The 115,343-nt window shown below is 44.2% G+C and carries 87 protein-coding genes, 2 tRNA genes and 1 pseudogene (2 of these 90 cut by a window edge); 49 read left to right on the top strand and 41 right to left on the bottom strand.

Annotation, left to right across the window (positions count from 1 at the left end):
• Together AACT52_RS00935 and AACT52_RS00930 are read right to left on the bottom strand one after the other, a co-directional pair.
• On the bottom strand, nucleotides 1-84 hold the beginning of the coding sequence (locus AACT52_RS00935) for a hypothetical protein (protein ID WP_073626342.1). 291 nt of this gene lie to the left of the window's left edge; only the first 84 of its 375 coding nucleotides appear in the window; the start codon lies at nucleotides 82-84; the stop codon falls past the left edge of the window.
• Nucleotides 85-258: 174 nt separating this feature from the next.
• Entirely contained in the window at nucleotides 259-639 is a 381-nt protein-coding gene (locus AACT52_RS00930; protein WP_073626340.1) for a hypothetical protein, read from the bottom strand.
• Nucleotides 640-907: 268 nt separating this feature from the next.
• Between AACT52_RS00930 and AACT52_RS00925 the strand changes: the two genes are divergently transcribed.
• Both AACT52_RS00925 and AACT52_RS00920 read left to right on the top strand, forming a co-directional pair.
• A complete protein-coding gene (locus tag AACT52_RS00925; protein WP_073626338.1) occupies nucleotides 908-1,324 on the top strand; it encodes a hypothetical protein in 417 nt (138 codons plus the stop codon).
• Between the two features lie 70 nt (nucleotides 1,325-1,394).
• Entirely contained in the window at nucleotides 1,395-1,769 is a 375-nt protein-coding gene (locus AACT52_RS00920; RefSeq protein WP_073626336.1) for a response regulator, read from the top strand.
• 311 nt (nucleotides 1,770-2,080) lie between these two features.
• On the opposite strand, the gene AACT52_RS00915 is transcribed toward AACT52_RS00920, so the two are convergent.
• The 3 genes from AACT52_RS00915 to AACT52_RS00905 form a co-directional block, all read right to left on the bottom strand.
• The gene (locus AACT52_RS00915) at nucleotides 2,081-3,967 is read right to left on the bottom strand and encodes an ABC transporter ATP-binding protein (protein WP_073626334.1); all 1,887 of its coding nucleotides are present in this window, start codon (nucleotides 3,965-3,967) and stop codon (nucleotides 2,081-2,083) included.
• Nucleotides 3,968-4,247: 280 nt separating this feature from the next.
• Nucleotides 4,248-4,832, bottom strand: a complete 585-nt coding sequence (locus AACT52_RS00910; protein ID WP_073626332.1) for a single-stranded DNA-binding protein — start codon at nucleotides 4,830-4,832, stop codon at nucleotides 4,248-4,250.
• Between the two features lie 432 nt (nucleotides 4,833-5,264).
• Entirely contained in the window at nucleotides 5,265-6,524 is a 1,260-nt protein-coding gene (locus AACT52_RS00905) for an FAD-dependent oxidoreductase (RefSeq protein WP_073626331.1), read from the bottom strand.
• 198 nt (nucleotides 6,525-6,722) lie between these two features.
• Between AACT52_RS00905 and AACT52_RS00900 the strand changes: the two genes are divergently transcribed.
• Nucleotides 6,723-8,060 (top strand): ABC transporter ATP-binding protein, encoded by a 1,338-nt coding sequence (locus AACT52_RS00900; protein ID WP_073626329.1) that lies wholly within the window; start codon nucleotides 6,723-6,725, stop codon nucleotides 8,058-8,060.
• A 155-nt stretch (nucleotides 8,061-8,215) separates the two neighbouring features.
• Here AACT52_RS00900 and AACT52_RS00895 read toward each other — a convergent pair whose 3' ends face one another.
• From AACT52_RS00895 to AACT52_RS00885, 3 genes are all read right to left on the bottom strand, one after another.
• Nucleotides 8,216-8,422, bottom strand: a complete 207-nt coding sequence (locus AACT52_RS00895; protein ID WP_143172686.1) for a hypothetical protein — start codon at nucleotides 8,420-8,422, stop codon at nucleotides 8,216-8,218.
• Nucleotides 8,376-8,957, bottom strand: coding sequence for a filamentous hemagglutinin N-terminal domain-containing protein (locus AACT52_RS00890; protein ID WP_073626326.1), 582 nt, complete (start codon nucleotides 8,955-8,957; stop codon nucleotides 8,376-8,378). The genes AACT52_RS00895 and AACT52_RS00890 overlap by 47 nt, the downstream gene beginning before the upstream one ends.
• 95 nt (nucleotides 8,958-9,052) lie before the next feature.
• On the bottom strand, nucleotides 9,053-11,581 hold the full coding sequence (locus AACT52_RS00885; RefSeq protein ID WP_073626324.1) for a mannose-1-phosphate guanyltransferase: 2,529 nt from the start codon (nucleotides 11,579-11,581) through the stop codon (nucleotides 9,053-9,055).
• A 515-nt stretch (nucleotides 11,582-12,096) separates the two neighbouring features.
• Between AACT52_RS00885 and AACT52_RS00880 the strand changes: the two genes are divergently transcribed.
• From AACT52_RS00880 to AACT52_RS00870, 3 genes are all read left to right on the top strand, one after another.
• Nucleotides 12,097-12,285 (top strand): hypothetical protein, encoded by a 189-nt coding sequence (locus tag AACT52_RS00880; RefSeq protein WP_041041371.1) that lies wholly within the window; start codon nucleotides 12,097-12,099, stop codon nucleotides 12,283-12,285.
• Nucleotides 12,286-12,614: 329 nt separating this feature from the next.
• Nucleotides 12,615-12,851: a hypothetical protein gene (locus AACT52_RS00875; RefSeq protein ID WP_073626322.1), complete on the top strand. Its 237-nt coding sequence runs from the start codon at nucleotides 12,615-12,617 to the stop codon at nucleotides 12,849-12,851.
• 67 nt (nucleotides 12,852-12,918) lie between these two features.
• Nucleotides 12,919-13,188 carry a hypothetical protein gene (locus AACT52_RS00870; RefSeq protein WP_198940791.1) on the top strand — a complete coding sequence of 90 codons (270 nt, stop codon included), beginning with the start codon at nucleotides 12,919-12,921 and terminating at the stop codon, nucleotides 13,186-13,188.
• Between the two features lie 201 nt (nucleotides 13,189-13,389).
• Here AACT52_RS00870 and AACT52_RS00865 read toward each other — a convergent pair whose 3' ends face one another.
• Nucleotides 13,390-14,811, bottom strand: coding sequence for an NADP-dependent isocitrate dehydrogenase (locus AACT52_RS00865; RefSeq protein WP_073626320.1), 1,422 nt, complete (start codon nucleotides 14,809-14,811; stop codon nucleotides 13,390-13,392).
• Between the two features lie 751 nt (nucleotides 14,812-15,562).
• On the opposite strand from AACT52_RS00865, the gene AACT52_RS00860 reads away from it, so the two are divergent.
• Entirely contained in the window at nucleotides 15,563-16,276 is a 714-nt protein-coding gene (locus AACT52_RS00860) for a GUN4 domain-containing protein (protein ID WP_073626318.1), read from the top strand.
• A 28-nt stretch (nucleotides 16,277-16,304) separates the two neighbouring features.
• Nucleotides 16,305-17,414 carry an ABC transporter ATP-binding protein gene (locus AACT52_RS00855; protein WP_073626316.1) on the top strand — a complete coding sequence of 370 codons (1,110 nt, stop codon included), beginning with the start codon at nucleotides 16,305-16,307 and terminating at the stop codon, nucleotides 17,412-17,414.
• A gap of 100 nt (nucleotides 17,415-17,514) precedes the next feature.
• Here AACT52_RS00855 and mtnA read toward each other — a convergent pair whose 3' ends face one another.
• From mtnA to AACT52_RS00825, 6 genes are all read right to left on the bottom strand, one after another.
• Nucleotides 17,515-18,576 (bottom strand): S-methyl-5-thioribose-1-phosphate isomerase, encoded by a 1,062-nt coding sequence (gene mtnA, locus AACT52_RS00850; RefSeq protein ID WP_073626313.1) that lies wholly within the window; start codon nucleotides 18,574-18,576, stop codon nucleotides 17,515-17,517.
• Between the two features lie 488 nt (nucleotides 18,577-19,064).
• On the bottom strand, nucleotides 19,065-19,760 hold the full coding sequence (locus tag AACT52_RS00845; protein ID WP_073626405.1) for an acyltransferase: 696 nt from the start codon (nucleotides 19,758-19,760) through the stop codon (nucleotides 19,065-19,067).
• A gap of 223 nt (nucleotides 19,761-19,983) precedes the next feature.
• Nucleotides 19,984-20,679, bottom strand: coding sequence for an acyltransferase (locus AACT52_RS00840; protein ID WP_073626403.1), 696 nt, complete (start codon nucleotides 20,677-20,679; stop codon nucleotides 19,984-19,986).
• 610 nt (nucleotides 20,680-21,289) lie between these two features.
• Nucleotides 21,290-21,418, bottom strand: a complete 129-nt coding sequence (locus AACT52_RS00835) for a hypothetical protein (protein WP_272937047.1) — start codon at nucleotides 21,416-21,418, stop codon at nucleotides 21,290-21,292.
• 1,225 nt (nucleotides 21,419-22,643) lie between these two features.
• Nucleotides 22,644-23,474: a response regulator transcription factor gene (locus AACT52_RS00830; RefSeq protein ID WP_073626311.1), complete on the bottom strand. Its 831-nt coding sequence runs from the start codon at nucleotides 23,472-23,474 to the stop codon at nucleotides 22,644-22,646.
• A 64-nt stretch (nucleotides 23,475-23,538) separates the two neighbouring features.
• Nucleotides 23,539-25,512: a scytonemin biosynthesis sensor histidine kinase gene (locus tag AACT52_RS00825; protein ID WP_073626309.1), complete on the bottom strand. Its 1,974-nt coding sequence runs from the start codon at nucleotides 25,510-25,512 to the stop codon at nucleotides 23,539-23,541.
• A 1,238-nt stretch (nucleotides 25,513-26,750) separates the two neighbouring features.
• Here AACT52_RS00825 and scyA point away from each other — a divergent pair.
• From scyA to AACT52_RS00700, 25 genes are all read left to right on the top strand, one after another.
• The gene (scyA, locus tag AACT52_RS00820) at nucleotides 26,751-28,655 is read left to right on the top strand and encodes a scytonemin biosynthesis protein ScyA (RefSeq protein WP_073626307.1); all 1,905 of its coding nucleotides are present in this window, start codon (nucleotides 26,751-26,753) and stop codon (nucleotides 28,653-28,655) included.
• A gap of 72 nt (nucleotides 28,656-28,727) precedes the next feature.
• The gene (gene scyB / locus AACT52_RS00815; protein ID WP_073626305.1) at nucleotides 28,728-29,786 is read left to right on the top strand and encodes a tryptophan dehydrogenase ScyB; all 1,059 of its coding nucleotides are present in this window, start codon (nucleotides 28,728-28,730) and stop codon (nucleotides 29,784-29,786) included.
• An 11-nt stretch (nucleotides 29,787-29,797) separates the two neighbouring features.
• Complete coding sequence (gene scyC, locus AACT52_RS00810) at nucleotides 29,798-30,754, top strand: scytonemin biosynthesis cyclase/decarboxylase ScyC (protein WP_073626303.1); 957 nt, start codon at nucleotides 29,798-29,800, stop codon at nucleotides 30,752-30,754.
• Between the two features lie 298 nt (nucleotides 30,755-31,052).
• Nucleotides 31,053-32,177, top strand: a complete 1,125-nt coding sequence (locus AACT52_RS00805; protein ID WP_073626301.1) for a ScyD/ScyE family protein — start codon at nucleotides 31,053-31,055, stop codon at nucleotides 32,175-32,177.
• 234 nt (nucleotides 32,178-32,411) lie between these two features.
• Nucleotides 32,412-33,740: a ScyD/ScyE family protein gene (locus tag AACT52_RS00800; protein ID WP_073626299.1), complete on the top strand. Its 1,329-nt coding sequence runs from the start codon at nucleotides 32,412-32,414 to the stop codon at nucleotides 33,738-33,740.
• A 173-nt stretch (nucleotides 33,741-33,913) separates the two neighbouring features.
• Nucleotides 33,914-35,113, top strand: coding sequence for a scytonemin biosynthesis PEP-CTERM protein ScyF (gene scyF, locus AACT52_RS00795; RefSeq protein WP_073626296.1), 1,200 nt, complete (start codon nucleotides 33,914-33,916; stop codon nucleotides 35,111-35,113).
• Nucleotides 35,114-35,233: 120 nt separating this feature from the next.
• Nucleotides 35,234-36,130 carry an EboA family metabolite traffic protein gene (locus tag AACT52_RS00790; RefSeq protein ID WP_073626294.1) on the top strand — a complete coding sequence of 299 codons (897 nt, stop codon included), beginning with the start codon at nucleotides 35,234-35,236 and terminating at the stop codon, nucleotides 36,128-36,130.
• A gap of 50 nt (nucleotides 36,131-36,180) precedes the next feature.
• Nucleotides 36,181-37,092: a TatD family hydrolase gene (locus AACT52_RS00785; protein ID WP_158054469.1), complete on the top strand. Its 912-nt coding sequence runs from the start codon at nucleotides 36,181-36,183 to the stop codon at nucleotides 37,090-37,092.
• Nucleotides 37,093-37,149: 57 nt separating this feature from the next.
• Nucleotides 37,150-38,085: a UbiA-like protein EboC gene (gene eboC / locus AACT52_RS00780; RefSeq protein ID WP_073626291.1), complete on the top strand. Its 936-nt coding sequence runs from the start codon at nucleotides 37,150-37,152 to the stop codon at nucleotides 38,083-38,085.
• A 147-nt stretch (nucleotides 38,086-38,232) separates the two neighbouring features.
• Nucleotides 38,233-39,528 carry a glycosyltransferase family 4 protein gene (locus AACT52_RS00775; protein WP_073626289.1) on the top strand — a complete coding sequence of 432 codons (1,296 nt, stop codon included), beginning with the start codon at nucleotides 38,233-38,235 and terminating at the stop codon, nucleotides 39,526-39,528.
• 107 nt (nucleotides 39,529-39,635) lie between these two features.
• Nucleotides 39,636-40,724: a bifunctional chorismate mutase/prephenate dehydrogenase gene (gene tyrA / locus AACT52_RS00770; RefSeq protein ID WP_073626288.1), complete on the top strand. Its 1,089-nt coding sequence runs from the start codon at nucleotides 39,636-39,638 to the stop codon at nucleotides 40,722-40,724.
• Nucleotides 40,669-41,313 (top strand): DsbA family oxidoreductase, encoded by a 645-nt coding sequence (locus AACT52_RS00765; RefSeq protein WP_073626286.1) that lies wholly within the window; start codon nucleotides 40,669-40,671, stop codon nucleotides 41,311-41,313. The genes tyrA and AACT52_RS00765 overlap by 56 nt, the downstream gene beginning before the upstream one ends.
• Complete coding sequence (locus tag AACT52_RS00760) at nucleotides 41,307-42,548, top strand: 3-dehydroquinate synthase (protein ID WP_073626284.1); 1,242 nt, start codon at nucleotides 41,307-41,309, stop codon at nucleotides 42,546-42,548. Before AACT52_RS00765 ends, AACT52_RS00760 begins: the two co-directional genes overlap by 7 nt.
• Nucleotides 42,549-42,707: 159 nt before the next feature.
• On the top strand, nucleotides 42,708-43,967 hold the full coding sequence (gene eboE / locus AACT52_RS00755) for a metabolite traffic protein EboE (RefSeq protein WP_198940789.1): 1,260 nt from the start codon (nucleotides 42,708-42,710) through the stop codon (nucleotides 43,965-43,967).
• Between the two features lie 293 nt (nucleotides 43,968-44,260).
• Nucleotides 44,261-45,628: an alkaline phosphatase family protein gene (locus tag AACT52_RS00750; protein ID WP_073626282.1), complete on the top strand. Its 1,368-nt coding sequence runs from the start codon at nucleotides 44,261-44,263 to the stop codon at nucleotides 45,626-45,628.
• Between the two features lie 905 nt (nucleotides 45,629-46,533).
• Nucleotides 46,534-48,735 (top strand): anthranilate synthase, encoded by a 2,202-nt coding sequence (locus AACT52_RS00745; protein WP_073626281.1) that lies wholly within the window; start codon nucleotides 46,534-46,536, stop codon nucleotides 48,733-48,735.
• Nucleotides 48,736-48,765: 30 nt separating this feature from the next.
• On the top strand, nucleotides 48,766-49,686 hold the full coding sequence (gene trpC / locus AACT52_RS00740; protein ID WP_073626279.1) for an indole-3-glycerol phosphate synthase TrpC: 921 nt from the start codon (nucleotides 48,766-48,768) through the stop codon (nucleotides 49,684-49,686).
• 2 nt (nucleotides 49,687-49,688) lie between these two features.
• Entirely contained in the window at nucleotides 49,689-50,648 is a 960-nt protein-coding gene (locus tag AACT52_RS00735) for a zinc-dependent alcohol dehydrogenase family protein (protein WP_073626277.1), read from the top strand.
• Between the two features lie 57 nt (nucleotides 50,649-50,705).
• Nucleotides 50,706-51,524 carry a tryptophan synthase subunit alpha gene (gene trpA / locus AACT52_RS00730; protein ID WP_073626275.1) on the top strand — a complete coding sequence of 273 codons (819 nt, stop codon included), beginning with the start codon at nucleotides 50,706-50,708 and terminating at the stop codon, nucleotides 51,522-51,524.
• Between the two features lie 128 nt (nucleotides 51,525-51,652).
• Nucleotides 51,653-52,891 carry a tryptophan synthase subunit beta gene (gene trpB, locus AACT52_RS00725; protein ID WP_073626273.1) on the top strand — a complete coding sequence of 413 codons (1,239 nt, stop codon included), beginning with the start codon at nucleotides 51,653-51,655 and terminating at the stop codon, nucleotides 52,889-52,891.
• Nucleotides 52,892-53,044: 153 nt separating this feature from the next.
• The gene (gene trpD / locus AACT52_RS00720; RefSeq protein ID WP_073626271.1) at nucleotides 53,045-54,154 is read left to right on the top strand and encodes an anthranilate phosphoribosyltransferase; all 1,110 of its coding nucleotides are present in this window, start codon (nucleotides 53,045-53,047) and stop codon (nucleotides 54,152-54,154) included.
• Nucleotides 54,155-54,351: 197 nt separating this feature from the next.
• Entirely contained in the window at nucleotides 54,352-55,425 is a 1,074-nt protein-coding gene (gene aroF, locus AACT52_RS00715) for a 3-deoxy-7-phosphoheptulonate synthase (RefSeq protein WP_073626269.1), read from the top strand.
• Between the two features lie 512 nt (nucleotides 55,426-55,937).
• The gene (locus tag AACT52_RS00710) at nucleotides 55,938-56,816 is read left to right on the top strand and encodes a hypothetical protein (RefSeq protein ID WP_073626267.1); all 879 of its coding nucleotides are present in this window, start codon (nucleotides 55,938-55,940) and stop codon (nucleotides 56,814-56,816) included.
• 209 nt (nucleotides 56,817-57,025) lie between these two features.
• Nucleotides 57,026-57,580 carry a hypothetical protein gene (locus AACT52_RS00705; protein WP_073626265.1) on the top strand — a complete coding sequence of 185 codons (555 nt, stop codon included), beginning with the start codon at nucleotides 57,026-57,028 and terminating at the stop codon, nucleotides 57,578-57,580.
• Nucleotides 57,581-57,772: 192 nt separating this feature from the next.
• Nucleotides 57,773-59,884 carry a hypothetical protein gene (locus AACT52_RS00700; protein WP_073626263.1) on the top strand — a complete coding sequence of 704 codons (2,112 nt, stop codon included), beginning with the start codon at nucleotides 57,773-57,775 and terminating at the stop codon, nucleotides 59,882-59,884.
• A gap of 199 nt (nucleotides 59,885-60,083) precedes the next feature.
• On the opposite strand, the gene AACT52_RS00695 is transcribed toward AACT52_RS00700, so the two are convergent.
• Nucleotides 60,084-61,724: a fibronectin type III domain-containing protein gene (locus AACT52_RS00695; RefSeq protein WP_073626261.1), complete on the bottom strand. Its 1,641-nt coding sequence runs from the start codon at nucleotides 61,722-61,724 to the stop codon at nucleotides 60,084-60,086.
• A gap of 114 nt (nucleotides 61,725-61,838) precedes the next feature.
• Here AACT52_RS00695 and AACT52_RS00690 point away from each other — a divergent pair, with 114 nt between their 5' ends.
• Nucleotides 61,839-62,651 carry an Rpn family recombination-promoting nuclease/putative transposase gene (locus AACT52_RS00690; protein ID WP_073626259.1) on the top strand — a complete coding sequence of 271 codons (813 nt, stop codon included), beginning with the start codon at nucleotides 61,839-61,841 and terminating at the stop codon, nucleotides 62,649-62,651.
• A gap of 94 nt (nucleotides 62,652-62,745) precedes the next feature.
• On the opposite strand, the gene ftsH2 is transcribed toward AACT52_RS00690, so the two are convergent.
• The 4 genes from ftsH2 to AACT52_RS00670 form a co-directional block, all read right to left on the bottom strand.
• The gene (gene ftsH2 / locus AACT52_RS00685) at nucleotides 62,746-64,632 is read right to left on the bottom strand and encodes an ATP-dependent zinc metalloprotease FtsH2 (protein WP_073626256.1); all 1,887 of its coding nucleotides are present in this window, start codon (nucleotides 64,630-64,632) and stop codon (nucleotides 62,746-62,748) included.
• 822 nt (nucleotides 64,633-65,454) lie between these two features.
• Nucleotides 65,455-65,949, bottom strand: coding sequence for a hypothetical protein (locus AACT52_RS00680; protein WP_073626254.1), 495 nt, complete (start codon nucleotides 65,947-65,949; stop codon nucleotides 65,455-65,457).
• A gap of 215 nt (nucleotides 65,950-66,164) precedes the next feature.
• Nucleotides 66,165-67,610 carry a glutamate--tRNA ligase gene (gene gltX / locus AACT52_RS00675; protein ID WP_073626252.1) on the bottom strand — a complete coding sequence of 482 codons (1,446 nt, stop codon included), beginning with the start codon at nucleotides 67,608-67,610 and terminating at the stop codon, nucleotides 66,165-66,167.
• A 118-nt stretch (nucleotides 67,611-67,728) separates the two neighbouring features.
• Nucleotides 67,729-67,802, bottom strand: a tRNA-Asp gene (locus tag AACT52_RS00670).
• A 294-nt stretch (nucleotides 67,803-68,096) separates the two neighbouring features.
• On the opposite strand from AACT52_RS00670, the gene AACT52_RS00665 reads away from it, so the two are divergent.
• The 4 genes and pseudogenes from AACT52_RS00665 to AACT52_RS00650 all read left to right on the top strand — a co-directional run bounded on the left by AACT52_RS00665 (nucleotide 68,097) and on the right by AACT52_RS00650 (nucleotide 72,574).
• Nucleotides 68,097-69,383 carry a glucose-1-phosphate adenylyltransferase gene (locus AACT52_RS00665; protein ID WP_073626247.1) on the top strand — a complete coding sequence of 429 codons (1,287 nt, stop codon included), beginning with the start codon at nucleotides 68,097-68,099 and terminating at the stop codon, nucleotides 69,381-69,383.
• A gap of 120 nt (nucleotides 69,384-69,503) precedes the next feature.
• A pseudogene (locus AACT52_RS00660) lies at nucleotides 69,504-70,017 on the top strand (AAA family ATPase).
• A gap of 119 nt (nucleotides 70,018-70,136) precedes the next feature.
• Complete coding sequence (locus tag AACT52_RS00655) at nucleotides 70,137-71,132, top strand: DnaJ C-terminal domain-containing protein (protein WP_073626245.1); 996 nt, start codon at nucleotides 70,137-70,139, stop codon at nucleotides 71,130-71,132.
• Between the two features lie 302 nt (nucleotides 71,133-71,434).
• Nucleotides 71,435-72,574 (top strand): hypothetical protein, encoded by a 1,140-nt coding sequence (locus tag AACT52_RS00650; RefSeq protein ID WP_073626242.1) that lies wholly within the window; start codon nucleotides 71,435-71,437, stop codon nucleotides 72,572-72,574.
• Nucleotides 72,575-72,698: 124 nt separating this feature from the next.
• On the opposite strand, the gene AACT52_RS00645 is transcribed toward AACT52_RS00650, so the two are convergent.
• Both AACT52_RS00645 and AACT52_RS00640 read right to left on the bottom strand, forming a co-directional pair.
• Nucleotides 72,699-73,235 carry a peroxiredoxin family protein gene (locus AACT52_RS00645; protein ID WP_073626241.1) on the bottom strand — a complete coding sequence of 179 codons (537 nt, stop codon included), beginning with the start codon at nucleotides 73,233-73,235 and terminating at the stop codon, nucleotides 72,699-72,701.
• A 206-nt stretch (nucleotides 73,236-73,441) separates the two neighbouring features.
• Complete coding sequence (locus AACT52_RS00640; protein ID WP_073626239.1) at nucleotides 73,442-74,053, bottom strand: peroxiredoxin; 612 nt, start codon at nucleotides 74,051-74,053, stop codon at nucleotides 73,442-73,444.
• Nucleotides 74,054-74,304: 251 nt separating this feature from the next.
• On the opposite strand from AACT52_RS00640, the gene AACT52_RS00635 reads away from it, so the two are divergent.
• On the top strand, nucleotides 74,305-76,572 hold the full coding sequence (locus tag AACT52_RS00635) for an amylo-alpha-1,6-glucosidase (RefSeq protein WP_073626237.1): 2,268 nt from the start codon (nucleotides 74,305-74,307) through the stop codon (nucleotides 76,570-76,572).
• A 73-nt stretch (nucleotides 76,573-76,645) separates the two neighbouring features.
• Here AACT52_RS00635 and AACT52_RS00630 read toward each other — a convergent pair.
• The 7 genes from AACT52_RS00630 to AACT52_RS00600 form a co-directional block, all read right to left on the bottom strand.
• Nucleotides 76,646-76,719, bottom strand: a tRNA-Met gene (locus tag AACT52_RS00630).
• A 560-nt stretch (nucleotides 76,720-77,279) separates the two neighbouring features.
• Nucleotides 77,280-79,613: a peptidoglycan DD-metalloendopeptidase family protein gene (locus AACT52_RS00625; RefSeq protein WP_073626235.1), complete on the bottom strand. Its 2,334-nt coding sequence runs from the start codon at nucleotides 79,611-79,613 to the stop codon at nucleotides 77,280-77,282.
• A gap of 858 nt (nucleotides 79,614-80,471) precedes the next feature.
• A complete protein-coding gene (locus AACT52_RS00620) occupies nucleotides 80,472-80,927 on the bottom strand; it encodes a tRNA (cytidine(34)-2'-O)-methyltransferase (protein ID WP_073626233.1) in 456 nt (151 codons plus the stop codon).
• 265 nt (nucleotides 80,928-81,192) lie between these two features.
• Nucleotides 81,193-82,329 (bottom strand): glutamate--cysteine ligase, encoded by a 1,137-nt coding sequence (gene gshA / locus AACT52_RS00615; protein ID WP_158054473.1) that lies wholly within the window; start codon nucleotides 82,327-82,329, stop codon nucleotides 81,193-81,195.
• A 255-nt stretch (nucleotides 82,330-82,584) separates the two neighbouring features.
• A complete protein-coding gene (locus tag AACT52_RS00610) occupies nucleotides 82,585-84,471 on the bottom strand; it encodes a hypothetical protein (RefSeq protein ID WP_073626229.1) in 1,887 nt (628 codons plus the stop codon).
• On the bottom strand, nucleotides 84,449-88,948 hold the full coding sequence (locus tag AACT52_RS00605; RefSeq protein WP_073626227.1) for a translation initiation factor IF-2 N-terminal domain-containing protein: 4,500 nt from the start codon (nucleotides 88,946-88,948) through the stop codon (nucleotides 84,449-84,451). Before AACT52_RS00605 ends, AACT52_RS00610 begins: the two co-directional genes overlap by 23 nt.
• A 347-nt stretch (nucleotides 88,949-89,295) precedes the next feature.
• Nucleotides 89,296-90,213: a histone deacetylase family protein gene (locus AACT52_RS00600; protein WP_073626225.1), complete on the bottom strand. Its 918-nt coding sequence runs from the start codon at nucleotides 90,211-90,213 to the stop codon at nucleotides 89,296-89,298.
• A gap of 303 nt (nucleotides 90,214-90,516) precedes the next feature.
• Here AACT52_RS00600 and AACT52_RS00595 point away from each other — a divergent pair, with 303 nt between their 5' ends.
• Nucleotides 90,517-91,557: a mechanosensitive ion channel family protein gene (locus AACT52_RS00595; RefSeq protein ID WP_073626223.1), complete on the top strand. Its 1,041-nt coding sequence runs from the start codon at nucleotides 90,517-90,519 to the stop codon at nucleotides 91,555-91,557.
• Nucleotides 91,558-91,905: 348 nt separating this feature from the next.
• Here AACT52_RS00595 and AACT52_RS00590 read toward each other — a convergent pair whose 3' ends face one another.
• Together AACT52_RS00590 and AACT52_RS00585 are read right to left on the bottom strand one after the other, a co-directional pair.
• Entirely contained in the window at nucleotides 91,906-92,223 is a 318-nt protein-coding gene (locus tag AACT52_RS00590; RefSeq protein ID WP_233153751.1) for a Uma2 family endonuclease, read from the bottom strand.
• A 157-nt stretch (nucleotides 92,224-92,380) separates the two neighbouring features.
• The gene (locus AACT52_RS00585) at nucleotides 92,381-93,466 is read right to left on the bottom strand and encodes an RNA-guided endonuclease InsQ/TnpB family protein (RefSeq protein WP_073626399.1); all 1,086 of its coding nucleotides are present in this window, start codon (nucleotides 93,464-93,466) and stop codon (nucleotides 92,381-92,383) included.
• Nucleotides 93,467-93,870: 404 nt separating this feature from the next.
• Between AACT52_RS00585 and AACT52_RS00580 the strand changes: the two genes are divergently transcribed.
• Both AACT52_RS00580 and AACT52_RS00575 read left to right on the top strand, forming a co-directional pair.
• Complete coding sequence (locus AACT52_RS00580; protein WP_073626221.1) at nucleotides 93,871-94,761, top strand: alpha/beta fold hydrolase; 891 nt, start codon at nucleotides 93,871-93,873, stop codon at nucleotides 94,759-94,761.
• A 74-nt stretch (nucleotides 94,762-94,835) separates the two neighbouring features.
• The gene (locus AACT52_RS00575) at nucleotides 94,836-95,459 is read left to right on the top strand and encodes a restriction endonuclease subunit R (protein ID WP_073626219.1); all 624 of its coding nucleotides are present in this window, start codon (nucleotides 94,836-94,838) and stop codon (nucleotides 95,457-95,459) included.
• Nucleotides 95,460-95,468: 9 nt separating this feature from the next.
• Here the strand turns inward: AACT52_RS00575 and AACT52_RS00570 are convergent, their stop codons facing one another.
• Nucleotides 95,469-96,176 carry a Uma2 family endonuclease gene (locus AACT52_RS00570; protein ID WP_096549386.1) on the bottom strand — a complete coding sequence of 236 codons (708 nt, stop codon included), beginning with the start codon at nucleotides 96,174-96,176 and terminating at the stop codon, nucleotides 95,469-95,471.
• A 246-nt stretch (nucleotides 96,177-96,422) separates the two neighbouring features.
• Here AACT52_RS00570 and uvrA point away from each other — a divergent pair, with 246 nt between their 5' ends.
• From uvrA to AACT52_RS00550, 4 genes are all read left to right on the top strand, one after another.
• Nucleotides 96,423-99,329 (top strand): excinuclease ABC subunit UvrA, encoded by a 2,907-nt coding sequence (gene uvrA / locus AACT52_RS00565; RefSeq protein ID WP_073626215.1) that lies wholly within the window; start codon nucleotides 96,423-96,425, stop codon nucleotides 99,327-99,329.
• A gap of 87 nt (nucleotides 99,330-99,416) precedes the next feature.
• Nucleotides 99,417-99,725 carry a hypothetical protein gene (locus AACT52_RS00560; protein WP_198940781.1) on the top strand — a complete coding sequence of 103 codons (309 nt, stop codon included), beginning with the start codon at nucleotides 99,417-99,419 and terminating at the stop codon, nucleotides 99,723-99,725.
• Nucleotides 99,726-100,169 (top strand): type II toxin-antitoxin system VapC family toxin, encoded by a 444-nt coding sequence (locus tag AACT52_RS00555; RefSeq protein WP_073626213.1) that lies wholly within the window; start codon nucleotides 99,726-99,728, stop codon nucleotides 100,167-100,169. It begins immediately after the preceding gene.
• A 193-nt stretch (nucleotides 100,170-100,362) separates the two neighbouring features.
• Nucleotides 100,363-101,637 carry a sensor histidine kinase gene (locus AACT52_RS00550; protein WP_073626212.1) on the top strand — a complete coding sequence of 425 codons (1,275 nt, stop codon included), beginning with the start codon at nucleotides 100,363-100,365 and terminating at the stop codon, nucleotides 101,635-101,637.
• A 28-nt stretch (nucleotides 101,638-101,665) separates the two neighbouring features.
• Here the strand turns inward: AACT52_RS00550 and AACT52_RS00545 are convergent, their stop codons facing one another.
• The 3 genes from AACT52_RS00545 to AACT52_RS00535 all read right to left on the bottom strand — a co-directional run bounded on the left by AACT52_RS00545 (nucleotide 101,666) and on the right by AACT52_RS00535 (nucleotide 103,942).
• Complete coding sequence (locus AACT52_RS00545) at nucleotides 101,666-102,370, bottom strand: diacylglycerol/polyprenol kinase family protein (RefSeq protein ID WP_073626210.1); 705 nt, start codon at nucleotides 102,368-102,370, stop codon at nucleotides 101,666-101,668.
• Nucleotide 102,371: 1 nt separating this feature from the next.
• Entirely contained in the window at nucleotides 102,372-102,800 is a 429-nt protein-coding gene (locus AACT52_RS00540) for a DUF2358 domain-containing protein (RefSeq protein WP_073626207.1), read from the bottom strand.
• Nucleotides 102,801-102,931: 131 nt separating this feature from the next.
• Entirely contained in the window at nucleotides 102,932-103,942 is a 1,011-nt protein-coding gene (locus AACT52_RS00535) for an AraC family transcriptional regulator (protein ID WP_073626205.1), read from the bottom strand.
• Nucleotides 103,943-104,094: 152 nt separating this feature from the next.
• Here AACT52_RS00535 and AACT52_RS00530 point away from each other — a divergent pair, with 152 nt between their 5' ends.
• Nucleotides 104,095-104,712, top strand: a complete 618-nt coding sequence (locus tag AACT52_RS00530; RefSeq protein ID WP_073626204.1) for a cupin domain-containing protein — start codon at nucleotides 104,095-104,097, stop codon at nucleotides 104,710-104,712.
• 545 nt (nucleotides 104,713-105,257) lie between these two features.
• On the opposite strand, the gene AACT52_RS00525 is transcribed toward AACT52_RS00530, so the two are convergent.
• Together AACT52_RS00525 and AACT52_RS00520 are read right to left on the bottom strand one after the other, a co-directional pair.
• The gene (locus tag AACT52_RS00525) at nucleotides 105,258-106,412 is read right to left on the bottom strand and encodes a glycoside hydrolase family 10 protein (protein WP_073626202.1); all 1,155 of its coding nucleotides are present in this window, start codon (nucleotides 106,410-106,412) and stop codon (nucleotides 105,258-105,260) included.
• 189 nt (nucleotides 106,413-106,601) lie between these two features.
• A complete protein-coding gene (locus tag AACT52_RS00520; RefSeq protein WP_073626200.1) occupies nucleotides 106,602-107,420 on the bottom strand; it encodes a DUF1206 domain-containing protein in 819 nt (272 codons plus the stop codon).
• A 207-nt stretch (nucleotides 107,421-107,627) separates the two neighbouring features.
• On the opposite strand from AACT52_RS00520, the gene AACT52_RS00515 reads away from it, so the two are divergent.
• Nucleotides 107,628-108,491, top strand: a complete 864-nt coding sequence (locus AACT52_RS00515) for an alpha/beta fold hydrolase (protein WP_073626198.1) — start codon at nucleotides 107,628-107,630, stop codon at nucleotides 108,489-108,491.
• 371 nt (nucleotides 108,492-108,862) lie between these two features.
• Here AACT52_RS00515 and AACT52_RS00510 read toward each other — a convergent pair whose 3' ends face one another.
• From AACT52_RS00510 to mnmA, 3 genes are all read right to left on the bottom strand, one after another.
• Nucleotides 108,863-111,061 (bottom strand): caspase family protein, encoded by a 2,199-nt coding sequence (locus tag AACT52_RS00510; protein WP_073626196.1) that lies wholly within the window; start codon nucleotides 111,059-111,061, stop codon nucleotides 108,863-108,865.
• A gap of 100 nt (nucleotides 111,062-111,161) precedes the next feature.
• Nucleotides 111,162-112,349, bottom strand: a complete 1,188-nt coding sequence (sat, locus tag AACT52_RS00505; RefSeq protein WP_073626194.1) for a sulfate adenylyltransferase — start codon at nucleotides 112,347-112,349, stop codon at nucleotides 111,162-111,164.
• A 235-nt stretch (nucleotides 112,350-112,584) separates the two neighbouring features.
• Entirely contained in the window at nucleotides 112,585-113,640 is a 1,056-nt protein-coding gene (gene mnmA, locus AACT52_RS00500) for a tRNA 2-thiouridine(34) synthase MnmA (RefSeq protein ID WP_073626193.1), read from the bottom strand.
• A gap of 254 nt (nucleotides 113,641-113,894) precedes the next feature.
• Here mnmA and AACT52_RS00495 point away from each other — a divergent pair, with 254 nt between their 5' ends.
• On the top strand, nucleotides 113,895-114,770 hold the full coding sequence (locus AACT52_RS00495) for a hypothetical protein (RefSeq protein WP_143172685.1): 876 nt from the start codon (nucleotides 113,895-113,897) through the stop codon (nucleotides 114,768-114,770).
• A gap of 49 nt (nucleotides 114,771-114,819) precedes the next feature.
• On the opposite strand, the gene AACT52_RS00490 is transcribed toward AACT52_RS00495, so the two are convergent.
• Nucleotides 114,820-115,343, bottom strand: partial view of a Dyp-type peroxidase gene (locus AACT52_RS00490; RefSeq protein WP_073626192.1) — the end only. It continues 1,126 nt past the right edge of the window; 524 of the gene's 1,650 nt are visible here — the last part of the coding sequence; its start codon lies off the right edge, out of view — the gene reads right to left on this strand; its stop codon occupies nucleotides 114,820-114,822.

Raw genomic sequence — 115,343 nt, 5'->3', positions numbered from 1 at the left:
CCTCTCGACTATTAAACCATGTTTTTTCGCCAGCACTGCATGTTGTTGTGCCGCTTGGGCGCTCTTGTCAGAAACTCTATGCATAACTTTTCTTTTGTATTTCTTAAATTATCAAGATTTATGTTTTAGAAATCGAAGCATTGCCCTTGATCTAACTTAGGTTTTATCAAAAACTCCGTTTATACTAGTGAAGCGTTGGCGCGTGGCAATGTCTAAAATGGTAGGTACAAATTACGATTCGTACTCAACTCCTTTGCGCTATTTCTCCGGTTTGCGATTGTTCCTAAATAGATTCTTTTGAGCGTAAACAAAGAGAGCTTGAGTTTTAACAAAGTTAAGCTGAGCTTTGGCATAGATAGCTTCAGCCTCAGCACGCTTAATACCTAAAGTATGCTGTTTTTGAGTTTGTTCGTCTTGAATGTCTTTTTCATCCTCGCATTGAGCAACCAAAACGTCGGGAACCTGTTTATCCGACTTTGTTGGGAAGGCATCAGCTAGACTCACTTCACCATTATCTATTTGCCTAGCCAAACTGAGTAAAGCATCAGCTAAGATAATTGGTACCCTAATAGCCCGAGTTCTGCCAAGCTTCCATGAAGGAGCTGGACCTCGCTTACCACGTGGGGGACTATCTAACATAGGTTAACCTGTACAAATGTATGCATCATCATGAACTTGTACAAGTTTAGAAAACTTGTACAAGTTAAGTGTAAGCTAAAGATTATTAGTAATCAAAAAACATTGCGTTTACTGCTTCACAGGTTGAGCGCGAGTACTGAGTTCAACGATCACTGATAAACAAACCTAGCTTGTATGCAAGATTGGACAGTCGTAACAAGTTTTCTGGACAAGCACCTACGTTTTTTGCTTTCGTCTTCCTGATTCAAACTTAACTAAGTACAAAACTATGCTTAACTCTGACTCTAATGATGGGCTCAAACTCCAATTAAAGGTAGGTAAAAAGAGGACTACTACTTTATTAAAGCAGTATGTGTTAGAGGAGTTTGTCAGCCTGTTTGAGAATGCGAAGATTCAGGCTATGTTACTGGAGTCGGAGATGGAAGTCATGGAACAAGGTTGTTCTAGGTGGGTGAGTGTGATTGTTTACTACGAGCATTTAGGACAACAGATTAAAGACGAAATTCAGGCGAATTGTCAGCAATGGGCGGTTTTTCGAGATTCCACAGGTATCATTGAGGTAGAAATATTTACCTGCCCATTTCTTGACCCGAAAAAGTGCATAACTCGTGTAGATTTGAAATGTTTGGCCGGATGGAATGACAGCCCAGTAAAACAGGGAATCCGACCAACTTTGCTTTGGTGACTCAATCATTTGTTCATAATAAAATGATGAGCGTGAATAAACATCACTCAACAGTAATGATTTTCGTTTTATGCTGTTTTCCAAACCTCGCCGAATTCTAGTTGTAGATGATGTCGCCGATAATTTACTTTTACTTCAAACAGTTTTAGAAGTCGAGGGATATGAGATTGAGACTGCTTTAAATGGTTGTTTAGCCTTAGCTATGATTGAGGATTCTCCACCTGATTTATTGCTGCTAGATGTCATGATGCCAGACATGAGCGGGTATGAACTCACCGAAAGTATCCGCCAAAATGACAAACTACCCTTCATTCCCATTTTGCTGATTACAGCTTATGACGAGGTGAATGTGGCAGAAGGATTAATAAAAGGCGCAAATGGTTTTATCCGTAAGCCCATCGACTTTGATTTATTACTGACAAAAATTAGCGAAATTTTAAGCTAAGACTAAGAAACTACTCCACCTTGGCAGAGTTTTCGGGTGGGGCTTCGAGGTTCACGGGAGATTTGCCTCAGGTACTAAGTCAGCGGACATAATCAAACGTAGGATGTGTTAGGCGCAGCCGTAACGCATTAATCCCTTGCTCAGCATGGGTTACGCTATCGCGGTTCCCATCCTACTAAGTAAGTAGGCTAGAAAAAATCAAACTATGTAAAGAAAAGTAAATATTGGAAACTAGCTCGTAGTAAGCGCTTTAGGGCTAAAGAGCTTACTACATACCTTTAATTATTATCGAAGAACCACTACTAGAACGATTACGATGCCCGGACTTGCCGTTGTCGCACGCGTTCGGGGCTTCCAGTAGGAATTGAGGCAATCAGCTTCTGCGTGTATTCCTCTTTAGGTTCACGGTAGATACTCTCCGCTGTGCCTTGTTCGACGATTTCACCACGATTCATCACCAAAATGCGATCGCTCATAAATTTCACGACACTCAAATCGTGGGAAATAAAGATATAAGTTAACCCAAATTCATCTTGCAATTCTTTAAGTAGATTTAGCACCTGTGCTTGCACCGACACATCCAGCGCGGAAACCGATTCATCGCAGATTATGAACTTGGGATTTAATGCCAAAGAACGGGCAATACAAATCCGCTGACGTTGCCCACCAGAAAACTGATGAGGATAGCGATTCATAGCATCTGCAGTCAATCCCACCCGTTCTAGGAGGTAAGCAACACGTTCTCGCCGTTGTTGCTTTGTCTTACCAATCGAGTGAATGACCAATGGTTCCATAATTGCTTCCCCAACCTTGAAGCGTGGATCAAGGGCGCTAAATGGATTTTGGAAAATAATTTGCATTTCTCGCCGCAACTGTTGCAACGGTTTGCCTTTGAGGGTGGTAATGTCTTGTCCCTCAAACAGGATTTGACCGCCCATTGGTTCGATTAATCGTATTAAGGTTCTGCCAAGGGTCGTTTTGCCGCAGCCCGATTCTCCCACCAATCCCAGCGTTTCTCCCTTTTTGACATCAAAGGAAACGTTATTCACTGCCATAAAATAGCGTTTTGTGCCACCAAAAGCACCCTTGACAGGGAATCCAACTTTAAGTTCCGTGACTTGCAACAAAGGTTGCTGCTGTTCTAAGCTTGCCAATCTTTGATTAATCTCTTGCGTCGTCACTTCCACGGGTTGTTCAGGTTGTTTCGCCTGAATCAGCAAATCTCCCGCAGGCGTTTCCTCCACATTCATATAATCGGAAACTGTTAGTAGTTTATGTGGGCGGCGGTTGAGTGTGGGGCGACAAGCAACCAAGCCTTTTGTGTATGGATGTTGAGGATTCGCAAAAATTTGATCTGCCGAATTGTATTCGACTATTTTGCCTCTGTACATCACCGCAACTTTGTCGGCAATTTCTGAAATGAGTCCTAAGTCGTGGGTGATGAAAATCATTGCCATTTCCCGGCGCTGTTGCAATTCTCGCAGCAACTCCAAGATTGTTGCTTGTACCGTCACATCCAATGCTGTGGTTGGTTCATCTGCAATCAAAACCAAGGGGTTGCACGAAATTGCCATTGCGATCATCACCCGCTGCAACTGTCCGCCAGAAAGTTGATGCGGATAGCGTTCTAGGATTGCTTCTTTGTGTTCTTTAACCAACTGCGCTATCTTTTGCTCGTTTGGAGTTGATGAACCAAAAGAAGTGTGTTTCCAAGTCTCAAGATACTGTTGCCTGAGGGCTTCATCGCTGGGGAGCAGTTTTACCTCTTGCAGTCCGGCGATCGCAATTCGTCGTGCTTCCGATGCTGAAACATTCTGGTGTCGCAAAATCGCTTCAGTGATCTGAAACCCAATTGTGTAAACTGGATTGAGCGAACTCATCGGTTCTTGAAAAATCATCGCGATGTCGCCGCCTCTGTGGATCTGTATTTGCTCGCTAGGCAACTCCAATAAATTAATAGGTGCGCTATTGTCCTGAGGACGAAACCAAATTTCACCGCCACTCACCCTACCAGGATTCTGTATCAATCCCATCACAGCTAGGGATGTTACTGATTTTCCGCTTCCCGACTCCCCGACTATTCCTAGAGTTTCTCCTCGATTAAGTTCAAAGGAAATCCCATCTACAGCTTTGACAATTTTGGTGTCACCGGAATATTCAACTTGTAAATTGCGAACGTCTAGAATAGTTTCTTTCATAGAAGTTGGGGGTTTAAATCGTGACTTATAAATTATTTGGATTTTAACAGCGACTTTGATATTTTTTATTGATCTGGTGTAATTTTTGACGATAATTGTGTTTTATTGTTACACCTTTAGTGTTCGAGCTTGCTAAGGGACTTCCAAGGAATAGGGGATTTCCAAGAAATAAATTATCCCTAACAGTGGGGTGGGCGTCCCCGCCCGCCCTGGATACAAAGGACGGGTGGGGACACCCATCCCACAAGAAAATTTGGGATATTTTTTTATTTGGAAGTCCCTAAAACGGAATGTCGTCCGGATCGGGTTCTGCAGTTGGCGTTACTGGATACGTGCTGCGCTCAAAATTTTTACTTTTACGTTGTTCCTCTATGTCATCTTGAGGAAGAACGCCAACGCTGTTTGTTGCTGGAGTAGGCGTGGGAAGAGGTGACTCGTAAGTGGGAGTTGCTTTTGCAGGAGACGCCACAGGGGACGGCATTGGTGAGGACGGTTCCCGGCGCAAGGAAGTGTCGGTTGTTGATTGCGTTTGCACAACCGATGCTGATGAACTGGTATTAATCGCTGTTCCCAAAGAGTGAATCTTTTGCACTGTCAATTCAGCACGTTTTTCTTTGAAACCTTCTGGACGTTCGATGGTATTCATACTTAAACGTCCTTCCAGTAAGACGCGATCGCCTTGGTGATAGTTTTGCTGAATTTCTTTTGCCAAGTTCCCCCACCCTACCACTTTTAAGGTTCCTGGTGGTTCTCCCTCTCGTGGAGAGGAAAACTGCACCAGCATTTCAGTCACTTCCAAGTTATCAGCTGTAAAACGAAGTTGTGGCTCTTGGATAATTTCCGCCAACAATATGCAACTATTCATTCAATCAAATCCTCCTTATAAAGGTAAAATACTAAGTGATAGGAAAAAATGCAGCTCCCTTGCTGAGTGATCGTATATAGGAAAGGGTGGATGAGGAAATTTGCATGAGTGGTTGTAGAGCTAGATAAATTAAAATATCGAGCTTTATTTACAATTTTCTTGAAAAAAGCTCTGTTCTGCTCTCAGTTTTTAGTCACTTTTAGCATAAAAGCCAAGCGATTGTGGCGAACAGAGGTCGCTACCCTGCTCACAACCTTCACCTGACTGGAAAAAGCATTGAACTTGACACTTGATTAGTATAATTGTACCACAAAACAATTCTTAATTAATTACCAACACAATCATCGTAAGTCCTGCGGACAAGCTGCACCAAGCGCGTAAGCTCCTCGCTCCGCGAGGCACGCTTAGGGTCTCCGGACGAGATATTACAAATTACGAATTAGTCTTGACATGAGCTGGTGAAATGCCAAAAGCAACTAATCGTGCTGGTAAGTCACGCAAAAAGGGCAGCTGTAAAAAAGCTGGTGGTTGAAATTGCTGTTGTGAGTTAAGAACACGGGCAAATATCCGCTGCTGCACCAAAGACTGAAATGCCTGGATAACGCGTGTCGGTAACTCGCGTTGGCGTTGTACTTTGGCTAAATGGTGTAATTGTACACTTCCCTGTTGAAGTGGTTTACTGAGAACATTGGCAGCGACGACAGCATCTTGAATTGCATAGTTAATGCCAACTCCACCAACAGGGGACATGACATGGGCGGCGTCACCAATAAGCAACAGCCCAAGACGATACCAACGCTTGAGGCGGCTGGACTCCACAGATAGGAAAGCTATCTGCGACCAATCGTGCAAGTGTTCTATACGGTCTTGCAAATCCGGTACAACTTCAACAATAGATTGTCGGAGTGCTTCCATACCAGCAGCGCGAATTTGCTGGTAACCGCCTTTGGGAATGACGTAGGCGATTTGCCATTCATCACCACGTTCAAGCATTGCTACGATATGACCACGTCCAATGCGTCCCATTCCGCCTGCAGGGTCTTGCGGTTTCCTGGGTAGGCGGAACCAAAGAACATCCATCGGTGCTGAGGTTTGGATAGGTTCAAAGCCAGACAGTTGACGCAGACGTGAATGGCGTCCGTCTGCAGCGACTGTGAGAATTGCCCGAACTTCGTGCCAACCTCCATGTCCTCGATAGCGCACACCTTGAACTATCCCATCCTCTTCAATCAACTCCTGTACATTCGCACCCAGCACAAGCTGAAAATTTGGATACTTTTGAGCTTCGGCGATGATAAACTCCAAAAATCTCGCTTGGGGAAGCATTGTAATGTAGGGGTAGCGAGTCTTGAGGCGACTGAAGTCAGCGAGAGTCAGGCTAGCTTCAGGAGTCTGAATGCTAATGCTGCGCATTTTGGAGTGGGGAAGTTGCAGCAAGCGTTCAGCTAAGCCCAGTTCTTCCATGATTTCCATGACCGAGGGATGAATTGTGTCACCTCGAAAGTCGCGGTCAAAATCTTTATGTGCTTCTAAAAGCATTAGGGAGATACCTTGACGCGCCAGCAACAGAGAAAGGATAACCCCTGCAGGACCACCACCGACAATGCAACAATTTGTCGTTTGTACGTCTAGAATGTCATGGGCAGAGGTTTGTGTCTCTTGGGAAGAATGTGAGGTGTGATGGGTAGCCATAAAAATAACACCCGAGTATTCATAATTCCACAGTAGTTAGCTTTTTATGGCAAATGCTACTTTTTTTTACTTTTCGTATTCTCTTGAAGCGTGTATCATGGGCGCTAAACCTCTATTATCTGTCGTTAGTGTTTTGTCTTTATGATTCATAACTAATGACTAATGACTAATGACTATATACAGTTATCTTAAATTCTCGTGGCGCAAGTTATTTTAGAAAACGTTTATAAAAGTTTTCCCCCTCGTAAAGGGGAAGGTGTTGCATCGCAACCACAACCGTCTCTCACATCTGGGAAGCAAGGCGATATTGTTCACCGTGGGGAAAGCGTCAATGTTTTACGGCGGATTAACCTAACGGTAGCAGATGGGGAATTTATGGTGCTGGTGGGACCTTCCGGTTGTGGAAAAAGCACCCTGCTGCGGTTAATTGCTGGGTTGGAAGCGATGACAGGAGGCAATATTTGGGTAAGCGATCGCCTCATTAATGACCTACCCCCCAAGGAACGAGACATCGCGATGGTGTTTCAAAATTACGCTTTGTATCCCCACATGACAGTGTATGACAACATAGCTTTTGGATTGCGACGCCGTTCCCTAGGAGGCGGGGAAGATGACGGACTAAAACCCTCCTCATCCTCCTCATCCTCCTCATCCTCCTCATCCCATCTTCGTAATTGGGCAGAAAACTTGTTGGTGGGAGTAACGCGATCGCTTCCCAAGGGACTAAGGTATATTTCTGATAGAGAACGGGCGGTGCATGAGCGAGTGCGTACTGTTGCCCAACTGTTGCAAATTGAAGCGCTGTTAAATCGCTTACCCAAGCAACTGTCTGGTGGACAAAGGCAAAGAGTCGCATTGGGAAGAGCGATCGCACGTAGTCCCCAAGTATTTTTAATGGATGAACCGCTTTCTAATTTAGATGCCAAACTCCGTGCAGAAACCCGCGCCCAAATTGTCAAACTACAACGTTCCTTGGGTGTGACGACAATTTATGTAACTCATGATCAAACCGAAGCCATGACGATGGGCGATCGCATTGCTATCCTTAATCAAGGTCAGCTGCAACAAGTTGCACCGCCGTTGGAACTTTACAATCGTCCAGCAAATCGCTTTGTGGCTGAATTCATTGGTTCACCACCCATGAATTTTATCTCTGTGCAGTTCCATGCTCCCCAGTTAATTACCAATGGTGATTTTCGCCTCACCTTGCCAGAAGTTTGGGCAAGTGCTTTGCAAAAATACGATGGGCAAACTCTCATTTTAGGTATTCGCCCGGAACACTTGATATTGAGCGTAGCTGCAAATAAAAATCTACCAGTGCAAGTAGAATTAGTAGAGAATCTCGGAAATGACACATATCTCTCCACACGACTTCTCGAACCAGCTTTTCAAAAATCTGCTTTTGGGGCAAACGAAGTGCAAGTGCGAGTTCCTTCAGAGCGTTCTGTGCGTGTCGGCGAACAACTCTGGTTATCTTTAACACTAGAGAAAATTCACTTTTTTGACCCAGAAACTGAGCAAGCGATATTTCCATAATTGGGAACTACGGTGTAGTGCTTTCCTACACCATACCTCTATACTTTTATAGTTGCTCAGTTCATTACCTAGTGGAATCAAGCTCATAGCACTTTTGCTTTTTGGCGTTATCGTAATAATATTGAGGCAAACTTGCAACTAATTTTACCTGCATCTCAGACAATTAACTTATCTGCATTGATGTTGATAGTTCCTCCCACTCCTCTGCCCAAAAGCCCACGATTGAATGCAGATATGGTACTTTCGGTGATTCCTCCATCGGGTGAACTACCCCTAACTTGCATTAAACCAGCATTAATTTCTATAGTCCCACTCCTACCTGAACCAAAAGTACTGGTCGTAACGGTTAACAGTAATTCCACTGTTGTTTGCTCCTTTAAATTGCAAACCTATAGGAACATTAATTGTGAGTAATGGTGGTGCTTGGGGATTAGTAGTACTGAAGTTAAAACCATTATCAAATATAAAACTATTGGCTGTGGAAGCTATAAACGAACCACCCACATCTAAACGAGCATTTTCTCCAAAAATAATCCCATTTGAATTAATTAAAAATAAATTCGCATTACCCAATACACCTAAAGTTCCTAAAATTTGGGAGGAATTTTTCCCTGTAACTCTGTTAATAATATTTTGAATTCCGCTGGCATTGGCAAAATAAACTTGCTGTTGTGTCCCAACGTTGAAATCAGTAAAACTGTGAAATAGGTTAGAACCAGGAATTGCACCACCTTCAATAATATCTCTTTCGACCGAGGAATTGAGACGAGAGCGTTCAACACCAAGAGAATTATCAGGGTTTATTTGCGCTGATGCTTTTAGGTTACAAGTATTAAATGTAGTCCTGGGAAAACCTATAGTTATTATTATTAATCGCCGACACCATGTTGGAATCATCCGAGTTAGCCGTTAATCAAACTAGAATCAACAACAAAACCCAATATGCTGCTAAGCATATTGGGTTTCGTCCTGCTCTGTAAGTTTAGAACGAATTACACCTCAGCAACCACTTGCTCCTGTTCTCTTTCCACAAACGCCTGCACGCGAGCGCGGTATTGTCTTAATGATTCATCAACCCAGTCACGATCATTACTGTTAGCGTACAAATGTACAATCGGTTCGCTAGCATCTGGTAACACTAGCACCCAACTGTCATCATAAGGCTGACAAATTTTCACCCCATCAATTAACTCCAGGTTTTGAGCTGGGTGAGTTTCTACCAAGTAACGCATCAGCGCTCCCTTGACAGTCCAAGGGCAACGTATTGTATGAGCTTTGTGAATCACACGCGGCAATTCTGAGCGTACAGTGGCGAGAGAACGCTCTTGTATCGTTAGCATTTCAATCAGCTTGGCAGCACAGAACATAGCATCAAATCCTGGATGCAACTGTGGGAAAATAAAGCCAATGTCGCCACTACCTCCCAACACCACATTGGAATTTTTCTGACAAGCTTCCATCAATGCTGTGGGGTTTGCCTTCGTACGAATTACCTTAGCGTCGTGACGACGGGCAATTTGTTCCACACCACTAGAAGCATGAACTGGTACGACCACAGTTCCTCTAGGGTGAGCTGTTAACATCATATCTACCATCAGCGCTGTTAACATTTCCCCACGAATAGGAATGCCAGATTCATCAACCAGAATCAGCTGTTCTCCATTTGCGGAAACCTGGACGCCGAAGTTAGCTTTCAAAGCTTCCACCACATGACCCAACTGAGTTAGAAGTGCTTCGCGGTCAGCTGTAGACATGGCGCTTTTATTCAGACTGGCATTCAGCACCACCGCATCAGCACCAAAATTATCTAACATTTGCGGCAAGACTGCCCCAGATACCGAATAAACGTAGTCAATGACGACTTTTGCCCGACTGTTGCGAATTGTATCAATGTGCAAAAGCTTCTCGAAAGCAGTGCAGTATCGATCCATCACTTGGCTGGGGTAGGCAACATTGCCAATTTCATGGATTTGCGATCGCCGCATATCTTCCTTGAAATAAGCCCCTTCGATTTTCTTTTCCAAGGATTTGGTGATATTAATTCCCTTGACATCCATGAACTCAATCAGGATGTAGTCGGGGCGATCAGGATGCACCCGCACGTGAATCCCGCCAGCTACCGACATTGTGGGTATCACTGTGCGAGCGATCGGCAAAGCTGTGGCATCTAGGTTTTGAATATCGATACCTACTGACATCAAACCAGCAATTAATGACCGCGTGACCATGCGAGAAACATTGCGCTGGTCGCGGGAAACTGTGATCCGAGAACCTGGCTTCAAGGTGGAACCGTATGCTGCTCCCAACTTGACGGCAAATTCTGGGGTAATATCAATATTGGCTAGCCCTTGGACGCCTCGTTGCCCAAATAAATTGCGCTGCGCGGTGTTACCCCAAATCAAGTTAATGTTTAAAATTGCCCCAGACTCAATCTTTTTACTGGGCCAAACGCGCACAAACGGGCTAATTTGAGCTTCTTCTCCCACAGTCGAAAGCGAACCAACCACAGCGCCTTCCAAGACATGAGCGCGACGATCTACACGCGCACCACGGGAGATGACACAAGCACTCAGATGTGCTTCGTCACCGATGATCGCTCCATTCCAAACAATCGGACGCTTCAGATTAGCGTCAGCGCCAATGGTAACATTGTCTCCAATGACGGTTCCGGCTTCAATCTGTACTCTTGCCCCAATACGGCAATTGTCCCCAATGACTGCTGGGGCTTCAATCTCGGCTGTATGGTCGATATAAGTATTTTGACCTACCCACAATCCAGGCGAAACTTCTTTATAGGCAAAGTCAAGTTTGACTTTCTTATGTAATCCATCATACTGAGCTTCGCGATAGGCATCTAAGTGACCGACATCGCACCAATAACCTTGAGCAATGTAACCATACATTGGCTCATTCTTTGCCAGTAGCAAGGGAAACAACTCTTTCGAGAAGTCAGATTCTTGATTTGCCGGCAAGTATTCCAACACTTCTGGTTCTAGAATGTAAGTACCAGTGTTAACGGTGTCGGAAAAAATTTCACTTGTAGAGGGTTTTTCTAAAAATCGCTTAATCCGATTTTCTTCATCGGTAATCACCACCCCAAACTCAATTGGGTTGGGAACACGAGTCAAAACCAAAGTCGCTTTTGACTTTTTTTGTTTATGAAATTCAATTGCTGCTGTCAGGTCAAAATCGGTTATACTGTCGCCGCTAATTACTAAAAAAGTATCGTCAAGAAGTTCAGCAATATTTTTTACGCAACCTGCGGTACCCAAGGGCTGGTCTTCTTCTACCGCATAAGTCATCTGCACCCCAAAGTCGCTGCCATCTTGGAAGTAATCTCGCATGACATCAGGTAAATAATGCAATGTAGCAACGACTTCTGTAATTTGATGCCGTTTGAGAAGATTGATGATATGTTCGGCAATTGGTCTATTTAGGATGGGAACCATTGGTTTGGGCAGGTCACAAGTGAGCGGACGAAGCCGCGTTCCTGAACCCCCTGCCATCAGTACTGCACGCATAAATCCTCCTTAGCTGTTTGCACCACTTGCTGCGTTAATATCCATAAATTAAGATGTATTTTCTTTAGTCTCCTATGGATTTTCAAGTTTAGGGAACTTTCGCAAGATGCATCTGGTCAGGATTGGTAATATCTACTCGTCACACTACCCTGTTTATCTGTACAAAATCAAGAAGCACAAAGGTGTACAGACGCGTTCTGGCGCATTTGTACAGTCAGTAAAAGTTAAAAGAGTTTTTTAGTTTTTATTTTTGACTTTCTTTGTCTGCGGCTGCTGGACTGAAGGGTAGATGGCTATAATGCAATGAGCTACTCTAAACTTGATATAACGATGTATCAACGTATCAACTTACTACGATAGGGAAGACAACAGTAGCCAAAGTCTTTCCCAGCGGTTTCTGCCTCTGCTGACTTTTTGGCTAACAAGATTGCTTTTCGATGTCGTTATGAACTGCCAATATGGTCTAGGTAAAGCTTAACTCAAATTGTAACCAATTGCTTGTGGAGTTGTGCTGAATGGAATTAGTCATTTTTGGATTAGTGGTGGTTTATGCAGGTGGTATCTGGAAGTTCTTGGGTGGATTTAACCGGACTAACTTCCAGCGAACTTTGCCCAATCGTCTTGGTTTAGCCTTATTGTGGCCAGCTTTGTTTATGACAAGTAAATCCTATCGTCAAAACTTTAGAAAGGCTCTTAAAGGTTAGAAATGATCTCAACATTGGCAGTGGCGTGTATTCGCCTGATTGGCGGAATTTAGGGAACTGTCTGACTCAGAGATATTATTGCTTGCAAGAAATAACGACAGGGCTTAAGCCACTTAACTTTTAGATAGTGGACAAATCCGCTCGACTATATTTGCCCATACTTAGCATAACTATCGTCTCCTCAAACGCTGCCACTTTTTGCAACACAACCACTCCTAAGGTGTGTTTGGTTGTGTTGATTGATTAATCCTGAGAAAAAACTAAGCACAAATTGCAAAATTGTGCGATTATAAAGAAAGTCTTAAATTTCATTTAAAGGTAAAAGACTCATGATAACAGCCAAAATGATCCAACAAATCTGGGCGGTAATCGAGTCTACCCAAGTCACAACCTTGCTCCAGTTTGACGATGCTGCTTTAGTACAATTACTCCTCCAGCAGTTAAAAGCCAAGCAGGGGCTCGACGCGCAAACAGATGGCAGCCTTAATACTTACATCAAATCTAAACTGCCCCTAATTCGCGACACGGCTGAAGGTCGGCTATCCTTTGGGCAAAGCAATCATTAACTTAACGCAACAAATCGAATGATTGCTCACTGCTTCCGAATCTTCAAGAGAGTTTAACCACTACAACATGATAAATCACTGGCTAGCAATTGCCCTGGTAGCTTATCTCATTGGAGCGGCGATTGAAGGGATCACTACAGCCAGTCAACTATCTGATTCAGCACCAGAGCTAGCTAAAGGCATAGAAGACCACTCAACAGAGTCTGCCACTCCAACTAGCCCGAGTTGGCGAGTTGTCGCCGCTATTGCCTCGGTAAGCCTGTGTGGAGCTTTTTGTTGGCCTTGCCGCTTGATCCACCGTTTCATTAAAGAAAGCGTTTCATCTAAGGACTTGTAGAGGTTATATTATTTCGCTTCATTGTTCATAATAAAAGTTATTTGTAGTAAAAACAAGAGCTTTTGCTTTGTGGATAAAGAGGACTAAAGTCCTCACTACGAATTCACACGCTTATATACTCACACGCTTATATTAAGTGGAGACGAGATTATCTAGTTTAGTCCCTCCCTGTGGGGGAGAGACTAGCATTTGAGCAATGCGCTAACTAAAGTGCTTAATAATCGCCTCGCCAAATTCAGAACATCTCAAGGCTTCGACTGGCGGTTCCAGCAAACGCGCTAAGTCGTAGGTGACTTGACGGTTGGCGATCGCATCCCCTAAACCTTTCTTAATCAAATCAGCCGCTTCTTGCCAACCCAGATACTCCAGCATCATCACACCGGATAAAATCACCGAACCAGGATTTATCTTATCTAACCCTGCGTGTTTGGGTGCAGTGCCGTGGGTGGCTTCAAAAATGGCACATTGATCGCCAATATTTGCACCAGGTCCCATCCCCAGTCCGCCAACAATCGCTGCGGCTGCGTCAGACAAGTAATCGCCATTCAAGTTCATTGTTGCCAAAATCGAATACTCATCCGGTCTGGTTTGGATCTGTTGGAAAATACTGTCGGCAATGCGGTCATTGACCATCACTTTATCTTTCCACTGACCATGACCGTGAGTTGACCAAATTGAGTTAAGAACTGTTTCAACTTCCTTGACAATTTGAGCTTGTTTTTCTTCTGTTAAGGCATTAAAACCTGGATCAATCAGTCGGGCATTTTCTTCCAAGGAGATGTCAGGGTTGTTCTCCTTGTTACTCAAAATCCAAGATTCCCTTTCAGTGATGGTTTGACTGCGAAACTCGCTGGTTGCAAGTTCGTAACCCCAATCGCGGAAAGCGCCTTCGGTGTACTTCATAATGTTGCCTTTATGCACCAAAGTCACCATCTGCTTATGTTTGGGGAGTTGTAAGGCGTGTTTGATGGCACGTCGTACCAAACGCTGGGAACCCTTTTTGCTGATCGGTTTAATGCCAATCCCTGAGTCTAAAGGAATTCTCTTGTTACCGTGTTCTGGTGTGGCGGGGATCAGTTCGTTGTTGAGGATGGAAATCAGGCGATCGCCTATTTCGCTTCCTTGTCGCCACTCAATTCCTAAGTAAATATCTTCGGTATTTTCCCGGTAGACAATGACATCAAGTTTTTCTGGGTTTTTATGAGGTGAAGGCGTACCTGCATAGTAACGGCAAGGACGTACGCAGGCGTAAAGGTCAAAAATTTGCCGCAGGGCAACATTGAGGGAACGTATGCCACCGCCAATCGGGGTTGTTAAAGGTCCTTTGATGGCAACACCATATTCTTTAATTGCGGTCAAACTGTCTTGAGGTAAATACTGATATGTGCCGTATAATTCACAAGCTTCATCACCAACATAAACCTTGAACCAACTGATCTTGCGCTTGCCCTTGTATGCCGTTTCTACCGCAGCATCAAGTACTTTCTGGGTAACAGGCCAAATATCTATCCCCGTGCCATCGCCTCGAATAAAAGGGATAATCGGGTTGTCAGGAACAATCGGCTCCCCGTTGTTGAAGGTAATTTTTGCTCCTGTTGTAGGGGGGGTTATTTTGTCGTACATTAATCACTCCTGATGGCTACGCTGCAACATACTACCCTTCGGATTTATCTCCCAAAAGAGAAAGAGTTATGTTTGGAAGGCTAGCAGATTTTGCTGTGTCTTGTTTTAATAAGTTTTGATAAATTTATCAGGTTGATGAGGCGCAGAGCTTTTCTTTCCCCGATTTGCATCTTGGGTACACGTGCATGCAATTGGGCTAAACCGTTGCTATCTGATAGCTTGCACGCTTTATTAGTGTACTCTTTGAATATATAGCAAAATATCATGGCGCAACCAACAGAGATTACCATCAGCGTGACTGAGCAAGAGTTGGCAATGTTAAAATCCCACTGTTAAGTAAGTAACTATATTAACTGGGCATGAAGAAACGGATTAGGTGTCAGGAGGTAGGGGAAGGCATTAGACGTCTTGCAAAATTAAAAATAAGCACCCCCCTCAGTCCCCCCGCAAGCGGGGGGAAGCAATAAAAATCCTCTTCCCTCCTCGTTTACGGGGAGGGTTAGGGTGGGGTTCTAGGGACTTATGTAATCTTGTTTATTGCACTCGTACAAGTTTAAGGAAAATTGATTCAAAACTCAAAATTGAAAATTCAAAAATGTACCGACACCCATTTACCTAGTAAAAGTAAAAAGAATGAGTGGGCATTCTTGGCAATTTCCTGTAAACTACTCTTCGCTATCAGTGCAATACCCGTCCACAACATCTGATAGTTAATAGCTTATTCACCCAATTGCATTCCACAAGTAATGGTATGACAGACCCATTGATTGTATCAGGCACTGCTAATGACATCGACTCCCTCCGCCAACCGTTAGTCGCTGGGTCTATTGGCGTCCAACAGCAGGTGATCCCACAGTTAGCTAATTTGGGAGATACAGGCTTAGATGTCCTAATGGAATTTTTATTTGAACGTAAAGAAAATCCTGCAACTTCGGTAGATGGTAAAGCATACCAAGTTCTCTATAACTGTGATTCAGGCAAGGCAAAAGAATTTTTGCAAACTTATTTCCCTTTTGGGATTGTACCTCTAACCTCAGACGGTGGCATCGATTACAGTCCTCTGCAACAGCTACTAGCAACTCAAGATTTTCAAGCAGCCGATCGCATGACTCTACAAAAAATGTGTGAACTTGCGGGTTCAGCTGCGGTGCAAAGAAAATGGTTATATTTTACCGAAGTAGGAAATTTCCCACTCACTGATCTTAAGACCATCAACAGCCTGTGGTTAGTTCACTCAGAGGGTAAATTTGGCTTTTCCGTACAGCGAGAAATTTGGTTGGGGGTGGGTAAAAACTGGGAAAATCTTTGGACGAAAATTGGTTGGAAAAATGGCAATAACTGGACGCGGTATCCTAACGAGTTTACCTGGAACTTAAGCGCTCCCCGAGGTCACTTACCCTTGTCCAACCAACTGCGTGGAGTGCGAGTGATTGCTTCTTTGCTATCTCACCCTGCTTGGAATTAGTGATTAGTGACAAAGGACAAATCCCAAAATGGCAAGCGTTCGTCTAGAAAGCATTAAGCGTAGATTTAATAACGTCACCGCGATCGAGGACATTTCTTTTGAAATTCCCGATGGTGAGTTTTGGGTGCTAGTGGGACCTTCTGGTTGTGGTAAGTCTACTATTTTGCGAAGCATCGCTGGTTTGGAAACTGTCACCTCTGGCAAACTTTACATCGGGGATAGGCAAGTTAACAATATCCCAGCCCGACAGCGGGATGTGGCGATGGTGTTTCAAAACTACGCTTTGTATCCTCACATGACGGTGGCCCAAAACATTGCTTTTGGGTTGCAGATGCGGAAAATTGACGCCAAAGTGATTCAAGAAAGAGTGATGACGGTGGCGCGATCGCTTTCTCTGGAACATCTGTTGGATCGCAAACCCAAACAGCTTTCTGGCGGACAGCAGCAGCGGGTTGCATTAGGAAGGGCAATAGCCCGTGAACCACAAGTCTTTTTGTTGGATGAACCTTTGTCTAATTTAGATGCCCAGTTGCGAGATGATACGCGAGCAGAGTTGAAACAGCTGCATCAGGAATTGGAAATTACCACTGTCTACGTCACCCATGACCAAGTTGAAGCGATGACTTTGGCTGATAAGATTGTAGTCCTCAACTGGGGACGAATTCAACAAATCGGCGAGCCACAAACTATCTATTCCCAACCCGCGAACCGCATGGTGGCAACTTTCTTGGGTAATCCTCCAATGAATATTCTACCTGCCAAGTTCACTGGTGATAGTTTTGATGTGGGTGGTCAGGTGTTACCTTGTCCTGATTCTGTGCGGGAGAGTTTGCGCCCTGCGCCGGGGCAAAGTTTTGATTTGGGAATTCGTCCGGAGGATATTTATTTAAATGAACAAGAGAGGCATAGAGAACACAGAGAACAAGAGATGGGAGAGTTAGTGGTTGAGGTGAAGGTGGTAGAACCTTTGGGGAGGGAAACGTTGATTCGTGGAGGTTTACCAGATTCGAGTGTGATGCTGAATATTCAGACGGGTGCAAATGTGCGTCCTCATTCGGGCGATCGCCTTTCTCTAAAATTAGATCTAGATAAGTTATTTGTATTTGATTCAGCGACTGGGGATAAATTGTATTGTTAATGACTCTTAGATACAGCAATAGGGAGACCTGCGCCCAAACCTTGTCTAGTGTTTGTGAGCGCAGGCTTTGTTTGACTTCAACGATCATAAAAATTGGCGGTTAAGCAACTTGCTTCAACCGAGAGTTTGTTAACTCCCCTGGAGCAAACACCCCATTCTCTGTGATGATTGCTGCAATCAGTTCAGCTGGTGTGACATCAAAAGCTGGATTGTAAAATTCTACGCCATTTGGTGTGAGGATGGTGTCGCCGACTTTGTATATTTCCTCTGGATTGCGTTCCTCAATGGGAATTTCCTTACCGCTGGATAAAGAAAAATCAACGGTGGAAAGGGGTGCGGCAACATAAAAAGGAACGTTATGCGCCTTTGCTACGAGTGCTAAACTATACGTACCAATTTTGTTTGCTGTGTCTCCGTTAGCCGCAATTCTGTCAGCGCCTACAACCACAAGATGAATCAAACCCTGCTTCATGCAATGAGCTGCCATGCTATCAGTAATTAACGTGACTGGAATGCCTTCTTGGACACATTCCCATGTCGTTAGTTTTGCACCTTGCAAGCGAGGACGAGTTTCGTCAGCGAACACCCGCGCTAAACGCCCTTCTCGAAAAGCAGAACGCACAACACCCAAAGCCGTACCGTAACCTGCGGTTGCTAATGCTCCTGCGTTACAATGGGTCAAAATTGTCAATTTTTCTGGAGTTTCAGGCAAGACTGCCAAACCGTTGTCGCCGATGGCATAACAGGTTTGTAAATCTTCCGCGTTAATAGTTTGGGCAGTATACAAAAGGGTTTGTTTGATTTCTTCAACCGTTCCAAGAGTTTCATAGGCGGTTTTCAACATCCGTGAGATTGCCCAAAACAAATTCACCGCCGTCGGACGAGTCGAACGCAACAGTTGTGCCACTTTCTCCAAACTGTTCAAAAACTCATTGCGGTTGTTGGTTTCAATTTCCCTTGCCCCAAGATACATTCCGTATGCCGCAGCTACACCAATCGCAGGCGCACCTCGGACAATCATGGTTTTAATTGCCTGCGCCATATCTGAGCAACGGTGAATCTCGACAAATGTGTACTCATTAGGCAAGCGGGTTTGGTCAATCAGTGAAACTGAGTCGTTGTGCCAAATAACAGGATAAACTTGGTTTCTGGGAGAATTCATGGAATGTAACGTAATTAATTTTTTCAAATTGTAATGTTAAAAATTCTACAGGTTATGGCAGCTTTTCTGTCTGTGTACTTTTTTGCTGTTTTTGGGTGCAAACCCTTGTAAATCCACAAGACTCTCAAGAGAATTCTTTAAGGAGCAGAGCGCTAAAGGTTAGAATCAGGCATTTTCTGCGTAAACGCTGTTGGAACTACCATATTCTCCTCAAAAATCATATTTTTTTATTACGAATAACATACATTTTGTTTAAAAACTTAACAATTTTGTCATCATTTGATAACAAAATCTTTAACCTAGCCTATATTCCACACAATGATCACCGTTCAGTTAAGGATTATTTATGACAATTCCATGCGTGTAGAGACGTAGCATGCTACGTCTCTACGGATATCATCAGGCGGTGAAAAGCATCTTACCAGCAAGCGTATTGCGCTATAAGAGGCTTAATTTATTTCTTGGGGGATAGACACATAGATTTGCTCTCAGTCTTTTGAGGTAACGACTTCCTTTCCCTTACGGCTTTTAATCACTTTTGCAGGTACCCCCACAGCTATTGAAAACGGGGGAATATCTTTAGTCACAACTGCTCCTGCACCAATGACACTACCTTTACCAATAGTGACGCCATCTAATACAGTCACCGCATGTCCTAGCCAACAGTCGTCCTCAATCACAATTCCCTTACGCGTGACTCCTTGGTCTTCAATAGTCTGCATTGGGTCATCAAAAATGTGATTATTAGCAAATATCCCAACGTGCGCTGCAATAAGACAGCACTTGCCTATTTTGATATTTCCTGGACCTGCCAAACAAACATAAGGACCGATAAATGTACCTTCATCAATGTGAATACAGGTATCTTTCATTGCCCTGATGTCAACGCCACGCTCAAGGCTGACTTTATCTCCAAGATAAACTTTATTATTTGGGTGCCCTTGCGCACTGATACTAACACCATGTAAAAGACTCACCTGATTGCCAATATCAATACACGAGGTGTTGAGAAATTTAACGCCGTCTTCAATATAAACAGAACTACCTATACGGGCAAAAATATCACGATAGAAGAGATTTCGTAAGTTACTGCCGACAACCTTCGTGGGGATATTGCCTAACAAATTAGTCAATAAACTTTCTGATAAATGCTTCGACCAAAAAAAATTTTGCTTGTTATTCATTGTGAAATGATACTTCATAATAAATGATTTACGACAATTCCTCACAGCAGAGAATCAGACATACAATTGATTGACAAATTGACTTACTTACAAACTTACTTAATATTATGAAAGAAAAGGTGGTGTAGTATATGACCAATCTTCAGGAATATTTTTGTCAAATAGGTCATCTGTGACTAACAGGCTTTGCATTTACGCAAAGCCTGTTAGTTGCTGCTATTTCTTAGTCTCTGGTGTTCACCAGTTCCTTGCTAGTCCGGGTTTTAATAACTTTTGCAGGTGTCCCCACAGCGACTGAGAAGGGGGGAATATCTTTGGTAACAACTGCTCCTGCACCAATGACGCTACCCTTACCAATGGTAACTCCGTCTAAGACAGCTACGCCATGTCCTAGCCAGCAGTCATCCTCTATTACAATTCCCTGGCGAGAAACACCTTGGTATTTAATTGGCTCTATCGGGTCTGAGAAATTATGATTATTTGCATATATGCCAGTATTTGCTGCAATGAGACAGCGTTTGCCAATTTTAATGTCTCCAGGTCCAGCAATACAAACGCCAGGACCAATGAAAGTCTCTTGACTAATGTGTATGTTAGTGTTTCCCAAACACCCAATATTAACGTTACGTTCAATAGCTACTCCATTTTCCAAAGAAATTCTATTGTTTTGGTGTCCTCGTGCGTCTAGACGCGCACCTTTAAAAATAAACACCCCATTGCCGATTTCGATACAAGAAGTACTAAGAAATTCAACACCCTCTTGAATATAAACTGGTTTACCCATCCGACCAAAGATAGTACTATATACTATATTGCGCAGCTTTGGTCCCAGCATAATGGTTGGAAGACCTCCTAGTAAACTAATGACTAAAAGTTCATGCAAACGTTGTAATTTTGCTGAAGATTGCTCTCTATTCATAAGTGCGTCATCCTTAGGTAAGAGTTTTTGACAAGAATTCAGTTTGTATGCTATTGATACCAACTCGTGTTTCATTCTTTGCGTTTACGCTGATGCTGGTATTTTTACTCATCAACTGGATTTGGAGTCATGTGGAGAATTCCTCATAGCCTCCTAATGTTTGAACAACTCATGCAGGTATTGTCAAATCCCTCTAGTTAGATGCACAACATATAGTTCAATTGTGTTTGCTTGCAAGAAAAACTTGTAACGGTATCCATATAATAAGTAGATACACTATTAATCTTTTCTCTTGGCAAATTCAAAAGCCTTGTATTAAGTTTGTGGAAGTATCAACCATCAAATATAAACAGGCTGATTTTATCTTTGTCAGAGAATCTTAAGATAAAAAGTTTTACGCAACTACCGATACAATTATTCTTGTTGAGGGGACTATCTGCTGAGTCGCTCTAATCCTTTCCAAAAGATGCAGTTAAATCAACTGCTTGTTCAACACAACTACATTATTTCCTCAAGTTATTGCAAAGGAGCTTGAATTTCTCCTCTGATTCCCATGAAAATATAATTGTTGTTGAATTTCTCTTGGCGTTTTTATTTAAGTAAAACTAAATTATGGTGGAGTGTCTCCAACTTCTGCCATGACGTTAAAATCTGCCATCGGTGCAAATAAGTAAGCGCTTCCCCGAGCGCCATGACGAATCTGTTGCAGCCAGTTTATCAATTGGGCTGCCGCCATCATGTTGCACGTAGATGTTTTACAGACTAACCAAATCACGTTGAAAATGACACGAGTTGGAACTCAATAATATCATATATAACTGATAATGTCTACTATCTGCAATTAATCTACTGAGATCAAGCCTCGAGTTGCAACAGTGAGTCGTCAGAGGCTCCAAACCCTCGTTACCAGGTTCAACCTGGTAACGAGATATTAGAGCCTCTGGCTCTTGTTGGGTGCAAGATCTGAGCCTTTCACTAGCGGCGATCGCTAGTGAAAAATGAAAGAAACACATTTTCCTTCAATCTTTAAAAGCCTTACTGTACAAGGGTTTGAAAATGTGTTTCTTAGGAGTCTAATTACTGCTACACAGAACATGACTAAACTTGTTTAAAGTTTATCATTCAACTAAAGTTTCCTTTAGAGGGTCTGCTTCCCGCTTCATTCAAGGGAGTCGGCTCCAACAGTCCACGGGCGTAAATTTGGATGTAGCCCATCCTATTTATCAAAACTTTATGAGCTTTGAAGCTTTTAGCCACTTGAAACCGCTATTTTCAGCAAATTTAACAAATCATGGACTTTCTGTTTGACCTTTTTACAGGCTTGCTAGTAATGACCGCGACTATGGTTTACAAACCATTTTTTTAAGCCTTGGTTTTCGGCATGAAATTAATTTTACAACACAAAGTCAAAAAACTTACTTATATTGAAGAGATATAAGTAAGTTGAATAATGTTTTTAGCTATTTAATTTAGCTCTATAGACTTATATTTAGAAAACTCGATAATTTTTTTTAGCAAATGCCTTATCCCTGATACTTTTAACCCAAACATTGTGGACAAGCCAGACTGAGTACGACCTCCTCAGCGCAAACAGTCTACTTGCCTACTTCACCGTTTACAGCTAAATGTGTTAATTCATGCTCATAACCAGCAAACAGTTTAACATTACAAAGAATGTTTCTGCAAAGATTGCTTTGAACTGAGATGCTGAGCACGAAGAGATCTGTCGGCAACTGCTGTAGGGTCTTTTCTTCCTACTTTTTCGTGGATTTCGTAAGTGCTTGTTGCTCTAAAGCCATCCTCGAGAGTTTGGTAGGGTTAATTTTATCCTTTTTTCTAACCCCACTTGCTCAGGGAATGACCGAGTTTAAAAAATGTCGCTTTGGTACTATTGTGTGTGCTCCATCATTATCTGGTTTAGTTGAAGCACACAAATGGCTCAAACGGTGAGTTATTTTCCTATTTCAGACTTGGACTGTGCTACGCCGCATCAGTTGATACTCTTTTCTCCAAGTTTGGGGAGGTATGCCGTTGTGTTGACGAAACTGGCGGGAGAAATGGCACGCATTTTGATAACCGAGTGCTGAAGAAATTTGCTCGATTGTTTGGTCAGTTTCTTGAAGTAAGCAACGTGCTGCTGACATCCGACGCTTAACAATCCAACCGTTGACTGTTTCTCCTGTAATTTTTGCAACTCTGTTCGTCAAGTAAGCCGAAGAGTAACCAACTGCCTCAGCTACGTCACATAAAGTGATACCTTGGTGATAATTGGCTTCTATGTAATCGAAAACTTCTTTAAGTTGTGGAACGGTGGGAAAGATTGATTCTGAGTCTGCCGATGATGTCGTGTTGGCTGTGACAGGTTGTGCGAGATTTTGGCAGCAAGCAGCATACCAATACTGCATGAGTTTTGATTGCTTTTCTAATCTGACTGCTATAGCTTTAAGTAGCTGCTGTACGGTACAGGGCTTGGTAAGATAATCATCTGCTCCCAACTCCATACCTTTGCGAAGAGATGACTTGCTATCGCTACCAGTGAGAAAGATAAAGGGTATAATTGCTGTCACTGGCTCTTGGCGCAGCATCTTTAGAACGCCAAAACCATCCATGTTAGGCATCATGACATCGCAAATAACCAAATCGGGTTGATACTCTTGTGCTTTTTGGATACCAACAATACCATTTTGAGCACCTATGGTCTCAAAACCTTCAGCCTGAAGACCGTCTAAGAAGATATTGCGGGTCATTGCATCATCTTCAATAATCAGAATTTTTTTTGGTGATTCTTGTATCATATTCATTAGTAGAATTTGAGGGAGCTAAGAGTTACTGAATTCTGGGTCGAGTCTTGGATGACGGTTAAGAGCTTGAGGGCAGGTTGACGGTAAAAGTCGTGCCAACGCCAACTACACTTTCCACAGTGATTTCACCGCCATGTAAATCTACTAGGGTTTTCACAATCGATAAACCCAGTCCAGTACCCGGTATACTGTCAACATTGCTGCCACGATAAAACGGCTCAAATATTTGCTGTTGATCTACTACCGGAATACCAATACCTGAATCTTTTATTTGAAAAATTGCTTCTTTACCTTGACAACAAAGCCTAAAAGTCACCGCGCCACCATTCGGTGAATACTTGATAGCATTCGAGAGTAAGTTAGTTAATATATGCTGTAGGAGCTTTGGATCTAAATAAGCAGTAGAACAGTTACCTTGGCTGACAAAGCTGACCCCTTTTTGGTCTCCACTTGCTATCTGCACCTGTGCTAGAATATCTCTGCAAAACATCTCCAGGTTGAGTGGTCTTGGCTCACACTCCAGCCTTGCAGATTCTGCCTGACCATATAAGAGAATTTCATCTAGTAGCTCGCTAATTTGTTGAACTGCAACTTGAATCAAATCCAGATACGAGCGGTTTTTTTCTTCAGTCCATTGATGAATATGACGTTTGAGTAAATCAGCAGAGAATGAAACAACGTTCAGCGGAGTGCGGAATTGATGGCAAAGCATAGAGACAAAGCGTTCTCTGAGTTCGCTGAGTCGTTTTGCTTGCTCAAGAGCTTGACGAACCTCGGACTCTGCCTGCTTATAATCTGTGATATCGATCGCTGTGACTAATTCAACTGACTTACTTGCAAAATCCAGCACTCCATCCAATAGTCCGACTGTACAAGCCAGCCACCGCTTCACACCATTTTTTGTCAGAATCTGCATTTCCTGATATTCACAACAAGCAGATCCATCCTGCTTGTGAACCTGCCTGAGCTTTTTGCCTTTAATGAGTTGCTCAACATTAAAATTATTCAGCAGTTCTTTTCTTGTATATCCTGTCAGATCCTCTGCGGCTGGATTGACATAGCAAATCTGCTTGTTGTCATAAATTAGGAAGATACTCGCTTCTGTAGTTTCTGCCAAAGTACGAAATCGAGCTTCATTGAGCCTTAGTGCTTCTTCTGTTTTTCTCGATTCAGTTACGTCCCAGATACTCCACACTCTACCGATAATTTTGTCTCCAAGCCGCTGTGGCTCTGAGTAATGTGCAAATATCCTCCCATCCTTCAATTCCACCAAGTCGTAGCTTTCTTTGTCTGATTGGCTGGACATTTCCCAAACAACCTGACGAAAAACCTCTGGATCTTTAACTTTGTTGTCAAAGAAGGCTTTGGTTCTGCTACATTTGCGGGACAAGGTTACCGAGTTTGGGAATTGCCACATCTCCAGAAATTTCTGGTTGTAGCAAAGGATTTCTCCTTCAAAGTTCACTGCAAGTATGGCATTTGCAGAAGATTCCAACGTAGAACGAAGTAGAGAAAGAGATGTTTCTAGTTCCGTTTCTGTTCTTTGATATTCAATAACTTCTTGCTGTAACTCCTCCTTTAGATCAGGGGTTTTGTTGACATACCGTTGGACGCCTAGATCTACTAATTCATCGCTGCGATCGCGAGCAAAAACACAGCCAAATTCTTTGCCTTGATGTTCTACATAGGTAATAGTGATTTCTACCAAAAATATCCGACCTGTTTTTGTTCGATATCGAGTTTTGAAGGTGAGGGAACCTTGTTGTTTGAGCGCTGTCCATTTCTCTGACCAATTTTTGGGCCAAAAGTCTACGTCGATATCTTTGAGCCTCATTGAGAGTAATTCCTCACGGGAATACTTCATCATTCGGCAAATCGCATCGTTGACGTAGATAATTTTTGCGTTCGATCCGACATAGAAGACAGCATCTGCAACCTGGTTCATGAGATACTGTGCCAGTTTTAACTCTTCTTCCGGCTGTAGCACTGAGTAAGAATTAGCGTTAGATAACATGTAGTCGCCAAAGGTCATTGCCCTCTTATGCTCCCCTTGTATCATTTGGCACTATATCATTCAACGGGCTTGTCATTAAAACTTCCTATATTTGCTATTAGGCTTTTTTTTGCCCAACCTTAAATTATCAAAATCCTTATAAAATTAATATATCTTTACACAAAATTTAAATTCATCAGATTTTCTGACAACGACAAAAAGGATACTGTGCCTCTGTTGCTGCCTGAAGTAGCAACTCAGAGACATACGGATATTATTCATATCCAGAAAATAGATCTCTAGTTATCTATGTCTGCGTAAAACTAGAGTCAGGGTATTTCATCCTGGACATTTTTACCAACGTTGCCCTGCATGAATTTCATGGCTTCTATACGTGTCTTACTTGCAAAAGTGATAACTGTTCACTATTCGTTGTTCACGGCTATGGTGATTCACAAAGGCAACACGCGGGCAAGCTGGATTAATTTTACCAGGAATTTTGAAAAACAGTGAAATTATTACGGGCATCTCCTTACTCATTAGTTTTATTTGTTTTCTTTACTCTTGGATGAATTCAACTACAAAATACTTTACAAAGTCATCTGTCAAAAGAAATACCCTTTACTTTTAAAAATGTATATCTTGATTAATCATCTATCAAAAGATATATAAAATGTAAACAAAACTAGTATCAATAAGAACAAAAGCTTGAGGGTACAGGAGTTTGACGGTAACAATATCGTAATTATTGTCACTTCGTTAAGAACAATCAGTTGTAAATATTAAGATTTTATTAATACTAGGAAAGTGACTTTTTATCGCTAGAACATCCACGAGTTATTCTTGGTTTTTCTTGTGCCAGTTAAATTATTTGTATAAATTAAAACATATAAAAAAAAGATAACTTAAAAACAGACCGTAAACTACCAAAAGGTAGAAAAAAGTTGTTTAGCTGGGCTAATCAGGCGTCAAATTTAGGAAAAACAACAGCAAAAAAATTGACAACTCAATCAAAAGATTATTCATTGCAGCAAAGTGTTCAGCTTCTGTACGCTTGTTTCCATAAGCACAGCCTAAATTGTTTAACTCCTACAGTACGAGTTTTTTACTGACGAAAAAGCGGTGACTTACCGTTCCCAGTGTTCATCAACCTGGGTTAAAGCTTGTACGTAAAGATACGGAATTTGGCATAACACACACTTAAGGCTGTGAGTGCAAACGCAGCCTGAGTAAGCTAACTGGCACCCTCTCCAACAATCAGGGAGTACGTAGACGCAATGAGCCACAACTATACTCAGACGACATCTCAAATTGGCATTCAGCCATACGACGTGTACCAACCAAACGGCAATACACAGTCGGAGCTAAATGGAAAAGTAAACTCTTCCAAAGACCAACTCAATAATGAGCCCAAGAATGCACCTGTTGTGCAAGAACCAACACAGCGACCGCTAACGGTCGCAAATGCGATCGCCACCATGATGGAAGCCTTAGGCGTATCCAGCGCCTTTGGCGTCAACGGAGGTGCGATGGCAGGAATTTGGGGAGCGCTATCGAATAGCCTCTTGCGAGTGCTAAACTTTCGTCATGAATCAGGAGCTGCCTTTGCAGCAACTGAAGCCTACTTTGCCACTGGTCGTCCTACCGTAGTGTTCACCACTGCCGGACCGGGGATCACCAATGCTTTAACTGGATTATTCGCTGCTAGAGGTGAGGGTGCAAAAGTGATTTTGCTGTCAGCTTGCACCTCGTCCCCACAGCGCGGACGGTGGGCTATTCAAGAAACCAGCACCGAGACTTTGCCAACTGAGGGAATATTTACCTCAGGAGCGCTGTTTAACTATGCTACCACTGTAGAAAGCGCTGCACAACTTCCACAGATTTTTCGCAAACTGGCTCTGGGTCTGTCGCAACCAGGAGGTTTCGTCGCCCATTTGAGCGTTCCTACCGCTGTGCAAACAAGCCCGGTTGATGATCTCGACATATTCCAAGGAATTGATTATTCTTCTTTGGCAACACCCAGTCAAGAAACAATTGTTAAATGTGCACAGTTGTTATCTGAAGGACCGTTTGCGATTTGGGTAGGATTTGGTGCTCGTGACGCCGCAGAAGAAATTCGCCAACTTGCGGAATTAACTGGGGCACCAGTTATGTGTTCACCTCGTGGCAAAGGCATCTTTCCCGAAGATCATCCTCAGTTTGTGGGTGTGACTGGTTTGGGCGGTCATGGTTCCGTCTTTACTTACTTACAACAGCAACCTCCTTTACGCACACTTGTGCTAGGAACGCGCTTGAGCGAACCGACTTCCTTCTGGAGTCAAGCATTGGTTCCCCCAGGAGGCTTCGTGCACGTAGACATTGACCCAACAGTCCCTGGGGTGGCGTATTCAAAAGCCGAAACCTTTGGTGTCCAGTCTGAGATCAAAGCATTTGTCAAGGCATTGTTGGAACACGAGCACCTTCTGGCAAGTAGTGCGGTAACAGCTTTTTGGCTACCTCGTCCGGAACGCCAGGAAATTGCTCCAGGTTCAGACTCTTCAGTCAGACCAGAGGTCTTGATGGAGGCAATTCAAAAGGTAATTGTTGAAGGTAGTGACGCGATAGTGCTGGCGGAGTGTGGTAACTCGTTCCTTTGGTCAACGCATCTGCTGCGATTTCCAAACGCAAATCGTTATCGTATCAGCACCGGAGTCGGAGCAATGGGTCAGGCTGTTGCCGGAGTCGTCGGAGCAGCAGCAGCACGTCATGGCAAAGCAGTTGCCATTGTTGGGGATGGCGCAATGCTGATGAATAATGAAATCAGCACAGCTGTCAAATACCAAATACCCGCTGTTTGGATTGTACTCAACGATGCCCGCTACAACATGAGCCACCAAGGCATGGGAATGCTGGGACTCACAGGTGCAGATGCAACAATTCCGCAGGCAGATTTTACCATGATTGCTCGTGGTATGGGAGCCGAAGGAATCCGCATCAACAAAGAGTCTGATCTGATCTCGGCGCTAGAGCAAGCAATGGAAGCGACTGGTCCAATCGTTATTGATGTCGTGATTGAGGCAGATAGACGCGCGCCATCCAAAGGACGCAACGCCGGTCTAGCATCACAAGGAGTAAAGTCAACTCCGGCTGAAAAGACCGAATTGCATATTTCATTTCCACAAGCTTCATTTCCAAATGTCTAAATGCTAACGGGGATTGGGAAAAGCGATTTCCATTCCCCAAGGGGTCAAGCTGAGGTGATCGAGGAGACAAGGGTGAACTTATTTGAAACTGTTACAGAAATGGGTCATGAGCAAGTGCTCTTTTGTCATGGCAAAGACCCAGATATCAAGGCAATAATTGCCATCCATGACACGAGTTTGGGACCTGCAATGGGCGCAACAAGGCTGTTGCCCTACGCCAACGAAGAAGCTGCTTTAAAAGACGCTCTTCGTCTGAGCCGTGGTATGACTTATAAAGCTGCTTGTGCAGGCATTCCAGTTGGTGGAGGTAAGGCAGTCATCATTGCCAATCCTGAAAACAAGAATGCAGACCTGTTCAGAGCATACGGACGGTTTATTGAAAGACTCAATGGACGTTTTATTACAGGTCAAGATGTGAATCTGACCCCCGATGATGTCAGAACAATCAGCCAAGAAACTAGATATGTCGTTGGAGTAGAAGAAAGGTCAGGTGGACCTGCTCCTGTGACAGCATGGGGAGTTTTCTTGGGACTTAAAGCTGCTGTTGAGTTTCGTTTGCAAACCTCTGACCTTAAGGGGCTAAAAGTTGCAGTTCAAGGTCTGGGAAATGTCGGTCAAAATCTTTGCCGACACCTGCACGAACATGGGGCAAAACTGTTTGTCACTGATATTAGCAAAGAAAAAACAGAGGAAGTAAAGCGCCTTTTTGGTGCCACTGTTGTAGAGCCAGAGGAAATTTACTCCCAAGATGTCGATGTGCTTTCTCCTTGTGCTTTAGGGGGAATTCTCAACAGTGAGACAATTCCTTACATTAAAGCGTCGGTGATTGCTGGTGCTGCAAACAATCAGTTGGGAGTTGAGCAGCTCCACGGTCAAATGCTCACAGCGAAAGAGATTCTTTATGCTCCTGATTACGTAATTAATGGTGGCGGGCTAATCAACGTTTACAACGAAATGATTGGCTACGACGAAGAAAGAGCTTTCCAGCAAGTGCGTAACATTTACGACACACTGCTTGAAATATTTGACAGAGCGCAAAAGCAGGACATCACTACCAACGATGCTTCTAAGCAGTTGGCAGAGGACAGAATCCGCAAAGCCAGACATCTCAAGACCTTAGCTGTGGTCTAAAGGAGTGACAAATGGTAGTTGAAAGAAATACATTTGGGACATCTGCCTACATCGAAACGACTCCAGAGAGTGCCTATGAATACCTTGCTGAGCTAAAAAACTTAGGCGAGTGGACTCTCTATAGCCGCATGGAAGAGCAAATCGACGAAGACACTTGGCTCGGAACTGCGTCTGGCTACCAGACAAAGCTTTACTATCACGTAGAAAGACTGGATCATCCCAATTTTTACGGCATTGAGTGGCACTGCGGGTTAGAGTATCAGAAATATTATCAGGTTTACCCTGTCCTGCTTTTTCCTGCCGACTACGTTGAGCCGGGAACCGATGAAAAGGGCGTGTACTTACACTGGGTCAGCTTTGTCGATCCTAAGCGGCGCAGTCCCTTGATTATGGAGGGAATTCACACAGTACACACTTCCGAGTGTCGTTCTCTCAAAGGTAATTTGGAACGCAAAGCTGGTCTTAAGACCGCAGCAAAAGGGCGTTACTACGTTGACACCGACACCATCTATGTTAATGCCCCAATAGAGATGGGGATTGAGTATTTGTCAGACCTCAAAAACATGGATGATTGGGCACACCTACTGCGAGCAGATGGCGAAATTTCTGGTCAGTCTGGCGAGTTTCGCGATGAATACGGTCAAAAGGTGAAAGTAACTCAGCGCCTGCAACCTGTTAACAAATCGTACTTGCTCGAGCACGAGTTCTTTTATCCAGACTACGGATTTTATCAGCGTTCTCCGGTGCTGCTAATCCCAACCTCCCATGCTTTTAATGACCCAGAAGCTCCTGGTTTCATCCAGCATCGGATCACCTTCTGGAAAGTAGGTGAGCAACTACCTCACGGTAAACTCCAAATCGAAGACTTTGGCTCTGAGAGCTTGAATATCAAGCGTATCTTGGAAGGCAAAGCTGGCAACGTGGATACTTTAGCTCAAGGTCTGAGCTATATGCCCCACGCTAAGTAGTGACTTGTCAGTTGTTAGAACAACTAACAAATGTACAGACGCGCCATGGCGAGCCAGCGCTGCAGGAGGTAAGACCAGCGTCCTTTGGAGGGTTTCCCGACAGCAGGCGACTGGCGAACCCGAAGGGGTTTCCCGACAGCAGGTGACTGGCGTCGCGTCTCTACCAACTAACAACTATCTATTAACAACTAACAAATAACTAATAAATATATATTCAGGGTGTAAGTGCCGTCATTGCTTATTGTCAGCAATACGAAATTCTACCAGTAACATCCAAAGCCGACCTCTGTTGTGACACATGGAACTCAAGCAACTTACTATTACATCTTTTACGGTGCTTGCCGACGGTCTTGATAATCCGAAAGGTCTGAGCTTTGGTCCTGACGATAATCTCTATATTACAGAGGCAGGAACGGGGGGAAATGGAGCTAGTATTCCATCACCCAGTGGTCAAGGTGATTTATATTACGGTACCAGTGGTGCTATAGTAAAAATTGAGAATGGTACAGTCAAACGTATACTGACAGGACTGGCTTCTGTCGCATTTCCAGATGGTACTGGAGCCGCCGGTCCTCACGATATAAAATTTGATGCTACAGGCAAGCCTTATGTTTTGCTAGGATATGCTGCTAATCCAGCCTTACGCGATACGGCATTAGGTCACACTGACTTAGGAAAAATCATCACTCCCGACTTCAATACAAATTCGTGGACAACTGTTGCCGATATCGCTAACTATGAACTGACTCATAATCCTGATGGCAGTGAAGTCGTTAGCAATCCCTTGGCTCTATTAATAGATAGAGACGAAATTGTTGTTGTTGATGCGGGTGCGAACGATCTGGTGAGTGTGGGAACTGATGGAAGTCATTTGCAGGCGATCGCTGTAATTCCCCAGCAGGTATTGACTAACCCAATCTTCCCTGGTTCTAACTCGCAAAATTTTGACCGGGGACACGTACCACCTCCTAGTGCTTATCGTGGTGCGACTCCATCGCAGTTGGCAATTCAATCAGTACCCACAAGCGTTGCCAAAGGTCCTGATGGTGCTTATTATGTCACCACATTCACTGGTTTTCCTTTTCCAGAAGGTGAAGCAAAAATCTACCGAGTGGATGCTGAGCGTCAACTAACAGTCTATGCTGATGGCTTTACGCAACTGATTGACTTGGCTTTCGATGGGCAAGGTAACTTGTATGTTTTACAACATATGAATTCCTCAGGCTGGAAAGGAAAACCAGAAGGAAGCCTGATCAAAATAGGACACGATGGGAGCCGCACAACTGTTCTCAGTGGTGATGGGCTAGAGCTACCTAGTGCATTGACTATTGGTCCTGATAATGCTCTTTATCTGATCAACCGAGGCGGCGTGCCAGGAAAAGGGCAAGTCATCAGAATTGAGAATCCAAGCTCTGTTGTGTGAACCTACTATAAAGTCGTGACCAACAGATAAGAGTCTCTCTCCCCCCAACACAAGAGCAAGACTCCTACAAATTGGATAGCAAGTTTCAAGCGCGAGCAATGCCAGCTCCTCTCAATAGGGAGGCAATATTGCCGTGGATGCTTGATTTCCACATCCCAGTCATTGGGACTCGTTGTCTCTGATACCGTACAAAATTCCACAACCTACCAACACTCGATCTAAATCTAAGTAAGTATGAAATTCAAGTCATTTGCTCTTACATTTCTCTCCCTTTGTGTTGCTACTACTTATGGAACGAAAGCTGCACAAGCAGCAGAACTGAAAGTAGTTGCTGACCAGCTTAACAACCCACGGAATTTTGACTGGGATAAACAGGGCAACATTTATCTGACAGAAAGTGGTGCCGGAGGAGATGGAAACGGCGGAGTCAACTGTATACCATCACCCAGCGCCGGATATATTCCTTTATGTTCTGGTAAAACTGGTAGCGTTGTCAAAATTGCTCCAGACGGTACAAAAACAACTGTACTCTCGAATCTCCCATCTCTAGCATTATCGCCTTCTGGGGAACAAGCTGCCGGTCCTGCGGACTTCAAATTTGATTCCAAAGGCAACGCTTATGTTTTGTATGGCTTAGCTGGCGACCCGAACTTGCGCGATCAGGTGTTAGGTGAACCTGCTCTCGGACAACTCTACAAACTAGACTTAAAGACTGGTTCGCTGACAAGTCTTGCTGATTTTGCAGCTTACGAAGCCAAATATAATCCCGATGGCTCTGATGTAATTAACAACCCTTATTCGATGACAATTAAGGGTGATACTGCTTACGTCATCGATGGGGGCGGCAACTCGATATATTCTGTGGATCTCAATGGCGGCGGTATTAAGAACGTAACTGGGTTCCCTACCAAATACTTAGATCCGAGTACCCTCCAATACCCAACTCTTCCTGAAGGTTTGACAGAGGAAGCACTTCAATTTAATCCAAACGCTCAAGCAGTTCCCACAGCGATCGCAGTTGCCCCCGATGGTAGCTTAACAGTTGGTGAATACACTGCTTTTCCTTATCCAGAAGGTAAAGCACGTATCTATTCAGTTAACCCAGATGATTTGTCAATAAAAACCATCGCTGATGGCTTTACACAACTGACTGGCGTGGCATACGACTCTGAGGGAGATTTGTATGCATTGCAACACATCAATCAGTCAGAATGGAAAGCAATTGAACAGGGCGGTAATATTATCGGTGATCTAAGTTCTTCTGTGATTAAAATCGGCAAGGATGGTTCTCGCGAAACTATCTGGAGTGGTAATGGACTGGAAGCTGCTGCTGGATTATTTTTCGGTCCTGATGGTGATTTATATATCTCAAATCGAGACAGACTCGTCGCAGGCGAACGAGGAGGACAACTCGTCAAGCTTGCTCTCAAATCTGGTGCCGACGCAACCAAAGTTCCTGAACCCGGTTCTGTAATTGCTTTATTAGCAACTGCCGCTTTAGGCGCAAAAGCAATGAAGCGCAAGCGTCAACAAGAACTGTTGGATAAGGTTGAAACCATCTAATTCCTTGGCAATTTTCTTAGGCATTGCTTAGCAATACCTAAGAAATAGGCTGCTACCTTAAATTGAAAGTTTTGTTTCAAAAAGGCAACAGCTCAAATTCGGGATTCCCAGACTAGGTCTGGGAACGACATAAACCTAAGTAAGAGTATAACTCACAACACCGAAGAATCACTATGGGATTAGTCAAAAATTTATCATTTGCCTTAGTAGGTGCCGGCTTTCTTGTAGCGGCGGCGGCGGCTCAAGCGATGGCATTAAGCTTAACGTACGATCGCTCTATAGGTGAGCCTGGTTTCGGTCCTGGACAACTGTTTGTTCCCCAAGGCATAGCGGTAGATAGCCAAGGGAATACCCTTGTATCTAACGGACGCGGTGTTAACCCGGATGGTACTCCTAACTACAGCCTTGGTAACAAAATTGAAAAATTTAGTCCTAGCGGTCAGTATATTGGAGCAATTGGCTCCGGCGGCACAGGACCCGGACAGTTTGACGAGCCAACAACTGTAGACTTTAATCCAGTAACAGGGGATCTGTATGCAGGTGATGTTTACAACAACCGCATCAATCAATACGATTCTCAGGGTAACTTTATTAGATCCTTTGCAAATGGACAATTTACCCCTCTGGTTCCTGATAGGCTTTTCTTTGGACCATCTGGTGTGACATTTGACAAAGCTGGCAACGTGTACGTTGGTGATTTTAACGGCGAAAGGATTCTTAAATTTACATCAGACGGACAGCCACTTGGTGTCATTGGTGGTACCAGAGGCACTGCACCTGGTGAGTTTCAAGGTGTAGCAGGTATAAGAATTTCCCCAGTTAGTGGAAATATCTTTGTAGCAGACCAGTATAACAACCGCGTTCAAGTACTCGATCCAAATGGTAATCCTCTGTTGGCATTTGGTTCAGCAGGTAGCGGATCTGGACAGCTTCAACAGCCAATTGGCATCGAAGTGGACGAAGAAGAGAATGTTTATGTAGCTGATTCTATCAACAGCCGCGTTCAGGTATTCGATAAAAACGGTAACTTCTTGACTTCCTTCGGTGAAAATGCCCGCGATGCATCAGGTAACCCTGTACCGCCTCCAGCATTAACTGGTCCTCCTTTTGGCGACCCCCTTGACCTCACTCCAGGCAGATTTAACTGGACGGGTGGCACAACCCTCAAAGATGGCAAGCTGTATGTTGGCGATTTCTTCCAAGGTCGTGTCCAAGTATTAAACGTTGTTAAGGACGGCGCAACCAAAGTACCCGAACCAGCCTCACTATTAGGTCTAGGCTTGTTAGGAATTGGCGCTACTGCCTCGACATTGCGGAAAAAGCAGCAAAAGGCAACCCTCAGCTTAGAGGAACCAGAAAAAGCTGCTGTTTAGACACTTGTAAGTTTGTACTTCCTCAACCTTAACTTTGTTTAGTCTCGTTCCCAGGCAATTGCCTGGGAACGAATTCCTAGATTTTTTAGCTCCATCGCATAACTAAATAATTATAAAGTAATGGTTTCTGCAAGTTATCTAGAAAAAACAACAGTTAGTGCAATTGACTTGCTGCATCGCTGGCTGAAACATCGGATTTCTAGTCAAGGTCTTACCTGGCTAGATGAAAAGATAGATCAAGTTAAAAGCGGTGTCAATACCTCAATGTTTTTCAGCGCGTTTAGCGCCGTGCCTCGTTATACAGGCAAAAATGATTTACAACTGACACTAGAAGAACTAGAAGCAGCCTCCACAGCCCGGACAGGTTGGTTTCCCAGTTATTGGAGCGTAGATCAAGCCGCTCGCACCTTACTGGTACTGAGTTTACCGCAGTCCAACGAAGAGAAATACGTCCGGACGCTGGAGCGAGTTTTTACAGCCGCCGATATGGGAGAGCTGATTGCACTCTATCAGGCTTTACCGCTTCTAGCGTATCCAGAAAAGTTTCGCACTCGTGCAGCTGAGGGAGTTCGCAGCAATATGACAGCAGTCTTCAATGCTGTGGCGTTGCGAAATCCCTATCCAGCAGAGTATCTAGATGACGTTGCTTGGAACCAGATAGTCTTGAAAGCTTTGTTTGTGGGCAGCCCTTTACATCTTATTCAAGGACTTGATCGGCGTGCAAATCCAGAACTAGCGACTATGCTAGTTGATTATGCCCACGAACGTTGGGCAGCCTACCGCACAGTATCTCCCGAACTTTGGCGACTGGTGGGGCGATTTGCCAACAATGCGATGTTAGCGGATTTGGAGCGCGTAATACAAGCGAACGATCCAGTTGAACAAGCCGCAGGGGCGATCGCTCTTGCTGAGTGTCCTTTACCAGATGCTCAACAACTCCTTGCCCGTTATCCTAATCTACAGGCTCAAATTCAAGCAGGGCATCTTACTTGGAACAGCTTAACTCTTTCCTTGTAAGCGTTTCAGACAAGCTCATTACCCATTTTGTAACTAGGAACACCAGTCGCATGATGTATATCGATCCTCACATTCACATGAGCTCCCGCACAACCGACGATTACCAGAAGATGCAGGAGTCTGGCATTGTAGCTGTGATAGAGCCTGCCTTTTGGTTTGGACAACCCCGCACCAACGTCGGCTCATTCCAAGATTACTTTAGCAGCTTGGTCGGGTGGGAACGGTTTCGGGCCGCTCAGTTTGGTATCCGCCATTATTGCACGATTGGCTTGAACTCCAAAGAAGCCAATAATGAACCATTGGCAGAGCAAGTCATGGAACTTTTGCCTCTGTACGCTTGTAAAGAGGGTGTCGTTGCCATTGGTGAAATTGGCTATGACGACATGACACAGGCAGAAGACAAATACTTCCGTCTACAGTTAGAACTGGCAAAAGAACTCGAGATGCTGGTGCTGATTCATACACCGCACCGCAACAAAAAGGCAGGCACCAGTCGCACTATGGATGTCTGTATCGAGCATGGGTTAGATCCATCAAAGGTGATTATGGATCATAACAATGAAGAGACTGTACAGGAAGTTTTGGATCGAGGCTTCTGGGCAGCTTTTACAATTTACCCCAACACCAAAATGGGGAATGCCCGGATGGTTGAAGTTGTGCGCCAATATGGATGCGATCGCATCATCGTAGACAGCAGTGCAGACTGGGGAGTCAGCGATCCACTCGCGGTCCCCAAGACTGCCCAACTGATGCAAGAAAGAGGAATTCCAGAAGCGCATATCCGAGCAGTCTGTTATGAAAATGCCCTTGCTGCTTACAGCCAAAGCGGTCAAATTCAAGAGTCAGACTGGCTCAACCCAACCCCCATCGACCAACGACAGCTATTCAGCGGTAACTCCGTGCTTCGGGGACAAAAACCCATCGTCGAGTCCCCCACCCGCGAATTTGCATTGATTGAGTAAAAAGTCAATAGTTTCTTCATCTCCCTTATATCACTCATCTCCCTCCCCCTCCTCACCATGAACGCTGCACTCTCCTCCCCTCGCATTTGGGCGTATCTACAATTAATGCGACCTGCTAATATCGTCACCGCATGGGCAGATATCTTAGCTGGATTCGCTGCTTCTGGGTGCGCTGTCTTTATTTCCCTATCTCCTTATCTGCCAATCTCTCCATCTTCCTCTAATTTGACACCACTGGCATGGTTACTTCTAGCAACCACAGGTCTATACGGCGGTGGCATTATTTTTAACGATGTATTTGATGCGGATATAGACGCTGTAGAAAGACCAGAACGACCTATTCCCAGTGGTAGAGCATCCCGTATGGGAGCAGCGATTTTGGGAAGTTTGCTTTTGAGTGCTGGCATCCTGGCAGCCTCTCAAGTGAGTTTGTTGAGTGCCACTCTAGCTTTTGGCATTGCTGCTGCTGCCATCCTCTACGATGCTTACAGCAAGCATCATCCTATTTTTGGTCCAATCAATATGGGCGTGTGTCGTGGCGGCAACTTATTGCTTGGCGTCAGCGCGGTATCACCAATGGTATCAAACTATTGGTTTTTAGCATTGATTCCCGTTGTTTACATTGCTGCTATAACAACTCTCAGCCGGGGTGAAGTTCATGGAGGCAAAAGTAGCACTGGTATTCTTACACTCATACTCATTGCTACAGTCATTAGTGGATTACTGAGCTTAGGCTTGTTAAAAAATTATCACCTGCTTGCAGTATTGCCTTTCGTTGTATTGCTAGCTGTGCGGGTGTTACTCCCTTTTATCAAGGCTGTCAGCGAACCGACTCCAGAAAATATCCGTACGGCTGTGCGCGCAGGAGTCCTATCACTTATTGTTTTAGATGCTACAGTCGCTGCTGGTTTTGCTAGCTTGCCATACGGTTTGCTGGTGTTAATCCTGTTACCAATTTCAATGGCATTGTCACAAATCTTTGCTGTTACCTGAAGCACGCGTTAAAATTATAACAAAAGACCAAAAGAAGCGAGTACGCAGGATAAATGCTACTCTGGCACCGCGAGTCACCGTGCATCTTGTGCGAAAACAAAAAAGCTCACACTTTTGACCTGACTTCACGTAACAAAGAAACGGATAATGCGGATTCTCATTTATTCTTACAACTATCATCCGGAGCCAATTGGAATTGCTCCTTTAATGACTGAACTGGCAGAAGGACTCGTAAAGCAAGGTCATGAAGTGCGAGTGATTACGGGAATGCCGAATTATCCCCAGCGCGAGATTTACGAAGAGTATCGCGGCAAGTGGTACGTTACAGAACGAAAAAATGGCGTGACCATCCAGCGGAGTTACCTGCGAATCAAGTCTAAACCCAATCTTATAGATAGGCTGCTATTGGAGTTAAGCTTTGTATTCACAAGCTTGCCACAAGCACTGAATGGTTGGCGACCTGATGTTATTCTCCTGACAGTACCACCACTGCTAGTAACCCTACCAGCAACACTACTAGGTTGGCTATATAATTGCCCAGTGGTACTGAATGTACAGGATATATTGCCAGAAGCCGCTGTGCGCGTTGGACTAATCACAAACAAATGGATGATTCGCGCTTTGCAAGCTATAGAGCAATTTGCATACCGTAGCGCCCACACCATTAGCGTGATTGCCGATGGGTTTGTTGAAAATTTACTCCAGAAGGGAGTACCAGCGCAAAAAATTGTCTGCATTCCCAACTGGGTGAACGTTAATTTTATCCGCCCCTTACCAAAAAAGAGCAACCCATTTCGCATTGCCTATCAACTAGAAGACAAGTTCGTAGTGGTTTACTCTGGCAACATTGCCCTGACACAAGGATTAGAGACAGTCATTGAAGCCGCGTCTCGGCTGTGTCATATTCCAGAAATCGTCTTTGTCATTGCTGGAGAAGAACGAGCATTGCAAAGATTGCAGGCATATTGCCAAAAATGCGGGGCTGATAACGTGTTGCTTCTACCTTTAGTACCACGAGAAAAACTACCCGAAATGTTGGCAGCGGCGGATGTCGGTTTGGTGGTGCAAAAGCGCAATGTCATTTCCTTCAATATGCCTTCCAAAATCCCACTGTTGTTAGCTAGTGGTCGTGCTATTATCGCCTCAGTTCCCGCCTCTGGTACAGCAGCGCGAGCAGTGCGCAAGAGTGGCGGTGGCGTAGTTGTAGCACCAGAATCACCGCAAGCGCTCGCAGATGGAATCATGGATTTGTATACCAATCCAGCAAAAGTTGCAAAGCTAGGTCACAAAGGAAGACAGTTTGCTGTTGAACGCTATTCATTCGAGCAAGCCTTAGTTGAGTACGAAGCTTTATTCACTGAAGTGATTGCGGCAAGCTCTCAATCACCAACTGTCGGGATGCTACCAAAATTAACTTCAAGCGAATCTATTATCGATATTTAAGTCATTAGTCATTAATCATTATCGGCGTCAGAACTTTAGAACATCTCCCCCAATCCCCACTTAAGTGGGGACTCACAGTTCCCTCATTCCTGATTTCCTAAATAATCATGATCCCAGAAAAGCTCAAGCAAACCGACCAATGCCTGATCGAGCTGCTGCGCGATCGCCTCTCTCTTCTGAGTGCATCAAAAATTCCAGCCGAGGAGCAACTTGCTCAAGTGCGACCCTTACTTGCCTCTGCTGGTCTTCCTGAATCAATTTGGACAAATCTCGTCAACAGTTGTCAAGCGGCAATTTCGACTGATACTTCATTGTCAATGGCACACAAAGCCATACCCCGAAATATCACCATCATCGGTGGACGTGGTAGGATGGGTAGATTCTTCACCCAGCAATTGACTGCGGCGGGTCACAATGTGAGTATTCTCGAAAATGAAGATTGGGAATACGCAGATCAACTGCTAGGTTCTGCTGAACTTGTGATCGTCTGTGTTCCAATTAAGTGGACAGTAGATGTGATCAAGCGTGCATCTCAATACCTTGCTCCAACCACAGCACTTTGTGACATCACAAGTCTCAAAACTGAGCCAGTTCAAGCGATGCTGGAATACCATCGTGGTCCAGTCATGGGATTACATCCGATGTTTGGTCCAAATGTCAAATCTTTTGCCCAAGAAAAAGTAGTAGCTTGTCCAGGTCGCAAAGACGATTCATTTGAGTGGTTATTAGATTTTATTAAGAGTCAGGGCGGCGAAGTCATTGTCTCTACACCTGAAGAACACGACTACATGATGGTGATTATTCAGGCAACGAGGCACTTCTCCAGATTTAGCGTCGGTGTTTTCTTAGCCCAAGAAGGGATTGACATAGAGCGCAGCTTGTCCATGTCAAGCCCAAGCTACCGCCAAGAAATAGACATCATCAAGCGTTTGTTTGCCCAAAGCCCACACTTGTGTGTGGACATTATGCTTGCGACCCAAGACAGATGCCAAGCAATTGCTAAGTTAGCTGATACTTACAACCGCTTGGCGAGGTTAGTTGCACGCAAAGATCGAGCTGCATTAATCGAGGAATTTGAAAATGCTCAAAGCTTTTTTAGCGAGGAAAACATCAGTTCTCCCAAGCTGAGTCAGGAAAACCATGCTGATCGACATCTTTCACGATACCGTATGCCCGTGGTGCCGAATCGGTCATAAGCATCTTTTTGATGCCTTGGCACAATCTCAAGAGACAGTCAAAATTCGCTGGCATCCATTTCTCTTAGACTATTCTATTCCTGCTGGTGGTTACGAATTTCGCTCTTATATGCAGGAGAGGAAAGGCATAGAACCGCAAGCACTTCAGCAGCTCTTTGAGTACGTGCAAGGTGTGGGTAATGCGGCAGGAGTAAAATTAGATTTCAACAAAATTCGTTTAGCTGTCAATAGTACCCTTTCCCATCGGTTGATTACGCTAGCACCGGATCACATCAAAAACGATGTTGTGCAAGCAGTTTACAAAGCTTACTTTGAAGACGGTTTGAACCTCGGGGACCTCGACGTTATTGTTGCTATTGGCACAGAAGCTGGTATGGATTCTACCGAATTACGACTGCAATTAAGCGGTAATGCTGCACTTGATGCAGTTCTAGCGGAATCAACATTTGCTCGTTTTAATGGCATCACGAGCGTGCCTTTTTACATTATCAACAACAAAGTTAAAGTTGACGGTTCACACTCACCAGAGGTGTTCCAACAAGCTCTCAATCGTGCCGCACTTATAGAAATATCCGCAAAAATATGGTAGTAGACATTAGGCAGAAGACTACATTTAATAATCTGCAGCCCATCCAGCAAAGTTTCACGGTGACCTTCAACTACGGGGTGCATTTTACCACAGGTGTGTTTGATATAAGAAATTCCTTATTGGCACAAGTGATTGCTGCTGATGGGGACGCTGGACCAAAAAAAGTTTTAGCAGTCGTAGATTCAGGATTATTACAGTCTCGACGTCCGCTGCTTAAGCAAATAGCTGCGTATTGCGATCGCTATTCAGATACGCTCAAACTTGCTGCTGATCCCATCGTCGTAATGGGAGGAGAAGAAGCCAAAAACGATCCAGATGAACTCTCAAAAATTCACCAAATCATTGATGAAGCAGGAATTTGCCGCCACTCCTACATCTTAGGAATTGGTGGAGGTGCAATGTTAGACTTAGTTGGATATGCAGCAGCCACAGCGCATCGGGGAATTCGTCTGATTCGCATTCCGACGACAGTGTTGGCACAAAATGATTCTGGTGTCGGCGTTAAAAATGGAATCAACGCCTTTGGCAAAAAGAATTTTCTTGGCACATTCGCCCCACCCTATGCAGTTTTAAATGATTTTACCTTCTTGACTTCCCTGGATGACCGTGACTGGCGTTCTGGAATCGCAGAAGCAATAAAAGTAGCGCTGATTAAAGATGCTGACTTTTTTGAGTACATCCGTACTCACGCCCACGCGCTTGTGTGTCGAGACATGAACTCGATGCAAAACGTTGTTTACCGGTGTGCGCAGTTGCACATGGATCACATTGCTCATAAGGGTGATCCCTTTGAAAAAGGTTCATCTCGTCCATTAGATTTTGGTCATTGGGCAGCGCATAAACTTGAGCAGCTAACAAATTATAGACTACGTCATGGAGAAGCAGTAGCGATCGGCATTGCTTTAGATGCTACCTATTCCTACCTTGTAGGGCAGCTTTCTCGGTTAGAATGGCGGCGGATATTGAATACGCTGTTGTCACTAGGCTTTACGTTGTACGTTCCGGAACTGTCTGAGAAAATGACAGAAGACGAACATCCTCGTTGCTTGTTCCGGGGGCTAAGTGAGTTTCGGGAACACCTGGGCGGAGAATTAACCCTAACGCTCTTGCAACGCATAGGAAAAGGTATTGAAGTTCACGAGGTAGACATATCTCTGTTTCGCCAAGCAATTTGGTTGTTGAGCGAGTTTTACGATTCTTCGTTACCCGCCACAGGTTGGGAATGTGCCATGTGAAGCGGCTGAAATTTATAAAAAAAACCACAGATGGACACAGATGAACACAGATAAATTATCTGCGTGCATCTGCGTGCATTTGCGGTTCCAATAAACTCTGTTGAGAGTTTATTTTGAACAAGTGAGCGTGAAAGGTAAGAGGCGGGACTAGGAAGAGATATGAAAATAGAGACAAATACAAATAACAGTTTTCACCTAACCTACTGCACAAATATTCATCCTGGTGAAGAGTGGAGCAAAGTCTTTGCCAACTTAAAGCAATATATTCCTGCACTTAAAGCAAAGCTATCCCCAGACAAACCGTTTGGGATTGGATTGCGTTTGGCAGACGTCGCCACAAGAGAACTGTTGCAAGGAAACGCTTTGGCTGAGTTTCAATCATGGTTGACGCAACAAGACTTATACGTGTTTACCTTGAATGGTTTTCCCTTTGGTGGATTTCATAGGCAAGTCGTGAAAGACCAAGTTTATGCACCGGATTGGTCAAAGCAGGAGCGGTTGGACTATACTTTACGACTGGTAAACATCCTGGCACAACTGTTGCCTCCTGGTAAAGAGGGCAGCATTTCTACACTGCCGTTGTCATATAAGCCCTGGTTCAAAGGCAATCCACTTTTCCTCGCTTCCATTACAACTAGCGCCAGCCTCAACATAGCACGGGTGGTGGCTCAAATGGTACGCATTAAAAGCGACACAGGAAAAGTTTTGCACTTGGATCTGGAACCTGAACCAGATGGATTAATAGAAAATGCTGCTGAAGTTGTTGATTATTTCCAGACGCATTTACTGCCTATCGGTGGAGAGTATTTAGCAACGCATTTGAGGATTTCTCAACAAGCAGCTGAGGCTCTTATATTAGAACACGTACGCATTTGTTACGATACCTGCCATTTTGCTGTGGAGTATGAAAACCCAGCTTCCGTTTTCCAGCAATTTCAAGCCGCAGGAATTCAAATTGGTAAAATTCAAATCAGTGCTGCGTTGCAGGTGGACATCCCCACTGATATTGAACAGCGCCGTCTGGTAAAAGAGCGGTTGTTACCTTTTGCTGAATCTACGTATTTACACCAAGTGATAGCACGCGAGAGCACTGGGCGGCTACGTCATTATTCAGATTTGGAAAAGGCTCTCCCAGACCTAGAGCATACCACGGCTTCCCAATGGCGGATTCACTTCCACGTCCCCATTTTTATCCACGATTACCAACTGTTTCAGTCTACACAAGACGACATTTCTAACGTGTTAGATTTACTACACAGCAATCCTGCCTGCAACCACCTGGAAATTGAAACTTACACCTGGGAAGTGTTGCCTCAGGAGATGAAACTGGATTTAGCAGCATCAATCCAACGAGAGTATGAGTGGGTGTTATCAAAAATGTTAGTGAATAGCCCCTTTTTGGAGTTGATCAGCTGTTAAAGGCTGTTTGTAAAGAAAGCATATTTAGTAGCGCGTCCAGTCTCATTTAGTGCATTATGATTCTGTTGTGGGACGGACGTCTCGCCGGTCCTAGGCGGGCAAGATGCCATACGTGTCAACAATCACGTTCAAACCTTTATCCCAGGTTGGTTTTACCCCTCCCCTTAATCCCCTCCCCTTTACAAGGGGAGGGGCGGTTTTGGCACAAGACAAAACCGGGGTGGGGTTCCGTGGAAAATCGTGGGATAGCCGCTCTACTACTAAATTGATAATAAATTTATTGACACTACATTATGAATAAAACAGTTGTTCTCAACGTTGTAGGATTGTCACCTAGCCTGTTAGGGGAGCATACACCGTCGCTGTCAAGTTGGGCGGCTTCTGGGAAAGTCGTTCCAGTTGCACCCGTGTTACCTGCTGTCACCTGCACAGCTCAAGCAACTTATCTCACAGGGAAGTTGCCAAATGAACATGGGATTGTTGCGAATGGCTGGTATTTTCGCGACGAATGTGAAGTAAAATTTTGGCGACAGTCTAATAAACTTGTACAGGCTCCTAAAGTTTGGGATATGGCTCGCTCGCTAGACCCATCTTTTACCTGCGCCAATTTGTTCTGGTGGTACAATATGTACTCCTCAGCGGATTATACAGTCACCCCCAGACCAATGTATCCGGCTGATGGTAGAAAATTACCCGATATTTATACGCAACCCGAAGAATGGCGATCGCCCCTCCAGTCCGAACTCGGTCAGTTTCCTCTGTTCAATTTTTGGGGTCCCAACACATCGATTGCTTCTACCCAGTGGATCGCCGCCTCAGCTAAGTGGGTGGAAGAACGCAACAACCCGACGTTGACACTGATTTATTTGCCTCATCTGGACTACTGCTTGCAAAAGTTTGGTCCTGAAGATAACCGAGTCACCAAGGATTTACAAGAAATTGATGCTGTTTGTGGCGATTTGATTCAATACTACGAAAATCGCGGCGCTCAAGTCATTATTCTCTCAGAATACGGTATCACACCCGTCTCCCAACCCGTCCACCTCAATCGGGTACTGCGGGAAAATGGTTTGCTAGCCGTGCGCGAAGAATTGGGGCGAGAACTACTTGATCCAGGAGCAAGTAAGGCATTTGCTGTCGCTGACCATCAAATTGCTCATGTTTATGTCAACGATCCATTTTACATACCCAAAGTGCGATCGCTCTTAGAAGACACTCACGGCGTTGCTCAAGTTTTAGGCGAAGACGAAAAGCCAGCTTACGGTTTGGATCACACAAGATCAGGGGAATTGGTGGCGATCGCCAATCCAGATGCTTGGTTTACATATTACTACTGGCTTGATGACAATCGAGCGCCGGATTTTGCCAGAACAGTTGATATTCATCGTAAACCTGGTTATGATCCTGTAGAATTATTCGTTGATCCCCATATTAAACTTCCCAAATTCAAAATCGGTTTAAAACTTCTGAAAAAGCAGCTAGGTTTTCGCTACTTAATGGATGTCATTCCCTTAGATGCTAGCTTAGTACGCGGTTCTCATGGTTGCGTTACTGCTCCTGGTAATGGACCATTGTTTATGACTCGTCAAACTCACTTGCTTGAGTCTGAGTCAATCGCAGCGACAGATGTTTGCCACTTAATCCTCAAACATCTTCATTAGAACTTTGACAAAAGTCAATTTGGATGAAAATGAAACCACAGATGTAGACAAGGGAGGCGGTGAGACAGCGCTACGGCTGGAGGGTTTCCCGTTCGCCGCTGTTGCGTTCCGTTGGCGCAGCCTCTCCGATAGGAGAAGGAAAGGGTACACAGATACACACAGATAAATAACTCGTGTTAATCTGTGTGCATCTGATGTTGAGCCACGAGCACGCTCAAATTCGCTCATTCAAAAATAATTAAGAAATTTTCAATTTGAGCATGATCACCAGAGCTAGAGCTTTGTCCATTCCGGCTCATTCTCGTTTTTATATAAAAATAACTCTATATTATCATAACAAATACTTGCTTTGCAAGCTCCTTAATCATTTACTTCTAAAGAGAGAAACATTTTCTAACCCAAGGTGGACGCGGGAAAATCCCCTCATTTCTTCCAAGGGATTCTACTTAAGTATTAAAGTAAAAGCAAAAAAATTGACACAACTATCAAAAAATTGTTCATGTATCAATGCTTAACATTTAGATACGCTAATCTCATACCGAGTAGCATTCAAATCTAAATGTTTGCCGTTGTGTTTTGACTGTTGATGGTAATCTGTTACCAGTCATAACCTGACAGTAAAAAATGTTACCTATTTGAATGCAACATGGTATCAAGACAGGTTTGCTGGTCCGTTTTCTGTTGGCAATACGCTTCTTATTCAAATAGATAATTGCAACAAGATCCACTTTGGGACAAGTTATGTATCGTCCTTTTTGCTCCCAGTTCTTTGTTGTATTATCTTTCTCTTACGAGTATTTGTGATTGACATTGGTAGGTACACAAAACTCGTTGAAAGTCAATGGTCAAAATTTTGACTATTGGCTGATGACTCATGACTTATGACTACTTCAGAGAAATTGCCCATGATTGTTGATTCTCACTCGTACACAACTCTTGGCGGCATAGGTGTATCTCGCTCCATCAGCGAAGTACAGATGGACACGGCTCTAGATGAAATTTTGTTTCACCTGGACTCTCAGCGTGGCGGTTTGCTTAAAAGCAGCTATGAATATCCAGGGCGATACAAAAGATGGGCGATTGGATTTGTCAATCCACCATTGGAATTAACAACACGCGAGAGAACCTTCACGCTAAGAGCGCTCAACAACAGAGGCAAAGTGCTTCTACCAGTACTTTTTAACAGATTGTCAGCGCATTCTCAACTTCAGGAAGTCAAGTTAGATAATGATTGCATGGTTGGCTTTGTGCAGCCAGCAGTCCAACTGTTTACAGAAGAAGAGCGCAGTAAGCAACCTTCAGCATTTACAGTTGTCCGCGATATTCTCCATGCTTTTTCTAGTGATGAAGACGAGCATCTAGGACTGTATGGAGCGTTTGGATATGACTTAGTGTTCCAATTTGAGCCAATTCCTCAGCGTCTGGAACGTCCTATTGATCAGCGGGATTTGGTACTGTACTTACCAGATGAACTGATAGTTGTTGACTACTACTTGCAAGAAGCATATCGTGTGCAGTATGAGTTTGAAACAGCGCATGGCAGTACCAAAAATCTTCCACGAACAACAGAGTCTATTGATTATAAAGGAGAGCAACGTGTTCCGGCTCAACGATCTGACCATGAGCCAGGGGAGTATGCAAACCAAGTAGAAGTCGCACTAGATTACTTCCGTCGGGGAGACTTATTTGAAGTCGTTCCTTCTCAAAGCTTTTTTGAATCCTGCTCTGAACCACCCAGCAAATTATTCCAAACTTTACAGCAAATCAATCCCAGTCCCTATGGGTTTATATTTAATTTAGGTGGAGAGTACATTATTGGTGCCTCTCCAGAAATGTTTGTACGAGTTGAAGGTAGGCGCGTAGAGACGTGTCCAATTAGTGGGACGATTAGCCGAGGACAAGATGCTCTCGATGATGCGGAGCAAATTCGTCAACTGCTCAACTCTGGTAAAGAAGAAGCAGAACTGACCATGTGTACTGACGTAGATCGCAATGATAAATCGCGAATCTGCGAACCTGGATCGGTACAAGTGATTGGTCGTCGCCAAATAGAATTGTATAGCCATTTGATCCATACAGTGGATCATGTCGAGGGATTACTACGACCTGAGTTTGATGCTTTGGATGCATTTTTGAGCCATACTTGGGCAGTCACAGTGACAGGCGCACCCAAACGCTCAGCGATGCAATTTCTCGAAAACCACGAACGTAGCGCTCGACGCTGGTATGGTGGAGCTGTTGGTTACTTAAGCTTCAATGGCGATTTTAACACTGGCTTGATTTTGCGAACAATTCGGCTAAAAGATTCAATCGCCGAGGTGAGAGTTGGCGCGACAATTCTGTATGACTCCTTGCCTTCAGCAGAAGAACAAGAGACAATGACCAAAGGAGCAGCTTTATTTGAGACAATTCGCCGCGCAAATCAAGGGATAAAACCGGAAGAATGCAGCCCAATTACATTGAGCGCCTGCATTGCCAATGTCGAATCTGGTAAGCGGATCTTACTGATTGACTACGAAGACTCATTTGTTCACACACTCGCAAATTATATCCGCCAAACTGGCGCTCAAGTCATGACACTACGTCATGGGTTCTCAGAATCGCTGTTTGACGCAGAACGCCCAGACTTAGTTGTATTCTCTCCTGGTCCTGGTAAGCCGAGTGATTTTCGTGTTCCAGAAACTGTACAAGCTTGCTTGCGTCGGCAAATTCCGATTTTTGGAGTCTGTTTGGGACTACAAGGGATTGTTGAATCGTTTGGTGGAGAACTAGGAGTTCTCAACTATCCTCAACACGGTAAATCCTCACGGATTTCTGTCAGCGATTCAAATTCTGTTCTCTTCAAGAATTTACCACAATCATTTTCTGTCGGTAGATACCATTCCTTGTTTGCCCTACCGCAAAAATTGCCAGCACAACTGAAGGTAACAGCAATTTCAGATGACGATGTGATCATGGCAATTGAGCATCAAACACTTCCTGTTGCGGCTGTCCAGTTTCATCCAGAATCGATCATGACTCTAGCAGGAGAACTTGGTCTGGCAATCATCAAAAATGTCGTACGTGCGTACACCCAAACTGAAGAGTCATTAGTCATTAGTCAATAATTGTAGAGACGCGCCACGGCGCGTCTCTACATGAGATTTACGCTCAATACTCGCTTCGTCTACCCTCATCCCCCTCGTCTTTCCCACCTTATGAGTTACTCAGGCGCTACTGCAAATGTCCGTCCACGCCACATTCTCGAAGAGATTGTGTGGTATAAAAAGGAAGAAGTCGCACAAATGCGGCAAGAACTGCCACTAGCGACTTTGCAACAACAGTTAACTGCTGCTCCGAGTGTACGAGATTTCTTGGCTGCTTTAAAGCAAAGTCCCCATAAGCCAAGCCTGATTGCAGAGGTCAAGAAAGCATCACCAAGTCGTGGAGTTCTCCGGGCTGATTTTGATCCAGTGGCGATCGCCCAAGCATATGAACAAGGTGGCGCAGCTTGTCTATCTGTTCTAACTGACTCTAAGTTCTTTCAAGGCAGTTTTGACAACTTGCGTAAGATCAGGCAGCAAGTCGCACTCCCACTTTTGTGCAAAGAGTTTGTTATTGATATCTACCAAATCTATTATGCACGGGTTGCAGGCGCAGATGCTGTACTACTGATTGCCGCCATCCTAAGCGATGAGGAACTTCAAGACTTTTTGCGCGTGATTCACGATTTGGGGATGAAAGCTTTGGTAGAAGTTCATACCTTAGCGGAACTGGATCGAGTGCTAAAACTTGAAGATTTGCGCTTGGTGGGGATCAATAATCGCAATCTCGAAGATTTTACCGTGGATCTTGGACTGACTCAGCAACTACTCGAACAGCGGCGATCGCATTTGCAAAGCTTCGGTCTTACCATCGTCAGTGAATCTGGTATATATACCTCTGCAGATTTATCTCTTGTGGCAGAAGCGGGTGCCCGTGCTGTTCTGGTAGGAGAGTCATTAGTCAAACAAGCTGATTTAGAGCAGGCTGTGCGAAATCTGCTTAACAAAGAGCCAGAAGTGACAAAGGAAAAATAGCCATGAAAGCTATGGTGATAACGGGCTTCGGAGGTTCAGAAGTTTTTGCTCAAACAGAGGTAGATAAACCGGTACCAGGTAAAAACGAAGTTCTGGTCAAGGTTTATGCAACTTCAGTTAATCCTGCTGACTGTGGAGTGCGTCGAGGACTTTTTGGACCAAGAATACAACTACCTGCAATTCTAGGCTACGACGTTTCAGGAGTCGTTGAGGCAATTGGAGAAAACGTCAGAGATTTTCAGGTAGGTGACGAAGTCTATTACGCCATAGGACTCATGGATGGTCATGGTGCAAATGCCGAATATAATGTAGCTAATGAGTCGATTGTTGCAAAGAAACCCGCAAACTTATCGCATACAGAAGCGGCGAGTGTGCCGGTGGCAGGCGGTACTGCCTGGGCGGCTTTGTTCGATAGAGCAAGTATTAAAGTAGGCGAAACCGTACTGATTCACGGTGGTGCAGGAGGTGTAGGTTCTTTCGCCATCCAAATTGCCAAAGCAGCAGGTGCTTATATTTACACAACCTGCGGTAGTTATGATTTTGATTTGGTAAAGTCTATCGGTGCAGATAGAGTTATTGACTACCGCAACGAAAACTTTATCGACATTATCATGAAAGAAACGGGTAGTGAAGGAGTTGATGTCACTTTTTCTACCGTACCAGGCGAACTTTTAGCCCGAAGCCTGACAGTAACCAAAGTTGATGGTCGCGCTGTGACAGTCACAGGCGTACAAGGTGACCTCAGCCCTGCTACTTTCAAAAATATTACAGTTCACTTTGTACACTTAGAAAATCCCCGCCCTAAACTTGAAGCTTTGAAAAAGCTGATTGAACGGGGTCAAATCAAACCTGTGGTTGGAATGACGTTTCCACTCAATCAACTTGCCCAGGCTCATCAAAAACTTGAGGAAGGAGGCGTTGGTGTACACGGTAAGATTGTTGTACAAGTTACTGGCTCGTAGTTAAGGCTTAAGCCCTGACGACAAATTCAATACCCATTATTTAGGTGCATGAATCAGATGACTTCCATTTCCCAACGTTTTCAATCTTTAAGAAGTAATAACCAGTGCGCTCTCATTCCCTTTGTAACAGCAGGCGATCCTGATTTAGAAACTACAAGAGAAGCTTTACGCATTTTAGACCGCAATGGCGCGGACTTTATTGAATTAGGTGTTCCCTACTCCGATCCACTTGCAGATGGTCCTGTGATTCAAGCAGCAGCGACTCGTGCCTTGCAAAAGGGAACTAAATTAGAGCACGTGTTAGAGATAGTTGCACAAGAAAGCCCAAACCTGCAAGCACCGATTATTTTATTTACTTATTACAATCCAATTCTCAATCGTGGTGTTAAATCGTTTTTGGCACAAATCGCCGATGTTGGGGTCAAGGGATTAGTTGTCCCAGATTTGCCTTTAGAAGAAGCAGAAGAGGTTATTAACACTGCTGCCGAATTTGGCATAGAAGTCATTTTACTTGTCGCTCCTACCAGTTCCAAAGAGCGGATTGAGGCGATCGCCAAGTTTTCTCAAGGATTTATCTACCTTGTCAGTGTCACCGGTGTGACAGGTGTTCGCTCCCAATTGCAAGATCGTGTCAAGACTTTGCTAAACGAAATGCGCAGCATAACTGATAAACCAATTGGTCTTGGCTTTGGCATCTCTGGATCAGAACAGGCGCGTCAAGCAATGGATTGGGGCGCAGATGGCGTGATTGTTGGCAGTGCCTTTGTTCAAAGGTTAGCAAATGGTACTCCCGCTGAAGGACTACAAGCTATTGAACAACTTTCTCAAGAATTGAAAGCTGCGATCGCCCGCCCATCTCTTCAAACGGTGGGTTAAATACAGTTATCAGTTAACAGTTAACAGTGATCAGTCAACAGTTAACAGTCATCAATCAACAGTCAAAAACAACTGAAGAATTGTTAAGACTCCTAAAAAATTACTAGCAAGCTAAGAGGTTTGAATCGGTGGTCAGCATCTCAGATATCAATCAAATTGCATCTTCTACTGCAAGACCAGACCCCCTTGGGAGATTTGGCAAGTTCGGCGGTAAGTATGTTCCTGAAACCTTAATGCCTGCATTAAGCGAGTTAGAAGCAGCATATGCGCAATACCGCAACGACCCAAGCTTCCAAGAAGAGTTACAAAATTTACTCAAGGACTATGTGGGACGCTCCACTCCCTTATATTTTGCCGAGCGTCTCACGGCACACTACGCTAAACCTGATGGTACAGGAGCGCAAATATATCTAAAGCGGGAAGATTTAAACCATACAGGTGCGCATAAAATCAATAATGCTTTGGGTCAGGTGTTACTGGCAAAGCGCATGGGCAAACAGCGCATTATCGCTGAAACCGGAGCCGGTCAGCATGGGGTAGCAACTGCAACCGTGTGCGCTCGTTTTGGTTTGCAGTGCGTAATTTACATGGGCATCCATGATATGCAACGTCAAGCCCTTAACGTGTTTCGGATGAAGCTCATGGGGGCAGAAGTTCGTCCAGTCGAGGCTGGAACTGGAACCCTCAAGGATGCCACTTCTGAAGCAATTCGGGACTGGGTGACAAATGTGGAAACAACTCACTACATCCTCGGTTCTGTTGCAGGTCCTCATCCTTACCCGATGATCGTGCGCGACTTCCACGCTGTGATTGGCAAAGAAACTCGCGAGCAATCTCAAGAGAAATGGGGAGGAATACCTGATATTCTCTTGGCTTGTGTTGGTGGTGGTTCCAATGCAATTGGACTGTTCCATGAGTTTGTAGATGAGTCATCTGTGCGCTTGATTGGAGTTGAGGCTGCAGGTGAAGGTGTTGACACCGAGAAGCACGCAGCAACCCTCACACTGGGACGAATCGGCGTGTTGCACGGCGCTATGAGTTATGTACTACAAGATGACGATGGTCAGGTTGTCGAAGCACATTCAATTAGTGCTGGTTTAGACTATCCTGGCGTCGGTCCTGAGCATAGCTATCTCAAAGAACTTGGTCGCGCTGAGTACTACAGTGTTACAGATACTGAAGCTTTGGAGGCGTTGCAGCGTCTGTCTCAACTAGAAGGAATTATTCCAGCATTGGAAACCGCTCATGCGATCGCCTATCTAGAAAAGCTGTGTCCTCAATTGGATGGTAGCCCCCGAATCGTCATAAACTGCTCAGGCAGAGGCGATAAGGATGTGCAAACTGTTGCTAAAGTCCTCAATCCTTAGTCCAAACTCAAAAGTGAGCCAGCGCTGCTGTCGGGAAACCCTCCTGCAGCACTGGGTCCTCTGCCCTCTGCCTTTCTTGGATAACTACTCTTGACTTTTGACTAATGACTGGTGACTAATGGCTAGTGACTACTATTATTAACAGTTGAGAAAATGACAGCTGTAACTCAAGCTTCCGTTGACAACATCGCCCAAACTCTTGAATCTTACGATTGGTCTAGATTACTCAAACAATTGTTAGATAGGCGATCGCTCTCTGTTGCCCAAGCTACCGATCTGATGCATGGCTGGCTCACAGACACAGTTCCTCCAGCGCTATCGGGAGCGATTTTGGCAGCAATCCAATCCAAAGGAGTGTCCACAGAAGAGTTGGTGGGCATGGCTGGTGTTTTACAATCCCACTCCTCTGGAGGACACGTGGATGTATCTTCACAACCAGCCTCTGCGCCTCCCTTAATTGACACTTGCGGAACAGGTGGAGATGGAGCATCCACGTTTAATATTTCCACCGCTGTTGCCTTTGTTGCCGCAGCCGCAGGGGTAAAAGTTGCCAAGCATGGCAATCGTTCAGCGTCTAGCAAGACTGGTTCCGCTGATGTGTTGGAAGCTTTGGGTATTAATCTAAGCGCTCATCCTGAAAAAGTTCAAACCGCAGTTGATCATGTCGGTATCACCTTTTTGTTTGCTCCAGGATGGCATCCAGCACTCAAAGCGGTTGCCGATTTACGCAAAACTTTGAAAGTGCGTACCGTTTTCAACCTGCTGGGTCCTTTGGTGAATCCGATGCGACCAACAGGACAAATTATTGGCGTGTCTGACCCATTATTGGTCGAAACAATTGCTAAAGCATTATCGCAACTGGGAACGCGTCGTGCAATTGTCGTGTACGGACGCGAAAGGTTAGACGAAGCTGGATTGGCAGATTTAAGTGACTTAGCTGTTGTCAAAGACCAACAAGTACACACAGCCGTACTCAATCCTCAGGAACTCGGTCTAACTCCTGCGCCAATTACGGCGTTAGAGGGTGGAGAAGTTCAACAAAACGCTGAAATTTTGAAAGCAGTTCTACAAGGTAAAGGTACCCAGGCGCAACAAGATGTCGTTGCTTTGAATGCAGCACTAGCACTTCATGTTGGTGAAGTACTTGATGGCACCAACACTGTAGAAGAGGCTTATGTAAAAGGTATTGGTATTGCCAAAGAAGTTCTGCAAAGTGGAGAAGCTTGGAAAAAGCTCGAACAACTCGCTGAATTTCTCCGGTAATTAGTTAAATTAGTCATTAGTTTCTTAGTAATAACTAATGACAAAGATGTACAGACGCGCCGCCAGAGCCGGCACGAGGGACACCCTCCAAAGGGCGCTGGCTCGCCATGGCGTGTCTCTACAATGACTAATAACTCATAATTAATGACTCGGCGGCGTAGCACATTACTAGCTAAACAACACAAAAGGTAAAAGGCATGATTATCATCGTCAAGAATGGCACACCTGCTGATGAAATTGCTCGCATCAGCCAAGAAATGCGTGACACTTTCGGTGTCACTGTGGAAAAAAGTGTCGGACAGAACAAAATCGTTTTGGGCTTAATTGGTGACACTGCCACTTTAGATCCAATGCAGATACAGAATAACAGCCCTTGGATTGAGCAAGTGTTGCGAATTGAACGACCTTTCAAGCGCGCCAGTCGAGAATTCCGTCATGGCGAAGGCAGTGAGGTTGTTGTTTCCACACCAAACGGTCCTGTCCACATTGGTGAGCAACATCCTGTGGTGCTGGTTGCTGGACCTTGCTCCGTTGAAAATGAAGAAATGATTGTGGAGACGGCAAAGCGTGTAAAGGCAGCTGGAGCCAAGTTTCTGCGTGGCGGCGCTTACAAACCTCGCTCCTCACCTTATGCGTTTCAAGGACATGGTGAGAGTGCTCTAGATTTGTTAGCAGCAGCCCGTGAAGCTACCGGTTTGGGTATCATCACAGAGCTTATGGATGCTGCTGATTTACCAGCACTGTCTAGGGTTGCTGACGTAATCCAGATAGGAGCTAGGAATATGCAAAACTTCTCCTTGCTCAAAAAAGTAGGCGCTCAAGATAAGCCTGTGCTGATCAAACGTGGGATGGCTGCCACGATTGATGAATGGCTCATGGCAGCAGAATATATTTTGGCAGCAGGAAATCCAAATGTGATTCTTTGCGAGCGGGGTATTAGAACTTTTGATTCCAAATATGTTCGCAACACTTTGGATTTATCTGTCATTCCTGTGTTGAGACAACTCACACATTTACCCATCATGATTGACCCCAGTCATGGTACAGGGAAATCTGAGTACGTTACACCAATGGCACTGGCGTCTATCGCAGCAGGTGCAGATTCATTAATGATTGAAGTTCACCCCAATCCTGCCAAAGCTCTATCTGATGGACCGCAGTCTCTAACTCCTGAAAAGTTTGACCGTTTGGTTCAGGAAATGTCAGTTTTGGGCAAAGTCGTTGGTCGCTGGTCTGAGCCCGAGAAGCTTAGTTTGGTTGCGTCTGTTTAGTTATAGACTTTGCGTTTTCGCAAGATCGACTAGGAAATTTATTTTCTGATAAATGATAATAATGGTGCAAGATTTGAGATTTCTTAAACCTAGCACCATTATTTTTTAATGTAGGATAGATACTGATATCAATGCTGTGATTAATTTTTTATAAGCTTTGATATGGACTGTTTTTCTTGGGTTGTATTTTTATTATCAAAAAAAGATAAACATATCTAAAGATCGGACAAGTACATCAAAAGAAACTGTATTGAGTTTCTCTCTGAAATTACTTAATATTTATATAGAAAGGTAGCGTTGTTTACAGTTTTATTTTGTTCTCCATAGATCATCTAAAAACAGTGTCAATAGCCTCTACCAGACAACGCATAGGGTTTCTTAAACTAAGAAATCTCCATTAATTTTGGCAATAACAAGAAACGAGGAATTGTAAACTAACAGACTTATTTTTGTCTGTTCTCTCTTCATGTGTTTACGCAATTTTTACTCTGAAAATCGGAGGATTCTTCCTAATGGCAACTGAAAACAGTAATAGTGGCAACCAATCTAGTGGTGATCTCGGAAATGTACTGCAGCAATCTCCCTGGGGTCGCTTGAGTGAAGTCACTTCTACTGACACGGTAATACAAGGCTTTGGGAGTGCCACTGGTGGTGGTACCACTGGTGAGGCTCCTAGTGGCGCTGGTGGTGCCGGTAGCGGTAATCCCTTTACTAACTTTGGCAACCCGAATGCCGAAGGCAGCCCGCTGACTGGTGGTATCAACCCTTGGGCTGCTATTGGCACTGGTGGTGGCAGCGCTCCCTCTGGTGGCGGTAGCACCGGCTTTGGTGGTGCTAGCGGTGGCAGTCAGCCTGCTACTCGCAGTTCCGGCGGCAGCGCTGGTGGCGACCTTTCTGGCAGTGACGCTAGCGGTGGCAGTCAGTTTGGTGGTGCAGGGACATCTGGATTGGAGATAAGGTTTGGTATTGAGAACCAGGTTAACGGGCAGCTCACAGAAGCACTGGGTGAGAACTACTTACCCACAAGTCAAGCATTTGGTTCTGGTGGCAACAACCCGTTTGACCCTAGCTTTGGTAGCAACGTGAGCAACCAAGCTAGCCAGGCTGGCGGTCAAAGCGTCTTCAATGGTGGCAACACCGGCGGATTTGATGTTGCCAGCTTCGGCGGCGGATCTGGTGGTGGTGGCAGCACCGGCGGATTTGATGTTAGCAGCTTCGGCGGCGGATCTGGTGGTGGTGGCAACCAGTTTGGTGGTGGCAACCCCTTGGGTGGTGGTGGCAGCACCGGCGGATTTGATGTTAGCAGCTTCGGCGGCGAATCTGGTGGTGGCAACCAGTTTGGTGGTGGCAACCAGTTTGGTGGTGGCGGCTTCGGCGGATTTGGTGCGTAACTCGTTTGCTTAGAGTTTCACCTTGAAATAAAAAATATTGGGTTAACCGCTGCACTGGTCAACCCAACATAATTTCAAGAGCTACTAGCCATTAACTAAGCCTCCGCTCAGGAAACCAAAGAAGAAAGTTATATACCGATCTAGCTTGCTTTCTTTAGTTTCCTTTACTCAACAAATTTTTTGTTCTAACGATAGGAGGATTTTTAGTTATGGCAACTTCTGACACTAACTCTGCTGTTACTAGTGACAGTGTTTTTCCACAGTTACCATCAAATGTCTTGGAGAACATCCAGACTAACATCTCAACCTTTACTGACATTGTCAACCAATATAGAAGTGGCAACGCCGATGCAAGTAGCGATCAGCCTCTGGCACCTGTAGTTGATTTAGTGAATGCGGCTTATGGCAGCGACTCACCCTTCTTAAATGGCAATGCAAGTGGGTCTAGTGGTAACAACACAGTTGCAGATAGTGGCAGTGCGTTAAGTGGTAGCAGTCCAGTGACTGGTAGTAGCAGTGTGATTCCTGTGCAATCGTCCCTTTCGGACGGCTTGTTTGAAGCATCGCCTTCTGAAGCTTTGCAGTTGGTAAAAGCTGATATCTCTAGCATTTACAACTTTGCCCAGAATTCTGGTATAGGCGACAGTCAGCTTCCGCAATCATTTTCTAATGTATTGGGACAGTTGGACATTGCCATCGCAACCTTTGATGCATTCCAATCTGGGAACAATGCGATCGCTAGTAATAGCACTCCGATTGTTTAACGTCCCAGTTTGAAACAAAAAATGTTGGGTTAACCCTTTTACAGGGAAACCCAACAAGATTGCAAGAACTACTAGTCAATAAACAGCCTGCACTTAAAAAACCAAAGAGCAAACCAATAAGGCAGGCTTTATGTATTTAATTTCCCCCATTTTACGAGATTTCATTCCTAAAAATTAGGAGGATTATTTTTAATGACAACTTCTACCGTTGAGTTTGACAGCAATTCAGTTATTCCCTCAGCTACTGATGTTCCCTCAGTGACTGACCTAGGTGGTGCTGCCAGTGACTCCGTTGTTGGCAATTACTCGGCTGATAGTGTAATTGTCTCAGATTCCCTAACGAGTGGTGGCAGTTCCCTATCGGTTGACACTTATGCTCCTATCACCTCTGCTCCTACTGATGGTAGCAGCAACCCATTTGGTGGCAGCACTGATGGTAGCAGCAACCCATTTGGTGGCAGCGCTAGTGGTAGCAGCAACCCAATCAGTGGCAGCGCTGATGTTAGCAGCAACCCAATCAGTGGCGGCGCTGATGTTAGCAGCAACCCAATCAGTGGCAGCGCTGATGTTAGCAGCAACCCAATCAGTGGCGGCGCTGGCAGTAACCCAATCAGTGGCGGCGCTAGTGGTAGCAGCAACCCAATCAGTGGCGGCGCTAGTGGTAGCAGTAACCCAATCAGTGGCGGCGCTAGTGGTAGCAGCAACCCATTTAGTGCCAGCCAAGGTGCTGGCGGCTTTGGTGGTAGCAACCAAGGTGCTGGCAGCTTAGAAAGTATCGGCTTAGGAACTGGCACTACCAATACCTTTACTAGTGCTGCAAACAATCCGTATGCTGGTGGTGGCGGTGAAGCGTTCGCTAGCCTTGGCAACGTAATCGTTAATGATAATCAATGGGTTATCGGTAAAGAAATCACACCAGAAAGATTTACAAAAGTAATCAACTATACTGTCGAGGAGATGGTTGACACCGTCATCGGCAAACTGAGTAACAGATTATCTGAGAGTGGCATTGTTACCTCCTCCAGTGGAGGAAACCCATTTGCTGGTGGAAACAACCCATTTGGTACTACCAATGCGCCAGCTCTTGATTACTTGAAACAGGCTTATGGTACAAACTTCGCCATAACTCAGTCAGCATCCAATTTCACCACAGCCGTCTACAGTCAAACCTTACCCAGTGGATCTAGTACCTCGACTGCTGCTGGTGGTACTCCGGTTGCTGGTGCTATTGCAGGTAGTAGTGATGGGAACCCGCTTGTACCTAGTAATAACACGTCTATTGCTCCTGGCAGTGTACCTCAGGGATCATCCTTAGATATTTTGCAGGTTCTGTTTGGTGAGGACTTAAAAGGCGCTGGCGGGGGTATTGGCAAATCACCCTCCGAAACCTTGAGGATTGTCCAAGATGACCTGTTAAACTTCACCAAAACAGTCAATTCTGCTACAGGTAAAAAACTGTTCAGTAGTAACAATACGCCTCTGAAATCAGGTTCGGATTTGTTGACGCTCTATAAGAATGACATCCTGAGTGCCAATACTGATATCAACAAGGTCAACGAACTCGGTGGTGGTAGTGGAGACCCATATAGCAACTTTACCGGTAGTGGCTCTCAAGCTGTTCAACCACCCAACGATATCTTGTCCACTGTTCTTGGTGGTCTGTTACCCTTCAGTGGCACTGATAACATTTTTAATACTCCCGAAGGTGGTATACCCGTTGGTTATGGCAACAAGGACTTTGGTAGTGACAACGCTGTCATCGGTAACGCCAACTGGAACTACGGACACTCTAACGTAAGCGTCGGTAATGCCAACTGGAATTGGGACTCCAGTAAGAACAACGCAACCATTGGTAATGGCAACTGGCATTTAGACAATACTCAAAACAACAGAACCATTGGTAATGGCAACTGGTACTGGGAGTCAACCAGTAACAACAAAACCCTTGGTAATGGGAACTGGGACTTCGGAAATAACAACACAACCATTGGTAATGGGAACTGGGACTTCGGTAGTAATAACACAGTTATTGGTACTGGCAACAGAGTCTTCACCAGCAACAGCGTAGTTATTGGTAATGGCAACTGGTCTGTGGTTATCGACAAATCAAACACTGCCGCGGGCGACTTCCTCGGCAAGTTGGATAATCTAGTGTTGTCAGTAGGAATCAAGGATGCCGCTGATAATCTGGTGAATTCCCTCTTCACCAAATTCGCTGATGCTTTCCAACCTTTAACAGGTGATTTCAGCGAATCAACTCGCAACAGCTATAACCAGTTCTACTGGGATCCAACAACAGTCTAAACCCAAGTAGGGTGTACGGGCGCAAGCAATAGCTTGCGTGGTAGGTATACGAGTGTAGAGAAAAATTCATAGCACTTTACATCCGTAGCCTACTGTTGATACCAGTCACAATATTCCTGCTCTCAGGATACTTTTCACTGCTGGCAGTCGATTGAGTTTGCTCAACCGACTGCTTTCTTATAAATATGCAATTTCCGCCCTATTTCAACTGAAACTCATCAAACTTAATGACCGGCGAATCCGGGTTTCGTGTATCAAAACGATAGCTGTTAACCGTACCTGTACCCGTGTCAAAGATGCTGAAAACGGTGATGTCATTACTTGCAATATAGGGCATCGGTTTCCCATCTTCATCCAGCATAGGAGTAATTGTTGGCACCACAGATCCTAAACCATATGGATCGCCAAGTTCAGCATAATCCTCTTGATAGCCAACAGGGACTTCTCGCTTATTGTTACCCCAAGCAGCACCGTAAGAGTTACCAACATTAGATGTTTCTAAAAAGTGCATTCCACTCGGACTGACAAAGCGGTTCCACAAATGGGAATGTCCATAGAAGACTAACTGCACACCAGCAGTTTCCACCAAGGGGATAACATCGCGGATGATGTAGTCTGCATCCTTGGGGTACTCGTAACGGACTGCCTTGATGTTACCGTCAGCATCGCGTTCAATGACCTGCACTGGGTCAGTATATGCCGGAACTATGTTACCACCCAAGGTATGGGGCGGATGATGCAACATCACCACTTTGTACTTTGCTTGCTGAAACTCAGGGTTATTAAGTTCTTGCACTAACCAATTATATTGTGTGCTGCCTTTGGCAATTGGCTCATAAATATGTTGCCCGTAACCCCAATTCTCTGGGGTGTTGAAATCTTTTTCCCGTTCTCGGTATCTGCCTCTAGCCTCTGCATCCAAGTTAGGCGATCGCCACATATTTGTCGCGTACAGTACTACCAAACGCACGTCACCAAAGCTGACTGCGTAGTAAGTTTTTCCACCTTCCTTACTGTCGGGTAGAGTAAAAATCTCTTCATATGTATCGGTATTAAAGGAATTATGTTTGAGAAATTCCTGCCCATACAATTTGAGAGCAACTGCACGGGGAATTGTAGCATCAAATTCATCATTTATACTGCCACGATTCGTGCGTCCCATAATTTCATGGTTGCCAATGCAAGTAAACATCGGGGCGTGTTGAATGACTTCACCGCCAGTGTAGATTGTCTTGACCCCGTTGTTGTTCATTTCATAGTAAGCACGACCTTGCAAACAAGGAAAGAAAGCACCGCCACGATGATCATCAAACCATTCTGAGGCGCGATCGCCAATATTAACCAAATCACCAGCAAACCAAACCGCATCGACTCGTCCAACTGTCTCCACCACCTTTTGCAAATTTGCTGCAACCATTGGCTTAATTTGATGATCAGAAGTCAGCAAAATTTTCATTGGTTTACCTGGACTCGGCTTGGGTGCAAGCGTAAACACATTACTGCTAACGCCATTGCCATCTTCTCGCACACTCGTTACATAGTACGAAACTCTTGTGTCAGGGGTTAAGGCAGTAATCTCAGCCTCATGTCGCCAAATATGACGCTGGACAGGATTTTGATAAACTTGTCCGTCTTCGGTTTGGTTTCCAACTCGTGATTGTTGGTCTTCGCGCGTGCGGCTGAGTTTAGTAGTCGTGGCAAAAGCAGTTTGAGCCAGATCCTTACCGTAGGCAACGATATGTCCAGAACCAGCAAACTCAGTAAACCACACAACTCTCACTGAAGTTTCCGTTGGTAATTGCAGAAACGGATCACTCAGCAACTGGGGTGGAGATGTCATATGTTTGCTCAGATAAACGCACGTTTATCAGGTTAAGCCATCTCGATGAAAGTTAAGGTTAAGCGTTGAGTTTACAATCAAAGTTGCTCAAACTCCTGAATTTTTCTAATAATTGTGAGACGAGATGCCATTTTCTATCAAATCTTCCAGCGATTTCCCGGCTTATTTTTTGAACTCATTGGGCAGACTGCGCCAGAAATCGGTAATTATCGCTTTGAGTCAGTCGAGGTAAAGGAACTCAGTTTCCGTATTGATGGAGTCTTTTTGCCACCGGAAGATGCGGAGTCCAAGGTTGTATTTTTTGCTGAGGTGCAGTTCCAAAAAGACCAGTCCCTTTACCATCGGTTCTTCTCAGAATTATTCCTCTACCTTTACCGCAACCAAACGCGTTATGACGACTGGTATGGGGTGCTCATCTTTCCAAGTCGAAGTTTAGAGCCAGATGACTCAACAATGCATCGTGCTTTGCTCAATAGCTCTCAGGTACAGCGTCTATACTTGGATGAACTGGGTGACGCCAACGAACAACCTATTGGTATCAGCCTGGTATTATTGACAATTCAACAAGAAGACCGAACTGTAGAGCAAGCTAAACAACTGATTGCACGTGCTAGGGAGGAAGATACAGGCAGCCTTTCTAGAGAAGCGATAATTGATATAGTGACCACAATCGCTGTGTACAAATTTGCATCTTTTAGCCGAGAGGAGGTAGAAGCGATGCTGGGCTTGAGTATAGAGCAAACTAGAGTTTATCAGGAAGCCAAGGAAGAGGGACGACAAGAGGGACGACAAGAGGAGCGTGAACAATTGTTGGCTGCAACTGTCCCCCTGCTTTTACAGACAGGAATGACGATAGAGCAAATTGCCGAACAGATAGGTGTAGACGTAGAAGTAGTACGGCAATCAGCACAGCGAGCATCTAAATAGATATCGAGAAAATGGAAATTTATCCAAATAAAAATAGGGATGGCGCTAACCATCCCTATTGAATAAGTAGGGCATAGCCCTACCTAACTTAAGATTAGAGAGTGGGCATATACTGCGACTTTTCAGGTACGGTCGTGTACTCAGCCACAATCTGACGGAATTCATCACCGTCAATGGTTTCTTTTTCAACGAGCAAATCCACTAACCGATCAATGAGGGTGCGATTTTCCTCTATGAACCGCTTTGCGGTCTGGTGACATTCTTCAACTATGGCACGGACTTGGCTATCAACACGAGCCGCAATTGACTCAGAATATTCTGAGCGTGTCATCCAGTCACGACCCAAGAAGACTTCTCCCTGTTGGCTTTCCAAGGATATTGGTCCTAAATCAGACATTCCAAACCTTGTCACCATTTGGCGTGCCATGCTGCTGACTTGCTGCAAGTCACCTCCAGCACCAGTTGTGACTTCCGCAGAACCAAAAATCACTTCTTCTGCAGCACGACCACCTAAAGCACCGGTAATTCTGGCTTTCAGTTGAGCGCGAGTAATCAGCCCTTGCTCTTCAGTGGGAGTAAACCAAGTTAACCCCTGTGCCTGTCCCCGGGGAATCAAGGTAACTTTTTGCACTGAGTCGTGGTCTTTGAGCAATGTTCCTGCGATCGCGTGTCCTATTTCGTGGTAAGCAATCAAACGCTTGCTCTTGCTATCTACCAAAGGTGTGCCTTCCATACCGGCAACAACCCGGTCTACAGCATCATCGATTTCTAGATTGGTGATCGCTTCTTTACGCCGTCTCGCTGTGAGAATGGCAGCTTCATTGAGCAAGTTCGCTAAATCTGCACCTGTAAAACCAGGGGTACGACGGGCGATCGCTTCTAAAGAAACGCCAGCGTCTAGTTTCTTGTTGCGGGCGTGGACTTTTAAAACATCCAAACGTCCTTTGACGTCGGGTGCATCGACCATGACTTGTCTGTCAAAACGTCCGGGACGCAATAATGCTGCATCCAACACGTCAGGACGGTTGGTGGCAGCAATAATAATGATGCCGGTGTTACCTTCAAAACCGTCCATTTCGGTAAGCAGTTGGTTGAGGGTTTGTTCCCGCTCATCGTTTCCACCACCGATACCTGCACCCCGTTGACGTCCTACGGCGTCGATTTCATCAATAAAGATGATACAGGGGGCGTTGTCTTTTGCTTTCTTAAACAGGTCGCGGACGCGGGATGCACCCACACCTACGAACATTTCCACAAACTCCGAACCGGAAATCGAGAAGAAGGGAACACCTGCTTCACCAGCTATAGCTTTTGCTAAAAGCGTTTTACCTGTTCCCGGAGGTCCGACCAACAGCACCCCTTTGGGAATGCGTGCGCCCACAGCAGTGAATTTTTCTGGTTGTTTCAGGAAGGTTACAACTTCTTGCAGTTCTTCCTTGGCTTCTTCAATACCTGCAACATCGTCAAATTTGACTCCGGTTTTTGCCTCCATCTGGAAGCGAGCTTTTGATTTGCCGAAGTTCATGGCTTGACCTGGACCACCAGGCAGGTTGCTAGAACGACGGAACAAAAAGAACAGCCCGGTAATCAATAAGATAGGAAAAATGAGATTACCCAGCAGTCCCCAAATTGCCCCATCATTCCGCATGGGATGCGCGTCAAAACTAACTTGTTTTTCTTTTAGCTTGTTAATCAGTTCAGGAGCGCTAGCAGGCAGATCCACCCGCACCCGTTGTATGCGGTTGTCCAGGTCTGGATCGACGGCTTCGACAATTGCCGTTCTACCGCCTTCATATAAATCAACATTGGTGACTCTATTGGCGTCCAAGTATTCTAGAAAGCGACCATAAGTCATGCGGGTATTGGCTGCATTTCTAGTCGTGTCCGCAGGAGTACCAGAAAATGCCCCTTGCCAGAAGAAAAAGCCAATGACCAAAGCAGGCAATGTCCAGAGTACTAGGACTCTCCAGGAGAATTTCATCTTAATTTTGCCTCTAGATGCATATACAACACATTAACGGCTCACAGATAGAGCCTTTCAAACAGATGTCTATAACTGCATTTTTTATTTGATGTTATGACAGACGATGACTTCGTCGCTAGCTTGAGAGCCAGCAAGCCGAAGCTTCATTAAGAATCTTAATTAAATTTAACTTAATTTTGCTTCGTTGTACTATGGATGTCTTATTTAAATAGAGAAATTTCCCGCCAAGACTGTTTGGCAAGGAAGTATAGGTCGCTAGCTTAGACTGCTACTATAGCAGTTCTCAGTTGGCTGCAATACGGGTCGTTTCTTGGGGCACTAAGCTTTGCTCATACGTGTCAACAATCACGCTCAAACACCCAATTTAGCGTCGTTTTCGATCCCCCAACTCCAGATCCAAGGGGGCTAAAGTTTTATTTCCCCCCCTTGGTTCAGGAGGATTAAAGGGGGATCGAAAATCTAGATAGTAGATCGAAAAATGCTCAAATGCTTCTCAATAAGGATTTTGGGCTTAAGTTGACACCAATGAGCAATGCTGTGCCCCTACCGAGCTCCGTATGTTCTATACGAGTGAAAATTGCTAAATTTAGCGTTTTATAAAAAATTAAGTTTCAATTTTGACTCTTCACCAATCTTATGGTATAATAAAAAATCTTAATTTTTTCATCAATCAATCTAAATGTAGACAATTTCGGTTGTCAAATGTAGTCTGGATCAATCCGTTGTGCCCGTAGAAATTCTGCCAAGTTTGCCCCCCTTGTTCAGACACAACAAACTCTATGCGAATATGCGAATTTGCTCTTTGTTTGGTACCCGTACCTAACTTTTGTATATGGTTAAGGTGTAAGGAAGATACTTGTCTTTTTTGTAAGAACCAATCCAAATATAGTAGGTTCCTGGTAGCCATTCCCCAATGATGCCGGGATTCTTACCATCAAAATCATCATTGCACCAAACGCCTCCAGGACCGGTAACAATTAAGGTGGTATCCTCAGGGCTTTCTACTTGCAGTCTGAGGAACTCGAATTTACTTGTCAGTTCAACAGTATGGTCTGGTTCTTCATCAAAATATCCAGTACAAGCACCTGTAGGAGTTTCACTTTTACCAGCAATTTCTCTCCCTGGTATAAAACCACCACTCATACCGCGAACACTTTGGGGATCGGGGGAAGACTTTTGACCGATGATGATATCTCCAAAAATGGTTGGAGGCGTTTCCTCTGCATGAGATGTTGTATTCATTGCTGACGCGATCGCCAGCGCCGCCATGATCAAAGATAATCTTATCCCTCGATTTATCTCTTTTGTCAGCATTTTAATGACATACTTTTTTAAGTATTTTTAGAGACATCAATGTTACACGAAAAGTTCCTAATGCGAGGGTATTTAACTAATTCTCTCACCTTGTACTCGTCAAAAAAATCGTCGTTTGTCAATTTCTCCATAGAACTAAATTCATTCTAGAAACAGGGGCACACGAACGTGCGCCCCCATTATCCATAACTTTGATTCCCAAATTATGCTTGCTGCTAACTAGCTAGTTCTACTGCTTGAAGCAAACGCGGCTTATCTAAACCAATTTGATTCAGGAGCAACCACGATTGAATCAAGTCGGGACCGTGCAAATCGCCAGTTAAGCCAGCCCGGAGTGCCTTCATGACCAAGCCTTTCTTGACGTTTTGTTCTTTCACCACCTGCTTAATTATTTCTTGAGCACTGGCTTCAGTGAGTTGATGATTTTCCAAAGCAGCGATGACACCTTGGAGAGTGGCGCTAGAACCTTCCTGTTTTAATTGGGCAGTTGCTTCGTCACTAAATTCAACTGTTTCGGTAAAAAAGAGTTTGCTGATAGCCACTGCATGCACAAGGCGAGTCAAACTCGGACCAATTAAAGTGACGAGCTGCTCTAACCAAGGGCGATCGCCACGTCCTCCTGTAAATTGATACCCAGCTTCTTCCCAAACGGGTATAAGCAAATCTGTCAGCTTATCCACAGGCATATTGTGAATGTACTGACTATTTATCCAATCGAGCTTCGCCCAGTCAAACTTTGCTCCTGCTTTATTAACGCGTTCAAAGCTAAATTGCTTAGCTGCTTCTTCCAAGGTGAAAATTTCCTGAGTCGAGTCCGGGGCAGACCAACCCAACAATGTCATGTAATTTGCCAAACCTTCAGCAGTAAAGCCCATTTGCTTAAAGTCAAAAATCGATGTGACTCCATCCCGCTTAGAAAGCTTGCGTCCCTCCTGATTTAAAATCAGAGGCGTATGGGCAAACTCTGGCACTTTTGCGCCGAAAGCTTCATATAGCAGAATTTGCTTAGCAGTGTTAGCGATGTGGTCTTCTCCCCGAATAACATGGGTAATTTGCATATCCATGTCATCCACAACAACAGCAAAATTGTACAGTGGCAAACCAATACCATCTGCTGCGGCGCGAGCAATCACCATATCACCACCTAAATCGCTGCCTCGCCAAACCATCTTTCCCCGTACCAAGTCATTCCAGACAATTTCCCGCTCATCTTCAATTTTGAAGCGAATCACAAAGCTACGTCCTTCAGCTTTGTATGCAGCTTCTTGTTCTGGTGTCAGGTTGCGGTGACGGTTATCATAGCGAGGAGCCTCGTTTCTTGCTTTTTGAGCTTCACGCAGCGCTTCTAATTCTTCTGATGTGGTGTAGCAGCGATAGGCTAATCCTTTATCAAACAGGGTTTGAACCGCTTCTTTATAAAGTTCCAAACGTTGAGTTTGAAAAAATGGTCCTTCATCCCAGTTCAGTCCCAGCCAGCGCAGTCCTTGGAAAATATTTTCTGTGTATTCAGGACGCGATCGCTCCAAGTCTGTGTCTTCAATTCGCAGGATAAATTGACCGCCGTGGTGACGGGCAAACAACCAGTTAAATACAGCCGTCCTGGCTGTACCAATATGTAAATTCCCAGTTGGACTGGGGGCAATACGGACTCTAACAGTCACAACGTTTTCTCTCTTGTCTCTAAAGCAGATCTCATGTAGCTTACATAATAAAAACTGAAGAATGAACACTCAACAAGGAATATCATTCTGTCTTTTATTTTCTATTTTCTTTTTTTAACGGGACTGACGGGGCTCGAACCCGCAACTTCCGCCGTGACAGGGCGGTGCTCTAACCAATTGAACTACAGTCCCTTAATTGGCAACTTTCTTATTATGACTATTGTTTTTAAGATTGTCAAGTGTTTTTACATCTAAGTTTTTCAACTCAGATTTGCCATAGTCCCAACCAAGTTTTCGTCGCCTTGCGGGAAAAAGGTAGTCTAAGACATAAACTTGTCTCAGTTCACCTCCTCCATGTGAAAGATACGCGGGGTCATTCATAATCCGTCAGAAGCAATACCACAATCTACCCTCCCCCCCTTATCAGCTGTGCCAGCTAGCCCTAAACTGTAGGTGAGAGTTGAAAGGCAGTCGGGAGAAATAACAGTGAAAAGAGTTTTGGCAATTATCCTTGGAGGGGGTGCAGGTACCCGCCTTTATCCGCTCACCAAACTACGTGCAAAACCAGCTGTACCTGTAGCAGGGAAGTATCGCTTAATCGATATCCCTGTTAGTAACTGTATAAATTCAGAAATATTCAAAATTTACGTTCTGACTCAATTCAACTCGGCTTCCCTGAATCGCCACATTGCCCGTACTTACAACTTCTCTGGCTTTACAGAGGGTTTTGTGGAAGTCTTAGCTGCACAGCAAACGCTAGAAAACCTCAACTGGTTTCAAGGTACAGCTGATGCGGTTCGCCAATACCTGTGGCTGATGGAAGAATGGGACGTAGATGAATACCTCATCCTCTCAGGTGATCACCTGTACCGCATGGACTACCGTCAGTTCGTACAGCGTCACAGGGAAACTGGGGCTGATATTACTCTATCGGTGCTACCCATTGATGAGCGCCGCGCTTCTGACTTTGGCTTAGTGAAAATTGATCAGTCCGGTAGGATCATCAATTTCAGCGAAAAACCCAAAGGTGACGCTTTAACCAAAATGCGCGTCGATACGACTGTGCTGGGATTAACACCAGAACAGGCTCAAGAACAGCCCTACATCGCCTCGATGGGGATTTATATCTTTAAAAAAGATGTTTTGACTAAGCTGTTGAGAGAAGGTTCACGAACTGATTTTGGCAAAGAAATTATTCCTGATGCTTCAGGAGATCACAACGTTCAAGCCTACTTATATGATGGTTACTGGGAAGACATTGGAACAATCGAAGCATTTTATCATGCAAATTTAGCACTGACTGAGCAACCTCATCCGCCCTTTAGCTTCTACGATGAACAAGCGCCAATTTATACCCGGGCTCGTTACTTACCTCCAAGTAAACTCTTAGATTGCCAAATCACAGAATCGATGATTGGTGAGGGTTGCATTCTGAAAAAGTGCCGCATTGAACATTCAGTGTTGGGAGTGCGATCGCGCGTTGAAGCTGGCTGCGTCATCCAAGATTCCTTAATTATGGGAGCAGATTTTTATCAACCATTCGCTGAACGCCAGTCAGACTGCAAAACGAACGAAGTGACCTTGGGTATTGGTGCTAACACCACAATTCGTCGTGCCATCATCGACAAAAATGCCCGCATTGGCTGTGATGTGCAAATTATCAATAAAGACAACGTCCAAGAAGCGGAGCGTGAAAATCTAGGCTTCCACATTAAAAGTGGTATCGTTGTCGTCCTGAAAAATGCCGTCATAGCCGATGGAACGATTATTTAGTCGTCAGTCATTAGTCATTGTAGAGACGCGCCATGGCGCGTCTTTACATCGTCTTAGTAGTTAGTTGTTTAACTAACCACTAACAACCAACGACTAACAAATGACAAGAATAATCGACAGATGCCTCAGTTAATTTTGTTAATTGGTCTTCCTGGTAGCGGTAAGTCCACTTTGGCAAAGCAATTGCTAGCAGAATGCCCTTGGGTGCAACTCATTTCTACCGATGCCATCCGGGGGCAACTGTTTGGCAATGAAGCCTTTCAGGGACCTTGGCTGCTGATTTGGCGGGAAATTCAACGGCAATTTCAACAAGCCGTAGCCGCAGGTAGTACAACAATTTACGACGCTACCAATGCCCAGCGACGCCATCGCCGTGAAGTCATCGCCATCGCGCGCGAAGTTGGCTTCACTCAGATCACCGGAGTGTGGGTAAGAACCCCAGTATGGCTGTGTTTAGCACGCAACAAAAAACGGGAACGTAAAGTGCCAGAAGACGTCATCTTGCGTATGTATCGTCAACTTCGCGATGCCCCTCCAAGCCTAGCAGAAGGGCTTGATAATTTAGTTTGCTTTCCTTTAAGAAGCTCACAAGTACGGGAATTGCGCTCGTGTGGTGAGCAAGAACCGCACTTGAATTTATTTAAGATTTGATAATTTAATATCAGAGTGTATGTACTGGAATTATATCTGATGTACTATCTCGACTTTAATATTAGAAAAAATATAACGGAAATTTTTAGAGGAGGCTGGTAGATGGCTGCAACTGACTTCAAGGATTATTACGCAACTTTGGGCGTTAGTAAGACTGCCAGTCCAGAAGAAGTTAAACAAGCCTTTCGCAAATTAGCCCGAAAATATCACCCTGATGTTAACCCAGGCAACAAACAAGCTGAGGCACGCTTCAAGGAAATTAACGAAGCATACGAAGTTTTATCAGACGCCGACAAACGCAAAAAGTACGACCAATTTGGTCAATATTGGAAACAAGCAGCTGAAGGTGGCTTTCCATCTGGTGTCGGTGTTGATATGGGCGGTTTTGACTTCAGCCAGTATGGTAGTTTTGATGAATTTATCAACGAGTTATTAGGGCGCTTTGGAGGCGCTAGCCCACGCGGTGGGCGGCAGAGTTATTACCGGACTACCACTGGTGCACCTGGTGGTTTTAACAACTTTAATGATTTTGGTTTTCAAGATGTAGGTACTGCTGGCGCTACTCAAGATAGCGAAGCTGCGATCGCCCTAACTTTTTCCGAAGCATTTCATGGTGTACAAAAGCACCTGAATCTAGGCAACGAGGTCATAGATGTTCGCATCCCCGCAGGTGCCAAACCTGGCAGTCGTCTGCGCGTAAGAGGCAAAGGACCAGTCAGCCCTTTTACCCAGCAACGTGGCGATTTATATCTAAAAGTCGAACTTCAACCACACTCTTTCTTCCAGTTTGAGGGCGAGAACTTGGTATGCGAAATACCAATTACGCCTGACGAAGCGGTTTTAGGAGCCTCAGTTGAAGTACCCACACCCGATGGTGCAGTTACTGTGAAGCTTCCTGTGGGAGTGCGTTCTGGTCAATCCCTGCGCTTACGTGGCAAAGGCTGGCCCCAACCTCGCACTGGACGGGGTGACTTGTTGGCGAAGGTTGCAATTGTACCACCAAAAGACCTGAGTCCACAGGAGCGCGAATACTATGAAAAAATCCGCGCAGCGCGTACCTTTAATCCCCGCAGCCATTTGCAGCAGGTGAAGCTTTAAGGATTTTGCATTCAGATTTGTTAGTTGTAGAGACGCGCCCTAACGCGTCTCTAAATTATTATTTATGAGTTGTTAAATTTTTGGCAAAAATCTGGTTTAAGAGTCTTTTAAACCGCAGATGGACGCAGATAAATACGTTTTTCCTGGGAGCATGCCAAATGTTTAGCCGGAGGTGTGGTTCAACTACGCCATTGATCCGCCTCAATCGGTGCCGTGTCATACTAACGCCTTGATGTCCATACTCTACTGCTCGTATCCTACCTAGTTATGCGGTTTCTCATGCTGTGGCTGGACGGGGGAAAATGGGTAAGAATCATATAGAACTTAGAAGAAAGAAATACTTCAAGCTCAGTTCACAAATCGCTCAGTTGGATAATGCACAATTGCATTCTCTGTTTAACAATAGTGAGTCGAATGAGTCAAGCACGGGTTGGGGGATAAATCACGCCATCGTCCTTGGGCAATCCAAGGTCTTTGTGAAACGTGTTCCAGTTACGAACATCGAATATGACAACCTGTTTTCCACCAGAAATCTCTATGACCTGCCGACTTACTGTAATTACGGCTTCGGTTCCACTGGTTTTGGGGTCTTCCGTGAACTCGTAACCCATATCAAGACCACCAACTGGGTATTGGAGGGGGCGATCGCCACCTTTCCACTAATGTACCATTATCGGATTATTCCGTTCTCTGGGCGGCGGACGGATGTGGATAGGTCGCGTCTAAAAGATTATGTGGAGTACTGGGGTAATAGTGCGAACGCCGGGAATTATGTGGTAGATAGAGCTCACGCCAACTATGAGTTGGTTCTGTTTATCGAGCATATACCGTATGTTCTGGAAACATGGCTGCGGGAAAACCCCAACAAACTTCAGAAACCCCTGGATGACTTACGCACGACGATTGACTTTTTGAGGACGAAGGGAATCATCCACTTCGATGCGCATTTTCAGAACGTCCTCACCGACGGCGAGCAGATATATTTGACCGATTTTGGTTTGGTACTTGACAAGAGTTTTACGTTGACGAAAGATGAAGAGTCTTTCTTTAAGCAGAACACATTTTACGACTACGGAGAAGTCCTGCGGAATCTTGGGCACCTTATTCGACCGTCGTATGATTCATGTTCGGAGAACGATAAACGCAGGATAATGGAAAAATATGGCATAAAAGAAGGCTTACAGCCTTATCAACTGCGGTCTATATTACTCGACAACATCGAGCAGATACATGCTGATGGGGTCATGAAGTTAGATGAGTTCTATGTTGCTAGCATCGTCAAATACCGCAGCATCATTGCGCTGATGCAAGACTTCTTTTCTGATATGTGGGGAAATAACAAGAAGGACACGAAACTTGATCACGCAAAACTACGGCTGCTGCTCAAACAGACGGGGTTTGTTCCTGATGCTGAATCCCACACACACCAAATAGATTCGTGATTATAACTGCTCTGGAGCGCGAATTGCGATCGCCTCCTCCAGGTGCGCTCCCTTGCAATCGTCCCAAAGGGGTGGGCACAAAGTGCCATTGCAGGAGCGGAAACCCTTGAAACCTCGTAGTTGTTCACTTGAATTGCTCTAGTAACTTCTCCACCCCAGCATTATGGTCAAGGAAGGAAAATAAATGTTTGTAGCGAAGTTTCCCCTGTTTATCTAACACAAACTGTGCTGGCAAAGGCGCTCCTAATGCTTGCCCTACTTGATAAGTACGAAACACTCGGCAGCTTGGGTCACTCAGCAACGGCATTTTTAAGCTCAAATCTTTGACAACGATTTGACTCTGGCGTTCGTCGGTACTCGTCATCATCAAAACTTCTATACCGCGATTTTGAAATTGCTCGTAGTTTTCATTTAAGGATTTGATGTGAGGATAGCAAAAGGGGCAATAATTCTTTTCTGTGAAGATACGAGTAAAGGCAAGTAACACTGGTTTCTTGCCTCTATAATCAGATAATTTTACGACGGTTCCGTTGGTGATATCTGGCAGTTGAAAATCTGATGTTGTGTGTCCCAGTTGCAATATATTTGATGCTGGTATTGGTAAAAAGTTGCGGAAGAATCGTTTATTAAATAAGCCGCTAGAAGCAATTGAAGTGACCATCTGTTTATCCCTGCTATTATTCAATCCTTATATAAAAAAACACAGATAAACACGGAAAATAACCAAATTAGTAGTAATTTATAACTCGAGATAGATGACGAATTATCAATTACGAATTTGATTTATTTGTGTTTATCTGTGGCTAAGCTTGGGGGAGTTTGTAGTAGCGCTTAAGCGCTACTACGAACCTATTACCTTTGTAAAACCTAAACAGCAGCGAAGTAAACTTTGGACTTCACGGGATCGGGAACCATTGTCTGGTCGCCTGGTTGCCAGCCAGCAGGACAAACTTCGTCCGGATGGGACTGAACGTATTGAATGGCTTGCAAAGTTCGTAGGGTTTCATCAACGTTGCGACCAAAAGCTAGGTTGTTGATGGTGGCGTGCTGTATGACACCCTCTTTGTCAATGAGGAACAGACCGCGCAAGGCAACGCCAGCTGCTGGATCAAGCACGTTGTAAGCTGCGCTGATCTCTTTCTTGATGTCGGAAACTAAGGGGTAGTTAAGGTCGCCCACCCCACCAGACTTGCGATCTGATTGAATCCATGCTAAGTGAGAAAACTCACTGTCAACGGAAACACCGAGGATTTCAGTGTTAATATTTTTAAATTCTTCGTGGCGATCGCTAAAGGCTGTGATTTCAGTGGGACAAACAAAGGTAAAGTCTAGAGGATAGAAAAACAGTACGACATACTTGCCCCGATAATCGGAAAGTTTAATTGTTTTAAATTCCTGATCTACCACAGCCGTTGCTGTAAATTCAGGAGCCTGTTGACCTACACGGAGGCATCCTTCTGCTGAGTAAGTGAGAGGCATTAACCTAATTCTCCTTCAACTTATATCTGTCTAGTATTGTTGGAGTTCGGGTCAGGTAAATCTCACCCGTCCTCGTCTTCACCCAACGGGAGAGCCAGTCCCCTGGGCGTGGGAAACCCAACGGGAGAGCCAGTTGCCTGCTGTCGGGAAAGCCGTCATTCGCACTGGTCTCACTGCCTGCAGGGCTGGACTCACAGTTTAATGACGATCTGTTACGACTATATCATACTCATAACGATTTTGAGTAGCAAATGGTGGATTTAGATACAAGAGAATGGTTACTAACCAATGGCTTAGGAAGTTTTGCCAGTGGTACAGTTTCTGATGCCCGCACTCGCACCTACCACGGCTGGTTGTTTGCCGCAACGAGTCCGCCTTCTGGACGTACTCTGCTGCTTTCGCACCTAGAAGCTAGCCTAGAATTAAGCGATCGCGTGATGGCGCTAGGGACAAATTTCTGGGGTAGTGGACAGATAGAGCCAAAAGGTTATCAACTGCTGCGCTCTTTTGATATTAACCCAGTTCCAAAATGGATTTGGGGGGAGGATGAGTGGCAATTGACTCGGCTTTTGGTAATGCCGTATGGGTTGGTGGAGGAAGGACAAGGAGAGGACACTTCCGTGCGGGGGTTCCCGAGGCAGTGCGTTGCGGGGGTTCCCCCCGTTGTTCGCGCAGCGTCTCCGAAGGAGATAGCAACTGCCGTCCCGTTGAGGAAAGTGCCCGTGGACAAGGGGGTTCCCCCGTTCTCCGCGTCTTCTTTCTGTCATCGGATTTTGGTTCAGTATCGCTATGAAGGTACAGATGCAGCTACCTTGAGGCTGCGATTGCTCATAGGCGATCGCGACTTTCATCATCAACAAAAGGTCATTCCAGAATTACAGTTCTCGCAATTGGTAGGACAACAGCAAGTTTGCTTGCAATCAAGAAGTTCTCACAACTTTGGAACACCTTGGCACTTGCGCTGGACGCAAGGAGAGTATCAACCAGACACGGTTTGGTACTGGAATTACGGATTAAGAGAAGAAACTCTGCGGGGGTTGGGCGATCGCGAAGACCTGTATAGCCCTGGTTACATAACAGTCACCCTGTCTCCAGGAGATGCAGTGACTCTGGAAGCGCGGATGGGTTTTCCTAGCGAACAGCAAACTCCCCTAACTTGTGAAACCTTTGTAGAAGTTGTAGAAGCAGAGCAAGAGCGACTGTCTCAGGTTTTTGGGTGGGGAGAAGAGGAAGTGCGGACAGGGGCAGAGGTTCTGGAGGGCAGAGGGGAATTAGAGTCTACACTCTCCTCATCTCCCCCATCTCCCTCATCTCCCTCATCTCCCTCATCTCCCTCATCTCCCCCATCTCCCTCATCTCCCCTCTGGCGACGACTACTGCAAGCAGCGGATCAGTTTGTTGTTTATCGTGCTTCTATTGCTGGTCCCACTGTGATTGCTGGATATCACTGGTTTAATGACTGGGGGCGCGATACCTTGATTGCCTTACCAGGGTTGGCGCTGATCCCGCAGCGTTATGACTTGGCGAAAGGACTGCTACAAACCTTCGGGCGTTACTGTCGTCATGGTTTAATTCCCAATGCATTTCCTGACATTGGTGGCGAACCGTTTTATAACAGTATTGATGCAGCGCTGTGGTGGTTTGAAACTTTAGGGCTTTACTTGGAAGCCACCCAAGACTGGCAGTTTTTGGCAGAGCAATATCCAGTGGTGCAGCAAATCTACAAAGCTTTTCTTGGGGGCACGCGCTACAATATACAGGTTGATGCTACCGATGGGCTAGTTGGTTGGTATGCTCCTGGTGTAGCTCTTACCTGGATGGATGCGGTAGTAGACGGGCAGCCTGTGACTCCCCGTCGTGGTAAGCCAGTCGAAATTAACGCTTTGTGGTATTCCGCTTTATGTTGGGCAAGTCGATGGGCAGAAATTTTGAGCGAACAGGAAGCAGTTGCTGATCCAGCGCGTCTTGCTAAGCAGGCTCTGCGCTACACCCAGCTAGCACAACAAGTGAAAGCCTCTATGCAACAGTACTGGAATCCTCAACTGGGCTACTTGTACGACACGATTGAACCAGACGACCGTCGAAACTCTCAGATTCGTCCAAATGCAGTTTTGGCACTTTCGCTGTCACATTGTGCGTTCTCTCAACAGCAAGGGCAAAGTGTTCTTGACGTAGCTCGTTCTTCCTTGCTTACTCCCTTTGGTCTTCGCAGTCTCGCTCCAACAGATCCAGAATATATTGGCAAATATAACGGTAACTCTGAGAAACGCGATCGCGCTTACCACCAAGGCACAGTCTGGAGTTGGTTGATTGGTCCTTTCATCCGCGCTTGGGAACGTTTTTACCCTGAACAACCATTGCCCTTTGATTGGCAACCCCTACTAGAACACTTTCTATCGGATGCCTGTATTGGCTCTATTTCCGAAATTTTTGATGGTGATCAACCCCATACACCCAGAGGGGCTATAGCTCAAGCTTGGTCTGTTGCCGAGGTGATTCGCCACGTCAAAATAAAATAATCAAAAAAGAAGAACGAAGAAAAAACTATCTCTTCACTCTTCTTTTTTCTTTCTTCATTTTTCTTTAATTAGGTGGCTCAGGTCGGATTCGAACCAACGACCCCAGGCTTATGAGTCCCGTGCTCTAACCTACTGAGCTACTGAGCCAAATATTTTTCATTTTCCTAATATAGCATACAAGAATTTTGAAGTCAAAACTCAACTTTCAAGAGTCAAAAGTCAAAAACAAGAATTCAGAATTCAGTAAACCTGCCTTGAAAATAGAGGCTGAAACCACGCAAAATCGTTCCACCATCATTTTCATTGTTCCTTGTGAGCAAAAGCTCATGGAGTAAGATTGCATAAGTCCCTAGAACCCCACCCTAACCCTCCCCGTTTACGGGGAACTCGGGGCCCCCTCTGGGGATTAGGGGCAGGAACAGGATTTTTATTGCTTCCCCCCGCCTGCGGGGGGACTCTTGGGGGGTGCTTCTTTGTCATGCTTTACGACCTAAACAACAAATGTTTGTTATTTTTTTAACACACTAACCAACTGTATTTACAGAGGTTGGTTTATTAAAAGGGCATTTCTCCCGACATTTGTTATTTAAATTGGCATTGAAACCATGAGTAAATTGTAACCTTTGTTAGAAATGATTAGCATGCATACTAGCTAGTTAATATGCCTCCAAAGAATAAGCAATCATTGAGTGACAGATAGCCACTAACTAGATACGTGCTGGCAGGAAGGCTATGGGGTTGACTGCGTCTTTGCCAGATGGATGAACTTCAAAGTGGCTGTGCGGACCAGTGCTAAAGCCAGTGCTACCCATTAAAGCAATTGTTTGACCTTGCTGTACCTGTTGACCAGGCTGCACCAAAAGCTTGCTATTGTGACCATAGCGAGTGATGCTACCATCAGCATGGCGGATATCCACAAGGTTGCCATAGCCACCATTGTTCCAGCCTGCCTTTTCTACGATACCGTCGGCTGCTGCATAAATCGGGGTACCGACCGAGTTAGCAATGTCAATTCCTTTGTGCATTCTTCCCCAGCGCCAACCATAACCAGAGGTGAGGGTACCCTTCGCAGGCCAAATATAACCTGTGGACGAGGTGGAGGGGGGAGGTGTATTTTCGTCAATGACTCTAGGCAGGTATCTATCCACCGCTGCTAAAGGCGGTAACTGTGGAGAAACCGTTGATCCCTGCAAAGAACCGAGTGAACGCGACGCGTCACCTCCCATCGAAGGCGCTGCTACTGTTTGATTAGGTGGTAGCAGTTCTGGATTAATTGGTTCGTTTGCAGGTCTTCTAGCACGGTATGTAGGCTTACCTGGTTTGTTACTATAGTTGGGTGCTATCGGTCTAGGAACGGGTATTTGTATAACAGCATTGTTCGGTCTAGTCACAGGCATCTGCACTGCTGTGTCATTTGGTTTGGGCACAGAAATTGGCACGGCAACATCGTTTTGATTGGAAACGGGAACCGTTACCGAGGCATCATTGCTTTGTGATCCCTCTGGCACGACGACGTTGCCAGCCTGTTGAGAGCGGTATTTCTCCCGCAATTTCTCAATTTCCGCTTGTAAGCTACGCAGACGTGGACTATTTTTTACCTGTTTTGCTGTCGTAGCTGTTGGTCTTTTTGCTAATTGAATTTCTGTAAAAACTTTTGGCACTGGGGTATCACCACCAACACCATTAGCACCATAAGATGTGACAGCACCAGAGGTTGTTTGGGTTGTAATAGTATTTTCTGCTAAGTTAGCAGTAGTTGATTCAATGTAGGTTTGAAACTGTTTGTCCGTAAGTACTGGTGTTGGGACAGTAACACTGCTGTTGTTAGGAATGACTGAGTTTGCACCTGTTTCGCTAATGGTAGTACCACTCGAGACAACAGCACTCTTATTGAGCGCGACAGTTTGCTGGGTAGTACTGCGGTTGTCAGTCAGGGGAATAAACAGTTTTTGACTGATTCGCACCTGATAGGGATTGCTGAGATTATTCGCCTTGAGGAGTTCTGAAAGTGAAATTCCGTAATGGTTGGCGATCGCCGCTAGTGTTTCTCCAGGCTTAACTTCGTGTGTTATCGCAGTTGCCGTTTGTGTAGTCTTTGGCGCAACAACTGCGGCTGTTGCTGGTGCGGCTGTTGGCATTGGTGCTGGTGACACCTGTGCCTCCAACCTTTGCTTCAACTTCGACACGAGTTTTGTTGTGCTGACATCGCTGTTCGTATTTAACTGCTGACTAGCAGTGATACTTGTGCTTGTCTTTTGCATTTGCTCAGCCACTGTCATTGGCTGTGCGAACCTAGTCACTGCTTGTTGTGATAAATCTTTGGTTTCCTTAGATTGCCAATCAGCCAGACTCTTTCTTAAACTGTTCGATTTTTCTTGTAATCTGTTGAGCGCATATTCTTGTTGCGCTTTCAATTGAGCATTGACTTCTGGCTCCAGTGTGTTGTTTGCTTCTGCTGTTTTTGGTTGAGCAGACACCGAGGACACGCTTTGCACACCACCGATACCATCAGCTTGAGAGAGTGTTTGTACTCCTAGCTTTTTGGACTGTTGCAAGTTGGTTTTTTCCCAGGCAATGCTTTGTTCCTCTGCTCCTTTGGGCGAACTTGGAACTACCACTGGTGCAGAGGCTGGCACAGACATTCTGCTTGCCACGGCTTGCCATTTAGCTCTCAGCCCCGGTACCTGTGAAATTGCTGTTGGTTCAACTACAGCTGGACTTTCAGGCACACTCACTGATGAGACGGCTGACGGCTTCAGTTTCTTTGTGGAAGCATATTTCACCTCGGCATCAGAAGCAGGAACCGTTGAGGCTGTATTTTGATTACCTAACGCTTCTGCTGCTGCGGCTTGATCGCTTTGTCGAGTCACCAAAAGGCTGGTTGCTCCCATTGATATTGCCAAGCCAATCATCGCGGCTGTTGTTGGCACCCGGCATTGGTTAACCCTTGGATTAACCACGTCTATGTGTTCCACCGGAGCATCATCGCCTAGGGTATTGTCCAACTCAGCTTTCACTTTCTTCTTCAATGCTCGTTTCAAAGACGACCTCCTATGATCACTAGCGCTTAACTGACCTCAAATTCTCAGTCTGATACTAGTCAATGATTTAGATCACTATCAACAATAGATCAAGATCACACATATCAGAGATACATAGGCAAGATTAACCTGGTTCTCTGATTTAGACAAGTTCACATCATTCAATTCTTAAAAATTAAATTTACGTGTTGACTTGTTCTGTTCACACCTCACACCTTAAGGCTCTTACACCATATAAGTTTTCTTCTTTACAATTTGCGCCTTGGTCGCTTTAGCAGCCCTGACTGACAATCACACTTTTGCCAAGTCAAGTCTTGCTTTCAGCGATCAGATGCACTTTAAGAGCGAATAGGACTACACCCTGCTGTAGATCTCTTCAAACTTTTTCTACCCCATCCGTCTTACTCACACGAGACTTTACGTTGATTATTCCCCAAAAAACAACCGTGTTAACTCGCAGTTTCTTCTAGCCGAGATTAAAATGACACCTGGGTTCCAAATAGCTTAAACTCCTGATTTGACTGACTCAGAACGTTTTTGTTCCCCGATTAACAGAAAACTCAAATTTACGAAAATTTATCATTCAATTTTGGCTGTTGTTCCTATTTTCTATACAAATTTCTTATATAACCCTATTTCTAGTCTTCAGTAATTCTCCCTACATTTAGCGAAAGCTATCATAAATAGTGTATAAGATAAATCCGTAATCCTGAGAAAACGACAAAATTTTTTTTGGAACAACCGCAATTATCAGGTTAGCATTTTTATTTTTCATCTCAGTAGATGTACAAAAAAAAGGCTGTAAGATATTTTGTACCAGAGCAAGGCTGCTTGCTCCTACACTCTTAATGATGACTCTCAATACCCCAATTGACGGCGAGCTTCAAACAGACCTACTGCCACACTCACAGAAAGATTTAAGCTACGAACATTCGGTTCGCTCATGGGAATGTAAAGCGTAGCATCACAAGCTGATATAACCTCAGGTGGCAAGCCAGTCGTTTCACTACCAAATAGCAACCAGTCATCAGGTTGAAACTGAAAATCTACGTGCTTGCAAGTGCCTTTGACACTAAAACCTAACCATCTTCCGCCACGTGCCTGATGTATCAACTTAAAAGCTTCCAAAGATTCGTAATAGTGCAGCTTCACATAGGGCCAGTAATCTAAGCCGGCTCTTTTGAGGTAGCGATCGCTAATTTCAAAGCCCAAAGGTCCTACCAAATGTAATTCAGTACTTGTGGCAGCACAAGTGCGAGCAATATTACCTGTATTGGGGGGAATGAGCGGGTTAACTAAAACTACCTGCGGCATTTGCTCTGGAATAAATTTGTTGAATTAAGCAATGTATGGAATTTTCCAAATCTATCTTAGGGCTGAGGTCATTTATAGTTTTTCTTAATATGCATCACCTCAAGCCATTGATTAGAAATTTAAAACAGACATGATATATCTCAGAGATTATGAGAAATACCCTGAGATATATCACGATTTTTTAAATTCTGTATACTTGCATCACACAAGACTTGCACTTCGGACAATATGTGTTGTTGCTAAGTGGCAATGGATCATGTTCAGATTAAGCAACGAGGGAACACAATTTATCTTCGAGTTCGATTTCGCGTTCTCGTGTTGCACTAATCGCTTGAGTGAGAACGTGTCTTGCACTCAAACCGAGTGCGTGCAGTTGCAGCCACCCTTGAGCTTCATTGCCTTCGCGGAGGATTTTTTGCAGTGGTGAAAGGAAACAAGCGAAGCCGTGCTGCTTGGCGATCGCCCAAACTTCTTGATACATTTCGGCAATCCAATCTCTTGCTAAAATGCTTCTGCCATCTTGCCAATGCCTGAGTTGAGCATCGAGACTCGAAGTTGCAGCAGCGGCTTCGTTGGCATAGGTGAGGGAGACGAGTTGATTTGGAGAGAAGGTACTTTGAGTTAACGGATCGAGATCAGGATTATCGATAAGTTGCTGAATACGTGCCTCTAATAAAGCTGTTATCGCCAGTAAGGCAATTGGATCTATGACTAAATCGCAAATTCGCAGTTCTAAGCGATTTAAGTCATAGGGACGGCGATCGCCATTTGGGCGCACTGATACCCAAAGATGACGAACATTTTGCATAGTTCCAGCCGCCAGCTGGTTTTCCACCCAATCAATGTGGTGGGCGTGACTTTCAAATAACGGGACTTGAGAAGGCGTTTGTGGAAAAACACTCCAGCGCGTGGAATGATGCCCAGTCGCTTTGCCATTTAGGAAGGGAGACGAAGCACTCAAGGCAAGGAACAAAGGTGCTTCTACCCTGATCAGCCGGCACGCCCGCATTAAAAGTTCTGGATCGCTGATACCGACGTTGATGTGAACGCTGGCTGTTACGACTTTTGTGCCGTATGTTTGCTCAATATAGGTATGATAAGGGTTTGTGGGGTCAGAGCGAAAAAAGCGATCGCTCCCACCTAACGAGAGAGTGCTTCCTGGAATCAGCGTGTAATCGCCCAATTGCTGAATAAAGTTTCGCAATTTCAGCCGAGGACGCAACAAGGCACATAAAAGCTGGTCGTAATTTCGCTCTGGTGCAGTTGTGTATTCTACGTTTCGGTTATCTGGCTCCCAGACAAATCCATCCAAAGACGTAACAATCTTGTCGGAGAGTCCGACGATATCACCACTAGGGGTGCCAGTGTACATCTCAATTTCAAAGCCTTTCAATAGCACCAGTCTGTTCTCCTCGGCTCTCCTTACTTTATAGATTGTATCGAAGGCGACGAAATTCTGCTTGTGACGTTAGAGTTAATTAACAGTTGACAAGGGGAGTATGGATGTGCAGTAATAGGGAGAAAATTTTTTGACTCTTGAGTGTTGACTTTTGACTTAAATTAGAATATAGCTTTTGATAAGCTGTTCCGCATTTAACTTGCATGATTTGGGCGGGCAAGATGCCCAGTCCACAAGAATTTGAAAAAATTTAGCTTATTAAGGGATTTTTCCTCTGCGCTTTTGAGGCTGTTTTGGCATATTTTGAGATGGAGTCTGTGCTGCTATAAATAGCTCAGGCGTGTTGAGAGTTGGTTGGGCAATGGCGAGACGCAGAAACTGTACCCACACTTCATCACTGAGTAAGTTTAAAGCTTGCTGAGGATTGTTAGTGGCGATCGCGCCCATAACTCTACGCCATCCTTGCCGTAATGATTCAATAAAAGCCGCTTCTGTGGATACCTCATCCAGCAAAGAAAGTGCAGTTCTAAAACTTGCTGAATCAGCTGATAGCTTTTGCGATTTTAGCCCGTGACATACGACATTCAGCCACACCGGAATAAGTTCTAGCCAGTTATTTTGCTGTATGGTTGTGAGTGCCATTTCTTCCATACCCAGCGCACCCCACACACACAAAGGCTGTACAGCTAGTTGAGTATCGCGATTTTGTATAGCATGTTCCCACAATTTTCCAGCATGGTTTTTGAAGCGATTGGCGAGAAATTCATAAGCTTCTTGGACTTGATGAGGAATTGTGACTTTATAAACCGATTCGCCTCGTGGTAAATAATCGCCGCCATAAGACAGCCAATTATGAACTCCACAAAGATGAATTTTCCCATCAACTATGACTTCTTTGACATGGGAATTTCCTAACCAAAAAACCTGTATAGCTGGCAAGCCATCAGGCGTTTTCAGTCCTCGAAGTTTTTCCTCCACTTGTGCTGGTATTGGTTTTTCTTCATCTTCTTGTTGCTGGGCAATTCCATGTCCAATCAAAATCCAAACTCCACGATTCACCAATTTTTGCAGCGAGTGAAGAAATTCTTCGTCTACAATTGCCTGATTTACCCAAGGAGAATAAATAAGAATCTGATGCTGTGCCGAATTTAAAACTTCTGAGAAAGCTTGAGGAATTTGCCCATCGCGTAACTGTACAACTGTACGTGACAAGTTGATTTTTTTTTGTTCTGCACTCGCAAGTCTTGCAGTTTCCAGCGCCTTTTGCTGAATCTTTTCCAGTCTGGCTTCAATTTCTGTGTTTTTCTGATTCAAAGTTGCTTTGCGCTCAAAAGTGATTGTTTCGTCTAACAATTCGCACAATGCTTGCAAAGAGACTTTCCCTTCAGCTTGGAGTGATTCCAGCCAGTTTGGTTCCGACTTTAAAATTTGCTTTCCCTTTCTAAGTTGGATGTTCAACTTCTCTTCAAGTGCATCAAAGACAAGGAAAAGCGATATAGTTTCCCATTTTTTTTTGGTGGGAGCTATTACCTTACAGGAAATGACGATTTTTCCATCTTCTGGTACATGAAGTGCTAAACCTGAAGCCTGAATACTTTGTTGTAATTCTTCAAGCGATAAGGAAGAAATATCAGTAATTGTATTATCAATGGTGACAAAGTCTGCCAAATTAGGCAAAATCACCAGTGCATCATTAAATGGTTCAGAGGCAAAGGTAAGCTTTTCGCCCAAGGGATCTACAACAGCATAAATTTTTTCAGAGTATGGGGGCTGTGGTACAGTTCCTTTCTCATAGAATAAACGCCCTTCAGGAGTGACTGTAATTGGTGATCTCACTTCGAGAGTTTGTAACTTCTGAAGAGTCGCAATAGTACTTCGGACGAATACAGGATCAAGCCCCAGTATAGATGCTAATTCATCTGCTGTTGGCGGAGAGTCCAATTCAACACCAGCCCGGATTATAAACTCTTCAAGTACATTGAACTGGCGGGATTCCCTGATAGTAACTTCTACATGAGTTTGACACAAACTATAGCGGAATTGACGCGCTGCTAAAACCGATAAACCAGGGCTTTGTGCTTCAATTTCATTTACCAAATCTCTGAGATTATTATCAATAGGTTTAGCAGAAGACGCGAGAAACATCAACTAAACCTCCATGACGATGTACAATGTTGGAAACCTCTGAATACATACTTCCGATTTTGCCTGTTTGACGGGTAAATAAATCGTGACATCCCACAATTATTAGTAGTTCTTGCGCGCGGGAAAAAGCAACGTTCACCCTTTCTGACTTCTTGGCAAAACCCACATCTCCCTTACTATTGTTACGAACCATACTAACAATTACAACAGGTCTTTCCATACCTTGAAATCGGTCAACTGTTCCAGTACGAATTTGTAAAGAAGGATAAAGTTCCGATTGAAGGCGCTCATCAATTTTTCTGAGTTGAGCGCCATAAAATGTAATTACGGCGATTTCTTTTTTAGGTTCACCATTAGCAACTCTAGTAGCCCAAGCACTCTCCATCTGCTGACAAAGACGTTCAATAGCATCAATTTCTTGAAGATTAAAGAATGAAGTTCCTTCACGTTGCTCTTGAAACTCATTTTCTGCTGGCATTTTTACCCAGACAATATGGTGGTCTTTTTGAATGATTTTACCTGCCAAATTATGTGCGCGTTTCGTGTCAGGTTGTAAAATTCCACATTCTAGTTTACCGTCATAAAACTGATTGATTGCCCCCATGATAAAGGGGTGCATTCGATACTGTGTAGTGAGCATCTGTTTGATGCTTTCATCAGCAGCTTCAAACTGACTTTTGAAAAGTGATTCTTCTAAGAATTGCAGTTCTTCTCGTGTACTACTAATTTCTTGAGCAACTTCTTCTAAAGTGCTAGTATCAAGCATGGGTGGTAATTGTCGATGGTCGCCAACCATGACTAACTTTTTGCCTTTCAAAGCTGGGATGAGTAATTCTGGTGGAGTACACTTACTCACCTCATCAATGATGACGACATCAAAGTTTTTGAATTCTTCAGAAAATTCTCGATTTGCTGCTTGAACACAGGTGATACCGACGACGTTGGCGTTATCTAGATAAATTCGCCTCAAATCGTTGCGATCGCCCTCTGAGGGGTTGCGTAATTTTTCAATCCAATCTTGGACAAACTTCTGATATCTATTGAGATAAGTTTCTTCATTTTGGAGTTGCTTTTGCCAATATTCAAACTGGCTTTTTACGGTGCGTAAATAGTTTATATTAAACAAGTCTGTAGCAGGAATTTCAAGCTTAAATTTATCAGGTATTGCTTGCCATGCTATCTGCCACCAGTTTCGCTCTGATTTTAAATTTTCTGATAGCTGTGGTTGTATTTTTTGCTGTGATTCACGTAGTTTTATTTCTAATTCTTCAAGTAGCTGTAGAGAAATTGTGTTTTCTTCTTTTAGCCGTGAGAGATGCTTATGCAGAGATTTTTTGATAATTTCCAGTACAGCAAAAGGTTCTAATGATGAAATTAAGGTTTCAAGCTGATTTATGCAATTTGCCCAAGAATGCACTTGCTTAGAGAATTCTTGGGGCTGTTCCCAAATATTTGATTGCTTGGCAAGATATTGTTCCGCTAGAATGCGTAATTGAGCGGGTAAGTTGTGCTGTTGGGTAAGTTCTTGCAGAATACTGATAACTCGTGCAAGTTTCAAACTACCATCTTGTCTTACTCTTTCTACCTGAGATTGATTGGCAGATATTTGCTCTTGGGTAATTCCATTTTTTTGAAGTTCCTTAAGTTGTTTTTGTAAACTTTGAAGCTGTTGTTCGGTTTCGGTTTTGACTTGTAAAACGCATTGACGTGCATTTTTCAGGATGCTATCGAGTAATTCTTGTGTAATCCGCGTGAGAGTAGACTCAATGTTATTCAAGTCCCATGATGCACCATACTTCTGTTGCATTCTCATCAGAAAAAACTGTGTATTTTCAACCAGCAATTTTCGCTGACTAGGTTTGAGTTGTTGATAGTTATTAAACTGTTGGTAAATTTCTTGCCATTGGGTACAATCGCTTGTTGACAGCACCATTGGAGTTTTGCTGAAACTTTGCTGTAAAAAATAACTAAAATTATACTGTTTACCTCGTCGGTCAATAAAACCGCCGTCTATTTCATAGGCGATCGCCTTTGCTAATAACTCCCACTCTGGTAGCTTAAGTGTGTAACCTTTCGGCACAATTTCTAATTTGAATGTCTTAGCAAACATCAACAAACCTAGTGGTAAGTCCGCTAAATTCTCTGTTAATGGTTGCCCAGATTTGTGACAATCATTTAATACATGATACAGAAGAGAATATGCTGTAGACTTCCATTCCTTAACTGCTGTGATAATATAATCTATTTCCCGTTTGCGGTTTTCCCAACTCCGAATTGTTTGTTGTAAGTTTTGCTGCTTGGTAAGAAATTGCTGATAATCTGTTTGTAGCTGATTTAAATAAGTAGAATTCTGTCTAAATACCTGCACCGACGCCGCAACCTCCGACATGGCTACAGTTGCCTCTTGAGCAGAACTTAATGCTGTTTTAAATTCAGATACATCTGCTACAGTTTCACGCAACCAAACCGCCAAGCCAAATGCGCCACGTTGAGGGCGAACAAAACCAAGTTCATCAGTATATTTGATGGCTGTACGAACATCTGCCAAAAAGTTTTCTACTGTACTGTTACCTTCTGTGTAGGGTTTAAGAAGTGGCAAAAAATCTGTTACTTCTGGGTCTTCCCAGTTTACGTTCGGTGCAGCGTTTAGCAGTTCCTCCAACCTTGCTATTAGGAATTCAACCTCATTTTTCTGTGCTTCAGTTTTCTTGTAGGCTGTTTCTTGATTTTTACAGTTTGCCTCTAAGCTTGCTTTGGTATTGTTGAATTCATTTTGTGTCTGATAAAATTCTTCTTCTGCTTTTACGTATGCTGTGAATCGTTGTGATGATGTCAACAATTGACGCAAAATCTTTACATTTTCAAGGCGTTGGGTGAGATTGTTTTCGCAATCAGTCGCGGTATTTTGTAGCCATGTGCCAATCACTTGGTCTTCTAAAAATGGCTGTCCTTCTTCCCCAACTTTCTCGGCTCGTCCCTTTCGTACAGCCCGAATCACTGGATTGTGAACTAATCGACTCAGGGCATTATCAACTGCTAAATTTGCTTGAGAGGCAATGAGAGTGCGTTCACCCCGAAGAGCAACTTGATAGCAAATCTCCGCAATCACAGTCGTTTTACCTGTCCCTGGCGGACCTTGAATCAGAACAAGATCCTCGGCTGCAAGTACCGTTTCCACTGCTGCTTTCTGACCAGGATTAGCGGAAGATAATAACATATCTTCTGGTCGAAGTTGAACAGTTTTTTGAATCGGTCTTGCTTGGGAAGCATCGAATAAGAAGTTACCCAAGTAGGGATTTTGGGTGTAACCATTATTCAAGTCGTCTAAAGCTTTTTTCTTGCGCTGAATTTGTTTGATGTCACCAACTGCCTCGAAACACAAGAATCCGGTGACTGGCAGCTGATAACGCCCTGCTGCCATGTATTCAGCTAAGTCGCGTTCTAGCCTTATATGTATGATGCAACGGTTGGAGTCAACTTCTTCAACAGACCCGAGTTGGCGGCTGTTCTGCCAGTTTTTTCCTGTGGGTGCAGTCTCGAAAAGTTTTAGTTCTTCGTTTCTTGCCCGTTTTGCCCGTTCCCAGAAGTTTTTCACACCCAAAGAATTTTCAGGAGAACCGTCAAGGGTGGCTGAGGCTACATCAATTTCAAAACTGATCCGCCTTCTGGAGCTATAATTATGAGCCAAGTAAGGCACACAAAACTGACGTGCCTTAGCAATGTTTTCCTCAATCTGCAAAAACGCTTTCCAAGCTTTAAGCTGATCTTCTGTCGGTACATGGTCACCACAGACTGGCGTGGCTGCCATGCGTGCCAATGCCGTTGACGGAATGCCGAGATGATGTTCGTGGTCGGGTAGCAAACACAAGCGACAAGGGACACCATAGCCATCAGCGTGTCCCCGTGAGAGTTGTAGGAACTGAACCGACAGTATCTTTAAACCACCGTATCCATTTTGTTGTACAGCTGCTATGAATCCTAACGTTTTTCCTAGCTTCTTAAGTTTTATGGGTAATTGAACATCCGAGTCTGTTGCGATTGTCAACTCCCAAATTTCTTGTTTTGGCTCTTTTCCAGCCCCCTTGCGACGAACATAAAACAGGCAAGGCTTTCGACCGACACATTCAAACATTAACTCGTTGGCACGCTCTCGCCGCTCCCGAAATTCGGGATATGATTCAAGGGCAGCATCACCTTCAAGATTGCGGATCAATCGATCAATTGTCGAACCTACTAATACATAGCCCCAATTTTCGGAGTTTGTTTTAATATTTAAGGAATTTGTTTGGGAAGAGGTGGCAACGTTAGCAACTCGTTTCTTTGTCGCTTTACGAATGCGTTCTGCCTCGAATTCAGAAATTGTGCTGCTCTGACTTTTAGCTGCAATGTTGAGTTGGTCGCAAATTGCTAATAGCTTTTTGTTGTCCAACTTCAATTCCTTTGATAGTTCGTAAATTCTGACTTTGCCGTTGTTCATCCACTCTTGCCCTTGCCCACATTTTCCAAGTTTAGTTTTACTTATACCAATTCTCTGTAAACTTGCACTTAATACTTACTCTTTCACTCAGCCGCGTGCTTGGCGACGCCAGTCGCCTAGGTCGGGAAACCCTCCTGCAGCGCTGGCTCGTCTTGGCGGTTCGTTTAATAAATATTAAGTACATTTTCATGGAGAATTGGTATTAATAGACTTCTTACAAAAATAGGATTTATGAATTTTTGAACCACAGATGGACACAGATGGACACAGATAAATATCGGTGCTCATCGGTGTCCATCTGTGGTTTCATCTCAAAAACATTGATTGTATGCAAGAGTTCTACTATATCAAAGTCTGTATTGCTGATAAACTTGACTGGCAGCGCGATGCACCAAGGAGTGACGATAAACAAGGGATTTCATATCATCAGCATAACCGCCGCCAATAACGCAAGCGACAGGGTATCCGCCGGCAACACAGGTACTCAAAACCTGCATTTCCCGACGGAAGATGCCTGTATCGGTTAGGGCTAATTTTCCCAGGCGATCGCCTATGTGTGGATCAACACCAGCATCGTAGAAAATGAAATCTGGCTTGACATCCGAAAGCAAATCTGGTAAAAATTTTGCCAAAGTTTGCAGATAGGCGTCATCTTCCATTCCTACAGCCAGGGGAACATCCAAATCGCTTTGTTGCTTTGTGCCAGGAAAATTAACTTCGCAGTGCATCGAGAAAGTGAAAACACTATCATCCTCTTGGAAGATGAAAGCAGTGCCATCGCCTTGATGCACGTCCAAGTCCACAATCAGAATTTTTTGGACAAGTCCGAGTTTTTGTAAGACGCGGGAGGCGATCGCCAAATCGTTGAAAATACAAAAACCAGATCCATAACTGGGAAAAGCATGATGAGTACCGCCTGCAGTATTGCAAGCCAAACCCTGCTTTAGTGCGAGTTGCGCGGTAAGAATAGTACCACCTACTGCTACACACGTACGGTTCACCAGTGCTGAACTCCAGGGTAATCCAATGCGCCGCTGTGCTTTGGCATCGAGAGTACCCTGACAGTAAGCTTGAACGTACTCTGGGGTGTGAACTAACTCTATCAACTCTTGTGGTGGGCGTGTAGGCGTGTGAAATTGTTCTTTTTGCGCTACGTTATCTGCTAGGAGCAGTTCGTAGAGTTGCCTAAATTTTGGCATCGGGAAGCGATGACCTTCGGGTAGTGGGGCAACATAATTGGGGTGGTAAATAATTGGCAAGTTCATGTTATTTATTTTGAACCGCCAAGACCCTAAGTACGCCAAAAGATATTTTCTCGTTGGTACTCTTTGCGAATTTGGGAACAAGTAAGTAGTTTTTTACGTCGAATCCCGAGTTTAACCGACACAGATTCACGCAAGTTTTGTTGAAACACAAAACCAAACAAGGGACAATAGCAAATAAGCCGAGAGCGCTTTTCACGGAATTATCGAATCACTTCTAGCTGCGATTCTGGTATCTTTTGCTGTGGGATATTATACTAGAAATTCCTTCAATCTCAAATCCAAAGTCTAAAATCAAAAATTTTTATGATGCATTGGATTTTGCCAATTCTGTTTATCTTGGCTGGTTTTCTTGGTGGAATTATCAGCGAACAAATTATCTTTACAAGACTGAGAAAATTTGTTGCTAGCAGACAAATTCGCGGAAGTGAAATTATATTTCGCTCCTTGAATCGTATGCCCTTCTTTTGGTGCGTGCTTGGTGGGTTTTATGCTGCACTGATGAGTTACCGCCCTGATCCGGATGTTACAGAACTACTGAAAAAGATTATTACAAGCGCTTTTTTATATACAGTCACTGTAGTTTTTGCCAGACTGACTGCTGGGTTTGTAAATTTATTTTTTCGCAGAACTAATGGTCTTTCAGCATCACTGCTTTCTAATGGAGCCAAAACTGCCGTTTTAGTTTTGGGAACATTAATTATATTGCAGACGTTAGGGTTTGAAATTACACCAATACTGACAACGTTGGGTGTTGGTGGTATAGCAGTTGGTTTAGCACTTCAAGATACACTAGCTAATTTATTTTCTGGTTTTTATTTAATTATTTCTAAGCAAGTCAGAACAGGAGATTACGTTAAACTAGCTGATGGAAATCATGAGGGTTACGTTACAGATATAACATGGCGCAATACGACTATAAAAGAGCTTTCCAATAACGTGATAATAGTACCAAATTCTAAGCTAGCTTCCGCTATTTTCACGAACTATCATCTACCAGTTAAAGAAATCACATTAACGATGAATGTAGGAGTTGGCTATGATAGCGACCTTGATCAAGTCGAAAGAGTGACTGTAAAGGTTGCTAAAGAGGTGATGCAGGAAATTGCTCCTGAATTAATAGCAAATGAACCTTATATAAGATTTAATGAATTTGCTGATTTTAGTATAAATTTTACGCTTTATATGCGAGTCAATGAATTTTTTGACCAACGTATGGCTAAACATTTATTTATTAAGAAATTGCACAAACGTTATCAGAAAGAAGGAATTAAAATCCCCTTCCCAATTAGAGATATTTATGTGCAAGGTGATGGAAGTACAAATGGAGCGATGACGCTGGAATAATTAAGTTGTGACCGAAGAAAGAACTTAGGACTCAGAACTCAGTAGTCAGCTTGGAGGAATAAGTAAAAGGATGCAAGCCCCCAACTCCTTTATGGAAAGAAGAAAAAGAATTGTTTTAAGACACGTAGTGCGATGAAACAAGGCGTCCTTATTTAAATCCCCTAAATTTATTTATAGGGATGTATTCTGAGTTCTGCATTCTGATAACTGAGTTCTTCTTAAGCATTAAAATACATTCTGTTTTTAACTATCACCACCTCTAGCAAATACCTCAAGTTCTTCTAGAGTCTGAGTGACACCAACCTATGACGGCACGTTGCATAAACCGTGGAATAATCTTAATAACTTCTACATTAGGGAATGTAGGACTGGTCTGGAACTCAACATACTTGCCTTCTCGCAGTACATTAACGTCGAACCAAGGGGTTCCCATGCTCGTTTCTGGACTTTTAACAGGGTTTTTACGAAATCTGCAAGTAAGACTTTTGACCGTTCATGCTCTGGTAATGGAGCCATGATTTCTAAAATTCCATTGGCATAAGCAATTCGAGATGACCGCTTTTGTCCTAACTCAACGAGAATTTCTTCAAATCTTTCCCAAGAAACAGGCTGTAAGGTAACTTTTTGACCAGGTTCTAACCGAAGTCTAATGTCCGTGATTCGCATATGAATTTTCCGTTACATAAATCCTACCCAAAGCTACCCATAATTAGACCTTTCTAGACAAAGATAACTTGTACTAATTATTTCCACTTTGGGTTTCGTTTACTTCCTGCTTCAACCTGGAGATGTCGGCATCAACCAGTCCACAGGCTATCACTGCCTAACTGACAGCTTTTGACAAATTAATCGCTGCGTTCAAATCGCGATCAATGACAAATCCACAATCACCACATTCAAACACTCGCTCATTTAAAGTGAGTGTTTCTTTCTTTGTTCCGCAGTTTGAACAAGTTTTAGAACTGGGAAACCATCGATCAACTACAATAAGCTTGGAGCCATACAATTGACACTTATAAGTCAACTGACGCCGAAACTCATAAAATCCCATGTCAGCAATTGCCCTTGCTAGCTTATGATTAGCCATCATGCCCGATACATTCAAGTCTTCTATCACTACCGTGCCGTGGTTCTTGGCAAGTAGTGTTGTTAGTTTGTGTAACGTGTCTTTTCGGATGTTGGCTATCTTCATGTGCAGCCTAGCTACTGCTATCTGTGCTTTCTTCCAATTAGTTGAACCGATAATTTTATGGCGATTCAACCATTGCATTCTGGATAACTTAGCTTCATATTTCTTATAAGACTTCGCTCCTGCAATCACCTCACCAGTAGATAATGTAGCAAGATTTTTAACACCAAGATCAACGCCTACAACATTTGTCTGCTCTAAGTTTTGAGTTTCTACATCAAATCTGAAACTGATAAACCATTTATCGGCTTGACGGCTAATTGTTGCAGACTTGGTCAATACTTGTGGGAGTCGTTCATAAGTTTTGAGAACACCAATTACAGGTACTTGAATTTTGTTATTACCTAGAATTTTGACAGTACCTTCAAGTGTGAAAGAATCACGCTTGCCTTTCTTTTTAAACTTTGGAACACCAGCAGTTTTGTTAAAACAACGTTTCCAAGCCTCACGCAAAGCCATTAAAGCTTGTTGTGGTGTAGATTTGCTGCATTCATAATACCATTCGTTTTCAGATTTCACTAACGCTACTAACCACTTATGTAGGTCGATAGCAGTAGGAAATTTGATTTTAGAATCGGGTAAGGCATTGTTGTGGTCAAGAATTTGTTTGGTCAGTCCTAGTCCCCAATTCCAAGCATGGCGTGCTATACCACAATGCTTCATCAATGCTGTGCGTTGCGCCTTATTGAGTATTAGCTCTGTTTTGAATCCAAGTAGCAAGGCAACTCCTTTATCCATTCTCTAAATGCTTGAGACATATTCCAGCCTTGTTTGTCTGCGTACGCTTGAAGCTTGTCTAATTCTTGCTGAGTAAGCAAAACCTTAAACCATCTATTTCGTTTAGGCATTTTATTATTTCACTCAATCGTCTGCTCATGGTCAAATTTAGACCATGTATCAAGTAGTAAAAACCGAATAAAAATATAAAGCTACCCAAAATTGAGTAGCTATGGGTAGCTTTGTCTAGAAATTAAGTTACAGTTTCTTTCCCTTCCTTGGGAGAAAGCGTCTTAGGGCAGAAACCTTAACCCGACTGGGACTGGTTCAACAATAGCATTTTGTGCCTAATTCTCTGAAATTAGAGAAAATGACTATATGAGGACACACTTTAAAAATCTTAATCAATGACTGTAAGTATCCAGCAGCAAACAACGGCTACCTTTGAAAAACTCTTTTGGACTTGGCAGGGTTACAAAATTCAGTACACCGTTATGGGTACTGGACGCCCCCTAGTACTAGTTCATGGCTTTGGGGCTTCGATTGGACATTGGCGGAAAAATATCCCCGTTTTAGCAGCCGCTGGCTATCAAGTCTTTGCTGTTGACCTTTTGGGGTTTGGTGGTTCCGATAAGCCACCGTTAAATTACACAGTCGAAGTGTGGGTGGAACTGCTCAAGGATTTTTGTGCATCACACATTCAAGAGCCTGCGATATTTATAGGTAACTCTATCGGCGGACTTCTAAGCTTAATGGTGGTGGCGGAACATCCGGAAGTAGCCGCAGCTGGTGTTTTGATTAACTGTGCAGGTGGGTTGAGTCATCGACCACAGGAACTGAACCCGCCGCTTCGTATCGCAATGGGAGCTTTTAACTCATTGGTGCGATCGCGCCTTGCAGGAGGATTCGTCTTTAACCGCGTCCGCCAAAAAGCCCAAATTCGCCGTACCCTATACCAGGTTTACCGCAACCGGGAAGCCGTCACCGATGAATTGGTAGATTTACTTTATGCTCCTTCTTGTGATCCAGGAGCGCAACAAGTTTTCGCCTCTATCCTCACTGCGCCTCCTGGTCCTTCTCCAGTGGAGCTTTTGCCTAAGGTGGAGCGCCCATTGCTGGTCGTTTGGGGTGCAGATGACCCTTGGACACCAATCTCCGGGGCGAAAATTTACGAAAAAGCGCGGGAAAATGGTAAGGATATCAAAATTGTGCCTATTCCGGGGGCTGGACATTGTCCCCACGATGAAGTGCCAGATGTTGTCAATCAACAAATTGTGGACTGGTTAGCATCTTTGTAAACTGAGTGAAAAACCCGGTTTTAAAAAATCGGGTTTCTTGACTACTACGTCTGTTGAAGTGAAATCATGAAGTTATGGTTCAAACTATACAAGCAAAAGATATTAATCTTGCCCAGTTAAGCGAAACATTTGGGCTGCAACGCACGGAGAACGAACAGTTTTTCCGAGACTGGCAGGATAATTTGCCTGAACTCAGTGACTCAGAAAAGCAAGTTCTCGATGAAGTCAAGCGTGAGTATTTTCATTTATCTCAATATGAAATTCTAGAGCCTGTCGTCAAGATGGTTGTGCTATCACCTCTACTGAAGCTGGCAGGTTTTTATCGTCCACCTTTTTACATTGCTGCTGAAAAGGGGATAGAAATTCTATCCGAAGATGAAGGCACAATTGTACGCGGTCTCATAGAGATTTTAGTATTTCATCCTCCGTTTTGGGTGATTACGATTGAAGCAAAACGGGCACAATACTCTCTAGAGGCAGCAATTCCTCAAGTTCTGGCATATATGCTTAGTTGTCCTGATTCTGGAAAACCCGTGTTTGGTTTTGTGACCAATGGTAGAGAATTCCAGTTTTTGAAATTGACCAAACAAGGTCAACCGAAATATGCTCTATCCTACACACTGTCTCTCAATCGTGCTGATGATTTATATATGGTTTTGAGAGCTTTAAAGCGCCTGGGTCAGACCGTCATTCAATGAAAACTAGGTTCAAATTTCTGGTTCTACTCCGAGCGATCGCAACTGCGCTGCCAATCGTTCTGCCCGTTGACGTTCCTTAGTTGCTAATTCCGAACCCCATAGCAAGAGTTCCCCGTGTTCATCCCACCAACGCAACCAATAGCCTGTTCGATTTTCTCGGCTTCCTTGCCATATACCTAAAAACAGGTTCATTTCCGCAATCCAGAGACGATTGTTTTCATCTGGTGTCTGAAGTTGATACTGCCCAGAATTATCTAGCCGATAAACTTCCAACACTCCCGTTTCTGGTTCAAAAATGGCGTAGTTGGGAACTTTTAAAACTTGCTCATAATAAAACCATTTGCCAGGTGGATAAGTTGGTTTACTGGAATACTCTCCACCTTCTGTATCCGAAAGAAATTCCATCACGATGACTGGAAAATCACCCTGGAGTTGTGGAGTATAACTACGCTTAACCTCTTCACGTGATACTTTAATAGAAGGTATAAATCCCCAATCGGGAGCTTTCACCACGATTTTGTTATTTAAAGTCGCACAGATGCCGTAGTTAGTTATGGTTAAGGCGTTGGCTGATAATCTGACCGCCAGTTCTAAGCTTTCTGTTAAAGCCGCAGCTAATAGTGGCTGATTAATGTTATCCACTGGCTCGTCATCTAAAACAAAATCATCTGGTAACTTTTCCCAGGTAATTTCATAAGTGGCTGCACTGGCTAGCATAGTAAAAATGCCTCTTCAATGCCATCGATAAATCTAGCGTAACAGTGAGTCATCGTTTGAGACTATTGTTCCTGCACTTCTTGCCCAGAGGCTTTGAGCTATCGGCTACAAGAGATAAGGGCAATTACACTACAAACAAGGGTGGAATCATCACCTATAACAGTACGATTGTTCTACTATGGTAAGGGCGACAATGATAATATTAAGAACTGTTTCGCCTCCGCCGCTTTCTCTCAGTTCACCCATATGTCAAATAGCCAGCAGATAGCCGCATCCTTAAATGGACATCTTCCACACCCTAACTCCAACAACCAAAATACAATCCGCATTCGAGGTGCAAGGCAGCATAATCTCAAGAATATTGATTTGGAACTGCCACGCGATCGCCTGATTGTCTTTACTGGTGTTTCTGGTTCTGGCAAATCTTCCCTAGCATTTGACACCATCTTCGCCGAAGGGCAACGCCGTTACGTGGAATCCCTCAGTGCTTATGCACGGCAATTCTTAGGACAGGTGGAAAAACCTGATGTGGAGGCGATAGAGGGTTTAAGCCCGGCGATTTCCATTGACCAAAAGTCTACCTCCCATAACCCCCGTTCCACCGTGGGGACGGTGACGGAGATTTACGATTATATGCGTCTGTTGTTTGGACGGGCGGGTGAACCTCATTGTCCGATATGCGATCGCTGTATTGCCCCTCAGACGATAGATCAGATGTGCGATCGCATTCTAGAACTTCCTGAACGTACCCGCTTTCAAATCCTCGCGCCTGTCGTCCGGGGTAAAAAAGGGACTCACAACAAGCTGTTATCAAGTTTAGCCTCTCAAGGTTTTGTCCGTGTCCGGGTGGATGGCGAGGTGCGAGAACTTTCTGACGCGATTGAGTTAGATAAAAATGTTACGCATACAATCGAAGTGGTGATTGACCGCCTCGTGAAAAAGGCTGGTATGCAGGAGCGTTTGGTCGATTCTCTTGCAACTTGCCTGAAACAATCTAGTGGAATTGCGGTGATTGAACTTATAAAAGATACAAAAGAAAAAGAATTACCCGCAGAATTAGTATTTTCCGAGAACTTTGCTTGTCCGGAACACGGGGCGGTTATGGAAGAATTATCGCCGCGTTTGTTTTCGTTTAATTCTCCTTATGGTGCTTGTCCTCACTGTCACGGGCTTGGAAGTTTAAGAAGGTTTTCGCCAGATTTGGTGGTTCCTGACCCGAAAGCGCCTGTGTATGCTGCTATTGCTCCTTGGTCGGATAAGGACAATTCTTATTATCTGGAATTATTGTACAAGCAGGGGCAAGAGTTTGGGTTTGAGTTGCAGACGCTGTGGAGTCAGTTGACTGAGGAGCAACGAGAGGTCATTTTATATGGAGAGGAACGAACCAAAGAGGCGCAGAAGAAGCAGAACTCAGGGTTTAAAGGGGTGCTGCCTATGTTGCAAAGGCAGTATGATGGTGGTTCGGAGTTAATTAAGCAAAAGTTAGAACAGTATTTGATTGACCAGCCGTGTCCAGTGTGCGAGGGGAAGCGCTTAAAACCGGAGGCGTTGGCGGTGCGGTTGGGACAGTACCGGATTTTAGATTTGAGTGGTGCTTCGATTCGAGAGTGTCGGGAGAGGATTGATAAGTTAGAGTTGAGCGATCGCCAGTTGCAAATAGGCGACTTGGTACTGAGAGAAATTAGAGCGCGATTGCAATTTCTGTTGGATGTAGGATTAGATTATCTAACACTTGATCGTCCGGCGATGACGCTTTCGGGTGGGGAAGCGCAACGAATTCGTCTAGCAACTCAAATTGGTTCTGGGTTGACTGGGGTTTTGTATGTCTTGGATGAACCAAGTATTGGTTTGCATCAACGAGATAATGGGCGGTTACTGCGAACTTTAACAAAATTGAGGGATTTGGGAAATACCTTAATTGTGGTAGAGCATGATGAAGAAACCATTCGTGCTGCTGACTACCTTGTTGATATTGGTCCTCATGCGGGTATTCATGGCGGAAATATTGTCGCCCAAGGTGATTTGCAAGCGTTGCTGAAAGCGGAAGAGTCGCTAACGGGTGCATATTTGTCAGGACGACGGGTGATTACAACTCCAGATGCACGTCGAGACGGAAATGGGCGAAGTTTAGTCATTAAAAATGCCCGCCGCAATAACTTAAGAAATGTAGATGTAGAAATACCTTTAGGTAAACTTGTCGCTGTCACTGGTGTTTCTGGTTCTGGTAAATCTACGCTAATTAACGAACTACTCTACCCCGCACTGCAACATCAGCTGACGCGCAAAGTTCCTTTTCCTAAAGACATAGATGCCATTGAGGGATTGGATAGTGTTGACAAAGCCATTGTCATTGACCAATCACCTATTGGTAGAACACCGCGTTCTAACCCAGCGACTTATACAGGTGTTTTTGATATTATTCGCGAAGTTTTTACAGCAACAATTGAAGCAAAAGCAAGGGGTTATAAAGCAGGGCAATTTTCCTTCAACGTCAAAGGTGGACGCTGCGAAGCTTGCAGTGGACAAGGTGTGAATGTCATTGAAATGAACTTTTTGCCAGATGTTTATGTCCAATGCGAAGTTTGCAAAGGTGCAAGATATAACCGCGAAACATTGCAGGTCAAGTACAAAGATAAGTCTATTTCTGATGTTCTGAATATGACTGTTGAGGAAGCTTTGGAGTTTTTTATAAATATTCCCAAAGCAGCGACGAAACTGCAAACTTTAGTTGATGTGGGGTTGGGATATATTCAACTTGGACAACCAGCAACAACCTTATCTGGTGGAGAAGCACAACGGATAAAATTAGCAACAGAATTATCACGTCGCGCTACAGGTAAGACACTTTATCTCATAGATGAACCCACGACAGGTTTATCTTTTTATGATGTCCACAAGTTGTTAGATGTCTTGCAACGTTTGGTGGATAAAGGGAATTCCATTTTAGTGATTGAACACAATTTAGATGTGATTCGTTGTGCTGATTGGCTGGTAGATTTGGGACCGGACGGCGGCGACAAAGGGGGAGAGGTTATTGCTGTAGGTACGCCAGAGGAGGTGGCGGAGAATCCTAGATCCTATACTGGGCAGTATATTAAGCAGGTGTTACAGCAGTATTCAGCAGCAAGGGTAGAGTCTGTGAGTGGAACTTGATGCATTGTAAATGATGAGGTACGCTGCGTGTAAAAATTTCTCAGTAATCTAAAAATAAATTTTCTGTTGAATGGTGGCCTTATTGTTATGAATAACCTTTCCAAAGAATTGCTTCGCAATTTTGAGTCAGCACATAAAGAAGATATAGAGACAATCACTCAGGTTTTGGCGCGGATAACCACAAAAAGTCCAGACGAAATTAAACCACACCTGGACGCAATGCTTGAGCGGTTAGTTCAACCACAACAGGTACAGCGTCCTTTGTACGAAACCGCTACTCCAGAAGAATTGGCACAAGTGTTTCGGGAGTGGGCAGAGAGTCACGATCGCAATTCACCTCTGTTATCAGATTATGCTGTTAGCCGGGAAAGTATCTACTCAGACGAGGAATTATAATTGACTTTTCTTGTAGATACAAATGTATTGCTTCGTAGCGTAGAACCCTCTCACCCAATGTATCCAGATGCAAGTCATGCCATCGCTACCCTGCTGGCACTGGGAGAACGTTTATGCATCGTACCGCAAAACTTGATTGAATTTTGGAACGTTTACACCCGTCCAACCCAGAGGAATGGCTTGGGACATACCGCAGCCCAAGCAGAAGCAGAAATTAACCGTTTAAAGACTATTTTTCCCTTGTTGCTGGATACGGAGGCAATTTACCAAGAATGGGAAAAGCTGGTAGTTGCCTATAAGATTAGAGGAGTAAACGTACATGACGCTCGACTGGTCGCAGCAATGCTGGTGCATGGGTTAACCCACATCCTGACCTTCAACATCAGCGATTTTACTCGCTATACAGAAATTACTGCCGTACATCCAACCGCCATCACACCTTAAGCAAACCTATTTACTCATAGCCTGGGAATAACTGATTAGGCGATCGCCCTTGGGGATGCCGCAGAGGAGCATCATCAAGCGGAGTTACTCAGTGGAGAAATTCTTGAAGTTCATCCCCCATAAATAACTTCAATCTAATAAACATCCTCCTTAATACATATTTAGTTCTACCTCTTGCATAATAGTCAGGTATATGAGTGTGCAGGAGGTAGGAGGTTTTGGCATGGATCTTTTTTACAATTTTTTCTCAGAAAATTTTATTCCTCATGGGCATTGTTATTTATGGAAACCAGAGTTGGTTTCGCTGCATATCCTGTCAGATGTCATAATCGCACTTTCTTACTATTCGATCCCGCTGACGCTGGTGTATTTTGTCCGCAAGCGGAAAGATGTGCCTTTTAGAAACATTTTTCTCTTGTTTGGAGCCTTTATTATTTCTTGTGGCACAACACATATTGTAGAAGTGTGGACGCTTTGGCATCCTGTTTATTGGTTATCTGGAACTATCAAAGCTTTCACAGCTATCATTTCTTTTTATACAGCTCTTACTCTCATCCCTCTAGTTCCTCTAGCACTTGCTCTCCCCAGCCCAGCACAGCTTGAAGCGGCAAATAAAGCTTTGCAAGAGGAAAATATTGAGCGTAAACGAGTTGAGCAAGAGTTGCGAGAGTACAAAGAACATTTAGAAGAACTTGTAAAGCAACGTACTACTGAACTAGCAAAAGCCAACGAACACCTTCAGCAGGAAATTATTCAACGCCAGGAGTCCCAGGACAAGATGGCGCAGTTACTCAAAAAAGTAGAAAGTGCAAATAAAGAATTAAATGATTTTGCTTATGTGGTTTCCCATGATTTAAAAGCGCCACTTCGAGGAATTGCTTCATTGTCAGAGTGGCTATTAGCTGATTACGCTGAGCAATTTGACGAACAGGGTAGAGAATTCGTTAATCTCTTGATAAATAGAGTTCAGAAAATGTATAACTTAATTGATGGCATTTTAGAATACTCAAGAGTTGGACGCCTTCAAGAGGAGAGTCGGCAAGTGAATTTAAATAAAGTCGTTGCAGATGTGATTGACATTCTTAGTCCTAGTGAAAATATACAAATACAGATAGCGAATAAATTACCTATTGTTTACTGTGAAAAAACTCGTATAGAACAAGTTTTTCAAAACTTATTGAGTAATGCCATCAAATTTATTGATAAACCGCAAGGTCAGATTCTAATCGACTGTACTGAAGATAATGATTATTGGCAATTTAGTGTTGCTGATAATGGTTTAGGAATTGAAAAGCAATATTTTGAAAGAATATTTCAAATCTTCCAAAAATTATCTAGCAATAAAGATGACAGTACAGGCATTGGTTTAGCTTTAGTAAAAAAGATTGTAGAAATGTATGATGGCAAGGTTTGGGTGGAATCAGAAGTTGGTCAGGGTAGCACGTTCTTTTTTACTTTAAAAAAGTAGGTACAAATCAAGCCTGCTGAGGATTTGATTAAATAAAATTTGCCGCCACAATTACCGCTGTTGGAATGAGAATGTTATCAACTTCTTTCGGACTACATCCTTCAACAAGTGTAGCGATAAATGCCAGCAAGAAAATCCTGCTAATATTCAGTTCACTTGGGATGATCAGCCAAACAAAAAAGACGCTCGCGGCGAAAGCGAAAACAAACATCGAGAGGCTTCCTTCCAAGCTTTTGTTGCTGAGAATTTGGTATTTGAGCTTGCCATAATAAGAACCAATGATTGGTGCAACACCATCGCCCCAGCCGAGAGTTGTCATTGCTACAATCCCAGGAAAAGTTTTATAAAATAGTGTGCCACAAATAGTTGCCACAATCACGAAATAAAGCGGACCTTTGAGGAGTTCACGCCTATCCCCTGTACGGGTCATAATATTAACAGCCTCATCGTCTGGTTTGGCAAACAGCCCTTTTTGTACAAGGAGGACTACCCAGACAACAAAAATCGTCACATTTAAGTACTTCGACCAATGTAAATCGGTGTACAGAGGCAAAAACCCAATGAGCGATCCAGCACCAATATGCGTAATTTTGCGGCTAATATCTTGCGGTAGCCCAAATTTAGTTACACAAAAATTCAACAGTGCTACCAGCCCAAACACATAAACAAACGTTAGCGCTGTTGCTATCAAATTTCCTATAAACGGGCTGATATGCAAGGCGAAAGACAACATATCAAATTTCTCCACCCTTACGGAAGAACTGCTGCAAAATCTCTCCTGGTTTGCGGTCCCAAGTGTCGATATGCTCGTAGATTAAACCATCTTTGTTGAGTTTGTACGTCGAGTAGCCGTTGAAAAATATCTTAGCTTTCCAAGGAACCCGCAAAACACCGCGAACTGTCCACTTTGCCAAAATGATGTCCTCGGCTGACTGATTGACATCATGTAAATCAAAGTAAATTTGTGTAAAAAATAATCGAGCATGAAATCGTAAAGTCCAAAAGATAATACGATAGTTAAATTTTGTTTTAAACTTATTGACAGGGTCTTGAAAGTAGATATTCTGCGTGTAAATGTCGTAGGAAATATCCTGCTCAAAAAGTGTTGGCAAATCTTTTTTGAGAGTTTCAATGTTCCGTTCGACTTGCAATTGATATTCCACGCGATCGCTCCTCAAAAATAAGTTCTGTTACTGTTACAGCGTTTCCAAAGCCAGTAAGGTACACCAAAGAAATAATGAACCACAGATGGACACAGATGGACACAGATAAATAAGTTCTATTACTGTGGAAGTCATCTGTATGCCCGTGGCGTTTTTCCTGTCCATCGCTTAAATGCACGGTGGAACGCACTTGGTTCGGAAAAACCCAGCAAAAAAGCTATATCGTGAATTGGGGTATCGGGTTTTTTCAAATATCTTAGAGCTAACTCTTTGCGCGTCTCATCCAACAGTTGCTGATACGAAGTCCCCTCTGCTTGCAGCTCTCGTTGCAGGTTCCGAACACTGATAGCCAAACTGCGAGCGATCGCCTCAATAGTAGGAACTTCTGCCTTCAAACCATGCGTCACTGCCCGAACAACTTGGTTTGTATACGTATCTTCCTGGCTAAGTTCGTTCAGCATTGCCTCAGCATGTTGCTCAAACATCGACAAAAGTGATGGATTGGCGGATAAAATAGTCCAATCCAAACAGCCAGCATCGAAGATAAGCCGATTTGTTGGTTGAGAGAAATGCACAGGTGCGTGAAAGATGCGCTGGTGTTCAGAAATATCCGTTGGACGTGGATGTTGAAACCAAACTGCATCAGGAATTAGTGAGTTACCCGTCAGCGTTTTTGTTGTCGTTAGTAGGGCTGAAAACGTAGATTCGATGGGCTGGCGAGGTTCTTCTAGCAAGTAGTTTTTCAGGTGACTGACGATATCACAGTCGCACAACACCTGCCCTTGTGAAACCGAGAAGTGAATATAAGCCCCCTGACTGAACAGACGTGTGTAGCGGGAGAGGTTTTCCAGCACTTGTCTAAAGGTCTGACAATTGAAAAGCACATAGCCCACAATCCCAATCATCGCCACATTGAAGGTTTCCCCTATATGTAAACCGATGTTGTCATCCCCTGTCAGCTTGACGACTTCGTGCCACATAGCTCGATTGGTTTCCCCTGTAACGCGGCTATCAGGCATCTCCAGCATTTTAGGGTCAATGCCAATGGCAGCACACAAGCTTTTGGAATCTATGCCTTTATAAGTTGCTGCATATTGAACAGTGCTGCGAACAAGAGAAACGGAGAAGGTCGCCTCTTTCATAGGACATTCAAGCGCAGTTTTCCAAAACGGCGTGATGAGTCAATTCCTTGGCGCAATATGTCAATTCAACACCTAACTAGACAGCTTACCTTTTAATTGTTGGTCAAAACGCGCTGTACATCAAACAACTTAAACAAAGGAGCTTTCCCAAAATGACATCAACAAAACTAGGCTTTGATTCCAATACTTCGTTCATTGCAATCTCAAATCAGTCATTACCGGAACAAATTGAAAACCCCGTGACTGGCGATCGCATGACAATCCTTTGCTCGACTCACGATAGTAACGGGAATTCTTTTAAGGCTCAATTTAACCTTCCGCCCGGATCAAATGGCAGTCCCCTGCATTATCACAATCATCTCACAGAAACCTTTGAGGTCTTAAGCGGCTCGCTGGAAATGGAAGTAGGTGCGAAAGGAAACATTAAAATACTCCGACCAGGAGAAATTGTGTACGTTCCCGCTGGTACGCCTCATAGTTTCCGCAATACCTCTGACGAGTGGGTAACATTTGTATCCGAAGTACGCCCAGCAGGAGAGTTTGAGCAGTTTATTAGAGCAATGTACGGTCTGGCGATCGATGCAAAAGTGAACAAGGAGGGAATGCCTACAAATCCCCTGCAACTCGCCCTAGTTATTCAGAAAGCCGACCTCGTATTCGTTGGTCTACCGTTGTTCGTCCAAAAGCTGATTATCGGAACCTTAGCCCAGATTGCCCGGTTTTTGGGAGTCGAGCGATCGCTGGTCAAATATTGGAAACAAGCCGAGTAAGGTACTTCCAAAAAATAAATTATTCAATATGAGTGGGGTGGGCATCCTGCCCGCCCTGTTAATAGGACGGGTTAGAAGCCCATCCCACAAAAAGCGAAACGCTAAATATCAAACAGTCGAGGGAAATAGAATGAGTCGCTTACAACTTTCTAGAACAACACACTAGTACAGAGCGGCGTAAATAGGGCAACCATTTAAAATCCCTAAAAAGCCCATTCCATAATACTTTTGACTTTTGACTTTTGACTTTTGACTTCCGCCTTGCGGTACTAGCTGCTTGTTATCAATATCACTTCTAAGCAATAACAATCGTAGTTATTAAATACGTCTTTAAGTAGATGATTTCGTTTTTTTTGATAAATTTTTAGGTGGATTTAACAAATTTTTAGGTACTTGTCCAATACCACCAACCTACGTTGCGACATGACAGCACTGACAACTGTGGTTTTAAAAGTATTGGCTGCTCTACGTGAACTACCTAAACGATGCTTATCTTTTACCAGGTTTCTAGAGCGATTGAGAATTGATATTCCACGCATTGCCCCCTAAACAATATTCCTCAAAAACCCCAGCAAATGTTGCCAAAGAGAAGATGATGTCTTCTTGCTCTCTCTAGCTTTATTTAGCTCTAGCAGAGAAGGAAATGCAGCAGACTGGGCATAAGGACCTTTTCGCAACACCCTAGCTAAGGCGCTATTGTCTTCTCGCAAACCTTCATAGAAAAAGAAGACTTCCCCAGAAATACCACAAGCACGGTTATACTCAATAGCTTGCAACAGGTACTCTGGACTTATCCGGTAAGAACCAACTTTCATCAGAATTCCTGGTGCCAATTTCGACAGCGTAGTATCTGTAAATTGCTCGCTGACTAGCTTATCAACAATACCTTTGTAAGTGAGAAAATCACGGCGATAAATTTGCGGATGTATAATATCTACCAGCCCTCGTTGCAGCCATGTGGGCGAGTCTTGCAGGTATTCCTTGTATGCCCAATCATGAATATTAGGGGCAATCGTTAACAGCAGGTTGGAATTAATCGCTTTGACTTCCTGATAGAGGCGGGCAAGAAATTCTGTGAGAATATCAGCACGCCACTGCAACCATCGCCCATCCTTGAAGTTTTTTGGCGGAGATTCACCAAACTCCTGACGGTAGCGTTCCACGGTTCCTGAATCATAGCCGCCTTCGCTTGGTAATGCAGGCAAGCGATCATCAGCTTGAATGCCGTCTACATCGTAATTTTTTACGACTTCTAATATAAGATTTAACATGAAACTTTGGACTTCCCGGTCAAGGGCATTCAGCCACTCAAACCCGTTTTTCTTCAGCAAATTGCCCTCACTGTCACGGGCAGCCCATTCAGGTTTTTTTGCTAACAGCAATCCACCATTCAAATTGTAGGAACTGGCGAATCCGTATTCAAACCAAGGAATGATTTTTAACCCAACCCGCCGCGCCTCAGTCACCACTTCTGCCAAAGGATCGCGCCCAACAAATTGCGGGTTCATTTCTATATCAAAGGTTTGCCGCATTAATTGACTGGGATACATTGTTGACCCCCTGTTCCAGACAACAGGGAAGACCACATTAAATCCCGTCTCGGCAAGGAAGTCCATCGCTGACGCAATATTTTGCCGAGAATCGAAAACTTTGCTATCGGTGGTGGTTAGCCAGACGCCGCGTATTTCTACTTTTGCCATGCGCCTTTTAATAATGTGTCCGGGGTATTCAATAGACTTTTTCTAAAAGTGTGTATTTCGTATTTATAACCACATATCCACACAGTTTAACAGTAGTTAATTATCTGTGTCCATCTGTGTCCATCTGTGGTTTTATTTTCATAACAATTGACTTTTATAAGATATTTCATCTTATAAAAGTCAATTTTTCTATCTTCCTATTACTATCCGACTATATCGCGCCTGAATCACCATGTAACCACCGTAAGCAACTAAACCCAGCGCGACAATACCCAAAAGCCAAGGACCATAAGGTTGTTGCCCGATCGCCTGTAACGCCTCACCTAAGCCTCCCGCTTGGCTGGCGTCAGACTGAGTTGCTGCTTGAATCAAAAACCAACCAATAATACAAAAGACTATTCCTCGCGCTACCAAACCAAATCTGGAAATACCCATTACCAATTTGCGTTCTGAATCGTCCAATTCATGCAAATCTAATTTTCTACGAAACTTCGCACTAAAAGCTTGATAAAACTCATAGAAACCCAAACCAATAGTAAACGCTCCCCCTGCCCCAACTAACCATTGACCAAAGGGCTGAGAAAGTAGTCGTGCTGTCCAATCTTGTCTAGAATTACTGTTACCACCACTACCTGAACCAAGGATAATTTGCACGGCGCTTAATGCTATACCAGCATATATCAAACCATTAATTGCATAACCAAATCGCTGTGCCAAACCTTTGGCATCTGTGCCTTTATTTTCTGGGTCTTTGATTGCTTGCACAAAACGAAAAATCACGTATCCAATTAACCCAATTGCCACCAATGCTAGCAAAAATTCTCCAAATGGCTGATTGACAATTTCCTGGAGAGCGCCTTCTGTATCAGTCGTTTTACCACCACTACCAAACGCCGCTTGCGCTGCCAATAGTCCAACAACACCGTAAACTACTCCTTTAGATATATAACCAAATCTAGCTAATCGCTCCACCCACGCAGAAGGATGTTGTGTTAGTTGCTGTGCCATAATATTTAAGTTTAATTATGGATAAGTATTTAGCAAAATTCACGCATAATATACATCTACCCAAGGAACAATTTTAAATAAAACATGAAGATTTATTGAGTAATTTGTTCCTTCTCAAGTTAGTTTTGAATCTAAACAATTTTCGATAAAAGTTATTATTAATACTTGTATTTAAAGCCCGATTATCTACCTTTAAGAGTATAAATTATGTCTGTACTAGAAAGTTCATGGCAGCACCAGTACATCACAACAAACGGAGTTAAGCTGCATTACGTCACTCAGGGAGAAGGTCCTCTGATGGTGATGCTACATGGATTCCCTGAGTTTTGGTATTCGTGGCGGCATCAAATACCAGAATTTGCGAAAAACTATAAAGTTGTTGCCCTTGACTTGCGTGGCTACAACGACAGCGATAAGCCAAAAAACCAATCAGCTTATGTGATGGATGAATTTGTTAGAGATGTCGAGGGGGTTATTAAGGGATTAGGATACCAAAAGAGTATTTTGGTGGGACATGACTGGGGTGGTTTGATAGCCTGGAATTTTGCTTACTCTCACCCTGAAATGGTAGAGCGTTTAATTGTACTTAATCTGCCTCATCCCGCCAAATTTGCCGAAGGCTTACGCACTCCTCAACAGTTGCTACGCAGCTCGTATATGTTCTTATTTCAATTGCCAGCAATACCGGAATTTCTCATACAATCGTTTGATTATCAACCACTTGAAACTGCTTTTAAAGGTATGGCGGTTAACAAGAGTGCTATCACGCAAGCGGATATTGACGCTTACAAAGATGCCGCATCCAAACGGGGTGCCCTTACTGCAATGTTGAACTATTATCGCAACATTTTTCAACAGAGAATGGTAAATCAAAAGTGGGGCGTTTTGGAAGTGCCAACGTTGATGATTTGGGGAGAAAAAGACATCGCCCTTGGTAAGGAATTAAGCTATGGCACAGAAGCTTATGTGAAAGATTTTCAAATCAAATATATTCCCAACTGTAGCCATTGGGTACAACAGGAACAGCCTCAATTAGTCAATCAGTACATACGAGAGTTTTTGGAGGGTTAATAACTCTATTTTAAAGGCGATGCTTGAGCGTGATAGGCAATGACATGGTGAGCGATCGCTCGGATTTGATAAGAGTGCAAAAGCCCTTTTTGCACTCTTGTCTAATGTTGATATTTTTAACATAAACACTGGCAGTAAATAGCAAATATTTTCTTATGCCAAGTCCGGTTCATTAGTTATTATTCCTACATCTGTGCAGAAAGAGTGAAAAACCTTCCCCCTGCCCCCTTTGCCCCCTAATGATAAGTCTTTCACCGGACACGATATTAGTGCATGCTCATCTTTGTGGAAGAAACAGCAGCACAATGACTACTGAACTCCAAAAAAATTGGCGCGGAAGCTATAAGTCCTTGATTTTCTTGGTTGACATTTTATACCACCTGATAGATAAAACTTAGACTTGCCCAATGATTCACATCCAACACATATGAGTCACTTGCTGTGCCGTTCATATCTTTAACTGCACTAGCATTATGCAAATCTTGCAGAACAGCTTGTGCGACTTCTAAGGGGCTGATCAAGGGCTGTATACGCTGTTGTTCTGCTTTGGGATGCTTAGCAGCTTCTAAAGCAGAGAGAGATTGGGTAAAAGGTGCAGTACTAAAAATAAGTTGGGTTTCACTCAAGGAAGTTGGTTCTTGCACCACCCATTCAAAACCAGCTGTTGTTTGTGGTATCGTCAGAGTCTGCCCTGGAGAAATCACCATATCTTTGAGTACTGGTTTGGCTTCCGATGGCTCGGGTTCAGTACCTTTGTACCAGGGAACCAAAGCGATCGCAGTCCGACTGCTGTTTAATGCCAGCAGCATCAGATAAACAGGGCGATCGCTCATATTTTCCACCCGATACTGTATCTTACTGCCGACACTTACAGTGGGAATCTCTGCAAGTTCAGCATTGAATGCTTTCTTGCTTGATGTTTCAGGACTTTGAGTTCGCAGTGTTTCTCGTTGTATCAGCGCCCGAGGCGTGAGGGTGCCAATAATCTCTAATGTTGCCTTAATACCCAAGCGAGAAGATCCTGCATTCTCTGTGAGTCGCCATAATTTTGCCGCCAGCAAGGTTTGTAGTTTTGGCGCTAACCGCTGCGCGGCTACTTTTACTGCGTCTGTCGCTTCCCCAACGGTATTGGGAATGAGTTCGCCACCGAGAGAAAATAAACCGTAACGACTCACAGACACCATCGTAGAGTTAGTCGCTGCTAAATCTTTATTCTTCGCTTCTGGTTGTTTCCCAAACACATAATCTGCTGGTTGTTCTCCCGCTACTACAGTTGACACATGGGCGACTGTTGCAAAGGCACTTGTTGCATCTACCCGCTCAATTCTTTCTAGTCCAGTATCAAAAGCAACTGTTAAATTTATGTTCCGGGGGACAACTCGCACAGCTTCCTGAACAAGTTGCCCGACTTGTGGGGCAGTGGTTCCATCTACACTGGAAATTTGCGCTTTTGCTGTTAACCCAGTACGCGATCGCAAAACGAGCTGTGTATTTAACCCTTCTTTTGTCACCACACTCAGTCGTGAATTCACTCCGTAGTTTTCCAGGACTTGTGCAGGGAGTCCCCCTAGCCAGAGTAAAACTGTTTTCCCGTCGTCTTCAGTTCCTGTGACGACTCCTTCTGCCCCAGAGGTGCTGAATGGATGCAAAATATCTGCAATCAGCGTCCGAGAAAGCTGATTTTTCTTATCTAGCAATAGCCCTGGCTGCTGTTTCGTACTTCCTAACTGCTGGACAGAAGCACCCACATGAGAAAGACACACTTGAATTGTCGTTGCTGGTGTGGCTTCCCACAAGTACTGCGTTAAGGCGTAGGTAAATAATCCAGCACTAAAACCAGATAACAGTTCCTCCCTTGCCATTTGCTTGGGATCAGAGGTTGCTGACAGCACAATAACTGGCTCTTTTGTGGCAACCTGCTGCTGTAGCTGGAGTTGGAACTCAAGTTCTTCTGCTGACAGGATACCTTGTCCTGCTACTGGACGGGCACGAATTCGCAACCCTGTTGGCAGGGAGGTAGAGCGTGTATAGTAGCTCGTATCCAATACTGCTGTTACGTGATTTGTGGCAAGCGATCGCAACATCAGCAGCAGTGTTTCTTCCAACAGATAGTTGACAAACTTATTTTCTTGTTTGTCATCTCTGCCATTAACTGGAACTAGAGCGTTTTGCTCTGTTTCTTGCATTTCCAACTTGAGACGACTGCCGTAGCCACTATAGTGAAACACGACGACATCATCAGGTCTAGCTTGTTTGACCAGATGCTCGAAAAAAGCCGTCTCGATAGATTCCCTCGTCGCTTTTTCATTAGTTAACGAGATGATATCTGAGGGTTGGAAATCAAAGCGGTGAATCAAAAGTTCCCTTTGCAGATCTACATCTGTTAGACAACCGAGCAGACCCGGTGATTCTGGGTACTGATTGATACCTACCAATAAAGCCAATTTACGCGGTATAGGTTGTGCCAAAGCTTCGTAGTAGCGATTTCCCAAACTCAACCACTTAGTTTCAGCCGCACCCAACACCGTAAGTATGGAACCAAATCTTTGTAAAAACGTTCGCCGCTTCATAGTTAGCTATCAGCCCCCAGTCCATCAGCTATAGCTTATAGGGCTGAGGTCTGTAGTGTAAAACAACCTTTTATACTGTATTATTTCACCGGAATGTGCTTTAAATATCGTAAGTATGGACTGGTATTTGCATTGCCCGTGCCAATTCTGCCGCCACTTCTGGACGAGAAAATTGTGGTGGAGGTAACTCACCTCGGCGCAGCATTTCCCGCACCTTAGTTCCCGAAAGATGAATACGCTCTTCCGGAAGACTAGGGCTTGTTTTACTTGTCGCCATTTGCTCGGTACGCGTGCAGTAAAAAGCGTGTTCAAACATCATCGGCACAATGCCCAGTTCTTCAGGCTTAAACTCATCAAAGATATGCTGAGCATCATAAGTACCGTAGTAATTACCTACTCCAGCATGATCCCGTCCGACGATAAAGTGAGTACAACCGTAGTTTTTGCGAATCAGAGCGTGGAAAATTGCCTCCCGAGGACCAGCATAACGCATAGCCGAGGGATTAATTGCTAAAAGGACACGGTTATGTGGGTAGTATTTCTCCATCAAAATTTCGTAGCAGCGCATCCGCACATCTGCGGGGATATCATCTTCTTTCGTCGCTCCAACCAATGGGTGCAAAAATAGACCATCGACAATTTCCAAAGCGCACTTTTGGATATATTCATGAGCGCGGTGGATCGGGTTGCGAGTTTGGAAACCAACAACAGTTTTCCAGCCCATTTCCTGAAACAACTGCCGAGACTCGACAGGATCAACTTGGTATTTTGGAAATAGAGGATGAGGCTCGCGTTCTAATAACCACACATCACCTGCTAAATGTACAGAACCTTGATTGTAGAGTACCTTTACACCAGGATGGTTTGAATCATTGGTTCGATAAACATGAATAGCTTCACGGGTCTTGTCGTAGTGGTATTTTTGTGTAAGTTCCAATACCCCGATATACTGACCACCCGGATTATCTAAACGAATCAAACTACCTTCTGTTAAAGGGGCGGCGACTTTCTCATTAACCGAGAGCGTAACCGGAATTGACCAAACGGTTCCGTTCGCAAGCCGCATTTCTGTAACAACGCGGTTATAGTCCTCCTGATTCATAAAACCAGTCAGTGGACTAAAACCACCAATTGCAATCATTTGCAAATCTGATACCGCCCGTTGATCAAGTTGCACCCGCGGTAGAAAGTCAGCTTTTGAGAGAAATACTTGTTTTTGCTCAGGTGTAGCGATGCGATTCACCAATTGCCCACCATGAGGGGCTATGCTGTCAAGATTATAACTCAAGGTAGTCCTTTGTTTGCGATAACTACATTTTTTTTTAAGCTATGTATAACTTACCAAAACGTAGGGACGTATAGAGCAAAGATTATAGTTAATGGCAAATAGAAAGTAGGAGGAGATGAGGGGGATGAGGGACAAAGAGAAAATTTCCCGGTGTCTAGGTGTCAGCGTTCGCGCTAGCGTCTCCAAAGGAGAAGCTTCCCCTACTTCTCCTCATCCGCGATACCTCATTCCCAATCTAGCTAAATTGTTCAATGATCCCACCACCCAAAACTTTTTCCCCGTCGTACCAAACTGCAGCTTGTCCGGGGGTAATGCTGAACTGAGGTTCATCAAACACTATGCGGACACGGGAATTTTCCAAGGGAATGACTGTGACTGGTACAGGAGTTGAACGGTAGCGGATTTGAACTTCAGTGCGAATAGGGGTTGATGGTTCGGCGAGCGATACCCAGTTTACTCGCCCTACAGTGCATTCTGGTTCAGTTGCTTTGGTGCGATCGCCCACAATCACTCTATTGTTAACGGCATCCAATTCGATAACATACAACGGTTCGGCAGCGGCGATCCCCAACCCTTTACGTTGCCCAATCGTGTAATGATGGACACCATCATGTTGCCCCAGTACTTTTCCTGTGGGATCAACGATATCGCCTTTTTTGGGCGCAAGATATTTGTCAAGAAACGCTCGCATTGACCCGTTACTTTCCACTAAGCACAAGTCCTGGCTTTCTGGCTTATCTGCTGTTTTCAAACCGTGTTCGCTGGCAAGACGACGAGTGTCAGTTTTTTGGAGTTCTCCTAGAGGGAATACGGTGCCTGCTAGTAAATCTTGCGACAAGTCATAGAGGAAGTAGGACTGGTCTTTATTGCGGTCAACTGCTCGTAGTAATTGATAACGTCCAGTTGCTTCATCATACTGAATGCGGGCATAATGACCGGTGGCAATGCGATCGCATTCCAGATTTTCACGAGCATACTGCAACATCGGACCAAATTTCACAGTTTTATTGCACTGCGAGCAAGGCAAAGGAGTGATCCCAGTACTGTAACCAGCTACCAGGTAATCGACGATATTGGTCTGAAAGACATCGCGAATATCAACAATATGATGGGGAATGCCCAGCTGTTCGCAAACTTTAGCCGCGTCGATCATACCTTCAGAGCAGCACTGACCCTTCCCTTTCATCAGCCAAAGGGTCAGACCAATAACTTGATAACCTTGATCGTGCAAAATGGCTGCTGCGGTGGAACTGTCAACGCCACCAGAAAGACCAACGACTACTTTGTTCATCTCCGGAAAAATGGCTAGGCTACTGGTTCTAGCTTAACACTGTCAACCGAAGGCGTATGAATAAGGTACAAAGCTAAAGAGTGAAATATTGATTATAAAGGTTTGACTTAGCACTGTAATACTTTATGCTTCTATTAAGCTTGTTGCAGCTACTAAGCTGTCACGCCAAAACAGCTGCATACAGCAACAGCCATAATGCTTGATTACACGAAGCTCATTTTTTCATTTTGAATGCCGTACCTTATGAATTGCTTATGTCTGGTGCAATACCTTCTCAATTTATAGCATCCACCAGTTTCAGCCGATTATCAACACTAAATCCTCTACGGTTTCATATCTTCCATTTTCGACTACAGTCCATCTTCCCTCTAGTGTTAGGAGGATGTTTGCTGTTTATTTCCCACTCCACCCAAGCATATGCCCAAATCAAAACAGATGAGGTTTTGCTGACTCAAAGGGTGCGTGAAGACTTACCGCCACCTCCTAATGTCCCGACTTCCTATGGTCAAGAGCCATTACCGCAGGTACCTACACCGGAGCCATTTTCCACAACCCCCCCAAATACTATAGAATTCCGAGCACCGTCAAATCAATATAATCAAAATAATCAAAACTTTGGGCGCTACCAGGTGTACGTTTATGGCAGTAATTTGCGGGGACAACTGTCAGCAGTACGTTACATTGTACCAGATGCCTTCATTAAGCGCTTACGAAGACGTGACGTTATTCAGGCTGGAGTTTTTAGGAGCGAATCAGGTGCCCGAGAGAGAGTCAGACAGTTGCAATCCAACGGCATAGGTAACACACGAATCGCCAGCAACAACGGACAAGATATACCTTATTATCCTGATAGAGGAGATTCTAACGCTTACCCAGGAAGGGATTATGGCAGGAATAGGTCTAACAATTACTATGTCGTTATTCCTACCAAGTCGGAAGAGTTACCCTATTACAGGAATGAAATCAGACGCTATGTGGGACGAAATGCATACGTTATCCCCAGAGATGAACCGCGAGGACCACACGTGGCAGTTGGACCTTTTCCTAAGCGCTGGCAGGCAGAAGAGTGGAATAACTATCTGCGGCGAGATTCAAGATTTGGGAATGCCAGGGTTTACTACGGAAAGTAAAAAGTTTATGGAGGCAGGCAAAATACCTGCCCTTATTAATTAGCAGGGATTAACCCGCTAAAACGTCTTTCAATGCACTGATTGAAGGTGCAAAAAAGTAACCCCCTCCAGTTGGAATCACCCAGTCTTGCATGAGCTTAATGGTTTCAGTTGAGTTATCACTACCAGTAAGTTTTAATGAACGTGCGCGGCTGCCTGCATTCTCTTGCTGACCGATAATTGGATCAGGCCCACCACCAGTATTAACGCCAGTAGGAGGTTGATTATCTTGGTTTGCCCAAACACGCATCAAAAACTCAAACTGATTCTTAATTGAGGTTTGATAAGACAGGAACATCAACCCTCTTTCTTCTTGTAGTTCTTCTGCTGTGGGGTTGACTGGGTCTTTAATGGGAGAACCAAAAGGTATACCACGACGAAGAATTAATCGCGTTAGGGTATCATTTGAGCCACCTTGCTCTGTAGATGTGTCACGAGGGTTAATTTTGCGAACGTGGGCAAAGTGTGGACAGATCAAACCAGAAAAATCGTTGGGAGCTTGAGGGAAATTATCACCTGGATAATCAGGGATTG

Source organism: Scytonema sp. HK-05 (assembly GCF_963872035.1).
In the GTDB taxonomy this organism is placed as follows: Bacteria; Cyanobacteriota; Cyanobacteriia; order Cyanobacteriales; family Nostocaceae; genus Kalymmatonema.
Note: the sequence above shows the minus strand (reverse complement) of the source record. Positions and strands in the feature narration are given on the sequence as shown.

What these genes read in the sequence shown, in the direction of transcription:
- AACT52_RS00930 (WP_073626340.1), bottom strand. Translation starts at nt 639, where the DNA reads ATGTTAGATAGTCCCCCACGTGGTAAGCGAGGTCCAGCTCCTTCATGG.
- AACT52_RS00925 (WP_073626338.1), top strand. Translation starts at nt 908, where the DNA reads ATGCTTAACTCTGACTCTAATGATGGGCTCAAACTCCAATTAAAGGTA.
- AACT52_RS00920 (WP_073626336.1), top strand. Translation starts at nt 1,395, where the DNA reads ATGCTGTTTTCCAAACCTCGCCGAATTCTAGTTGTAGATGATGTCGCC.
- AACT52_RS00915 (WP_073626334.1), bottom strand. Translation starts at nt 3,967, where the DNA reads ATGAAAGAAACTATTCTAGACGTTCGCAATTTACAAGTTGAATATTCC.
- AACT52_RS00910 (WP_073626332.1), bottom strand. Translation starts at nt 4,832, where the DNA reads ATGAATAGTTGCATATTGTTGGCGGAAATTATCCAAGAGCCACAACTT.
- AACT52_RS00905 (WP_073626331.1), bottom strand. Translation starts at nt 6,524, where the DNA reads ATGGCTACCCATCACACCTCACATTCTTCCCAAGAGACACAAACCTCT.
- AACT52_RS00890 (WP_073626326.1), bottom strand. Translation starts at nt 8,957, where the DNA reads ATGATTCCAACATGGTGTCGGCGATTAATAATAATAACTATAGGTTTT.
- AACT52_RS00885 (WP_073626324.1), bottom strand. Translation starts at nt 11,581, where the DNA reads ATGCGTGCAGTACTGATGGCAGGGGGTTCAGGAACGCGGCTTCGTCCG.
- AACT52_RS00880 (WP_041041371.1), top strand. Translation starts at nt 12,097, where the DNA reads ATGGAATTAGTCATTTTTGGATTAGTGGTGGTTTATGCAGGTGGTATC.
- AACT52_RS00875 (WP_073626322.1), top strand. Translation starts at nt 12,615, where the DNA reads ATGATAACAGCCAAAATGATCCAACAAATCTGGGCGGTAATCGAGTCT.
- AACT52_RS00870 (WP_198940791.1), top strand. Translation starts at nt 12,919, where the DNA reads ATGATAAATCACTGGCTAGCAATTGCCCTGGTAGCTTATCTCATTGGA.
- AACT52_RS00865 (WP_073626320.1), bottom strand. Translation starts at nt 14,811, where the DNA reads ATGTACGACAAAATAACCCCCCCTACAACAGGAGCAAAAATTACCTTC.
- AACT52_RS00860 (WP_073626318.1), top strand. Translation starts at nt 15,563, where the DNA reads ATGACAGACCCATTGATTGTATCAGGCACTGCTAATGACATCGACTCC.
- AACT52_RS00855 (WP_073626316.1), top strand. Translation starts at nt 16,305, where the DNA reads ATGGCAAGCGTTCGTCTAGAAAGCATTAAGCGTAGATTTAATAACGTC.
- mtnA (WP_073626313.1), bottom strand. Translation starts at nt 18,576, where the DNA reads ATGAATTCTCCCAGAAACCAAGTTTATCCTGTTATTTGGCACAACGAC.
- AACT52_RS00845 (WP_073626405.1), bottom strand. Translation starts at nt 19,760, where the DNA reads ATGAATAACAAGCAAAATTTTTTTTGGTCGAAGCATTTATCAGAAAGT.
- AACT52_RS00840 (WP_073626403.1), bottom strand. Translation starts at nt 20,679, where the DNA reads ATGAATAGAGAGCAATCTTCAGCAAAATTACAACGTTTGCATGAACTT.
- AACT52_RS00835 (WP_272937047.1), bottom strand. Translation starts at nt 21,418, where the DNA reads ATGATGGCGGCAGCCCAATTGATAAACTGGCTGCAACAGATTCGTCAT.
- AACT52_RS00830 (WP_073626311.1), bottom strand. Translation starts at nt 23,474, where the DNA reads ATGATACAAGAATCACCAAAAAAAATTCTGATTATTGAAGATGATGCA.
- AACT52_RS00825 (WP_073626309.1), bottom strand. Translation starts at nt 25,512, where the DNA reads ATGACCTTTGGCGACTACATGTTATCTAACGCTAATTCTTACTCAGTG.
- scyA (WP_073626307.1), top strand. Translation starts at nt 26,751, where the DNA reads ATGAGCCACAACTATACTCAGACGACATCTCAAATTGGCATTCAGCCA.
- scyC (WP_073626303.1), top strand. Translation starts at nt 29,798, where the DNA reads ATGGTAGTTGAAAGAAATACATTTGGGACATCTGCCTACATCGAAACG.
- AACT52_RS00805 (WP_073626301.1), top strand. Translation starts at nt 31,053, where the DNA reads ATGGAACTCAAGCAACTTACTATTACATCTTTTACGGTGCTTGCCGAC.
- AACT52_RS00800 (WP_073626299.1), top strand. Translation starts at nt 32,412, where the DNA reads ATGAAATTCAAGTCATTTGCTCTTACATTTCTCTCCCTTTGTGTTGCT.
- scyF (WP_073626296.1), top strand. Translation starts at nt 33,914, where the DNA reads ATGGGATTAGTCAAAAATTTATCATTTGCCTTAGTAGGTGCCGGCTTT.
- AACT52_RS00790 (WP_073626294.1), top strand. Translation starts at nt 35,234, where the DNA reads ATGGTTTCTGCAAGTTATCTAGAAAAAACAACAGTTAGTGCAATTGAC.
- AACT52_RS00785 (WP_158054469.1), top strand. Translation starts at nt 36,181, where the DNA reads ATGATGTATATCGATCCTCACATTCACATGAGCTCCCGCACAACCGAC.
- eboC (WP_073626291.1), top strand. Translation starts at nt 37,150, where the DNA reads ATGAACGCTGCACTCTCCTCCCCTCGCATTTGGGCGTATCTACAATTA.
- AACT52_RS00775 (WP_073626289.1), top strand. Translation starts at nt 38,233, where the DNA reads ATGCGGATTCTCATTTATTCTTACAACTATCATCCGGAGCCAATTGGA.
- tyrA (WP_073626288.1), top strand. Translation starts at nt 39,636, where the DNA reads ATGATCCCAGAAAAGCTCAAGCAAACCGACCAATGCCTGATCGAGCTG.
- AACT52_RS00765 (WP_073626286.1), top strand. Translation starts at nt 40,669, where the DNA reads ATGCTGATCGACATCTTTCACGATACCGTATGCCCGTGGTGCCGAATC.
- AACT52_RS00760 (WP_073626284.1), top strand. Translation starts at nt 41,307, where the DNA reads ATGGTAGTAGACATTAGGCAGAAGACTACATTTAATAATCTGCAGCCC.
- eboE (WP_198940789.1), top strand. Translation starts at nt 42,708, where the DNA reads ATGAAAATAGAGACAAATACAAATAACAGTTTTCACCTAACCTACTGC.
- AACT52_RS00750 (WP_073626282.1), top strand. Translation starts at nt 44,261, where the DNA reads ATGAATAAAACAGTTGTTCTCAACGTTGTAGGATTGTCACCTAGCCTG.
- AACT52_RS00745 (WP_073626281.1), top strand. Translation starts at nt 46,534, where the DNA reads ATGATTGTTGATTCTCACTCGTACACAACTCTTGGCGGCATAGGTGTA.
- trpC (WP_073626279.1), top strand. Translation starts at nt 48,766, where the DNA reads ATGAGATTTACGCTCAATACTCGCTTCGTCTACCCTCATCCCCCTCGT.
- AACT52_RS00735 (WP_073626277.1), top strand. Translation starts at nt 49,689, where the DNA reads ATGAAAGCTATGGTGATAACGGGCTTCGGAGGTTCAGAAGTTTTTGCT.
- trpA (WP_073626275.1), top strand. Translation starts at nt 50,706, where the DNA reads ATGACTTCCATTTCCCAACGTTTTCAATCTTTAAGAAGTAATAACCAG.
- trpD (WP_073626271.1), top strand. Translation starts at nt 53,045, where the DNA reads ATGACAGCTGTAACTCAAGCTTCCGTTGACAACATCGCCCAAACTCTT.
- aroF (WP_073626269.1), top strand. Translation starts at nt 54,352, where the DNA reads ATGATTATCATCGTCAAGAATGGCACACCTGCTGATGAAATTGCTCGC.
- AACT52_RS00710 (WP_073626267.1), top strand. Translation starts at nt 55,938, where the DNA reads ATGGCAACTGAAAACAGTAATAGTGGCAACCAATCTAGTGGTGATCTC.
- AACT52_RS00705 (WP_073626265.1), top strand. Translation starts at nt 57,026, where the DNA reads ATGGCAACTTCTGACACTAACTCTGCTGTTACTAGTGACAGTGTTTTT.
- AACT52_RS00700 (WP_073626263.1), top strand. Translation starts at nt 57,773, where the DNA reads ATGACAACTTCTACCGTTGAGTTTGACAGCAATTCAGTTATTCCCTCA.
- AACT52_RS00695 (WP_073626261.1), bottom strand. Translation starts at nt 61,724, where the DNA reads ATGACATCTCCACCCCAGTTGCTGAGTGATCCGTTTCTGCAATTACCA.
- ftsH2 (WP_073626256.1), bottom strand. Translation starts at nt 64,632, where the DNA reads ATGAAATTCTCCTGGAGAGTCCTAGTACTCTGGACATTGCCTGCTTTG.
- AACT52_RS00680 (WP_073626254.1), bottom strand. Translation starts at nt 65,949, where the DNA reads ATGCTGACAAAAGAGATAAATCGAGGGATAAGATTATCTTTGATCATG.
- AACT52_RS00655 (WP_073626245.1), top strand. Translation starts at nt 70,137, where the DNA reads ATGGCTGCAACTGACTTCAAGGATTATTACGCAACTTTGGGCGTTAGT.
- AACT52_RS00650 (WP_073626242.1), top strand. Translation starts at nt 71,435, where the DNA reads ATGGGTAAGAATCATATAGAACTTAGAAGAAAGAAATACTTCAAGCTC.
- AACT52_RS00645 (WP_073626241.1), bottom strand. Translation starts at nt 73,235, where the DNA reads ATGGTCACTTCAATTGCTTCTAGCGGCTTATTTAATAAACGATTCTTC.
- AACT52_RS00640 (WP_073626239.1), bottom strand. Translation starts at nt 74,053, where the DNA reads ATGCCTCTCACTTACTCAGCAGAAGGATGCCTCCGTGTAGGTCAACAG.
- AACT52_RS00635 (WP_073626237.1), top strand. Translation starts at nt 74,305, where the DNA reads ATGGTGGATTTAGATACAAGAGAATGGTTACTAACCAATGGCTTAGGA.
- AACT52_RS00620 (WP_073626233.1), bottom strand. Translation starts at nt 80,927, where the DNA reads ATGCCGCAGGTAGTTTTAGTTAACCCGCTCATTCCCCCCAATACAGGT.
- AACT52_RS00610 (WP_073626229.1), bottom strand. Translation starts at nt 84,471, where the DNA reads ATGTTTCTCGCGTCTTCTGCTAAACCTATTGATAATAATCTCAGAGAT.
- AACT52_RS00605 (WP_073626227.1), bottom strand. Translation starts at nt 88,948, where the DNA reads ATGAACAACGGCAAAGTCAGAATTTACGAACTATCAAAGGAATTGAAG.
- AACT52_RS00600 (WP_073626225.1), bottom strand. Translation starts at nt 90,213, where the DNA reads ATGAACTTGCCAATTATTTACCACCCCAATTATGTTGCCCCACTACCC.
- AACT52_RS00595 (WP_073626223.1), top strand. Translation starts at nt 90,517, where the DNA reads ATGATGCATTGGATTTTGCCAATTCTGTTTATCTTGGCTGGTTTTCTT.
- AACT52_RS00590 (WP_233153751.1), bottom strand. Translation starts at nt 92,223, where the DNA reads ATGCGAATCACGGACATTAGACTTCGGTTAGAACCTGGTCAAAAAGTT.
- AACT52_RS00580 (WP_073626221.1), top strand. Translation starts at nt 93,871, where the DNA reads ATGACTGTAAGTATCCAGCAGCAAACAACGGCTACCTTTGAAAAACTC.
- AACT52_RS00575 (WP_073626219.1), top strand. Translation starts at nt 94,836, where the DNA reads ATGGTTCAAACTATACAAGCAAAAGATATTAATCTTGCCCAGTTAAGC.
- AACT52_RS00570 (WP_096549386.1), bottom strand. Translation starts at nt 96,176, where the DNA reads ATGCTAGCCAGTGCAGCCACTTATGAAATTACCTGGGAAAAGTTACCA.
- uvrA (WP_073626215.1), top strand. Translation starts at nt 96,423, where the DNA reads ATGTCAAATAGCCAGCAGATAGCCGCATCCTTAAATGGACATCTTCCA.
- AACT52_RS00560 (WP_198940781.1), top strand. Translation starts at nt 99,417, where the DNA reads ATGAATAACCTTTCCAAAGAATTGCTTCGCAATTTTGAGTCAGCACAT.
- AACT52_RS00550 (WP_073626212.1), top strand. Translation starts at nt 100,363, where the DNA reads ATGAGTGTGCAGGAGGTAGGAGGTTTTGGCATGGATCTTTTTTACAAT.
- AACT52_RS00545 (WP_073626210.1), bottom strand. Translation starts at nt 102,370, where the DNA reads ATGTTGTCTTTCGCCTTGCATATCAGCCCGTTTATAGGAAATTTGATA.
- AACT52_RS00535 (WP_073626205.1), bottom strand. Translation starts at nt 103,942, where the DNA reads ATGAAAGAGGCGACCTTCTCCGTTTCTCTTGTTCGCAGCACTGTTCAA.
- AACT52_RS00530 (WP_073626204.1), top strand. Translation starts at nt 104,095, where the DNA reads ATGACATCAACAAAACTAGGCTTTGATTCCAATACTTCGTTCATTGCA.
- AACT52_RS00525 (WP_073626202.1), bottom strand. Translation starts at nt 106,412, where the DNA reads ATGGCAAAAGTAGAAATACGCGGCGTCTGGCTAACCACCACCGATAGC.
- AACT52_RS00520 (WP_073626200.1), bottom strand. Translation starts at nt 107,420, where the DNA reads ATGGCACAGCAACTAACACAACATCCTTCTGCGTGGGTGGAGCGATTA.
- AACT52_RS00515 (WP_073626198.1), top strand. Translation starts at nt 107,628, where the DNA reads ATGTCTGTACTAGAAAGTTCATGGCAGCACCAGTACATCACAACAAAC.
- AACT52_RS00510 (WP_073626196.1), bottom strand. Translation starts at nt 111,061, where the DNA reads ATGAAGCGGCGAACGTTTTTACAAAGATTTGGTTCCATACTTACGGTG.
- mnmA (WP_073626193.1), bottom strand. Translation starts at nt 113,640, where the DNA reads ATGAACAAAGTAGTCGTTGGTCTTTCTGGTGGCGTTGACAGTTCCACC.
- AACT52_RS00495 (WP_143172685.1), top strand. Translation starts at nt 113,895, where the DNA reads ATGTCTGGTGCAATACCTTCTCAATTTATAGCATCCACCAGTTTCAGC.